The following is a 112,996-nucleotide window of genomic DNA, read 5'->3' as shown; positions in this document are numbered from 1 at the left end:
TCCAGGTCTTCTGCCGGTAGAAGGCGCGCTTCTCGTCCTCGGGCGGCAGCTCGTCGAGCGCGGTCATGCCGACGATCTCGCAGAAGCCACCGGCCGGGATGGCCTTGAGGCCGTACTCGGTCTCACCCCTGCGCGTCGACCAGATGCGCGGGCCGAAGCCGATGTAGTACCGGGTCACCTTCATGCCGAAGGCCTTGGCCGTTGCCAGGTGTCCCAGCTCGTGCAGCGCGATCGAAATGCCGATGAGCAGCGCGAACAGCACCACACCCAACACGAACGCCACGGTCAGTCCCTCCCAGACCCCACCGAAGTGGCCACCAGTTCCCGCGCCCTCGTCCGAGCCCAGCGCTCGGCTTCGAGGACCTCGGCGACGTCGGCGGGGTCGTGTGCCCAGCCGTCCGCCTCGTCCAGCACCCGCTCCACGGTGTCGACCACGGAGAGGAACGACGTCGCGCCGACGAAGAAGGCGGCGAGCGCCTCCTCGTTGGCCGCGTTGTAGACGGCGGGCAGGCAACCGCCCGCCGTGCCCGCGCGCCTGGCGAGCCGGACCGCCGGGAACGTGTCGTCGTCCAGCGGCTCGAACGTCCACGCGGTCGGCTCTTTGAAAGTACACGCGGCGGCGGCGCCGGGGACGCGGTCGGGCCAGGACAGGCCGAGCGCGATGGGCAGCCGCATGTCGGGCGGGCTGGCCTGGGCGAGGGTGGAGCCGTCGGTGAAGGTGACCATGGAGTGGATCACCGACTGGGGGTGCACGACGACGTCGATCCGGTCGTAGGGCACGCCGAACAGCAGGTGCGCCTCGATCAGCTCCAGGCCCTTGTTGACCAGGGTGGCCGAGTTGATGGTGATCACGTTGCCCATCGACCAGGTCGGGTGGGCCATGGCCTGCTGGACGGTGACGTCCGCCAGGTCGGCGCGCTTGCGCCCCCGGAACGGCCCGCCGGACGCGGTGAGCACGAGCCGGTCGACCTCGTCGGCGCGACCGCCGCGCAGGCACTGGGCGAGCGCGGAGTGCTCGGAGTCGACCGGGACGAGCTGGCCGGGCTTCGCGGCGGAGAGCACCAGCGGGCCGCCCGCGATCAGCGACTCCTTGTTCGCGAGCGCGAGGGTGGCCCCGGACGCGAGCGCGCGGAGGGTGGGTTCGAGGCCGATCGAGCCGGTGATGCCGTTGAGCACCACGTCGGCGGGCGCGGCGTCGACGAGGTCGCTCGCGGCGTCCGGGCCGGTCAGCAGGCGGGGCCTGCGGTGGTCGGCGGGCGCGAGGCCGCGGCGGGCGACCTCGGCGTCGTAGGCGAGGGCGAAGTCCTCGGCCGAGTCGGGGCGGGCCACGGCGACTGCCTCGACGCCGAAGTCCAGGGCCTGCGCGGCCAGCGCCGCGAGGTCCGCGCCGCCCGCGGACAGACCCGCGACGGCGAACTGGTCGCGCCTGGTGGAGATCACGTCGAGCGCCTGGGTGCCGATCGACCCCGTGGACCCGAGTACCAGGACCTTGCGTGGTGTGCTCATCGAAACCCATTGTTCCGGAGCAGGGCGCGGAGACCGAACAGCGGTACCTTAATAACAGAATGGTAACAGACGAATGATGTCACCCGTCCGAGGGCACTCCTGCACCGAGCACCTGACGGGACGGAAGCGTCGGGTCACACAGGCAGAGGAGAGCAATCGTGGGCATCTTGGGTTGGATCGTCCTTGGCCTGATCGCTGGGGCCATCGCCAAGGCGGTCATGCCGGGTCGCGACCCTGGTGGCATCATCGTCACGATCCTGATCGGCATCGTTGGCGCGATCCTCGGTGGCTTCATCGGCAGCGCCGTGTTCGGAACCGGGCTCGGGAACTTCTTCGACCTCAGCACCTGGCTGCTGGCCATCCTCGGCTCCGTGGTCCTGCTGGGGATCTACCGCCTGGTGACCGGCCGTCGCGCGAGGGCCTAGGGCCCGGCTCCGCGCGCGCCGATCCCGCGCCCCCGACGACCTCGCGTCGTCGGGGGCGCGTGGCGTTTCCGGCCCTTTTCTCAGGGGTTCGCCAACTTCGGCACCCCGCGCGCGAGGTGGCGGAACTCACCCGTTCCGCCGAACCGGGTGGAATCATTTGCCGAACACGGGCCGACCCCCTTCTCACCGGCCGAGGGTCACCCGGTAGCGCGGGAGCCACCGTTCGGGTCAATGGCGGCGAGCGCCGCGACGGCGTGCTCGGCGGCGGTCGGGCAGGTGTCGACCACGAACCGGTCGACCGCCTCGCGCGGCACCTCCTGCCCGGCCGGGGCGCGCAGCCGCCCGTACTCCTTTTCGGCCCCCGGCCGCTCCAGCGCGAACTGCAGCGCCTCGGGCGCGGCGACGTCCACGGTGAGCAGGCAGAACGGGCCTGCCAGGCTGAACCCGATGCTCTCGACGGCGTGGTACCGCCCCCCGAGCACGAACCGCCGGTGGTACCCCTGCGCGCCCCCCTCACCGCCCCAGTAGGCGCTGAAGGCGTCGGCCTGCCCGTCCTCGGGCGCCAGCGGCTCCACCCGGAACGACTCGGGCCGGTCCGCCGGGTTGTCGTCCGATCCGGCGGCGGGCTCGGAGGCGTACAGCGCGCAGCCGGTGGTCTCGTCCGAGAGCGGCTCGCCGATCGGCTCGGCCACCGCCATGCCCAGGTCGGCGACGATGCCGGTGAGCTGCGAGCAGTCCCCGCTGAACGGCATGGCCCGGCTGCCCCTGACGAGCTGGTCGTACCCGACGACGGCGTCGGGGAGGCCGGGCGCGGGGTTGCCCGGCGCGTCCCCCGGCGGGGTGGTGTCACCGGTGCAGGCGGCGGCCAGCAGGAGCGCCAGCGCGGCGGAGGTCGAGCGCGCGATCCTTTTCACCCGCAGGAGTGTCCCCCACGTGTCGCGGGTCACCGCGAGCCGGGCAGGGCCCCACCAACTCAGCCTCACCCCCTCAGCCTCACCCCTCGGCCGACAACCCCGCGTCCCTGGCCAGCAGCGCCGCCTGCACCCGGTTCGTCAGCCCGAGCTTGGCCAGCAGCCTGCTCACGTACGTCTTCACCGTCGCCTCGCTCATGTGCAGCCGCTGCCCCACGTCCGCGTTCGACATCCCGAGCCCCAGCAGCTCCAGCACCTCCACCTCGCGGTCGGTCAGCCGCTGGACCTGGCGCACGGCCTCCTGCCTGCGCGGTTGCCCCACCTGGGCGACCATGCCGACCACCCGGCTGGTCACCATCGGCGACAGGTACGCCTCCCCCGCGTGCACCGCCCGGACCGCGCGCAGCAGCTCCTCCGGCGCCGAGTCCTTGAGCAGGAACCCCGCCGCCCCCTCGGACAGCGCCCGCACGATGTTGTCGTCCTCGCCGAACGTGGTCAGCACCACCACCCGCGTGGACGGCGCGACGGACTTCAGCTCCCGCGCCGCCGCCAGCCCGTCCAGCCGGGGCATCCGGATGTCCAGCACGGCCACGTCGACGCGGCGCTCGGTGGCCACCCGGACCGCCTCGCGCCCGTCGCCCACCTCGTCCACCAGCTCGATGTCCTCGGCCGTGCCGAGGATGGCCTTGATGCCCGCGCGCATCAGCGGTTCGTCGTCGGCGATCAGTACCCGGATCAACGCTCACTCTTCCCGGAGGTGGGTGTTCTTCTCCACGACCTCGCCGCCCGCGAAGCAGAACCGGAACACCCTGGTCCCGTGCGACGAGTATGTCTGGACGTCGGCGGCGAAGTAGAGGCACCTCGCCCCGGCCGGCTCGGGGGGAGCGCCGAGCTTCAGGTCGCCGATCGGCGGGTCGAGGCCGAGCGGCAGGACCGCCACGGCCTCCGACTCGGACTGGCCGACCGCGACCGACGCGTAGAGCTCGTCGCTGGCGACCCTGGTCACCGGCCGGGTGCCGAGCCAGGCGATGCCCGCCACCAGCGCGACGACCACCAGCCCGGCCAGCACGATCGACCCGACCCCGGCCCACTGGCGCGGGCGCCCGAAGCCACCGCGACCCGCGCCCACGTCCTCCTGCGGCTCGTCGGGGAAGTCGAGCGGCTCGTCGCCGGGCGCCCCGGTGTCCTCGTAGGGCAGCACGGCGGCGATCCGGAACCCGCCGGTGACCAGCTCGCCCACGTGCAGCAGCCCGCCCGCGAGCCGCACCCGCTCGCCCAGCCCGATCAGCCCGAACCCCGAGGACCCCGCCTTCGCCCTGGCCTGCGCCGGGTTGTTGCGCACCTCGACGACCAGCGCGTCCGGGTCGTACCGCACCGCCACCTGCACGGCCGCGCCCGGCGCGTGCTTGGACGCGTTCGTCAGCCCCTCCTGCACTATCCGGTACGCGGCGTGGCTGACCCGCGCGGGCAGCGGCGTCGGCTGCCCGCCGCGCACCAGGCTGACCCGCATCCCGGCCTGCCGCGCCCCGTCCACCAGCTCGTCCACCGCGTCCACGGTGCGCCGCGCCTGGTCCTCGTCGGGCTCGGCGTCGCGGCGCAGCACGCCGATGACCCCGCGCAGCTCCTCCATCGCGGTCAGCGCCGCGCCGCGCAGCACCCCCACCGCCTCGCGCTGCCGCTCCCCCAGTCCGGGGTCCATGGCGAGCGCGCCCGCGTGCACCGAGATGAGGCTGAGCCGGTGACCGAGGCTGTCGTGCATGTCCTGCGCTATCCGGTTGCGCTCGCGCAACCGCACCTGCCGGGTGATCAGCGCCCGCTCCTCGCGGCGCCCGGCCTCGCGCTCCAGCAGCGCGTCGACCAGCGCGTTGCGCTGCGCGACGTACCGGCCGACCAGGAACGGCAGCGCCACCGCCAGCCCGTACACGCTCACCCCGAGGAACACCCCGACCGAGCCGATCAGCGCCAGGTTCGACCCGGTCCAGGCCGCCACGTACGCCACCAGCGCCAGCACCGCGACGGCGAGCGCCCGGTACCACGGGTCGATGCGCCTGCCCGCCGCGTAGGCGACGACGGCGACGACCGCCGACCCGCCGTGGTCGCCCTGGAAGTCGAACGCCACCAGCGCGGTGCCCAGCAGTGCCAGCGCGGGGAACACCAGGCGCAGCTCGTACAGCAGCGCGTAGAACGCCGCGAGCACCAGGGTGCGCACGCCGCCCGCCGGTTCGCCGCCCGCCAGCACGGCGGGCCACACGTCGAGCGCGAGCACGACGAGCAGGCCCAGCGCCTCGCGGCCCGCCCGCAGCGGGGTCAGCGCGCGCAGGCGCCGGGCCAGGTCGCCCTGGAAGCGCCCCCACGCCGCGGGGAGGTCCGGCAGGTGGGGGCGCATCCGGTCGACGAGCGTGCTCACCCCGTCACGGTAGGGCCGGGGGCCCGTCCGCGTCGGCGCTCAATGGTCGCTGGCCGCCGCGACGAAAGTTGACGACGGCGCGGACGCGCGCCGGGCCCGCCAGGCGGTGAACAGCACGCCCGCCACGAGCAGCGCCGCGCTCACCCCCACCATCAGCGTCGACAGCGCCACGATCTCCGGCGACACCCCGCGCTTGCCCGCCTGCGCGTACACGTAGACGGGCAGCGTGGTCGAGCCGACGCCGGTGAGGTAGCTGGAGGTCACCACGTCGTCGAACGAGAGCAGGAACGCGAACGCCGCGCCCGCCCCGACCGCCGGGGCCACCAGCGGCCAGGTGACCGTGCGGAACGCGACCAGCGGCGAGGCGCCCAGGTCGGCCGCCGCCTCCTCCAGCCGCGAGTCCAACCCGGACACCCGCGCCCGCACCACCACGACCACGTAGCTGAGCGTGAACGCGACGTGCGCGATGAGCAGCGCGCCGAACCCGAGCGGGATGCCCGCGAGCTTCACGCAGAACCCGAGCACCGCCACGCCCAGCACCACCTCGGGCACCACCAGCGGCAGGCTCAGCAGCACCGTCCACGCGCCGCGTCCGGGGAACGCCCTGCGCAGCCCGAACGCGGCCAGCGACCCGATCACCGTGGCGATCGCGGCGCTGGTCAGCGCCAGCCGCAGGGTCAGCGCGAGCGCCGACATGACCCGGTCGTCGGCGAACAGCTCGCCGTACCACCTCGTGGACAGGCCGGTGATGCGGCTGAGCGAGCGGGAGTCGTTGAACGAGACCGCCGCCAGCCACAGGATCGGCGCGTACAGGAACGCGAGCACGCCGAACGCCGAGGCGCCCAGCACCCAGGGCCGCCGCCTCACAGCACGTCCTCCCCGCGCTTGCCGCGCAGCGCCAGCACGACGACCACCAGCACCAGCAGCAGCACCGCCATCGCCGACCCGAGCGGCCAGTTGTTGCCGCCCCGGAACTGGTCGTCGATGACGCTGCCGAACGTGGTCTGGTCCACGCCGCCGAGCAGCTTGGGCGTCACGAAGTCGCCCGCCGCGGGCACCAGCACCAGCAGCGAGCCCGCGAGCACGCCGGGCGCCACCCCCGGCAGCACGACCCGCGCGAACGTGGACACCCGGCCGTGGCCGAGGTCGTAGGACGCCTCGACCTGCCGGTGGTCGAACCGCTCGCACGCCACGTACAGCGGCAGCACCATGAACGGCAGGAACCCGTAGGTCAGGCCGAGCACGACCGCGCCGTGGGTGAGCAGGAACCCGCCGTCGCGGCCGAGCCCGACCTGCTCCAGCACCCGGTTGACCAGGCCGTCGCCGTCCAGCAGCGCCTTCCAGGCGTAGATGCGCGCCAGGTAGCTGGACCAGAACGGCACGAGCACCGCCGCGAGCATGGCGGTGCGGAACCGGCCCGCGTGCCGCGCGGTGAACCACGCCAGCGGGAAGCCGAGCACCAGGCACAGCAGCGTGGTGGCGGCGGCGTACGCCAGGGTGCGCCCGAAGATCGGCAGGAACGCCGGGTCGAGCGCGGTCCGGTAGGCGTCGGCCGTCCAGGGCAGGACGGCGCGGGCGATCCCGGTGTCGCGGGTGGCGAAGCTGAACTGCACCACCAGCGCCAGTGGCGCGATGAGGAACAGGCCGAGCCACAGCCCGGTCGGGGTGAGCAGGCCGGTGGCGACCAGCCAGCGGGGAGGGCGCCGCGCCATCAGCCCGTCTTGACCTTGGTCCAGGCGTCGGCGTAGCGGGCTTCGGCCTCGGCCCCGAGGTCCTTGGTGAACGGCAGCTTCGCGAGCTGCTCCTCGGACGGGTAGACCAGCGGGTCGTTCAGCAGCTCCGGCTCGATGAACTCCTTGGCCGCGGCGTTCGGGCTGCCGTAGCGCACCGCGTTGGCGAGCGCCGCGCCGACCTTCGGCTCCAGGATGTAGTTGATGAACGCGTGCGCGTTGGCCGCGTGCGGGGCCTGCTTGGGGATGCACAGCAGGTCCACGTAGGACAGCCCGCCCTCGGTGGGGATGGCGTAGGCGATGTCCTCGTTGGCCTCGCGGGCCTGGAACGCGTCGCCGGAGTAGGACTGGGCGAGCGGGACCTGGCCGGAGGTGAGCGGCTCGATCACGTCGGAGTTGATCTGGCCGATCTTGCGCTTGAGCTCCAGCAGCGCGCTCGCGGCCTGGTCGATCTGGCCCGCGTCGGTGGTGTTCGGGTCGAACCCGAGCTTGAGCAGACCGAGGGCGAGCGCGTCGCGCGCCTCGTCGAGGATGGTGCTGCGGCCCTGCGCGGCGGCCAGGTCGTAGGCGGAGAAGCCGGTGACGGCGTCGCCCAGCTGGGACTTGGAGTACGCAAGGCCCGTGGTGCCCCAGGCCCACGGCACGGAGTACCGGTTGCCCGCGTCGTAGTCGGCCTCGGTGAACCTGGTCTCCAGGTTCTTCAGGTTCGGGATGAGGTCGTGGTCCAGCGGCAGGACCAGGTCCGAGCGCAGGAAGCGGCGCAGGAAGTTGTCGCTGGGCACCACGAGGTCGTAGCCCGCCGCACCGGAGGCGATCTTGGCCTCCAGCTCGTCGTTGGTGCTGAAGTTGTCGTACGTGACCTGGACGCCGGACGCCTCGGTGAACCCGGACAGCGTGTCGTCGGCGATGTAGTCGGTCCAGTTGTAGAAGTTCAGCTTCGGCTCGTCCACCGCGTTGGTGGCCTTGGCCGCCGAGGGCGCGCTGGACGTGGAGCCGCTCGGGGCCTGGCCGACGCCGCACGCGCCGGTGGCGGCGAGCGCGAAGAACGCGCTGGCGCGGAACACGGAACGCCGCGTCACGCGGGCGTTCCCAGGGTCCCAGATGCGGGCGATCCGGAGGTTCTGGTCAGTCATCAGCGCTCTTCTCCAACAGGACGGTGTACTCGGGGTCCCAGGCCATCCGCACGGGTTGCCCCGGCGAGCCCGCGTCGTCGACGCGACGGGTGTTCTGCGCGAACGCGACCAGCTCCCCGCCGCCGGGGACGTCGACCACGTACTGGGTGGACACGCCCGTGTAGACCACGTCGCGCACCACCCCGGTCAACTCGCACCAGCCGCCGGGGGCCTGCTCGTCCACGTCGTACAGGTGCACCTTCTCCGGGCGCACCGTGGCCTCGACGTGCTGCCCGTGCCGGACGTCGCGCTGCAGCGGGGCGCGCAACCGGGTGACGCCGGGCGAGTCGAGCTCGACCCAGGACCCGTCCGCGCCGGACACGGTGGCGCCCAGGATGTTCGAGGTGCCGATGAAGCCCGCGACGAACCGGGTGGCGGGCCGCTCGTAGACGTCCTCGGGGTAGCCGACCTGCTCCAGCTTCCCGGCGTTCATCACCGCGATCCGGTGGGAGAGCACGAGTGCCTCCTCCTGGTCGTGGGTGACGTAGAGGAAGGTGGTGCCGACCTCGCGCTGGATGCGCATCAGCTCGATCTGGAGCTCCTTGCGCAGCACCGCGTCCAGCGCGCCGAGCGGCTCGTCGAGCAGCAGCAGGCGCGGACCGGCGGCGAGCGCGCGGGCGATGGCCACGCGCTGCTGCTGCCCGCCGGACAGCTGGGTGGGGCGGCGCTTGGCGAACCGCGACAGCCGCACCAGCTCCAGGTGCTCGCCCACGACCTTCTTCAGCTCGGCGCCGCGCACGCCCTTGCGCTTGACCCCGTAGGCGACGTTGTCCCACACGCTCATGTGCGGGAACAGCGCGTAGGACTGGAAGACGGTGTTCACGTCGCGGCGGTACGGCGGCACGCCGACCATGTCGACGCCGTCCAGCTCGATGCGGCCCTCGTCCGGGTCGGCGAAGCCCGCGATCATCCGCAGCAGCGTGGTCTTGCCGCAGCCGGAGGGGCCGAGGACGGAGAAGAACTCGCCCTCGTGCACGTTCAGGTCGACGCCGTCCACCGCGACCTGGTCGGAGAACCGCTTCGTCACGCCGTGCAGGCCGACCTCGACCGGGGCGTGCGTGTCGGGCATCCGCGCCTCCGCGGGCTGGAAGCCGGGCTCGGTCAACTGCGCACCTTCCTGCGGGCAGCGCGGAACCTCGTCGGGGTCGTCCGGGAGGTGCCGCCGGGGGTCTGGATCAGCGCGAGCGCGCGGAGAGCAGGGTAGACGGCGCGCGCCGGGGCGCGCACCCCACGTCGCACCTCACGTCCCGCGAGCGCTCGCCGTGTGCGACGATTGCCGGGTTCATCGAGTGTTCGGCAGGAAGGTCGTGCGGCTGTGTCTTCGTCGTCTGAACTGGACCGGCGTCCCGCGGTCGACCCCGTTGAGGAGCCGTCCGCCGAGTGGGGCTGGCACGGCACGTTCCCCAAGGGCATCCTGATCGCGGGCTGGCTGTCGACGCTGGCCGTCTTCTCGCTGCTGATCGGCAACCACCACGGTCGCGTCGAGAACATCTGGGTGATCGGCACCGGCGTGTCGATGGCCGCCGCCCTGGTGTGGTTCCAGGTCCGGGAGAAGAAGACCTCCCGGCGCTGACCCGAGCGGGTCGGGTCCCGCGCCGCGCGGCGGCGCGAGACCACCGACCGCCGCGCCGAGGTCGTGGGTGGGGCTCCGCGGGTCCGCTGTTCTCCCCGAGCCCGCGGACCACCCTCCCGTCACACCGCTCCCCGCGTCACCGCCGGAGCGCTCACTGCTCGCGGTCGACGAGCACCCAGCCGAGCGAGAACTCCACCTGCTGACCGTCGCAGTGCTTCTCGTTCGAGTCGAAGTGCCGGTCCCCCGCCTTGCAGCGGAACAGCTCCTGCGAGGGCTTGTCGGCGGGCGGCTGCTTCTCGTAGACGTAGCCCACGATCCCGTAGACGCGCTGCGTCTCGCACGTCGCCGACAGCGACGTCATCCGACCGGGCGAGTCCTTGACCTGGCACGAGTAGAGCGGCCTGGTGCCCTCCTCCTGCCGGGTGAGCACCAGGCCGAGCGCCTTGTCCGGCGCGTACCCCATCGGCACGTCCAGCATCGACGACCCGGTGTAGCTCCAGTTGTCCTGCCCCTTGAAGCGGGCCAGCGGCACCAGCCTCGGCGGGGCCACGACCGTCGTCGTGGTGGTGGTCGGGGTGCTGCTGCTCGGCGGCGCGGAGCTGGACGGCGCGGTGCTGCTGCTGGGCGGCGCGGACGTGGAGGACACCGGCGACGGCGTGCTCGCCATGGCCCGCTCCCCAGGGTCGTCGTCCGGGATGAGGACGAACGCGGCGGTCAGGGCGAGCACGGCGGCGACCCCGCCGCCCGCCAGTGCGATCTTGCGCACATCCCGCCCGTTGTCCGCCTTGGGGAAGACCACGGTCTCCGCGTCGGCGCTCGCCGCGCGCTGGAGCCCGGCCCGCGCCTGCTGCGCGGTGAACCGGTTCGCGGGCGCCTGCACGAGCAGGCCGAGCACGACCTCGGAGAGCGGTCCGGCCAGGTGGGTGGGCACGGGGCGCTCGTTGAGCACGGCGTGCACGGTGGCGGCGGTGGTGGCGCGCTCGAACGGCGAGCGGCCCTCGACGGCCTCGAACAGGGTCGCGCCGAGCGCCCACATGTCCGACGGCGGCGCGGGCGGCTGGCCCGCGAACAGCTCGGGCGCCATGTAGCCGGGCGAGCCCATGACGCCGCCGTTCGCGGTGAGCCTGGGGTCGTCCATGGCGCGGGCGATGCCGAAGTCGGCGAGCTTGACCTGGCCGTTCGGCAGCACCATGACGTTGCCGGGCTTGACGTCCCGGTGGACGATGCCCGCCGCGTGCGCGGTGTCGAGGGCGTCCAGCACGGCGAGCCCGATCGCGGCGACGCGGTCGGCGGGCAGCGGCATGAGGTCGGCCAGCGTCGGCGCGCTGACCAGCTCCATCACGATGTAGGCGGTGCCCTCCTCGACCACCACGTCGTGCACGGTGACGACCGAGGGCGAGTTGAGCCTGCCCGCGGTGCGCGCCTCGCGCAGCACCCGCTCCCGCTCAGCCGGGGAGGAGGTGCGCAGCTCCTTGAGCGCGACCTGACGACCGATGACGCGGTCCTCGGCGAGCCACACCACCCCCATGCCCCCGCGGCCCAGCTCACGGATGACCTGGTACCTGTCCGCGACCACCTTCACACCCCGGATGGTAACCGGGCACTCCCCGTCACCCGCTCAGGGCAGAATCATGGAGGGGGTCCGCCGGTGAGGGAGAGGGATGAAGGTCGTCTGGTTGCAGAGGGCGCTGTGGGGCGTCTTGGCACTGCTCGTCGCGGCGGGGACGGGGCTGCTGGTCACCGCTCCGAGCGGCGTGCCGTTCACCGCGACCTGGGTGTCCGCGCTGGTCGTCGTGGTGGCGCTCGCGCTGCTGGCGTGGCGGCAGGTGCACGTGCTCAAGGCCGCGCCGATGCCGGAGGGGGCGGTGGCGCGGTCCTGGTGCGCGGGGGTGCTCGGGGTGGTGCCGGTCAGCAGGTTGACCGGCGGGCTCCAGGTGGTGGCCGGGGCCGAGTCGATCCGGGTGCGGTTCCCCGCGGCCGGGAACTCGTACTCGATCCCGGTGGCCGACGTGCGGGGCGTGACGATCGAGCAGCGGCACATCCAGGTCGTGCACAGCGCGCGACGGGTGCCCAGGACCGTGCGGCTGGACATGCGGGCGGGCGACCCGACCCGCGACGCGATCATCGACCTGGCGCACGGCGGGCGCTGACCCGGCCCGGGCGGGCGCGGCAACGGGCGCTGAACGGCCCTGTGCCGTTCCGGATGGCGCCGACCCGCCCCCGAGCCGCCGCGCGGGGTCCGGGCGCGCAGGGCGGCGCTGACGCCGGTTCCGCACCGATCGGGCGAGGCGCGGACGCGCGAACGCCCGGCGCTCGGGGTGAGCGCCGGGCGTCCGGCCGTTCGGGAGGGGCGCCTGGGGGCGGGCTCAGCCCTCGGCCGCGAGCTGCCCGCAGGCCGCCGCGATCTCCTGGCCCCTGGTGTCGCGCACCGTGCACTCGACGCCCTGCTCCTTGACCCGCCGCACGAACTCGCGCTCCACGGGCTTGGGCGAGGCGTCCCACTTCGAGCCGGGCGTGGGGTTGAGCGGGATCAGGTTGACGTGCACCAGCGGCCCGAGGTGCCTGCGCAGCAGCTTGCCGAGCATGTCGGCGCGCCAGCCCTGGTCGTTGATGTCCCTGATCAGCGCGTACTCGATCGACACCCGGCGGCCGGTGCGGTCGGCGTAGCCGCGCGCGGCCTCCATGACCTCGGCGACCTTCCAGCGGGTGTTGACCGGCACGAGCGTGTCGCGCAGCTCGTCGTCCGGGGTGTGCAGCGACACCGCGAGCCTGACCTGGAGGTTCTCCTCGGTGAGCTTGCGGATCGCCGGGACGAGGCCGACCGTGGACACGGTGACCGAGCGCTGCGAGATGCCCAGGCCCGCCGGGGCCGGGTCGCAGATGCGGTGCACGGCCTCGATGACCCGCTTGTAGTTGGCCAGCGGCTCGCCCATGCCCATGAAGACGATGTTCGAGAGCCTGCCGGGACCGCCGGGGAGCAGGCCGTCGCGCATGGCCGCCGCCCCGCGCCGGACCTGGTCGACGATCTCGGCGGTGGACAGGTTGCGCTGGAGCCCGCCCTGGCCGGTGGCGCAGAACGGGCAGGCCATGCCGCAGCCCGCCTGGCTGGAGATGCACAGGGTCGCCCGGTCGGGGTAGCGCATGAGCACGCTCTCCACCAGCGTCCCGTCGTGGGCGCGCAGCAGCGTCTTGCGGGTGGTCCCCGCGTCGGCCTCCACGCTGCGGACCTCGGTCCACAGCGGCGGCATGAGGTCGCCGACCAGCTTCTCCCTGGCCGTGGCCGGGATGTCGGTCATGGCGTCCGGGTCGACGGTGAGCCTGCCGAAGTAGTGGTTCGACAGCTGGTTGGCCCGGAAGGGCTTCTCGCCCAGCGAGACCACGGCCTCGCGCCGCTGCTCGGCGGTGAGGTCGGCGAGGTGGCGCGGCGGCAGCCCGCGCTTGGGCGCGTCGAAGACGAGGGGGAGGGCAGTCATAGCCCATCCAGTGTCGCACGACCCGTCGCACTATCGGGCGTTGCATCGCGATAGCTTCCGATATATCGTCGATAGCGTCTTACCGATACACACCCGATGAGGAGATCGACATGAGCGCGGACAACGAGCGGTTCGGCGGACGGGAGCACGGCGGGCGCGGGCCGGGCGGCCACGGCGGGCGCGGTGGGCGCGGGCCGGGGCACGGCCGGGGTCGCGGGGAGCACGGGCACGGCGGTCCCGGTCACGGCCCCGGCGGGTTCGGCTTCGGCTTCGGCGACTTCGACGCCCACCCCGGCAGGCCGGACTTCGGCCACCCGGCCTTCGGCGACGACGAGCACCGCGGCGGCTTCGGCTTCGGCCCCGACATGGGGCGCGGCAGGCCGGGGCACTTCGGCCGGGGCGGCTTCCCCGGAATGCCCCCGATGCCCCCGATGCCGCCGGGGCCGCCGGACTTCTTCGGCGGTCACCGGCGCGGTGGCAGGCAGCGGCGCGGCAACGTGCGCGCGGCCGTCATCGCCCTGCTGGCCGAGCGGCCCATGCACGGCTACGAGATGATCCAGGAGATCGGCCAGCGCACCGACGGCCTGTGGCGGCCCAGCCCCGGCTCGGTCTACCCGACCCTGCAGCTGCTGGCCGACGAGGGCCTGGTCGTGGCGGCCGAGGAGCAGGGCGGCAAGAAGCTGTTCCAGCTCACCGAGAGCGGTCGGGCCGAGGCGGAGTCCGCCGAGGGCGTGCCGCCGTGGGAGCAGGTCACCGAGGGCGTCGACCAGGGCGAGGCGAAGCTGCGCGAGGCGGCCAAGCAGGTCGGCGCGGCCATGATGCAGATGGTGCACGCGGGCACCGAGGACCAGCAGCGGCGGGCCGCCGAACTGCTGGACGAGACCCGCCGCAAGCTCTACGCCATCCTCGGCGAGAGCCCGGAGGAGGACTGATCGGACGGCGGCGGGGGCCGGGCTCGTGGTGAGCCCGGCCCCCGCCGCCGTCCCGGTCACCGGGGCCGGGTCACCAGCGGTCGTGGACCACCGGGCGCACCAGCTCGTCGTAGACCGCGCGGACCTCGTCGTGGCTGGTCAGCGGCGCGAGCGCGGCGGCTGCGGCGTTCGCGCGGGCCTGCTCGGGGTTGCGCGCGCCGGGGATCACGGTGGTCACCTGCGGCTGGTCCAGGATCCAGCGCAGCGCGAACTGCGCCATGCTCGCCTCCCCCGGCACGAGCGGGCGCAACCGCTCCACGGCGGCGAGCCCGGTGTCGTAGGGCACGCCGGAGAACGTCTCGCCGACGTCGAACGCCTCACCGGCCCGGTTGTAGTTCCGGTGGTCGTCGGCGCCGAACGAGGTGTCGGCGGTGTACCGGCCGGACAGCAGGCCGGACGCCAGCGGCACGCGGGCGATGATCGCGACCCCGGCCTCGGCGGCGGCGGGCAGCACGCGCTCCAGGGGCTTGTGCCGCAGCGCGTTCAGGATGATCTGGACGCTGGCCACGCCGGGCCGCGCGATCGCGGTCAGCGCCTCCTGCGCGGTCTCGACGCTGACGCCGTACGCGCCGATCCGCCCGGACTCGACCATCGAGTCGAGCGCGTCGAACACCTCGTCGGCCGAGTAGACCGGCGTCGGCGGGCAGTGCAGCTGGACCAGGTCGATCGTGTCGACGCCGAGGTTGCGGCGCGACCGGTCGTTCCAGGCCAGGAAGTTCTCCCCGGTGTAGTTCTCCGGGACCTGGTCGACCCGGCGCCCCATCTTGGTGGCGACGGTGATCCCCTCGCCGCCGCGCTCCTCAAGGAACCGGCCGACCAGGCTCTCGCTGCGGCCGTCGCCGTAGACGTCGGCGGTGTCGAAGAAGTTCACCCCGGCGTCGGCGGCGGCGTGCAGCACGGCCAGCGCGTCCGCCTCGTCGACCTGGCCCCAGTCGGCGCCGAGCTGCCAGCAGCCCAGCCCGACGACCCCGAACGAGCGTCCCAACCTGCGTGCTTCGCGGTTCTCCACCCGACCGATTTTAGGGAAGCAGCAGACCGGACGGCTTGGTGCGGGTGTGCAGCCGGTACCCGACCGGGAGCTCCAGGCCGGGCGTGGCGGCGATGGCCCGCTCGGCGACGGCGGCGGAGAACTCGATGCGCAGCACCGCCTCCAGGTCCGCGCGCCGCTCGAACCGCCACAGCGCGGTGACCCGGCGCAGCGCGAACCCCTGCTCCTCGAAGAACCGCCGCACCACCTCGGGGCGGTACCCCGGCTCGTCCGAGCACAGCCACGGCCCGTACGGCTCGGCCTCGCCGTCCAGGTCGACCACGGCGAGCACCCCGCCGGGCCGCAGGACCCGGTCGGCCTCGGCCAGACCCGGTTCGCAGCCGGGGCCGAAGAAGTAGGCGGTGCGGGCGTGCACGAGGTCGGCGGACGCGTCGGGCAGCGGCAACCGCTGCGCCGGACCCCGCAGCACGGACACCCCGGCGAGCCCGGCGACCCGCTCGCGGGCCCGCGCGACCAGCGGCGGGTGCGGCTCGACCCCGGTCACCGACGCCGCGTCGGCCGCGAAGCGCGGCAGGTGGAACCCGTCGCCGCAGCCGACGTCCACGACCTCCTTGCCGCCCCAGTCGAACGCCTCGCGCAGCGCCGCCCACAGCACCCCGTCGGCGTCCTGCGCGCGGTTCTCGACCTCGTACACGGCGGGCCAGTGCCAGATGTTCGGGCTCGGCACGACCTCCCCCGCAGGCCGGACCGCCGCCAGAGCCGCGCGCACGAATCCCTTCACGTGAAGAATGTAGAGCCGTAGCGTTGCCCGGACCTAGGGGAGGTTCGCCGTGGCCATCGTCCCGAATTCACCCGCGCTCGCGGAACTGCTGCCTGGCGCGCCCGTGTGGGTGCAACTGCCGGTGTCGGACCCGGAAGCGACGCGGGACTTCTACACCGGCCTGTTCGGCTGGGACTACGTCGAGGACGGCGCCGGAGGGGTCGCCCTGATCGGCGAGCTGCCGGTCGCCGGGTTCTGGCCCGCCGACGAGCACGGGGCCTGGACCGTCTACCTGGGCACGCCGCACGCCCGCGCCACCGCCGAGAAGGCGCAGGCGCTCGGCGGGCTCGTGGTCAGGGAGGCGACCGAGACCAGCACGCTGATCGCCGACCCGACCGGCGCCGTGGTCGGGTTCCGCCGGGTGCCGGAGGACTGGTTGTTCGGCACCAGCGGGCACGGCATGTACGCGTGGGCCGAGCTGAACACCCGCGACGGCGAGGCCGCGGACGGGTTCTTCCGCGAGCTGTGCGGGTACGAGGTGACCCAGATCGGCGACGGGCTGACCCTGGACTACACGCTGTGGTCCACCGAGGGGAAGACCCTGCTGGGCAGGCAGCGGATGGGGAGCGCCTTCCCGCTGAGCACGCCCGCGCACTGGTCGGTGCACTTCACCGCGTCGCCCGAGGTGGGCGCGGACTCGGTGGCGGCGCGGGTGCTGGAGCTGGGCGGGAGCGTGTCGGTGGAGCCGTACGACTCGCCGCAGGGCCGAGTCACCGTGGTGGCCGACCACGCGGGCTCGGTGTTCACCGTGATCGACCCGTCCCGCGCGACGCCGCTCGCCGACGGCGACTACGGGGCCGAGGTGGACGACCCGTACGACGACTGAAGGTCCCCTGAGAACGACCGAGGCCGGGGTGCGTTCGCCCCCCGGCCTTGAGTCGTGCGCTCGATCCGCCCGTCAGGGCACGAACAGCTGCAGCATCATCGAGCCCGCCACCGCCGAGGGCAGCAGCGAGTCCATGCGGTCCATCAGCCCGCCGTGGCCGGGCAGCAGGTCGCCCATGTCCTTGATGCCGAGGTCGCGCTTGATCAGCGACTCGATCAGGTCACCGGTGGTCGCCGTGACCACGATGGCCGCGCCGAACAGCACGCCGTGCCACCACTGGCCGCCGAGCAGCGTGCCCACGGTCAGGACACCACCCGCCACGCCCGCCACGAGCGACCCGCCGAAGCCCTCCCAGGACTTCTTCGGGCTGATCTTCGGCGCCATCGGGTGCTTGCCGAGCAGGACGCCCGCGACGTAGCCGCCGGTGTCCGACAGCACCACGCCGAGCAGGAAGGCGAGCACCCGGAGGGCGCCGTCCTCCGGGAGCACCAGCACGACCGCGAACGAGGCGAACACCGCCACGTACACCACGGTGAACACCGAGGCGGTGACGTCGCGCAGGTAGCCGTCGGCGCCGTCCTTGAGCCGCCACAGCATGATGGCCAGCGCGGTCACGACGAACGCGGTGAACACGCCGTCGCGCCCGTACGGCCAGGCCAGCCACAGCACCGCCTGCCCGCCCGCGAGCACCGGCACGAGGGAGACGGTGATGCCCGCCCCGCGCTTCAGCGCCCCGGCGAGCTCGAAGGTGGAGACGGCGACGGCGATGGCCACCACGCCGATGAACAGGTGGCGGTCGGTGAACAGCGAGACGCCGACGACCGCCAGCAGGACGAGCGCCACGCCGATGGCCGCGCGCAGGTCACGACCCGCGCGCGACGCCTTGGGCGCCGAACCCTGCTCACCGCTGCCTGCCACCCGAACCCCTGCCGTCACGACCCGTCACCGGCCCAGCGAACCACGATGCCGGCGACCCGGCCGGACGTGCTGATGCGCATCTAGCACTACACCTCGAGGAGTTCGGCTTCCTTGTTCTTCATCGCCTCGTCGACCTGGGCGATGTAGCGGTGCGTGACGTTCTCCAGCTCCTTCTCGCCGCGCGCGCCGTCGTCCTCGCCGACCTCGCCGTCCTTGACCAGGCGGTCGAGCTCCTCCTTGGCCTTGCGGCGGATGTTGCGGATGGACACCTTGGCGTCCTCGCCCTTGCCCTTGGCGACCTTGACCATCTCGCGGCGGCGCTCCTCGGAGAGCTGCGGGAACACCACGCGGATGACGGTGCCGTCGTTCGAGGGGTTCACGCCCAGGTCGGAGTCCCGGATCGCCTTCTCGATGGCGGTCATCGAGCCCTTGTCGAAGGGCTTGACCACGGCCATGCGCGGCTCGGGGACGGCGATGGAGGCCAGCTGGTTGATGGGCGTCATCGAGCCGTAGTACTCGGCGACGATGCGGGAGAACATCGCCGGGGTGGCGCGGCCGGTGCGGACGGTGGCGAGGTCCTCCTTGGAGACCGTCACCGCCTTCTCCATCTTCTCCTCGGCCTCGAGGAGGGTCTCGTCGATCACGTTGACTCCCTTGGTGTGCGCGGTTCGGCTCGAATCCCAGCAGGTCTAGGCGGACTGGCGGGCACCGGGGGTGCTCACCAACGTCCCGATCTTCTCACCGCGCACGGCGCGGGCGATGTTGCCCTCCGTGAGGAGGTTGAACACCATGATCGGGAGGTTGTTGTCCATGCACAGGCTGAAGGCGGTCGCGTCGGCGACGTTCAGGCCGCGCTCCAGGACCTCGCGGTGGGTGATGCTGTCGAACATGCGCGCGTCCGGGGTGGTCCTCGGGTCGGCGGTGTAGATGCCGTCGACGGCCTTCGCCATCAGGACGACCTCGCAGCCGATCTCCAGCGCGCGCTGGGCGGCGGTGGTGTCGGTGGAGAAGTAGGGCATTCCGGCGCCGCCGCCGAAGATGACCACGCGCCCCTTGTCGAGGTGGCGCATGGCGCGGCGCGGGATGTACGACTCGGCGACCTGGCCCATGGTGATGGCGGTCTGCACGCGGGTGTCGATGCCGTGCTCGCGCTCCAGGAAGTCCTGGAGGGCGAGGCAGTTCATGACCGTGCCGAGCATCCCCATGTAGTCGGCGCGGCTGCGGTCCATGCCGCGCTGCTGGAGCTCGGCGCCGCGGAAGAAGTTGCCGCCGCCGATGACGACCGCGACCTGGACCCCGGTCCGGACCACGGCGGCGATCTGGCGGGCGACGGTCTGCACGACGTCCGGGTCGACGCCGACCCCGCCGCCGCCGAACATCTCGCCGCCGAGCTTGAGCATCACCCGGTGGTAGCCACCTGAGGGAGCCGCCTGGTCGAGCACTGCTGCCTGGTCGAGTGCCTGGTCGAGTTCTGCGCTCACGGGTCCTCCTCTGGACACGGCAATGGCTCTGGACACGGCAAGGGCGGGGTTGCCACGCGTGCGCAACCCCGCCCTCACGCGAATCAGGCCTGGCCGACCTCGAACCGGGCGAAGCGGGTCACGGTGACCCCGGCCTCGTCCAGCACGGCCTTGACGGTCTTCTTGGACTCCGTCACGGAAGCCTGCTCCAGGAGCACGACGTCCTTGAAGAAGCCGTTGACGCGACCCTCGACGATCTTGGGCAGCGCCGCCTCGGGCTTGCCCTCCTCGCGGGAGGTCTTCTCGGCGATGTCGCGCTCGTTCGCCACGATCTCGGCCGGGACCTCGTCGCGGGTCAGGTAGCGGGGGCTCATCGCGGCGATCTGCATGCAGACGCCGCGGGCGGCGTCCTCGTTGTCGCCGGTGAACTCGACCACGACGCCCACGGCGGGCGGCAGGTCGGCGGAGCGGCGGTGCAGGTAGGTGGTCACGGCGCCCTCGAAGACGGCGACCTTGGCCAGCTCCAGCTTCTCGCCGATCTTGGCGGAGAACTCCTGGACCACGGCGTCGACGGTCTTGCCGTCGAGCTCGGCGGCCTTGAGGGCGTCGACGTCGGCCGGGCGGGTCGCCTTGGCGACCGCGATGACCTTGGCGGCGAGGTCCTGGAAGTCGGAGTTCTTCGCGACGAAGTCGGTCTCGCAGCGAAGCTCGACCATCACGCCGCCCTCGGCCGCGACCAGGCCGTTGGCCGTGGTGCGCTCGGCGCGCTTGGCGACGTCCTTCGCACCCTTGATGCGCAGGATCTCGATGGCCTTGTCGAAGTCGCCCTCGGCCTCTTCGAGTGCCTTCTTGCAGTCCATCATGCCTGCGGCGGTCAGCTCGCGGAGGCGCTTCACGTCAGCGGCGGTGTAGTTCGCCATCGTGCGATTTCCGTTCCTTCTGCGGGGGGCTTTGCGCACGCGCCGCGCCCACCGGGTGAGGTGGGCGCGGCGTCGCGACGGGTCAGGACTGGACGGCCTCGGTGCCCTCGGCGGGCGCCTCGGCGGCGGCGGGGGCCTCGGCGGCGGCCGGGGTCTCAGCGGCCGGAGCCTCAGCGGCGGCGGGGGCCTCGGCGGCGGGCGCCTCGGCGTTGACCAGCAGCTCCTGCTCCCACTCGGCCAGCGGCTCGTCGGTGCCCGGCTCGGGCTTCTCGGCGCCACCGGTGCGGACGCCCGAGCGCGACATGAGACCGGCGGCGGCGGCCTCGGCCACGACCTTGGTCAGCAGCGCGGCCGAGCGGATCGCGTCGTCGTTGCCCGGAATCGGGTAGTCGACCTCGTCCGGGTCGCAGTTGGTGTCGAGGATCGCGACGATCGGGATGTTCAGCTTGCGAGCCTCACCGACCGCGATGTGCTCCTTCTTGGTGTCCACGATCCAGACGGCGCTGGGCACCTTGGACATGTCGCGGATACCGCCGAGCGTGCGCTCCAGCTTGTCCTTCTCGCGGTTCATCATCAGGATTTCCTTCTTGGTGAAACCCTGGAAACCGCCGGTCTGCTCCATCGACTCCAGCTCCTTGAGCCGCTGGAGGCGCTTGTGCACCGTGGAGAAGTTGGTGAGCATGCCGCCCAGCCAGCGCTGGTTCACGAAGGGCATGCCGACGCGGAGCGCCTCGTTGGCGATGGCCTCCTGCGCCTGCTTCTTGGTGCCGATGAACAGGATCGACCCGCCGTGCGCGACCGTCTCGCGGACGAACTCGAACGCCCGGTCGATGTAGGTCAGCGTCTGCATCAGGTCGATGATGTAGATGCCGTTGCGCTCGGTGAAGATGTAGCGCTTCATCTTCGGGTTCCAGCGCCGGGTCTGGTGCCCGAAGTGAACGCCGCTGTCGAGCAGCTGCTTCATGGTGACGACGGCCATGACCGGTTCGCACCTCTTCATCTGGGCGCGCCCTGGGGGCGCGCGGTCCGGTTGTCGCGGCACGCCGTCGATGACGCGCCGCCCTGGTGCTCCCGCCGGCGTCCGGACCCGCGCTGACGAAGCAGAACGGGACCGCCGGACACCGCGACTCGACTTGGGTATCGGATCAGCGGTAGCACGCGAAGTCGTCCCGTGCTCAGACGGGCCGCGGCAGAAGTGTACGCCCGAGCACTCCGGAACAACGAACCGACCCCGCCAGTTCTCCACAGCCCCCGGAGTTCTCCACAGCCGCCCGATCTCCCCTGGTCACCGAGCCACCCCGGACCCGACGCTTACCCCATGCCCCTGACACCCCTCACCGCTCTGCTACTGCTCCTCCCCGCACCGGGGTCGCCGCAGGCGCAGGCGGTATTGCCGCCGCAGGCGGTGTCGGTGTTGGTATCGACGCCAGCGTCGGCGTCGCAGCCAACGTCGGCGTCGCAGCCGGTATCGCAACCGCACTCGGTACCGCCGTCGGTACCGCTGCCGCTGTTGCCGCTGCTGTCGCTGTCGCCACCGCTGTCGCCGCCACTGTCGTCACGACCGCAGCCACCGCTGCCGTCGCCGCCGCCAAAACCACTACCGACCACGTCGTCACCGAAGCGCGAACGCCACACCTGGCCCCTGTCCCCACAACCCCCGGTGGTCCGCCCGTTCCACCCGCCCCCGACCCCGTACGGCGCCGGCCACCGAGGCGTGGACCTGGCCGCACCCCCAGGCGCGAAGGTCATGGCGTCGGCAAAGGGCACAGTCCTCCACGCAGCCCCGATAGCCGGCCGCCCAGTGATCTCCGTGCACCACGAGGACGGCACCAGAACCACCTACGAGCCCGTGCACCCCGCAGTCCGCAAAGGCGACCGCGTCACCGCAGGAACCCACCTGGGCACCCTGCTCCCCGCCCACCCAGGCTGCCCAACCGAAGCCTGCCTCCACTGGGCCGCGATCCGCCGCCCCACCCACTCCTCCCCCCGCGCCTACGCGAACCCCCTGTCCCTGCTCCGCCCACCCCGCCCCCGCCTGCTCCCGTCACCCCCACCCCACCAAGATCACGTGTCGTTTTCCCGCGCCCCGTCCTTTTTGCCGCACGCACACCCGCCCACCGCATTCAGCACGCGCACGCGTTGCGACCAGCCCACTCCCCCAACCGAACTGACTACGGACTCCCGCAACAAGGAAGCCACCTATTCCAAGACACCCCACACCACCACCCCCACCGACATTTCCCACTCCCACCAAAAACCCAGCCACCAATTCCCAGTGACAGGTCACCGGGAAGCACCGAAAATCCGGACATCAAGACACCAACTTCGCATCCCCTAAACCGACGGACCGTTCAGCCGAACACCACCGCAGGCGCAGCCGAAGACGTGAACAGGCATGGGTGCGGACGCAGGCACGGGCACGGGGGTGGGCGCGGCATGAATGCGGGTGCAGTCGCGGCGCGGGCGCAGACGCAGTCACTAACGTGGGCGCGAGCGCGGCAACGGATCCGAATACGGGCACCAAGCCGGGTTCGGCAGGTCCACCCTGCCCCAGCTCAAGCCTCGATCGAGATCTTCGCCCTCGGTCACGCCTCAGGTCCCAGCCCTGACGCAGGTACCGGACCCGGTACTGCCATCCCCGTCCTGCCGCAGGATCAGACTTGTCGCAGGATCAGGCTTGTCGCCAGGTCAAACAGGTCGCCGGTCAGGCCTGTCGCGGGTCGCGTGATCAGGTTTCGAGCTGCTCGTTGATCTTCGTGCGCAACCGGAGCACTGCCCTGGTGTGCAGCTGGCAGACGCGGGACTCGGTGACCCCGAGGACCTTGCCGATCTCGGCCAGCGTGAGGTTCTCGAAGTAGTACAGCGTGACCACGACCCGATCCCGCTCGGCGAGCTGGGCGATGGCGTCGGCGAGCTGCCGACGGCTGTCCTGGTCGACCAGCGAGGCGACCGGGTCCTCGGCGCCTTCGTCGGGCAGCGACTCCGCCAACGAGGAGCCCGCACTTCCGGCGGCCCGACCTGCGGCGATCAACTCGTCCAGCGCGACGACGCTGGTGAGCTGGAACTGCGCGTACAGCTCCCGCAGCTCCCCGAGCCCGATCTTCAGCTCAGCCGCCAGCTCCCGATCGGTAGGCGTCCGCTGCAACCGCCCACCGAGCCGTTCCAGCGCACGCTCGACGTCCCGAGCCCTGCTGCGCACCGAACGGGGAACCCAGTCCTGCGATCTGAGGTCGTCCAGGATCGCGCCGCGAATGCGCTGCATGGCGTAGGTCTCGAACTTGAGTCCGCGCTCGGGCTCGAACTTCTCTATGGCGTCGACCAGCCCGAAGATCCCGGACTGGATCAGGTCGGCGACGTCGACGTGCGCGGGCAACCCGGTCCCGACCCGCCCGGCGACGTACTTGACCAGCGGCGCGTAGTGCAGCACCAACCGATCCCGGAGCCCCTGCTCGCGGGACTGCCCGTAGGTGTGCCACAGCGCGATGATCCCGGCTTCGACGTCATCGGCGGTCCGCGACTCGGCAGCAGCGTGAGCAGGCCGCCCAACCCGCACCTCACCACTCCCGGCCCCAGCCCCACCAGCCACCGCACCGGAAGCCCCGCCATCACCGGCGGCACCGGCATCACTGGCATCACTGACACCGGCCGCAATCCCGCCATCACCGGCGCCACCACCAGTCACCCCGGCACCGGAATCCCCGGCTCCCGAAGGCACATCCCCCTGCAAAGCGGGAACTTGCAGCTCAGCGGACCACTGCTCCGACTCGACCTGCCGCTGCCCCCGCTCATCCCCCTGCTGCCCCGGAAGCCCTTGCCGGTCTTGCCCATCCCGGTTGTCCTGCTGCCGCCTGGGGGCGGGCGGAGCAGGGTGGGGCGTCGCCGATCCGGACATCGGCGCTTGCGGCGTCGGCACTGAGGGCATCGGCGGTGGGGGCATCAGCGGTGAGGCGGTTGGTGGCTGGGCGGTTGGTGACTGGACGGTAGGCGGCTGGTCGGTGGTCTGCGGGGCGACGGCCTGGGGGGAAGCAGCCTGTGGGGAAGCGGCCTGCGGAGCGGTGGTCTGCGGGGAAGCGGGCCGCTGGGGGGTGGGCTGCTGCTCCTGGGGGCGGTGGTTCTGAGCGGCCGTCCTGGCCTGGGGGCACTGCGTGGCCGGAGCCTGGGCTTGGGCTTGGGCTTGGACCTGGTGCGGGGCCGGGTGGTTGTGGCCGTTCTTGGGGGCTTGCTGGGCTGGGGGTGTGGCCACGGTGGCGGTCCGCGATCGGCCCCCTGCGGCGTCAGGAGCGGGGGTGGGTTCGATCATGGATTGCCTTCAGCCGTTCGACGGTGACGTGTGTGTAGAGCTGAGTCGTTGCGAGCGTAGCGTGACCAAGGAGCTCTTGGACGGTGCGCAGATCGGCTCCCCCTTCCAGCAGGTGCGTGGCCGCGGAGTGGCGCAGGCCGTGCGGGCCGACGTCAGCCGAGCCGGGTGCCGCACCCATGACATCGTGGACAACCCTCCTGGCGGTACGCGGGTCGAGCCTGCCGCCACGGGCGCCGAGGAACAGGGCTCGATGCGAACGCTCCGTGACCAGGGCGGATCTTCCCAGGTCCGCCCATTGACGAACTGCCCGTTCGGCCGGGACGCCGAACGGAACAGTGCGCTCGCGACTGCCTTTGCCCAGCACTCGAATCACCCTTTGGGAGTAGTCCACGTCGTCGAGGTCGAGCCCGCACAACTCAGCGACCCGAACCCCCGACGCGTACAGCAACTCCACCACGGCCCGGTCACGGAGCGCAACCGGATCGTGCTGCTCCGCGCCCGTCGCGGCGGCCTCCAGCGCCGCCCCGGCCTGGTCCGGACGGACCACCACCGGCAGGGTGCGGTGGGGGCGCGGGGCGTTCAGCCTGGGACCGGGGTCGTCCGTCAGCAGGCCCGTGCGGGCGGCCCACGCGGTGAGCGCCCTGGCCGACGCGGCGCGCCTGGCCGTGCTCGTCCGGCTCGCGCCCTCGGCGTGCTGGGCGGCCAGCCACGAGCGCAGGCCGAGCAGGTCCACCGACTCGATGGCCGCGTCCCCCGGCGTCCCGGCCGCGAGGTGGACGAGCAGCGCGACCGCGTCGCCGAGGTAGGCGCGGACGGTGTGCGGGGACAGCCCGCGCTCCGACGACAGGTGGCGCTCGTAGGCGTCGAGCGCGGTGGCGACGTCGGACGGCAGCTCGCGGCGGAGCCGGACGAGGTCGACGCGGCGCGGGCGGCGGTGGGGAGGCGGGGACACGTTCTCTGACGCTGGGGCACCGCGCGCCCCCGGTCAAGCATCGCCACGCCCGCTTCCCGGCTGGGAACGCTTCCAGCCCCGATGGCCCCGACTGGCGAGCCCCACCAGCTCCATCTGCGGCAGCAGCGCCCGCACGCGCGCCGGTTCGACCCCGGACTCGACGGCCACCGCGTCGGCCGTCAGCTCGACGGCGGGGCTGAGCGCCTCGTGCACCCGCAGCGCCTCGCCCTTGGGCTCGCCGTCGTCGGACCGGCGGGCGCTCTCGACCAGGTCCACCCCCAACCGCCCGGTGGACTCGACCACCTCGGCCGCGCTGGCAACCGGCACGGCCTCGCCCGACCGGAGCAGGTCGTGGCACCCGAGCGAGCTGAGCGAGGTGACCGGCCCCGGCACGGCCATCAGCACCCGCCCGAGCGCGGTGGTCGTGGCCGCGGTGTTCTTCGCCCCGCTGCGCCTCCCGGCCTCGACCACGACCGTGCCGTCCCCGAGGGCCGCGATGATCCGGTTCCGGGTGAGGAACCGGTGCTTGGCGGGCGTGCGCTCGGGCGGGTACTCGCTGACCACGAGCCCCTGGGCGCAGATGCGCTCCAACAGCCCCGTGTGCCCGGCGGGGTAAGCCCGGTCGACGCCGCAGGCGAGCACCGCGACCGTCACCCCGCCCGCGCTGAGCGCCCCGCGATGCGCCGCCCCGTCGATCCCGTAGGCGGCCCCGGACACCACGGTCACCCCGGCCCGCGCGAGCCCGGCCCCGAACTCTGCCGCGACGTGCAACCCGTACCCGCTGGCCGCCCGGCTGCCGACCACCGCGACCGCCCGCTCAACCAGCCCTCCGAGCGGACCCGCGCCACGCACCCACAGCGCGAGCGGCTCAAGGCCGCACCGCCCCCCGTTCCGCGCGGCGTTGGCCAACGCCGTGAACGGCCAGGCGGGCCACTCGTCGTCCTCGGGCACCACCAGCCGCCCACCGACGCGGGCGACCAGGCGCAGGTCCTCCTCGGCCCGGCACTCACGGCGCCGAGCCTCGGTCTCACCGGCGACGGCCACTGGAACGTCCCCGACCTGGACGAGCCGCGCCGCTTCGACCGGCCCGACCGCCGCGACGAACGCGGAGAGCGCGAACGCGGGCGGTTCGGCGACGCGCGACAGGTACGCGCGGGCGAGCCGAATCGCGTCCAGGTCGGGGCGGCGGGTGGGAGTGGAAGCGGGCGCGCGAGCGGAGGCGGGAGTGAAGCGGGCGGAGGCGGGGGTGGAGACGGGTGCGGAGGCGGAGGCGGAGGCGGGTGCGCGAGCCGAAGGCGGAACAGGCGCGCGGACTGAGGCAGAGGCTGGAACGTGGGCAGAGGCAGAGGCCGGAGCTTGGGTCGATGCGGGGGCAGACGCGGGGACCGAGGCAGGGACGGGCGCCTGAGCCGAAGTCGGGATAGGCGCAGAGGCCGGAGCAGGGGCGGGCATGGGCGTGTGCACGGGCACGGAGGCAGGGGTGGCTGCGGCAGCAGGGACGGCTGGGGCAGCGGTTGAGACTCGGCCGGGGACAGCGGAGGTAAAGGCGGAAGCAGCGAAGGCGGGTGCACAAGCCGGAACGGAGACGGGGGTGTGGGGAGAAGCCGGGCCGGAGGTGTGGGCGGAGGCCGGGCTGTGGGAGCTGTTGGGGATCGAGCCGTGAGGGCTGTTCGGGGTGGCGGGAGAGGCAGGCGTGGCGGGGCTGGGAGTACCGCCACGAGGAGAAGTGGAGGTGTGGGAGGCGGGAGTGGTTGTGGGAGCACGGGGTGGCGTGGTGGTGGCCTGAACGGGGGTGCAGGGCCCGGCGGGGGTGGTGTCCAAAGCGCGGGTACCTGCCGGGGTGGGAGCCGTGGCAGGGGCGGAAGTAGCAACCGGGGTGATGGCAGCAACCGGGATGGAAGCGGCGGGTGGGTTGGAGGTGGCGGGCGGAGTAAGGGTGGCTGTCTGGATCAGGACGGCGGCGGGTGCAGAGGCAGTGGCCGAGGTGGGAGCAGTGGTGGGGACGGGATCGACGGTCGTCGTGTGAACGGTGGTTGGAGTGGGAGTGGTGGGCGCTGGGCGAGCGGCGGGCGGGATTGGGGTGGCCGTTGGGGTGGGCGGGGTGTGGGGGGTGGTTGGAGAGCGCTTGCCCGGTGTGGGGGCGGAGCGTGGGGTGGTTGAGGTCAGGAGGCGGGAAAGGGCTTGCTCTGCGGCTTGGAGGTGGGGGTTCTCGGTCATGGGCGGCCTTCCTCGGGAGGTGGGGGTGTGGTGCGGGTGGGGGTCACCAGGGTTGGGTGCGTTCTCGGAAGTCCAGGGCTGCGGTCACGTGGGCCCTCGTCGGTTCGCGGGCGCCGTCCAGGTCGGCCAGGGTCCAGGCCACGCGCAGGCAGCGGTCGGCTCCCCTGCCGGTCAGGGCGCCCCTCGACAGGGCCAGCTGGAGTGCGTGGGTGGTCGTTTCCGGCAGGGGGTGCTCGCGTCTGAGGATCGGGCCGGGCACCTGGGCGTTCGCCTGCCAGCCGTGTTCCGACCAGCGGTGCGCCGCCCGCGCCCTCGCCTCCGCCACCCTGGAGCGGACCACCGCCGTCGGCTCCGGGGGATGGGGGTGGGCCGCGATGGCTCCCTCCGTCAGGGGGCGCATCGGGACCCGCAGGTCCACGCGGTCGAGCAAGGGGCCCGACAGCTTCGACTGGTACCTGCGGCGGACGGCCGACGGGCAGACGCAGTCCAGGTCGCGCGCGGGGGCGCACGGGCAGGGGTTCGTGGCCAGCACCAGTTGGAAGCCCGCCGGGTAGCGGACCACGCCGTCGCTCCTCGCCACCCGCACCTCGCCCTCCTCCAGGGCCGTGCGCAGCGAGTCGAGCTTGGTCGCGCCGAACTCGCACGCCTCGTCCAGGAACAGCACGCCCCGGTGCGCCCGGCTGACCGCGCCCGGCTTCGCCAGGCCCGTGCCGCCGCCGACCAGGGCCGAGATGGAGGTGGAGTGGTGCGGGGCCACGAAGGGCGGGGTGGTGACCAGGGGTGCCTCCTCGGTGAGCAGGCCCGCCACCGAGTGGACCGCCGTCACGCTCAGCGCCTCCTCCACCGACAGCGGCGGCAGCAGGGTCACCAGGCGCTGCGCCAGCATCGTCTTGCCGGTGCCCGGCGGACCGGTCAGGAGCAGGTGGTGACCACCCGCCGCCGCCACCTCCAGCGCCCACCTCGCCTCCGGCTGACCGACCACGTCCGCCAGGTCGGGGCCCTGCGCGGACCCGGACCACGTCGGCGGACCGGGCGGCACCAGCGCGGTGTCGTCGCCGCCCAGCCAGGTGATCACGTCGCGCAGCGAACCCGCGCCGAGGCAGTCCAGGCCGGTCACCAGGGACGACTCCGGCAGCGCGGCCAGGGGGACCACGGCACGGCGCAGTCCGGCCGAGCGGGCCGCCACCAGGGCGGGGAGCACGCCCCGCACCGAGCGCACCCGGCCGTCCAGCGCCAGCTCGCCGAGCAGGGCGGTGCCCTCCAGGCGATCCGCCGGGACGACCTGCGCCGCCGCCAGCACCGCGCACGCCAGCGCCACGTCGTACCCGGTGCCGCCCTTCGGCATCGAGGCCGGGGACAGGCCCAGGGTGACCCGGTGCGCGGGCCAGGTCTGGCCGCTGTTGCGCACCGCCGCCCGCACCCGGTCCTTCGACTCGTGCAGCGCCGCGTCGGGCAGCCCGAGCAGCTGGGTGCCGACCGACCCCGCGCCCACGTCGGCCTCGATCTCGACCGGCACGCCCTCCACACCCCGCAGCGCCACCGACCACGCCCTCGCCAGCGCCATCACACGCCCCTGACGTGCCGCAGCCGCACCGGGCCTCCTGGGGGCCACTCCAGGCCCACCAGGTCGACCCGGACCGCCACCCCGGACAGCCGGTGCTCGCGCCGCCACCGGTGCGCGGCCCTGCGCACCCGGCCCAGCTGCTCCGGCGCCACCGCCTCCAGCGGATCACCCCGGCCGGAACCCGAGCGGCACTTCACCTCGCACACCACGAGCCGCACGCCGTCCGTGGCGACCACGTCCAGCTCCCCCGAGGGGCAGCGCCAGTTGCGGGCCAGCACCACCAGGCCCTGGCGCTCCAGGTAGCGGCAGGCGACGCTCTCGCCGAGCCTGCCGAGCACGTGCGACGCGGTCACGGTGACCTCCGAAGAAGGGGGAAAGGGGTCTTCGGGATCGACTGTGCGCCGGGGGAAGGGGCGGTGGCCAAGGGGAAATCGGGGCCTGTGGACAACTCCGCGGGCTGTGGAGAGAGCGGAGGAGGAGTTGCCGGGACGTGCTAAGCGGCATCCGGTGGGGACGCGCGAGAACTCGGAGAACCCGAAGGGGGCAAGCCCCCGGAAACGCCGGAAGGGGCCCTCCCGCAGGAGAGCCCCTTCCCGAGACCGAGACCAGGACGACCGGACGACCGGCCAGCCGGCCGACGTGCGCTGGATCAGGTGTTGAACGGCCCGCTGTCCGGCAGCCGCAGCTCCGGCTTGTCCAACTCCTCCACGTTCACGTCCTTGAACGTGATCACCCGAACGTTCTTGACGAACCGGGCGGGCCGGTACATGTCCCAGACCCAGGCGTCGGACATCCGCACCTCGAAGTAGACCTCGCCGTCCGCGTTGCGGACCTGCACGTCCACCGTGTTGGCCAGGTAGAACCGCCGCTCGGTCTCCACGACGAACGAGAACTGGTTGACGATGTCGCGGTACTCCTTGTACAGCGACAGCTCCATCTCGGTCTCGTACTTCTCGAGATCCTCTGCACTCATCACGCCTCCGCGCGGGTGTTCATCGATCCGCGCCCCTCCTCGTCGCGGGCCTGCCACCGCCGGTCTGCGGGGGTCCTCCATTCTGGACCACGCCTGCGGTGGGGACGCCGCGCGCCACCCGGTGCGGTGGTGGTTCCAGGCCGAGCCTGGCCGCCGCAGCCGCCACGTTCGCATACGACCAGCGGTGCTGCCCACTCGGCCCGTGTTCCAGCAGCGCCGCGGTGTGCGCCGCGGTGCCGTACCCCTTGTGCACGTCGAAGCCGTAGACCGGCAGCTCCTCGTGCACCTCGGCCATGATCCGGTCCCTGGTCACCTTCGCCAGCACCGACGCCGCCGCCACGCAGGCGGCCACCCGGTCGCCCTTGACCAGCGGCGCGTTGGGCGCGGTCAGCCCCGGCACCGGGAACCCGTCGGTGAGCACGTAGCCGGGGTGCGTGCCCAGCCGGGCCACCGCCCGCCGCATCCCCTCGACGTTCGCCACGTGCACGCCGAGCGCGTCGACCTCCTCGGCGGGCACCACGACCACCGCGTGGTCCAGCGCCCGCTCCAGCACCAGGTCGTACATCCGGTCGCGCGCGGCGGCGGTGAGCAGCTTCGAGTCGGTGAGCCCGGTGAACCTGGCCGCGTCCCCGGTCCGCAGCACGGCCGCCGCCACCACGAGCGGCCCCGCGCACGCGCCCCGACCGGCCTCGTCGACCCCGGCGACGGGGCCGAGCCCGCGCCGGTCGAGCGCGGCCTGGAACGCCCAGGTGCCCGAGGCCGACCGGACCTGGGCGCGCACTGGCTTGCGGATCACCAGCCGACCCTATCCCAGCCGCCCCCACCGGAGCTTCCTGCGCACGCGCCTGCCCAGCAGCAGCACCGGCCACGCGGCGGCGGCCCCGACGCCGATCGGCGCCGCGTCCTGCCAGGCGGGCGCGCCGATCGCGGCGGCCTGCGGGTCGTGGTCGTCGATGGACTTCCACCGCGACGGCGGCAGCACCACCAGCCGCGCCTTGCCGACCACGTCGGTCACCGGCACCAGCCCGCCCTCGCGCCCGTCGCCCTGGCACCGCGAGTCGCACGAGTCGTTCCGGTTGTCGCCGAGCACGAACAGGTAGCCGGGTGGCACGTCGAGCTTCGGGAACGACTCCTGGACGGTGCTGCGCCCCGGCTCCCAGTAGACGTACGGCTCGTCCAGCGGCTTGCCGTCCACCTTGACCCGGTTCTGCTCGTCGCAGCACTCCACGCTCTGCCCGCCGACGGCGACGACCCGCTTGACGAAGTCCTCCTCGTTCGGCGAGGGCAGCCCGATCAGCTGGCCGAGCGAGGCCATCACCCCGGCGAGGCCGCTGGTGTCCTGCGGCGGGTGGAACTCCTGGTTGACCCAGGAGTCCGGCCCGTGGAAGACGATCACGTCACCGGGCGAGACGTCGGTGAACCGGTACGACAGCTTGTCCACGAGCACGCGGTCGCCGTAGCAGCCCGCGCACCCGTGCAGGGTCTGCTCCATCGACTCGGACGGGATCATGTAGACCCTGGCGAGGAACGACTGGATCAGGAACGCCAGCCCGACCGCCACGAGGACGAGGACGGGCAGCTCCTTCCAGAAGGCGCCCTTGCGCCCCTTCCGGGCGCGCTCCCGCCACCGCTGGACGGCCTCCTCGTCGACCGGTTCCTCGGGTTCTTCTCCGGAGGACCGCCGGTGACGTCCGACGTAGAACACCGAGTCAGGTTACCGACTTGCCCTGTGTGACCTTGGTCAGCCGGGCGCGGAACCTGCGGCCGAGGAGCAGGACGGGGAACGCCGCCGCGAGGCCGACACCGGCCGGGATGCCGCTCTGCCAGGCGGGCGCGCCGATCGCCTGCGCCTGCGGGTTGTGGTCGCCGATGCCCTGCCAGCGCGAGGGGGGCAGCACGATGACGCGGGCCTTGCCGATGACCTCGGACTCGGGGACCGCGCCGTTGACGCCGCCGCCGCCCTGCTTGCGGGAGTCGGTGGAGTTGGTGCGGTTGTCGCCCATCACCCAGAGGCTGCCCTCGGGCACGGTGACCGGCGCGAACGGCTCGTGGTCCTCGGGCGAGGTGCCGGGCTGCCAGTAGATGTACGGCTCGTCCAGCGGCTTGCCGTCCACGAGGAGGCGGTGCTGGTCGTCGCAGCACTCGACGGTCTGGCCGCCGGTGGCGATGACGCGCTTGACGAAGTCGCGCTCGTCGGGCGGCGCGAGGCCGATCAGGGAGGCGACCGACTGGAGGCTGCTCACGACGGGGTTGTCGGAGCGGCTGGAGGAGAAGTCGTTCTGGCCCCACGACTGGGGGCCTCGGAAGACGACGACCTCGCCGGGCTCGATGTCGCTGAACTTGTAGGTCAGCTTGTCCACGAGCACGCGGTCGTTCTGGCAGCCGGTGCACCCGTGCAGGGTCTGCTCCATCGACTGCGAGGGGATGACGTACACCCGCGCGAGGAAGGTCTGGATCAGGACGGTGAGCACCAGCGCGGTGCCCGCCAGGATCAGCAGCTCGCGCCAGAGCGGCTGCTTCTTCTTCTCCTCGGCTCCGCCACCGTCCGTGACCGGGTCCTGTTCGGACCCGGTCACGGGGGGACGGTCCTGGTCACCTTCGCCCGATGAGGGCCGCACGGCGTCTGTCACACGGTGAGACATTACCCACCGTGCGTGAGCACCGCGTCAGGAGGCTGGAAAGGCCTCAGGCGACCGGCTTGGCGTCGCGCTTCTCCTTGATCTTGGCGGCCTTGCCGCGCAGGTCGCGGAGGTAGTAGAGCTTCGCGCGACGCACGGCGCCGCGGGTGGCGACCTCGATCTCCGAGATGTTCGGGGAGTGCACCGGGAAGGTGCGCTCGACGCCGACACCGAAGGAGACCTTGCGGACGGTGAAGGTCTCGCGCACGCCACCGCCGTGGCGGCGGATGACGACGCCCTGGAACACCTGGACCCGCTCGCGGGAGCCCTCGATGACGCGGACGTGGACCTTCAGCGTGTCGCCCGGCCGGAAGCTCGGGATGTCGGAGCGCAGCGACTGGGCGTCAAGAGCGTCCAGGGTGTTCATCGGTGGTCCGTCCTCGTCCTCACGTGTGGTGCAGTAACTCCCCCGGTTCGCGTCCCAAGTGCAGAGGTTTCACACGCGCGGGGGCGGGCTTGCGGCGCACGCCGAATGAGATGATCCGGGTGCAGCAACCTGTCCAGTGTGCCAGACGCGGCGCGGCAGGGTGAAATCGACCCTACCGGGAGCCGTCCAGGAACGCCCGATCGTGCTTGTCGAGCGCGCCGTCGGGCAGGGCTTCGAGCAGGTCGGGACGCCGGTCGCGGGTGCGCTGGAGCGCCTGGTCCCTGCGCCAGCGGTCGATGGCCCGGTGATTTCCCGAGCGCAGCACGTCCGGCACCGCCAGGTCGCGCCACACCTCGGGCCGGGTGTAGCTGGGGCCCTCCAGCAGGCCGTCCGAGAACGAGTCCTGCTGCGCGGAGAGCGCGTTGCCGAGCACGCCGGGCAGCAGCCGCACGACGGCCTCCACCACGACGAGCACGGCGACCTCGCCGCCGACGAGCACGTAGTCGCCGATGGACACCTCGTCCACCCGCATCCGGCGCGAGGCGTCGTCCACCACGCGCTGGTCGATGCCCTCGTAGCGACCGCAGGCGAACACCAGGCGGGGCTCGGCGGCCAGCTCGTGCGCGAGCTCCTGGGTGAAGGGCCTGCCCGCCGGGGTGGGCACGACCAGGCGCGGCGGCTGCTCGCCCGCGCAGACCTCGTCCAGCGCGTCGCCCCAGACCTGGGGCTTCATGACCATGCCGGGGCCGCCGCCGTACGGGCTGTCGTCCACGGCCTTGTGCACGTCGTGCGTCCAGTTCCGCAGGTCGTGGACGCCGACGCTGATCAGACCCCTGTCGATCGCCTTGCCCAGGAGGGCCTGGCGCAGCGGGTCGAGGTACTCGGGGAAGATCGTGACGACGTCAATCCGCATCGAGCAGGCCCTCTGGCGGGTCGACGACGACGCGGCCACCGGCCACGTCCACGGTGGGCACGATCTGCTTCACGAACGGCACCAGCGCCTCGGAGCCGTCCTCGCGGACGAGGACGAGCAGCTCACCGCCGGGGCCGTGCACGATCTCCTTGACGGTCCCGATCCGGGTCCCGTCCGCCAGCTCGGCCGCGAGGCCCTCCAGCTGGTGGTCGTAGAACTCGTCCGGGTCGTCGGTGGGGGGCAGGGCGTCCGTGCTGCCCAGCAGCAGGGTGCCCCGCAGGAGTTCCGCGACGTCCCTCGTGAGGACTTCCTCGAACCGCACCAGCAGCCGCCCGGAGTGGTACCGGGCGGCTGCGACGGTGAGGTCGCGGGACGTGCCGTCGCGCAGCTTCGCGGCCAGGACGGTGCCCAGTGCGAAGCGCGCTTCCGGCGAGTCGGTGCGCACGTCCACGGCGAGCTCGCCGCGGATGCCGTGCGCCTTGGCCACGCGGCCGACGACGACGTCCATGCTCGTCTAGCGGTCGGTGTCGACCACGTCGACGCGCACGCCACGACCGCCGATGCCCGCCATCACGGTCCGCAGCGCGGTCGCGGTGCGGCCGGAGCGGCCGATCACCTTGCCGAGGTCGTCCGGGTGGACGTGCACCTCGAGCGTGCGACCCCGCCGGGTCGTGACCAGGTTCACCCGGACCTCGTCCGGGTGGTCGACGATGCCCCGAACGAGGTGTTCGAGGGCGTCAGCCAACAAGCTCACGCCTCGTCCTTGGCGGGAGCCTCGGCGGCCTCGGCGTCAGCCTTCTTGGCGGCCTTCTTCTTCGGCGTGGTGGCCTCGGTCGTCGGCTCGGAGCCGGCGGCGGCCAGCGCGGCGGCGAACAGGTCCGCCTTGCTGGTCTTGGGCTCCTTGACCTTCAGCGTGCCCTCGGCGCCCGGCAGGCCCTTGAACTTCTGCCAGTCGCCGGTGATCTCCAGCAGGCGCTGGACGGACTCGGTCGGCTGCGCGCCGACGCCCAGCCAGTACTGCGCCCGCTCGGTGTTGATCTCGATGAACGAGGGCTCGTCCTTCGGGTGGTACTTGCCGATGGTCTCGATGGCCTTGCCGTTGCGGCGGGTGCGCGCGTCGGCGACGATCACGCGGTAGTACGGCTGGCGGATCTTGCCAAGGCGCTGCAACTTGATCTTGACGGCCACGGGTTCCGGTGCTCCTCGGGTTCTCTCGTGCATGTGCGGGCGTCCTCCGCCCGAGTGGGGCACGGGCCGGAAGAACCCAAACTGTCTGGGCGCGCCACGGCACGGTGAGAGGGACCGGCCTCGGCGAACAGCCTTCAATTCTGCCAGACCCCGCTAGCGGGGGACGAATCGACCCGGTTCCACACCCGCTCGGGTGAGCGCGGACCGCACCGCGCGGGCGTGCTCGACGGCCCCCGGCGTGTCCCCGTGCAGGCACAACGAGTCCACCTCGGCGGCCAGGACGGTCCCGTCGACGGCCACGATCTCGCCCGCCGTGGCCAGTCTCACGGCCCGTTCCACGACCGCGTCCGTGCCGGTCAGGAGGGCGTCCGGCCGCGAGCGCGGGACCAGCGTCCCCTCCGGGGTGTACCCCCGGTCGGCGAACGCCTCGCGCACCGGCCGCAGCCCGGCCGCCTCGGCGTGGTGCAGCAGCCGGGAGCCGGGCAGGCCGAGCACGGGCAGGTCGCCGAACGCCCGGACGCCCGCCACCACGGCCTGGGCCTGGGCGTCGTGGTGGACCGTGGCGTTGTAGAGCGCGCCGTGCGGCTTGACGTAGACCACGTCCGTGCCCGCCGCCCGAGCGCACGCCTGGAGCGCCCCGATCTGGTAGAGCACGCCGTCGGCCAGCTCGACCGGGTCGACGTCGATGAACCGCCGCCCGAAGCCCGCGAGGTCCCGGTAGGACACCTGGGCGCCCACCGCCACCCCGCGCTCGGCGGCCAGCTCGCACGCCCTGCGCATGATCGTCGGGTCGCCCGCGTGGAAGCCGCAGGCGACGTTCGCGCTGGTCACGACGTCGAGCAGGGCCTCGTCGTCGCCGAGCCTCCAGATGCCGAAGCCCTCGCCGAGGTCGCTGTTCAGGTCGAGGCTCACGCGGGCATCACCCCCAGTGCGATCAGCAGCATGGTCAGTCCGGGCAAGAAGTTGTTGACCACGTGCGCCACCACGCTGGCGGTGAGCCTGCGGGTGATCAGCCGCGCGATGCCGATGGGCAGCGAGATGACGATCAGCAGCACGGTGCGGATCGGTTCGAGGTGGCTCGCGGCGAAGATCGCGGTGCTGAGCGTGAACGCCGCCCAGCGGCTCCAGCCCTGCCGCTCGATCGCGCCCCACAGCAGGCCCCGGTAGATCAGCTCCTCGCAGACCGGGCCGATGAAGCACACGTAGCAGAACATGGCGATCGCGGCGGACAGCGGCAGCGCCGCGCCGTCGACCAGCTCGCCGATGGCCGAGGTGGCGTTCTGGTCGCCGACCAGGCGGGACCAGGTGAGCGCGGCCACGTAGGTCAGCACCAGGCCGAGCAGGCCGAGCTTGAAGCCGACCTTCACGTCCGCCCAGTTCCACTCCAGCCGCAGGTCGACGAACGGGCCGTTGCCGCGCAGCTTGGTGATCAGCACGGCGGTGGCGGCGGCGAGCAGGGTCGGCGTCATCGCCCCCACGAGGACGAAGGTGACGGGGTCCACCCCGAACTCCCGGCCCGCGGCGGTGATGAACACCGCGCTGAGCACGAAGACCGCTTGCACGACGAGGAACGCGCCGAAGCCCCAGCGCTGTCCGGTCGGCGCGGGTTCCGGGGCGAACCCCACGGCCCGGACGCTCGCGATGAGACCTGTCGGCCGCTCATCCGGTGGTGGGTTCACAGGCAATCACCCTAGTCACGACGTGCTCGCGCGCCTCGGGCGCGCGGGGCGCTGGTTGGTGGCGGTGACCGGTCGGGCGGCGGTGACCGGCGGTCGGGCGGGCTCGCGCGCGCCGGGCGTCCCCGCTCGGGGCGGGTGCGGTGGTGGGGCGCGGGCGGGCCGGGCGTCGAGGGGCGCTCCCCGGTCGCGCGGCGGTCCGGGACGCGGGCCGGGGTTCACCGGACCGGGTGGTCCGCCCGGCTGAACCGCCCGCTGCGGCCCTCGTGGGGGTGGGGGCGGGTGCTCGGGCGGGGAGGCGCGGTGCGCGGGGCTGCGGCGCGACGGGACCGGTCCGCTGGGCGCCGGGGTCCCGGCTCGGCTCGGTGCGCACACCCCCGGGTACCCCCGGTCGGGTCGTGGACACCACTCGCGCGATCGGGCTCGGAGGCGGACCGGCGGGGCGCGGGCACGGCGAGCAGGCCGCCTGGCCGGTCCCGCAGGCCGGGAAGCCCCCGTTCGACGCCTCGGCGCTCGGGTCCCGCACCCGTCCGAACGTACCGGCGGCGACACCGCCCTGACCCGACCGGACAGGTCAAGATCACCCTGACGGCCGCAGCGCGCGGGGGCGCAAGGCGCACTAGTGCGGAGGGGACCGGGTTCCGAGGGGTCAGGCGCGGATGTGCGCGCGCAGCGGGTGCGAGGACCGCGCGCCCATCCGCAGCAGGCGCGCCACGGCCCCGGCGTCGGGCGGGACGCGGGTGAACAGGTCCTGGCCGACCACGGTGGACTCCCACACCTCGGCGGTGGTGGTCTCGCTGGTGAGCAGCCAGCTCGCGGTGATCCGCTCGGGGTCGGGCCCGGCCTCGAAGTGCTGGCCGCTCCAGGTGGTCACGGAGTGCGCGTCCACGACGTCGTTCACCCAGGACACGGTCCAGCCGATCGCCGCGCCGTGCACCGCGTCGACGGGGTTGTTGCAGCGGCCGAGCAGCGGGTAGCTGCCCGCCGCCTCCCCCACCGCCGAGGTGTACTCGCCGGTGACGTTCCCGTCCTCGTCGACGGCGATGACGAGCGTGGAGCCGAGCTCGTTGTGCCAGGTTCCGCCGATGCCCATGCCTACCCCCTGCGGTGCGCGCTTGGAACGGTTGCGCGGCACGGTATTCGCGGGGCGTGGCGGGGTTTAAGCCCCCGTCACCCGGTGGACGGGTGACGGGGCGGCGGGTTTCACCACTTCGTGAGACCGGGGTCGGTTCGCGCGACCCCGGTCGGTCAGAGCACGCGCCCCCGGAGCATGACCATGCTCGGGCGCCGCAGGACGGAGAGGTCCTGCCTGGGGTCGGTCGGGTAGACGACGACGTCGGCCGCCGCGCCCTCCACGAGGGACGGGAAGCCCAGCCACTCGCGGGCGGCCCAGGAGGCGGACCCGATGGCCTGCTCGGCGGTCATGCCCGCGTCGCGCAGCGCGGCGATCTCGTCGGCGATGCGGCCGTGCGCGATGCCTCCGCCCGCGTCGGTCCCGGCGTACACCGGGACGCCCGCGTCGATCGCCTTGCCGACGGTGTCGCGGTTGCGGGCGTGCAGGTCGAGCATGTGCCGCTGGTACGCCGGGTACCGGTCCGCGCCCGCCGCGATCGACGGGAACGTCTCGATGTTGATCAGCGTGGGCACCAGCGCCGTGCCGCGCTCGGCCATCAGCGCGATGGTCTCGTCGGTCAGGCCGGTGCCGTGCTCGACGCAGTCGATCCCCGCCGCGAGCAGTCCGGGCAGGGCGTCCTCGCCGAACACGTGGGCGGTGACGCGCGCCTTGGCCGCGTGGGCGACGGCGATCGCCTCGGCGAGCACCTCGTCCGGCCACAGCGGGGCGAGGTCGCCGGTCTCCCGGTCGATCCAGTCGCCGACGAGCTTGACCCAGCCGTCGCCGTCCGCCGCCTGCTCGGCGACGATCGCGGGCAGCTCGGCCGGGTCCTGGACCTCGACGCCGATGTGCCGCAGGTACCGCTTGGGGCGGGCGACGTGCCTGCCCGCGCGGATGATCCTGGGCAGGTCGAGCCGCTCCTGCAGCGGCCGGGTGTCCACCGGGGAGCCCGCGTCGCGCAGCAGCAGCGCGCCCGAGGCGCGGTCGGCCACGGCCTGCTCGACCGCCTCGTCCAGCTCGACGGCGCCCTTCGGGCCGAGGCCGACGTGGCAGTGCGCGTCGACCAGGCCCGGCACGAGGTAGCCGCCGTCCACGACGGTCCGCGCGCCGGGCACCGGCTTGGTCCGCACGCGCCCGTTGACCACCCAGAGGTCGCGCGGCTCGTCGTCCGGGAGGACGACGCCGCGCAGGTGCAGACCGCTCACTTGCCGAACTTCAGCTTGGTCGGGTCGACGCCGGGGGGCAGCTCGTTCATGCCGCCGCCGAGGCCGGGCGGGAGCTGACCGGGGGGCATCCCCGGCATTCCCGGCATCCCACCGGGGAACATGCCCGGCATGCCGGGGAAGCCGCCGCGCATCTTCGGCGGCGTCGGGCCGCGCCCGCCCTTGCCCTTCTTGCCCTTCTTGCCCTTGGCGTTCTTGCGGTTGTTCTTGCCGCCCGCGCCGGGCAGGCCGAAGCGGCCCGCCATCTGCGACATCATCTTGCGGGCGTCGAAGAAGCGGGTCACGAGGTCGTTGACGTCGCTGACCTTCACGCCGGAGCCGTTGGCGATGCGCAGGCGGCGCGAGGCGTTGATGATCTTCGGGTCGTCCCGCTCGGCGGGGGTCATGCCCCGGATGATCGCCTGCACGCGGTCGAGGTGCTTCTCGTCCAGCATCGCGAGCTGGTCCTTCATCTGACCCGCGCCGGGCAGCATGCCCAGCAGGTTCGCGATGGGGCCCATCTTGCGGATCGCGAGCATCTGCTCCAGGAAGTCCTCCAGCGTGAGCTGGCCGGACCCCATCTTGACGGCGGCGGCCTCGGCGCGCTCGGCGTCGAATGCCTGCTCGGCCTGCTCGATGAGGGTCAGCACGTCGCCCATGCCGAGGATGCGGCTGGCCATCCGGTCGGGGTGGAAGACGTCGAAGTCCTCCAGCTTCTCCCCGTTGGAGGCGAACAGGATCGGCTGGCCGGTGACCTCGCGGACGCTCAGCGCCGCGCCGCCTCGGGCGTCGCCGTCGAGCTTGGTGAGCACGACGCCGGTGAAGCCGACGCCCTCGCTGAAGGCGGTCGCGGTGTTGACCGCGTCCTGGCCGATCATGGCGTCGACGACGAACAGGACCTCGTCGGGGTTCACGGCGGCGCGGATGTCCGCGGCCTGCCGCATCATCTCCTCGTCGACGCCGAGGCGACCGGCGGTGTCGACGACGACGACGTCGTGCTGCGCCCGCTTGGCCTCGGCGATGCCGCGCTGGGCGACGTCGACCGGGTTGCCGACGCCGTTGCCGGGCTCGGGGGCGAACACCGGGACGCCCGCGCGCTCGCCGACGACCTGGAGCTGGGTGACGGCGTTGGGGCGCTGGAGGTCGCAGGCGACCAGCAGCGGGGTGTGGCCCTGGTTGCGCAGCCACCTGGCGAGCTTGCCCGCCAGGGTGGTCTTGCCCGCGCCCTGGAGGCCGGCGAGCATGATCACCGAGGGCGGGTTCTTCGCCAGGTTGATCCGGCGGGTCTCGCCGCCGAGGATCGCGACGAGCTCCTCGTTGACGATCTTGATGACCTGCTGGGCCGGGTTCAGCGCCTGGGAGACCTCCGCGCCCTTGGCGCGCTCCTTCACCTTGGCGATGAAGGCGCGCACGACGGGCAGCGCGACGTCGGCCTCCAGCAGCGCCACCCGGATCTCCCGCGCGGTGGCGTCGATGTCGGCGTCGGAGAGCCGCCCCTTGCCCCGCAGGTTCTGCAGGACCGAGGTGAGCCGGTCGGAAAGGGTGTTGAACACGGTGCCGCCAGACCTCGCACGTCGTCGGATGATCACGGGCCGCGTCGACCCCCGTCGGGCGCGGGACCGGGCGGCGATTGCCTGCACGCCAGAGTAGCCGCACTGGGGCGGGGGCATGTCACGGACGGTTGTGGGGTGGGGGTGACGGGGAGGGGGAAAGCGGTGGTCGGGCGGGTGGGGGGGTGGAGGGGGTGACCGGTGGGTGGCAACTGGCGGGCGCTTCGGCGGAGTTCGGTGGCCGTGTGAACGGACCACTCGCCCATAGGTTGAACGGACCGTTCAACCGGACCACGAGCAACCCTCGAAGGACCCGCGCACTACGGCGGCGGGGCAAAGCAGGCGGCAGACCACGGCGGGCGGCGAGGGCTTTAGCCAGCTGGGTGACCGAGCGAACGGACCACTCGCCCACAGGTTGAACGGACCGTTCAACCGGACCACGAGCAAGCCTCGAAGAACGCACACCACAACTGCGGACCGCAGCAGGTGGCAGGACATAGTGGCAGGCCACAATGGTGGCCCACAGCGGCGGGACACAGCGGTCGGCTCCAGCGGATGGTGGGCGCTTTGGCCGAGTTGGGCAGCCGGGCGAACGGACCACTCACCCATAGGTTGAACGGACCGTTCAACCGGACCGCGAGCAAGGCTCGGAGGACCTGCGCGCTACGGCGGCTGGGCGCGGTAGGCGGAACGGCCTCATACGGGCGGATGGGTGAATCGGCCGGTCAGCACAGTGGCGGGTGAGTCGGGTTCGTGCGGTCCGGTGATCGGCCCCCGTGACCGGTCCCGTGGGCAGGGCAGTAGCGGGCAGGGCAGTAGCGCGGTCCGGCCTCGTCGGGCGGATCGGTGGCAGGGGAACAGCGGCAGTGGGCGGGGCACCAGGTCGGGGCCTGGGGTGGTCGGCTCAGCAGCCGCCCGCTCAGTGGCGACCACACTCCGGCAGCCGCCAGCGCGACCGCGACCTGCGCTCAGCCCGTCACCGTCAACCGCAACCGGTCCGCCCTGGTCAGTCTGGTGAGCGCGCGCCAGCCCCTCGGGGGGTGGTCCTCGGTGAAGCGGGCGCGGAAGGTCTCCGCCCTACGGACGTGCTTCGCGAACGAGTGGTGTCTGATCACCCGGCCGCGCCTGACCTGGCCGCTGAACGCCTCGTCCGGGCTCGCGTCCAGCCACAGGAAGTGCCTCGGCCGCCCCGACAGCACGCCCACCACCACCAGCGCGGCCCGCGTGGTGGCCCTGGTCGCGGGCTCGTGGACCAGGAGCAGGCCCGGTGAGGTGAGCGCGTGCCAGAGCACCCTGGTCCGGTGCGCCAGGTGGACCAGCGGTCGGTACCAGCGGTACGGCAGGCCGGTCGGGAGGGCGGCCCGCAGCGCCGCGCGGACCTGGTCCGAGTCGAGCACCGCGGTGGGCTCGCCGCCCGTGTCGACGGTGGTCAGGAGGGTCGTCTTGCCCGCGCCCGGCAGTCCGGCCAGCACGATGAGCGAGCGCGGCGCCACGGCGACGGTGGTCATCGTTTCCATGCTAAACAGACGTTTCGGACACCGGATAGTTCCCCCGTCGAATGGTGGTGCTACCCACAGTGCACGGCAGGCAACCCTGGGCGATCTTGTCGCCCGGTCCGGTGAACCCGAGCAGAGCGGGGCCGACCTGGGCGTGACCGCGTGCAGCCGCAGGCCGCGACCGGCGTGGTTCACCCACCCCCCTGGTGGCAGAACTACGCACTCCGATCGCAGCCGCGCAGCGTTCCCGCCCGCGCACGGGGTAACCCGTCCGAGCGATGGGTCACCCTCCGTGCGGAGACCTCCGGGCGGTCGGTCCGGGAGTGCCAACCGCGCCGGAGGTCTGGCGGCCCGAGCCGGCCCAACCCCTCGGTAGACCGAACCGGGCCCCCGGTTCGCGGCGCCCGGTGTCCCCCCTGGCGCCACACCGCAGAGCCTGCCGTTCGGCGGACCCGAGGGGCAGCGTGACCTCCCCCGATCGGGTGTACGTAGTGCTACGCAGTCACCCTGAGGAAGCGAGCACAGCGCGCTCCACCGCGACCCGGTCGACCGCCCCGGACGCGGACGTGATCGCGAACGAGTCCACGACCGTCCCGCCCAGCGTCGCCACCCGCGCCCACCGCACGTCCAACCCGCACCGCTCCAGCGCGTCCGCGACCCGGTGCAGCAACCCGATCCGGTCGGCCGCCCGCAGCTCCAGCACCACCGACCCGGTCGACTCGTCGTCGAACCACAGCACCCGCGCGGGCGGCGGGTCCAGCGGCGGGCCGCCGTAGTCCCGCTCCTTCGCGGCCAGCTTCTCCGCCAGCGGCAACGACCCGTCCACCGCCCGCGCGAACTGCTCGCGCAGCAGCGCCACGTCCGGCAGCGACCCGAACCTCGGCGACACGGTGAACACCTGCACCCCGGCGCCCTCGTGCGCGGCCACCACGGCCGCGTGCACCTCCAGCGAGTTGAGCGCCAGCACGCCCGCCGCCCTGGACAGCAGCCCCGGCCGGTCCGGCGCGGCCACCGACACCGTCGCGACCTGCCCGGACGCCTCCAGCAGCACGTCCGGCCTCCCCGACGCGGTCACCGAGGCGGCCAGCTCGCGCTGCCGCTCGTCCAGCGGCTCCGGCGCGGGCAGCGGGTCGCCCGCCATGGCCGCGCGGCAGCGCGCCACCAGGTCCCGCACCAGCGACGCCTTCCAGTCCGACCACACGCCGGGCCCGGTCGCCACCGAGTCGCACTCGGCGAGCGCGTGCAGCAGCTCCAGCAGCACCGGGTCGCCGCCGAGCGTGTCGACGACGCGCCGCACGGTCGCCTCGTCCTCCACGTTCCGCCTGGTCGCGGTGTGCGGCAGCAGCAGGTGGTGCCGCACCATCGCGGTCAGCAGCTCCACGTCGTTCGGCCACAGCCCCAGCCGCTCGCCGATCTGGGTGGCGAGCGCCGCGCCGACCTCGGAGTGGTCGGCCTGCCTGCCCTTGCCGATGTCGTGCACCAGCGTCCCGAGCAGCAGCAGGTCCGGCCGGGACACCCTGGTCACGAGCTTGGCCGCGTGCGCGGTGGCCTGCACGAGGTGCCGGTCGACGGTCCAGGTGTGCGCGGCGTCGCGGGGCGGCAGGTCGCGGACCGCGCCCCACTCCGGGAACAGCCTGCCCCACAGCCCGGTGCGGTCCAGCGCCTCCACCACGTCGACCAGGCCGGGACCGGTGCCGAGCAGCGCGAGCAGCTCGTCGCGGGCCTCGCGCGGCCACGGCTGGCGCAGCTCCGGCGCGGAGTCTGCGAGCCGGGTCAGCGTGCCCGCGGCGATGGGGTGCTTGGAGCGCGCGGCGGCGGTGGCCACGCGCAGCAGCAGCGCCGGGTCCCTGGTCGGCGAGGCGTCGCGGGCCAGCGCGACCTCGGCTCCGTGCAGCACGACGCCCTCGTCCAGCGGCTTGCGGACCGGCGCGCGGCGTAGCGGCGAGCGGGCGAACACGCCGAGCCCCCGGCGGGGGACGGCGGCGCGGGCGGCGCGCGTGGCGACGTCGACCGCGTAGACGATGGTGCGCGCGGCCGAGGACAGGGCGCGGGCCAGCGCGAACCGGTCCAGCAGGCCGAGCGCGGCGGCGACCTCGTCGCCGTCCTGGGCGCGCAGCACGTCGCGCGGTCGCCCGGCGACGCGGCGCAGCTCGGTGCGCACGTCCAGCAGGAGCCTGCGGGCCTCGGCGACCTCGACGCCCGGCCGGTCGACCAGCTGGGCGGCGGCCAGCGCGTCCAGCACGGTCAGGTCGCGCAGCCCGCCGCGCCCGTGCTTGAGGTCGGGTTCGACGCGGTGCGCGATGTCGCCGCTGCGGGCCCAGCGGCGCTGCGCCGACTCGGCGATCTCGTCCAGCCTGCCGCGCACGCCCGCGCGCCACGCCTGCCGCGCGCCCTCGGCGAGCCTGCCGCTGACCTCCGCGTCACCGGCGAGGTGCCGCGCGTCCAGCAGGCCCATGGCGGTGCGCAGGTCCGTCGACGCCACCCGCAGCGCCTCGCCGACCGTGCGGACCGAGTGGTCGAGCCCGATGCCCGAGTTCCACAGCGGGTACCAGAGCTTCTCGGCGATCTCCTCGACGGTGTCCTGCCCCTTGGCGTTCTGCCCGTTGTGGACGAGCAGCAGGTCGAGGTCTGAGTAGGGGACCAGCTCGCGGCGGCCGAGACCGCCGACGGCGACCAGCGCCAGCCCGCTGCCCGCCCCGCCGACGCCCGCCGACGAGGCGTGCGCGGTGAGCCAGAACTCGTGCAGGTCGACCAGCGCCTCGCGCACGGCCTCGCCCGTCAGACGGCGACGACCCGGTGCGAGCAGGCGATCGCGCGCCCGCACCAGGTCGTCAGCCGTGACGACGGCCGTCTCGGTGTGCTCCATCCGGCCGTCTCCAGTCATCGCTACAGGGCGTCCGTGCCGCGCTCCCCGGTCCGGACCCGGATCACGGTGTCGACCGGGGTGACCCAGACCTTCCCGTCGCCGATCTTGCCGGTGCGGGCGGCCTCGACGACGGCGTCCAGGACCTTGTCCACGGCCGCGTCGTCCACCAGCACCTCGATCCGCAGCTTCGGCACGAAGTCCACGGCGTACTCGGCGCCCCGGTAGACCTCGGTGTGGCCCTTCTGCCTGCCGTAGCCCTGGACCTCGCTGACGGTCATGCCCAGGACGCCCAGCTGCTCCAGTGACGTCTTGACGTCGTCGAGCGTGAACGGCTTGACGATCGCGGTGATCAGCTTCACGACTTGTTGCTCCCCTCAAGGACCGCGGACGCGCCCGCGGCGACGCTGGGCTTGGCGGAGCCGCGCGAGCCGGACAGGCCGCCGAGGTCGTAGGCGGTCTCGGCGTGCTCGGCCTCGTCGATGCCGCCGACCTCGTCGTCCTGCTCGGCGCGGAAGCCGACGGTCAGCTTGACCAGGTAACCGAGGGCGAGGCTGAGGACGAAGGAGTAGGCGAAGACCGCGATCGCGCCGACGGCCTGCCGCCAGAGCTGGTCGACGCCGCCGCCGTAGAACAGGCCGTTGACGCCCGCCGGGGCGGCGTCGCTGGCGAAGAAGCCGACGAGGATCGTGCCGGAGAGGCCGCCGACCAGGTGCACGCCGACCACGTCGAGCGAGTCGTCGATGCCGAGGCGGTACTTGAGGCTGACCGCCAGCGCGCACAGGGCGCCGGTGATGGCGCCGACCGCGATCGCGCCGAGCGGGGTGACCGACGAGCAGGCCGGGGTGATGGCGACCAGACCGGCGACCACGCCGGACGCGGCGCCCAGGGTGGTGGCGTGGCCGTCGCGGATGCGCTCCACCAGCAGCCAGGCGAGCATCGCGGCGGCGGTGGCGACGGTGGTGTTGATGAAGGTGACGCCCGCGGTGGCGTTGGCGCCGAGCGCGGAGCCCGCGTTGAAGCCGTACCAGCCGAACCAGAGCAGACCGGCGCCGAGCACGACCAGGGGCAGGCTGTGCGGCTTCATGCGGTCCTTGGGCCAGCCGACGCGCTTGCCGAGGACGATCGCCAGCGCCAGCGCCGCGGCGCCCGCGTTGATGTGGACGGCGGTGCCGCCCGCGAAGTCGATGGCGGCGAGCTTGTTCGCGATCCAGCCGCCGGGGTCGACGACGTTGCCGTCGGCGTCCTTGCCGTCGAAGTCGAACACCCAGTGCGCGACCGGGAAGTAGACGACCAGGGCCCACAGGCCCGCGAACAGCAGCCACGGGCCGAAGCGGGCGCGGTCGGCGATCGCGCCGGAGATCAGGGCCACGGTGATGATCGCGAACATCGCCTGGAAGGAGACGAAGACCGTGGTCGGGATCGTGCCGAACAGCGAGTCCGGGGTGAGCAGCCCGTTCAGGCCGAAGAACTCGAACGGCTTGCCCAGCAGGCCACCGCCGAGGTCGGCGCCGAACGCGGTCGAGTAGCCGACCAGCACCCAGAGCACACCGACCACGCCCATGGCGCCCAGGCTCATCATCATCATGTTGAGCACGCTCTTCGAGCGGACCATGCCCCCGTAGAAGAAGGCAAGTCCGGGGGTCATCAGCAGCACCAGTGCGGCACTGGCGAGCACCCAGGCGGTGTCCCCTGTATCCACGTCGACCTCCACAGCAACAGCACGTCGGTTGCAGGGGAGCATCGACAGCGGCTGTTTCGCCCGCCGACGCGGAACGTTTCACCCCGGTGAACTGTCGGATCCGGCTTGTTACGGACGGGTTTCGCGGGTTTGAAGGCAGGAATTCTTCACCCGGCGGTACCGGAATCGGGCCGTTCTTCCGGTGACGGACGGTGCCGGGGGTCACCCCGTCCGGACGGCGCGGTGGCGCGGTCGTGGGACGGAGCGACGGTCGGTCACCGGGTGGTGATCAGGGTCCGGTCGGGGTGACGGCGGGGCAGGTCACGGGCTTGGCGGGCGCGGTCAGGCGCAGGAGGTAGGCGTCGGTGGCAGACCTGGTGCACGCGCTGCGGTCGTAGACGCCGTGGCCCCAGCCCTCGTAGGTGAGCAGGGCGGTGGAGGCGCGGTTGCGGCGGTGGACGCCTGCGGCCCAGGCGTGCGCGGTGGCCGGGTCGTGGCGGGCGTTGAGCAGCAGGAGCTTCGGGGAGTCCGACAGGTCGAGGTCGCGCTGGGGGACGACGACGTCGTCGGCCCGGCCGACGCAGGAGGCCAGGACCTGGGTGTTCAGCGGGGAGCCGCCCATGTTCGGGGCCGCGCGGGCGGCTCGGGCGGTGAGGGCGGCGAACGCGCGGTGGTCGCGGATCGGGACGCTCCAGTCCAGGCAGAACACGGCGGGGAACGGGTGCGGGACGACCTCGGCGGGGGTGGTGGGGCGGTCCGGGCCGGGTGCGGGCGGCACGAGCGCGGGCGGCGCGGTCGTGAACGCGGGCGCTGGTGCTGGTGCTGGTGCTGGTGCTGGTGCTGGCGCTGGCGTCGGCGCGGTCGGCGGTCCGGTGGGCGCGGGTGCGGCGTCCAGCGCGGCCAGGCGGGTGGCCAGGCCCGACCAGTCCGGCAGGTAGAAGCCGTCGACGAACGCGGACTCGCGGACGGCGTCGGCGGTCAGCGCCGCGCCCGGCCGGTCCGGGTCGGGCAGCTCGCCGCGCTCGGCCCGCGCCAGCAGGCCGTGCCACAGGGCGACCACGTCGCGGCCGTGCAGCGCGCACTCGGGCGCCCGCCCGCACCAGGCGACGAACTCGGTGAACGAGTCCTCGGCGGCGGCGGCCTCGGTCTCCACGAAGCGGCCGATGTCCAGGCTGTGGTCCATGACGCTGTCCAGGACCACCGCGCGCACCCGGTCGCCGTGCGCCTCGGCGTGCAGCTGGCCGTACAGGGTGCTGTAGGACAGGGCGAAGTGGCTGATCCTGCGCTCCCCCAACGACCTGCGCAGCGCGTCCAGGTCGGCGACCACGCTGAGCGCGTCGACGTGGTCGTGCAGCGGGCCGGTGCGGGCGCGGCAGTCGGCGGCCAGCTCGCGGTTGTGGCGGGCGAGGGCGGTGAACTCGGCCTGGTTCGCGGGCTTGGGCGAGGGCGCCTGGGCGAGCTTGGCCGCCGAGCAGACCACGGGGTGGCTGCGGGCGACGCCGCGCGGGTCCACCCCGACGACGTCGAAGCGGCGCAGCACCTCGGGGCTGAAGTAGCGGTGGGCGGCGAGCGCGAAGTCCACACCGGACCCGCCGGGACCGCCCAGCGTGACCAGCAGGACGCCCTCGCGCGCGGCCGGGTCCGTCGCGGCGCGGCGGGCGATCGCGAGGTCGAACCGGGCGCCGCCGGGGCGCTTCCAGTCCACGGGCATCGGGGTGGTCCCGCACTCGGCGGTGGCGTCCTCCGGGCACGGGAACCAGGTGATCGGGGCGCGGTAGCCGGGGTCGGGGTCGGCGGCGGAGGTCTCGGTGGTCTCGGTGGTCGAAGCGGGGGTCGGGGTGGCGCCCTGGTTCACGGCGGCGGGGGTCACGGCGGCGGGTTCAGCGGCGGCGGGGGTCACGGCGGCGGGGGTCACGGCGGCGGGGGTCACGGCGGCGGGTTCAGCGGCGGCGGGTTCAGCGGCGGCGGGTTCAGCGGCGGCGGGGGCGGCCAGCGCGGCGACGAGCGCGGTGGCCACGACGGGCGCCCACGGGGTTCTTCGCACGGTTCCTCCTGGTCGAAGGCTTGATCAACGCCAGAAGGGTGCCGCGCGGGCGTTCCCGGTCGCATCCGCCGCAAGTCGCCGCCCGCCCCCGAGATCCGGCGGGGTTCGCCCTGAGCCCGAACGGCGGGGGCGCGCCGCGATCAGCCCACCAGCGGCAGCGCGCCTCAACCACCGCGCGCGCCCGGCAGCCGCGGCTTGCCCCAGCACCGAGCCGCGTGTGTTCGAGGACAGCGCCAGGCTGCGCTCGGTGATCTCCTGGAACTCCGCGTGGTCCCGCACCGGCAGCGCCCAGTCCTGGCAGAACACCGAGCCCATCGCGGTGAGGCCCAGCTCCGGCTCCGCCACGCCGAAGAGGGCCGGCCCGGCGAGTCAAGCCGGGTCAGGGTGGTCGCCGGCCGCGCCCAGCCTGGGCCGTAGAACGCGCTCAGCGCCATGCCGCGCGGGTCCACGCCGACGACGTCGAAGCTCGCCAAGTCCTCCGGGCTGAAGCAGTTCTCGGCCACGAGCGCGAAGTCCACGTCCGAACCGCCGGGACCGCCGGGGTTGATGAGCAGCACGCCCTCGCGCTCGGCCGGGTCGTCGGCGGCGCGGCGCGCCAGGGCGAGGTCCGCCCGGTAGCCCGGATCTCCTCCCGGTTGGGCTTCCGCGATGCCGGTGGCGGTTCCACCGCCCCGTCACCCCACAGGACTACGGGAGATCCACAAAATGGGGGTTCAGCTCGACAGGTCCTGGAAACGCCGTGCGAGCGCGGTCAGCCCGGCGTCGGTGAGCGCCCCGACGAGCCGCAGCCGGGCCATGCCGCCGTCCGGGAAGATGTCGAGCCGCGCGCGCGTCACCGCTTCGGGGACCCGGACGCGGAACCGGTGGCGGGTGTCGGGTTGCAGGCGGGTCCGGGGCAGCAGGTCGAACCAGTCGCCGTCGCCGTCCCGACCGCGCACCGACGCCCAACCGGGCGCGTTCCCCTTGAAGTGGCTGGTGTCCAGCTCGGCGAGCGCCACCACGCCCTGCCCGGCCAGCTCCACCTCGACCCAGTCGTTGCCGTCGTCGCGGCGGCGCGCGGTCTCCCAGCCCTCCCCCATCACGGCGGCCTGGCCGGGTGCGATGAGGTTGGTGGGCGAGCCGTAGAACATGTTGCTGCACCCGACGACGCGGGCGCCGTTCTCCAGCGCGGCCAGGTCGACCGCGCCGGGGACCAGCAGGTCCGGGTCCGGCACCGGCTCGCCGTGCACGCGCAGCCGGGCGATGCCGCCGTCCGGGTGGGCGGTGAGGCGCACGTGCGTGAAGCGGTGTTCGGCGGTGACGTCGAAGTGGTGCTTGCGGTCGCCGCCGAGCGGGGCGCGCGGGACCAGCACCTGCCAGCCGTCCAGTTCGGACGGATCGGGGTGGCCGGGCGCGGAGGTGGCCTCGACGGTCGCGGCGACCGGGTGGTTGCCGGTGAAGAACGCGGTGTCCACGACCACGCCCCGCACCACGCCGGGCAGGCCGAGGCGCACGACCGCCGCGTCGTCGCCGGGCTCGCGGCGGCGGCGGGTCTCCCAGCCGTCGTACACCTGGCCCTTGTTGCCGAACGTCTGCGGGCGGAAGACCGGTTCGGCGCGGGCGACCAGGTTCTCCCGCTCGGCGAAGAACTCGTCGTTCGCCCACACCACGCCGCCGCCGACGCCGCGCGACGCCAGGTCCGGCAGCCTGGTCCACTCCGGTGCGCTCATGCCGCTCCTCCGCCTCGGGTCAGGAACCGCCCGGACGGCGCGTCCCCGGTGATCGGCCGCCCGCGCAGCCAGGTCCGCCGCACCACGCCCGCCAGCGGCAGGCCGTGGTAGGCGGTGACCGGGTTGCGGTGGCGCAGCTCGGCGCGGTCCACGACGAAGGCGGCGTCGGGGGCGAACGCGCACAGGTCGGCGTCCGCGCCGGGCGCGATGCGGCCCTTCTGCGGCAGGCCGACGAAGTCGGCGGGGGCCGTGGACGTCCAGCGGACCACGTCGGTGAGCGCGAACCCCCGGCGGCGGGCCTGCGTCCACACCGCCGGGAGGCCCAGCTGGAGGCTCGCCACGCCGCCCCAGGCGGTGGCGAAGTCGCCGCGCTTGAGGTCGGGCGTGCACGGCGAGTGGTCGCTGACGACGAGGTCGAGCGCGCCGTCGCGCAGGGCGGCCCAGAGCAGCTCGCGGTTGGCGGCCTCGCGGATCGGGGGGCAGCACTTGAACGCGGTGGCGCCCTCGGGGATCTCCTCGGCGGTGAAGCTGAGGTAGTGCGGGCAGGTCTCGGCGGTGACGGGGACGCCGTCGCGCTTGGCCCGAGCGATGTCGGCCGCCGCGCGGGCGCTGGAGACGTGCAGGACGTGCAGGCGGTGGCCGGTGTCGCGGGCGGCGGCGATGACGTCGGCGACGGCGCGCTGCTCGGCGGCGTGCGGGCGGGAGGCGAGGAAGCCGGGGTAGTCGCCGTCGACCGGTTCGGCGAGGTGGCCGGGGTCCTCGGCGTGGACGACGACCGGCAGGTCGCGCGGCAGGAAGGCCAGGGCGGCGCGGAGCTGGGGGACGTCGACGTGCGGGAACTCGTCCACACCGGAGTGCGCGAGGAAGCACTTGAACCCGAAGACGCCCCGCGCGGCGAGCGCGGCGAGCTGGTCGCCGTTGCCGGGGACGAGCCCGCCCCAGAAGCCGACGTCGACGTGCACCCGCCCGCGCGCGGCGTCGAGCTTGACGTCGAGGGCGGCGGGGGTGGTGGTCGGGGGGAGGCTGTTGAGGGGCATGTCGACGATCGTGGTGACCCCACCGGCGGCGGCGGCGAGCGTGGCGGTGGGGAAGCCCTCCCAGTCGGCGCGACCGGGGTCGTTGACGTGCACGTGGGTGTCGACGAGGCCGGGGATGAGGACCTCGTCGTCGGGGAGCTCGATGAGCTGGGCGCCTGCGCGGAGGGCTTCGCGGATGAGGGTGGCGGGGGTGACGGGGGTGGGGGTTGGGGCTGCGGGGGCTGGCTCTGTGGAGGTCGGGGTGGCGGTGGAGGTCGGGGTGGCGGGGTGGGGGGTGGTCTGGTTCGGGTGGGGGGCGACGGCGGTGATGCGGCCGTCCGCCACGCCGACGTCGGCGCTGATCTCGCCGTCCGGCGTGATCACGCGCTTCGCGCGGAAGACCAGGTCCATGCGGGTCAGGGTGCCGGCCACCGGGTGTGCGGGCGAGGGCTGCGGGGCGGTGGTCTCCCGGTTGGCGGCAGGTGGGGTTCGGTGTTCCGGAATGGCGCGGGGTGGAGGGGGCGGTGCGGCCTTCCGGGGGTGTCAGTCGGGGCGGGGGTGTGGTTCGCGCGCGGGGACGGTGCTGGTGAGAGCGCTCCCACCGGCATCGGGCTCGGCTGGTGGCCCCGAACGTGGAGGGGTGCGCAGGCAAAAAGCGGCGGGCAGCGGAGGCAGGCAGAAACGAGGACGCAGGGCGGCAACAAGGCGGCGGGGCGGGGAGGGCATCCGGGGGACGGGTTACTGCTGGCCTATGACGTTAGCGAGCAGCCTATGGCGGACGGCAGATGGCGAGCGACCTATGGCAGCGGCGGGTGGCGGCGACCTATGACAACAGCGAGCGACCTATGACGGTGGCAAGTGGCTTATGGCGGCGGTAGGCGGTCTATGACGACAGCGGGCGGCCTATGGCGGGTGGCGGTCAGCAGGTGGCAACGGCGGGGCGTGGGCAGCAGTAGGTGGTGGTGATGGGCTTGGTGGGGTGGCGGGCAGAGGGGTGGCGGCTTGCCATTTTGGTGGCAAGTTGTGGCAAGTTTGGCGGCTTGTGGCATGAGAGCGCTCTCATGGCCTCCCCGGCACCGGAACCCGCGCCCCTCCCCCGTCCGAAGGGCCTGCCCGTCTCCGGTTGACAGGGCTTCCGAGCCGCTCCTACCGTCGCCCTGGGTCGGGCCCGCGCAGTCGTCCCCGGAGGGTGAGTGCCCATGACCGGTGCGGACAGCGGGATCGGGTGGTTCGACTCGGCGGACGTCGACGTGCTGCGGCCCCTGGTGCTCGACTGCCTCGCGGTTCCCCGGTGGGGTGATGGGGTGCTCGCCGCTCGGCCGTTCGGCGAGGTCGACGCCCTTGTCGCCGCCGCCGACGTCGTGCTGTCCGACGACGAGGTCCTCGCCGCCATCGCGCACCACCCCCGCATCGGCGAGCGCGGGCGCGGGTCCTCCGCCGCCTGGTCGGACGGGGAGCAGTCCGGGGTGGACGGCTCGGCGTCCGGACTGCTGGTCGACGCCAACGCTCGTTACGAGGCCCGGTTCGGGCACGTCTTCCTCATCTGCGCCACCGGGTTGAGCGGGGCGGACGTGCTCGCGTCGCTGGCCGCGCGGATGGGGAACGAACCGGCCTTCGAGCTGCGGGTCGTCAACCGGGAGCTCTGCCGGATCGCCGCGATCCGGCTGCGGAAGCTGGTCGACCGCGAGAGGCAACCACCGCACCGACGTTGAGGAGTCACCCGATGGGGATCGTCCTGGGGCCCAACCAGTACGGCAAGGCCGAGGTTCGGCTCGTGTCCGTCACTCGTGACGGTGACACTCATTCGATAAAAGACCTCACCGTCAGCACCTCGCTGCGCGGCGACCTCGCCGACACCCACCTGACCGGCGACAACGCCAAGGTGCTCGCCACCGACACACAGAAGAACACCGCCTACGCCTTCGCCAAGCTCTACGGCGTCCACCAGGTCGAGGACTTCGCCCTCCGCCTCGCGCGGCACTTCGTGGCGGGACAGGCGGCGATCACCGGGGCTCGCGTGCTCGTCGACGAGCACCTCTGGCAGCGCATCGAGACCAACGGTCACTCGTTCACCCGGTCGGGCGGCGAGATCAGGACCACCGCCGTGACCGTCGACCACGACCGGGCCTGGGTGGTGTCCGGGCTCAAGGACCTCGTGGTGCTCAAGACCACCGGCTCGGAGTTCCACGGGTTCCCGCGCGACGAGTTCACCACCCTCGCCGAGACCGACGACCGCGTGCTCGCCACCTCGGTCACCGCGCGCTGGCGCTACTCCTCGGACGAGGTCGTCGACTGGGCGACCAGCTACGCGGAGATCCGCCGGGTGCTGCTGTCCACGTTCGCCGACAAGCACAGCCTCTCGCTCCAGCAGACCCTCTACGCCATGGCGGAGGCCGTGCTGCTGGCCCGCCCCGAGGTCGCCGAGGTGCGGCTGTCCATGCCCAACAAGCACCACGTCCCGGTGGACCTGTCCCCGTTCGGCCTGGAGAACCGCAACGAGGTGTTCCACGCGCCCGAGAGCCCCTACGGGCTCATCGAGGGCTCGGCGCTGCGCGAGGAGGCCGAGGACGCCGGGCTGGCCTGGTACTCGATCGGGGAGTTCTGACCCGAACGAGTGATCCCGAACCGGTGGACCCGGCCGAGCGATCCCGAACGGGCTAGTCCGGGATCGCGGACCGCTTGATCCGCCACGACGGGAACAGGTCGGCCTCGGTGTACCACCGCACCGCGTCCGGCCTGCGCGCCGTGGCCAGGAACTCCAGCACCAGCGACCGCAGCACGTCCAGCGGCACGCCGACGCCCGGCGGGAAGTCCGTGTACGCCTCGTTGACGTGCGGCGCCCGCTCGTCCCCGACCGGCCACCCGGAGAAGTCCGGGTCGACGTAGTGCAGGTACCCCCACGCCCCGCGCACGGCGAGCACGACGCTGTGGTCGCACTCCCCCTCGTCGTCGGTGTCGCGGCCGAAGTGCTCCAGGGTCGCGTCGTTGCACCCCGGAGCCCCCAGCGCCTCGATCAGCACGTCGACGTCCGCGGGGCACCCCACCACCTGGTAGCGGTGCTCGGCGCTGTCGAAGTCCGGCAACCCGCTCCACAGCCCGGCTCGTACGCTCATGCGCCCCACACTGTCCCGTCGGCGGCCACCATGGTCACGGCATGGCGGACTATCACCCAATCCAGCGAGAGCCATCACCGTGAGGGACGGTCACCGCCCACGCCGGGCCAGGTTCCGCAGCTCCGGTACGCCCAGACCAGTGACAGCGTTGACCTCTTCGGGGGTCAACGCGCCGCAGTCGAGCGCACGCACGAACGTCTCCGACAGCGCCTGCGCGGTCGCGGGCTCGTCCAGCACCGCCCCGCTCACCCGCTCGGCGTAGGCCCGCAGCCGCGCGGCCGAGGTCGCCAGCCCCTCCCGGTGGTAGGCGTGCACCGCCGCGTACCGGGTGACCAGCTGCGCCGGGTGCAGGTCCCAGCCCTGGTGGAAGCCGTGCGCGAGCGAGCGCCGCACCAGCCGGTAGTGCGTGCGCCAGCCCTCGCGGACCGCGTCACCGACCGGCAGCACGTTGGTGGACCCGTCGGACAGCTCGACCCCGCGCCCGGCCGCCGCGAGCTGCATGGTGTGCCGGGCGAAGTCGCAGGCCGGGTGCGCGAGGTGCTGGTGGGCGGCCCCGAGCCCGCACCCGGCGGTGTAGTCGTAGGTGCCGAAGTGCAGCCCGCTGACCCGCCCGCGCCCGGCCTCCAGGTAGCCGGGCAGCGCGAGCAGCCCGGCCGCGTCGACCACCGACCGGGTGGTCTCGACCTGGATCTCGAACCGCAGCGGGACGCCGAACAGGTCGAGCACGTCCCCGAACACCTCGACCTGCCGCCGCGAGGTCACCTTCGGGAAGGTGATCACGAAGCCGGGCGGCGGCCCGCCGAGCGCGGTCAGGAGCACGTCGAGCGTGCGCACGCCGCGCCGCACCAGCTCGGGGGTGTCGAAGGACTTGATCCGCACCCCGAACCGGCCGGGCGCGACCCCGGCGTCCAGCCACGCCCGCACCAGCAGCGCGGTCCGCTCGGCGTCGGCGTCCTCCTCGTCGTCGGGGCGCGAGCCGTAGCCGTCCTCGAAGTCGATGCGCAGGTCCTCGACGGGTTCGGCGGCCAGCTTGGCCCGCACCCCGGCGTGCACGTCGGCGGCGAGCGCGGGCTCCAGGTCCAGCAGCTCGGCCAGCCCTTCGGGCGAGGGCGCGTGACCCTCCAGCGCGGCAAGCGCTTGCGCACCCCACTCGGTCACCACGTCCGGGTGAACGCGGTCCGCCGGGACGTAGCAGGTGTGCACCGGCTGACGTCCCTCCGGCCAGCGCGGCGCGAAGTACTCCAGCCGCGCGGTGGCCGCCGCCAGCGCCTCGGCGGGCAGCGATGTGCGCGGCACGTCAGGCGATGTGCCGGTAGGCGGGCAGGGTCAGGAAGTCGACGAAGTCGTCGGCGAGCGCGACCCGGTCGAACAGCTCCACCGCCGTGTCCAGGAGCGCGGTGTCGAGGCGCTCGGACGCCCCGGCCCCGGCCAGCTCCGCGCGCACCTCGGCCAGCACCCCGCGCACCAGCTCGGCGGTCACCGGCGTGCCGTCCTCCAGCACCACCCCGTTGTGCACCCACTGCCACAGCTGCGACCGCGAGATCTCGGCCGTGGCCGCGTCCTCCATCAGGTCGTGGATCGCCGCCGCCCCGTTGCCGCCGAGCCACGACAGCAGGTACCGCACCCCGACGTCCACGGCGGACCGCAGCCCGGCGGCGGTGGCCGACCCGCCCGCGGAGGCGAAGTCCAGCAGCTGCGCGGCGGTCACCGACACCTCGGCGCGCGTCACGTCCAGCTGGTTCGGCTTCGCCCCGAGCCGCGCGTCGAACACCTCGCGGCACACCGGCACCAGGTCCGGGTGCGCCACCCACGACCCGTCGAACCCGTCCCCCGCCTCGCGGGTCTTGTCCTCGCGCACCTTCGCCAGCGCCCGCTCGGTGACCTCGGGGTCGCGCCGGTTCGGGATGAACGCCGCCATGCCGCCGATCGCGAACGCCCCGCGCTTGTGGCAGGTGCGCACCAGCAGCTCGGTGTAGGCGCGCATGAACGGCGCGGTCATGGTGATGGCGTTGCGGTCCGGCAGCACGGCCTCGCGCCCGGCGTCGCGGAAGTACTTGATGACGCTGAACAGGTAGTCCCACCGGCCCGCGTTGAGCCCGGAGGCGTGCTCGCGCAGCTCGTGCAGGATCTCCTCCATCTGGAACGCGGCCGGGATCGTCTCGATGAGGACGGTCGCCCGGATCGTGCCCTGCGGCACGCCCAGCTCGGCCTGCGCGAAGGTGAAGACGTCGTTCCACAGCCGGGCTTCCAGGTAGCTCTCCAGCTTCGGCAGGTAGTAGTACGGCTTGCCGAGAGCGCCGTTGTGGAAGAAGTGCAGCCCGAAGTCGACCAGCGCGCCGATGGCGGGCCTGCCCTCGACCTCGATGCCGTGCTCGGGCAGGTGCCAGCCGCGCGGGCGCACCACGATGGCCGGGTGCGGCCCGTCGGCCAGCTCGTACCGCTTGCCCTCCGGCGAGGTGTGCGAGATGGTCCCGCGCGCCGCGTCGTACAGGGTGACCTGCCCGGACACCACGTTGCGCCAGTGCGGCGTGTTGGCGTCCTCCAGGTCGGCCAGCCAGACCTTCGCGCCGGAGTTGAGGGCGTTGATCGCCATCTTGCGCTCGGTCGGCCCGGTGATCTCGACCCGGCGGTCGCGCAGCGGTTCGGGGGCGGGCGCGACCTGCCACTTGCCGTCGCGCACGTCGGCGGTCTCGGCGAGGAACCCGAGCGGCCCCCGGTCGGCGCGGCGGGCGATCAGCTCGTCGCGGGTGGCGGCGAAGGAGCGGTGCAGCTTGGCCACGAACTCCAGCGCGTCCGGGGTGAGGATCTGCTCGCCGCGCTCGACGGCGTCCCCGAGGACTCGGATTCCGGTCATGCTGGATGCCTCCCTGGGTGTCGCGATCAGCCGATTTTCTGCTTCGCGGACTATAGTTACCGCATAGCGGAACGGCAATGGAGGGAGCGTGTCCGAAGGTGTCGCGTGAGAGCGGTGGCGTGCAGTCCCTCCAGCGGGCCTTCGACCTGCTGGAGCGGCTGGCCGACGCGGGTGGCGAGGCGAGCCTGTCGGAGCTGGCCGCCGTCTCCGGCCTGCCGCTGCCGACCATCCACCGGCTCATCCGCACCCTGGTCGACCTGGGGTACGTGCGCCAGCACGACAACCGCCGGTACGCGCTCGGCCCGAGGCTGATCCGGCTCGGCGAGGGCGCGGGCAGGCAGTTCGGCACCTGGGCGCGCCCGCTGCTGGCCGAACTGGTCGACGAGACCGGCGAGACGGCGAACCTGGCGGTGCTCGACGGCGACGAGATCGTGTACGTGGCGCAGGCCCCGTCGCGGCACTCGATGCGGATGTTCACCGAGGTCGGCAGGCGGGTGCTGCCGCACGCGACCGGCGTGGGCAAGGCGGTGCTGGCCGCGCTGCCCCGCGACCGGGCGCGGGAGCTGCTGGAGCGCACCGGGCTGCCCGCGCGCACCCCGAACACGATCACCGACCTGGGCGCGATGCTGGCCGAGCTGGACCTGGTCGCCGAGCGCGGCCACGCGCTGGACGAGGGCGAGCAGGAGCTGGGCGTGCGGTGCGTCGCGGTGGTGGTGCCCGGCGGTCCGACGCCCGCGGCGGTGTCGGTGTCCGGTCCGGAGGGCCGGTTGACCCGCGAGGCCGCGGAGGGGATCACGGGGCTGCTGCACGGGATCGCCGACCGGTTGGCCTCGCGTCCCACGATGGGCTGATGCGCCGGACGGTCCACCCGGCTCGTCGGGAAGGATCACCGCCGTGGCGACATCTCACTACGGCCGGACGCTGACCCTGTTCTGGAACGACTCGAACGTGGTGGGGCGGTGGAACGACGGCGCCCACCTGCCCCCGGTGCCCGCTCCCGACCCCGAGGGGGACGTCGACTGGGTGGTCGGCCTGATCGAGGGCTACCGGCGCGAGTTCCCCGGCGCCCGCGTGCGGGCGACCAACCGGGAGAGCTGGCGGGAGCCGGTGGGCGGTCGGGCGCGCGCGGCGCGGTTCCGCGCGCTGGCGGACTACCCGGTGGCGCTGCCCGAGGGCTCCGAGCTGCACCCGCTGCACTTCCACCTGGACGGCGGGGACGCCAAGGAGTGCTGGCACTGGTGCGCCGAGGTGGTGCACGCGCGGGCCGCGTTCGACGTGGCCGGTTAGGGCTCGGGACGGCGCAGGGGCGGGGCACCCGATCGGGTGCCCCGCCCCTGCGCGCACGGGAGCGGTCTAGCCGAGCAGCGCGTCCACGAACGCGGTGGGCTCGAACGGCGCCAGGTCGTCCGCGCCCTCGCCGAGCCCGACCAGCTTCACCGGCACGCCCAGCTCGCGCTGCACCTGGAACACGATGCCGCCCTTGGCGGTGCCGTCCAGCTTGGTCAGCACGATGCCGGTCACGTCCACGACCTCGGAGAACACGCGGGCCTGGGTGAGCCCGTTCTGCCCGGTGGTGGCGTCGAGCACGAGCAGCACCTCGTCGACCTTCGTCTGCTTCTCCACCACCCGCTTGACCTTGCCGAGCTCGTCCATCAGCCCGGTCTTGGTGTGCAGGCGGCCCGCCGTGTCCACCAGGACGGTGTCGACGCCCTCGCCGATGCCCTGCTTGACCGCGTCGAACGCCACCGACGCCGGGTCGCCGCCCTCGGGGCCGCGCACCGTGCGCGCGCCGACCCTGGAGCCCCAGGTGGCGAGCTGGTCGGCGGCGGCGGCGCGGAACGTGTCGGCCGCGCCGAGCAGCACGGTGCGGCCGTCGGCGACGAGCACGCGGGCGAGCTTGCCGGTGGTGGTGGTCTTGCCGACGCCGTTGACGCCGACCACGAGCAGCACGGCGGGCTTGCCGTCGTGCGGGAGGGCGTGCAGCGAGCGGTCCATCGACGGGTGCAGCGCGTCCACGAGGACCTCGCGCAGCAGCGCCCTGGCCTGCTCGGGGGTGCGCACGCCGCGCGCGGCGATCTGCTTGCGCAGCGACTCGACGACCTGCATGGTCACCGCCGCGCCGAGGTCGGCCAGGAGCAGCGTGTCCTCGACGTCGGTCCACGAGTCCTCGTCCAGGTCGCCCGCGCCGAGCAGGCCGAGCAGACCGGAGCCGAGCGCGGAGCGGGACCGGCTGAGCCTGCCGCGCAACCGCTCCAGCCTGCCGGAGGTGGGCTCGATCTCGTCGATCTCCGAGGCTGCCTCGGGGAGCTGGACGTCGACCAGTCCGGGTCGGACCGAGTCGCGCGGCACCGACGCGTCGTCGCCGACGCCGGGCTGACCGTCCACCTCGGTCCGGTCGACCACCGGGTGCCGGACCGGTTCGGGGACGTCGACGGGCGCGACCGGCTCGACGGGCGCGGCGGTGTCGACGGGCACGGAGATGTCGACCGGCGCCGGGGTCTCGACCGGCGCGTCCTCGCCGACGGGCTCGTCCACCACCGGCGCGGCGGCGTCGGCCCGCTTCGCGGGGGGCTCCTCAGCCGGCTTGGCCGCCGAGGGCTTGACCGCCGGTTCCGGTTCGGCGGGCTTGGTCGCGGAACCGCCGGGTTGGGCGAACGTGATCCCACCGCCCGCCCGGTACCCCTTGGTGACGGGGCGGTCGGGTTCCTTCTCGGTGAGGGAGATCCGCCGCCGCCGGGACAGCGCGACACCCGCCACGAGGGCGACCGCGAGCAGCGCCGCGACGATGACGACGATCCAGATCAGGGTCGTGGTGGACACCGCCCAATCCTCCCACGCCTGCGCATGTGGTCGATCAACGAGAAGCGCCCGCACCCCGCAACTTCTCCACAGCCCCCCTTGTGCGGGCGCGCCGCGTCGAATAGACCACTTGACGTGAGGGTGATCGGGCTCCACTCCGGCACGTCGGCGGACGCCGTCGACGTGGCGGTCGCCGACCTGTCCCTGGACGGGCCGGTGGTCGTGCTCTCCCCCGTCGAGCACGCGGAACACCCGTTCCCGGAGCGGTTGCGGGCCGTCCCGACCGGCGCCGGGGACGTGTGCGCCCTCGACACCGGGCTGGGGCAGCTCTTCGGCCGGATCGCCGCCGGATATCGAGGCGACCTGGTCTCGTCACTCGGACAGACCGCGCACCACCGGGTGGAGGGCGGCACCTGCCTCGGCACGCTCCAGCTCGGCGAACCGGCCTGGATCGCCGAGGCGACCGGCCTGCCGGTGGTGTCCGGCTTCCGCCAGCGCGACGTCGCGGCGGGCGGCCACGGCGCGCCGCTGGCCAGCACGCTCGACGTGCTGTGGCTGGCCGGGTTATCCAGCACCGCCCCTGCCGCCGCGCTGAACCTCGGCGGCATCGCGAACGTCACCCTGGTGCGGCGCGGCCACCCGCCGTCCGCCTGCGACACCGGTCCCGGCAACGCGCTCCTGGACGCGGCGGCGGCCCGGATCACCGGGACCCCCTGCGACGTCGACGGCGCGCTCGCCCTGCGCGGCGCCGTCCACCCCGGACTGCTCGCCCGGCTGCTGGCCGACCCGCACTACGCGCTCCCCGCGCCGAAGTCCACCGGCAAGGAGCACTTCAACGCCCGGTACCTGGACCGCGCGACCGAGGGCCTCGCGCCCACCCCCGAGGACCTGCTCGCCACCCTGGTCGAGCTGACCGCCCGCACCGCCGCCCGCGCCTGCGCCGACGCGCGCCTGGTCGTGGTCTCCGGCGGCGGCACCCGCAACCCCGCGCTGATGGCGGCCCTGCGCCGCAACCTGCCGGGGGCCGACGTGCGCCCCAGCGACGACCTCGGCCTGCCCGCCGGGTCCAAGGAGGCGCACCTGACCGCGCTGCTGGGCTTCCTGGCCTGGCACGGCCTGCCGGGCAACGTCCCGGCCGCGACCGGCGCGCGCGGGCCGCGCCCGTTGGGCTCCATCACCCCCGGACGGGCGCCGCTGCGCCTGCCCGAGCCCGCCACCACCCCGGTCACCGGTCTGAGAATCGGAGGAAGCCGTGCGTGCACTTGACCTCGCGATCGTGGTGCTTTTCCTGGTGGGGATGCCGCTGCTGGGCGTGTGGATCGGCGGCAGGCAGCGATCCGCGACCGACTACTTCGTCAGCGAGCGCTCCATCTCGTGGTGGGTGGTGTGCGTGTCGGTGGTCTCCGCGGAGACCTCGACGCTGACCGTGCTGAGCGTGCCGACCGTGGCCTACGGCGGCGGCATGACGTTCCTGTCGCTGGCGTTCGGCTACCTGCTGGGCCGGATCGTGGTGTCGTTCGTGCTGCTGCCGAAGTACGTGGCGGGCGAGCTGGTCACCGCGTACGGGTACCTGGGGCAGCGGTTCGGCTCCGGGCTGCAGGGCACCGCGTCGGTGACGTTCCTGGTCACCCGGCTGCTCGCGGACGGGCTGCGGCTGTTCGCCACCGCGATCCCGGTGAAGGTCGTGCTGTCCGCGTACGGGGTGAACGCCTCGTACTGGCTGATCGTGGCCGTGCTCGGCGCGGCGATGGTGGTCTACAGCTTCCTCGGCGGCGTGCGCGCGGTCGTGTGGGTCGACGCCATCCAGATGCTCTGGTACGTCCTCGGCGCGGTCGCGGTGATCGTCGTGCTGTCCGGGCGGCTGCCGGGCGACTGGGTCGGGCAGGCCGCCGACGCGAACAAGTTCCAGTTCCTCGACCTGGCCGCCAGCCCGCTGACCAGCCCGTACGCCGCGCTGACCGCGTTCTTCGGCGGCGCGGTGCTGTCCATGGCCTCGCACGGCGCCGACCAGCTCGTGGTGCAGCGGCTGATGGCGACCAAGGACGTGCGGGCGAGCCAGAAGGCGCTCATCGGCAGCGGTGTGGTGGTGCTGCTCCAGTTCGGGCTGTTCCTGGTGATCGGCGTGATGCTGTGGGCCTACTACGAGGGCGCGCACCCGGTGAAGGACCTGGGCCTGAACAACGCGGACGAGCTGTTCGCGAGCTTCATCGTCAACGACATGCCGTCCGGGCTGTCCGGGTTCGTCATCGCGGGCATCCTCGCCGCCGCGCTCAGCTCCTCGCTGGGCGCGCTGGCCTCGTCCACGGTCACCGACGTGTACCAGAAGCTGGTGCGCAGGCCGCTGTCCGAGGACGAGGTGCTGCGGCAGGGTCGCCTCTGGACGGTGGTGTGGGCGGTGCTGCTGGTGGTGTTCGCCGGGCTGTTCTCGTCGTTCACCACGCGCGGCAACCCGATCGTCGAGCAGGGCCTGTCGATCGCGGGCTTCACCTACGGGGCGCTGCTGGGCGCCTTCCTGCTGGGGCTGGCGGTCCGGCGGGCGCGGCAGTCGGACGCGATCGCGGCGTTCGCGGTGACCGTGGCGGTGATGGCGTTCGTGATCCTGGGGGTGAAGTTCAGCGGGCCGGACCTGGCGCTGACCGTGGACTTCTCGGCGGCGTCGGCGGCGGACCGGCTGTGGGCGCCCGCCTACCCCTGGTACACCCCGCTCGGGGTGCTGGTGACGCTCGTCGTCGGCGGGCTGCTGTCGTTGCGGCACAAGGACGCTCGGGTGTGACCCCTGGTGCGGCTCGGACGGCCCGCCCGCGCGCCTTCGTGGCAGGCGCGGGCGGGCCGGGTCTGAGCGGGCGCGGTCGTCAGCGGGTCACGGCGGCCGAGGCCCGTGGTCGGCGGGCGCCGGTGCGGGAACCGCGGTCCCGGCAGCGCCCGGCACGACCGCGTCCCTCATCCGAACCCACCTCCCAGCGCGTTCCGCGGGTGCGCCGGGCTGCCGGCTCACCACGACCGGTCAGCGTGCCCTGACCAGCGCCGGAGCCCGACGCACAGGTGAGATCGGGAATCGCCGGGAGCCGTTTCGGGCCGCTCGGGCGAATAGCCCGCATGTCGCAGTCAGGCCGCGTGACCGGTGCGGTGAGCGACGACGGAGGTCTGCTGTCGGAACCCCAGCCGGGTGAACATCCGCCCTGGTGCCACACCGCTTCCGGTCCCGATGGAAGCGCGGGCCTCGGGGCGCGCCCCGTGCTCCACGGCGAGTTTCCACACGAGTTCGGCGACGAGGGCGGCGCCGATCCCGCGTCCTCGGGCGGAGGGCTCGACGGCCACGTGCTCCACCCGGTACCGCTCCTGCTCCGCCCGGCCCGCCGCGTAGCCGAGCACCTGCCCGCCGCCGCGCGCCACGACCACCGCGCGCCCGTCCACCCCGGCCGAGGCGACCAGTCCGGCGCCGGACTCCCCCACCGCCGGGAAGCAGCGCTCGTGCAGCGCCGCGACGGCCGTGCGCGTGCCCGACCCGTCCCCGAGCCCCGGCAGCGGCGCGGTCTCCCACACCGCCCCGGCGCCCTGGCAGGCGGCCTCGCGCAGCAGCAGGCCGCGCACGGCTGCGGCGTCGGCGGTGAGCTCCTCGCCCGCGCCGCCCACCGCGCACCCGTGCCTGGCGGCGAACGCGGCCAGCAGCAGGTGCCCCGCGCCCCCGCGCACCTCCCGCTCCGCGACGCCCGCGAGCAGCGGCTCGACGGCGGCGTACAGGGCGTCGGCGGTGCTGTCCCAGATGCGCCCGCCCGCCGGGTGGTTGACCGGGATGTCGACGAACGGGCCGTGCAGCACGACCCGGTCGGCCTCCGGGTCGACGGCGGCGGTGAGCAGGCCGCGCACGCGACCTCGGCGGTCGGTCGCGACAACGGAACCGGCGGGCCAGCCGGGCGCGGGGTCGACCAGCAGGTCCAGGTGGTGCGCGCTGTCGACCCGGAGGACGGCCAGCAGGTCGAGGGAGTCGTTCAGGTCTTCGGCGACTGCGATTCGGATGTCGTACATGTCTGGCATGGTCACGCGGAGACCGACCCGAACGCGAGGGAGTTTCCGACATGACCGGTGTGGTGGCTGGTGGAGCGGCCGGGACTGCGGACGGCGGCGCGGCGGCGGGACCGGGTGGCCCCCCGGTCGGACCGCTGACCGGAGCCGACGTGCGCGGCGCGGCCGGGGAGTGCGCCGCGTTCCTCTCCGGGTTCGCGGACCGGGACTGGGCGGTCCCCGTGCCCGACCTGGACTGGACGGTCGCGCAGGCGGTGGCGCACCTCGTGGACTGCCTGCGCTGGTACGCCCTCGACCTCGCGGGCGGCCCCGAGGAGATGGACTGCTGGGTGGAGGCCACCGACGCCACCGCCGACCCCGCGATGCTGGTCAGGGTGGTGCGCGCCCAGTCCGAGGTGCTCGCCGCGACGATCGACGCGTCCCCGCCCGGCCACCGGGGCTGGCACCCGAGCGGCCTGCCGGAGGCGGCCGGGTTCGCCGCGATGGCCTGCGACGAGCTGCTCGTGCACACCTGGGACGCCGGTCGCGGGCTCGGCGCGGAGTTCACCCCGACCGGCCGCCAGGCCGCCGGGACGCTCGCCAGGCTGTTCCCGCAGCACGAGGTCGGCGCGGACGCGTGGCGGACCCTGCTGTGGGCCAACGGGCGCGTCGAGCTGCCCGGCAGGCCCGCTCAGGCGGGGTGGAAGTGGCGCGGCGATCCCTTGACGTGACCCCGGTGGGCTTGCCGCGCGGTTGCCGGTGGTAGACCCTCGTGGGGTGAGTGAGGAAACGATCCATCTGGAGTTGAACGACAACGGGGTGGCGGTGGACCTCCCGATGCCCTCCAACGGTCGGGATCAAGTCCAGGAAGTTCCCTATCGGCCGGTCGAGTTCCGCGACAACGACCTCCCCAGCGCCTTGGAGCGCGCGGCGACGTGGCTGCGGCAGACCCAGGAGTGGCTGGGCGAGGCAGTGGACGTGATCTCGGTCCACCTCGACTACGACGACACCAAGGGCTCGCCCTACTTCAACCTCAAGCTCCTGTGCAACGAGGAAGATCTGGCGGGCGTTCCGAAGGTGCGCAGGGAGCACGGGGGACGCTGATCCGCGTGCGAGCCTGAACCGGCCTCGCGGTGTGCCCGACACGGGCGCACCGCGGGTGCTGCCAGGGGTTGATCGCGTACGGTTCACGGCATGGCAGACCTCGTGTACCCGCCGGTCATCGCGCTCGCGAAGACGTTGTTCCGGGCACTTGACCTGCGCATCGACATCAGGGGCGCGGAGCACGTGCCCACGACGGGCGGTGCGGTCCTGGCGGTGAACCACATCAGCTACCTCGACTTCATCCTGGCGGGCTACGGCGCTCAGCCCGCCAAGCGGCTGGTCCGCTTCATGGCGAAGGACGCGATCTTCCGCAACAAGATCGCAGGCCCCCTGATGCGGGGCATGAAGCACATCTCCGTCGACCGCTCGGCGGGCAAGGAGTCGTACGAGAAGGCGCTCGCGGCGCTGCGCTCGGGCGAGGTCGTCGGGATCTTCCCCGAGGGCACGACCGGCCGGTCGTACGTGGTCAACACGGTCAAGAGCGGCGCGTACCGGCTGGCCAACGCGGCGGGCGTCCCGCTGATCCCGATGGCGCTCTGGGGCACGCAGCGCCTGCTGGGCAAGGGCACCCCGAGGAACCTGACGCAGCGGCACGTCCCGATCATGATCGAGATCGGCGCGCCGTTCAAGCCCGCCGACGAGACCGCGCTGCGCACCCGGATGCAGGAGCTGCTGGACGAGGCGCAGCGGCGCTACCCGGACGACGGCACGGGCCAGTGGTGGCACCCGGCGAACCGGGGCGGCACCGCGCCGACCCCCGAGGAGGTCGCGGTGCTGGAGGCGAAGGCCAGGGAAGCGCGGGAGAAGCGCGCCGAGGAGAAGCGCGCCCAGGAGAAGCGCGGCTAGCGGGCGCTCCGGGGGCGCCCGGTCGACGGTCGCCCCCGGCTCAGGACGCCTCGCGCCCGCGCAGCCGCTGCGAGATCACCTGGCTGATGCCGTCGCCGCGCATGGACACGCCGTACAGGGCGTCCGCGATCTCCATCGTCGGCTTCTGGTGGGTGATGATCAGCAGCTGCGAGCGCTCCCGCAGCTGCTCGAACAGCCCGATCAGCCGGTGCAGGTTGGTGTCGTCCAGCGCCGCCTCGACCTCGTCCATGACGTAGAACGGCGAGGGCCTGGCGCGGAAGATCGCCACCAGCATCGCCACGGCGGCCAGCGACTTCTCGCCGCCGGACAGCAGCGACAGCCGCTTGACCTTCTTGCCGGGCGGCCGGGCCTCCAGCTCGATGCCGGTGGTGAGCATGTCGTCGGGCTCGGTGAGCACCAACCGGCCCTCGCCGCCGGGGAAGAGCACCTCGAACACGACCTGGAACTCCCTGGCCACGTCCTCGTAGGCCAGCGTGAAGACCTCCAGGATCTTGTCGTCGACCTCCTTGACGACGGTCAGCAGGTCGCGCCGGGTGGCCTTGATGTCCTCCAGCTGGTTGGACAGGAACTTGTACCGCTCCTCCAGCGCCGCGAACTCCTCCAGCGCCAGCGGGTTGACCTTGCCCAGCAGCGACAGGTCCCGCTCGGCGCGCTTGGCCCGCCGCGCCTGGGTGTCCCGGTCGTAGGGGATCGGCATGGGGGCGGTGACCGCCTCGCCGCGCTCCTTGGCCGCCTCGTACTCGGCCAGCTCGCCGGCGGACGGCGGCACGTGCACGTCCGGCCCGTACTCGGAGACCAGGTCGTCCAGCCCGATCCCGAAGTCCTCGGAGATCTTGACCTCCAGCTGCTCGATCCGCAGCCGCTGCTCGGCGCGCAGCACCTCGTCCCGGTGCACGGCGTCGGTGAGCTTCTCCAGCTCGCCGGACATCTCCCGCACCAGCCCGCGCACCTGCCCGAGCAGCGCCTCGTGCCTGGCCCTGCGCTCCTGGGCGGCGTCCCGCTCGCGGGCGGCCCGGTCCAGCGAGACCGCGATCCGCTCCAGCGCGACCTCGCCGCCGCGCACCACGGCGGACGCGACGACCGCGCCCCGCGCCCGCGCCGCCAGCGCCCGCTGCGCCCGCTCGCGGGTCTCCCGCTCGGCGCGCGCGGCCCGTCGCAGCCCCTCGGCCTTGCCCTGCAGCGCGCGGGCCCGCTCCTCGGCGGTGCGCAGCGACAGCCGGGCGTCCATCTCGCCCTGCCTGGCGGAGGCCAGCTCGGCGGCGGCCTCGTCGCGCTGGGCGGTGTCGGGCTCGTCGTCCAGCGGCTGCTCCTCGGCGACCAGCAGCCGCTCCTCCAGCTCGGCGAGCTTGAGCAGGTTCTCCTCGCGGGCGGCCTCGACCTTCTCCCGCTGGCCACGAGCCCGCTCCACCTCGGCCTCGGCCGACCGGACGGCCGCCGCGAGCCGGTTCAGCCGCTCCGACGAGCGCGCCTTGCGGACCTTGGCCTCGTTGAGCTGCTCCTTGAGGGCGGCGGCCTCGCCGCGCCTGGCCTGCTGCTCGGCGCGCGCCCCGTCCAGCGCGGGCCCGGAGTGCTCCAGCGCCCGCTCGGCGAGCGCGAGCTTCTCGGACGCCTCGTCCACGGCGGCCTGCACCTCGATGACGCTCTGGCTGCGCCCGGACCCGCCGGTCGCCCAGTCCGACCCGAGCAGGTCGCCCTCGCCGGTCACCGCCCGCAGCTCCGGGTGGGCCCTGACCAGCGCGTCGGCGGCGGCCAGGTCGGCGACCACGGCGAGCCCGTGCAGCGCGCGGGCCACGGCGGGCCGCAGCGACTCGGGCGCGCGGACCAGGTCGACGGCCCAGCGCGCGCCGCCCGGCAGCACGGGCAGCACGCCGGTGGGCAGCTCGCCGCCGCCGATGACCACGCCCGCGCGCCCGGCGTCCTCGGTCTTGAGCAGCTCCAGCGCGGCGAGCGCGTCGTCCCCGGAGGCCACCGCGATCGCGTCCGCGACCGGCCCGAGCGCGGCGGCCAGCGCCACCTCGTGGCCGGGCTCCACGGTCAGCAGCGCCGCGATCGACCCGAGCAGGCCGGGCAGCTGGGACGCGAGCAGCGCGCCCGCCCCGTCCTTGCGGGTGAGCCCGAGCGAGAGGGCGTCCACCCGCGCCTTCCACGAGGCGATGTCCCGCTCGGCCGCGCGCTCGGCCTTGACCAGCTCCTCGACCCGCCGCCTGGCCGCGTCCTCGGCCTCGACGGCGTGCCGGTGCCGCTCCTGGACGCCCGCGTCGCCCTCGTCCTCGCTGTCGGTGCTCTCGCGGGCCTCCGCCAGCTCCTCCTGGGCGACCTCGGAGCGCAGGGCCGCCTCGGTCAGCGCCGCCGACAGCCGCTCGATCTCCTCGGCGGTGGCGTTGGTCTTGGACCGCAGCGCCTCCACCTGCCCGGACAGCCGGGCCAGGCCCTCGCGCCGGTCGGCGATCGCCCGCACGGCCGCCAGGTGCGCCTTCTCGGCGGCGGACACCATCCGCTCCAGCTCGGCCCGCGTCTCGACCGCCTCGGCCAGCCCGACCCGCGCCTCGGTGACGCCCTCCTGCAGCTCCAGCTCCAGCGCGGCGGTCTGCTCGGCCTCGGCCTCCAGCTCCTCCGGGTCCCGCCCGCCCCTGGGCGCGTCCACCGACGCCTTCAGGTGCCGCTCGCGCTCGACGGCCAGCCGGACCGTGCCGCGCAGCCGCTCCTCCAGCGCGGACAGCCGGTACCAGGTGTCCTGGGCCTGCTGGAGCTTGGGCGCGTCGGCGGACACGACCTCCTCCAGCTCGTTCTGCTGCACCTGCGCCTGCTGGAGCGAGCGCTCGACCTCGGCGCGGCGGGCGCGCGCGGCGGCCTCGTCCTGCTCGTCGCGGGCCAGCGACTCGCGCTGGGTGACCAGGTCGTCGGCGAGCAGGCGCATCCGGGAGTCGCGCAGCTCGGCCTGCACGGTCTGGGCGCGCCGGGCGATCTCGGCCTGCTTGCCCAGCGGCTTGAGCTGGCGGCGCAGCTCGGCGGTGAGGTCGGTGAGGCGGGTCAGGTTGGCCTGCATCGCCTCCAGCTTCCGCAGCGCCTTCTCCTTGCGCTTGCGGTGCTTGAGGACGCCCGCGGCCTCCTCGATGAAGGCGCGGCGCTCCTCCGGCTTGGACTCCAGGATCGCGGAGAGCTGGCCCTGGCCGACGATGACGTGCATCTCGCGGCCGATGCCGGAGTCCGACAGCAGCTCCTGGATGTCCATGAGCCTGCACGAGTTGCCGTTGATCTCGTACTCGGTGGCGCCCTCGCGGAACATCCGGCGGGTGATCGACACCTCGGTGTACTCGATGGGCAGCGCGCCGTCGGCGTTGTCGATGGTGAGGGTGACCTCGGCGCGGCCCAGCGGCGCGCGGCCGGAGGTGCCCGCGAAGATGACGTCCTCCATCTTGCCGCCGCGCAGGTCCTTCGCGCCCTGCGTGCCCATCACCCAGCGCAGCGCGTCGAGCACGTTCGACTTGCCGGACCCGTTGGGGCCGACCACGCACGTGATGCCGGGCTCGAAGCGCAGGGTGGTAGCCGAGGCGAAGGACTTGAAGCCCTTCAGCGTCAGGCTCTTGAGGTGCACGTCGCGCACCATACCGGTGCCGGGGCCCTGCCCGGCGCGAACGGGCTGATCAGGGGCGCGCCGATCGAGCCGGGGCGGTCGGGATCGTGGTCGGGGTCGGGGTCGCGGTCAGGGGCGCACGGAGACGAGCACCCGCATGTCCGCCACGACGTCCACCCGCTCGACGTCGGCCAGCGCGAACGAGGTCGCCCCCGGCACGCGCTCGCGCCGGGTCGGGCCGCTGCCCCACCAGCCCGCCGTCTCGGTGCGCCCGGACGTGCCGTGCACCACGAGCCTGCAGCGCGCGCCGTCCGGGGCGCCGTCCAGGGTGAGCAGCAGCTCGGTGCCCCAGTCCCGGCCGACCAGCTCGGCGCGGGCCGCGACCCCGGTGCCCGCGTCGGTCCCGGCCCAGGTCACCGCCGTGCTCGACGCGACGGGGACCGGTCCGGCCTGGTCGTCGCGGGTGAGCAGGCCGGGGGTGAGCAGCAGCGCGCCCACCAGCAGCACCGCGAACAGGGCGGTGGCGCAGACCAGCAGCGGCCACCGCGCCGCGCTCCGGCGGCCGGGCCCACCGGGGGCGGGTCCGGCGGTCCGCCGCTTGGCGCGCGCGCCGACCAGCCACCCGTCCACCGGGGGCAGCGGGCTCGCCAGCGGCAGCGTGGTCCTCGCCGAGATCCGGGCGCTCCTGGGCACCGGGGGCGGCGGTTGCGGCGGCAGCTCGGGCAGCGGGGCCAGCTCGGGCGAGGGCTCGGGGTCGGCGAACGGCTGCTCCAGGTCGAGCAGGGTGACCTGGCCGAGCAGCCCCGGCAGCGGGGCGAGCCGCAGCAGCTCCCGCCTGCACGGCGGGCAGGCGCCCAGGTGCCGCTCGAACGCGCCGCGCTCGACCGGGTCGAGCGAGCCGAGCAGGTAGACGCCCAGGTCCGTGCTGCGGAAGCAGGTCATCACGGCTCGGTCACCCCGCGCTCGGCCAGCGCGTCGCGCAGCGCCCGCAGCCCGTAGAAGCAGCGGGACTTGACCGCGCCCTGCGGGATGCCGAGCGCGGCGGCGGCCTCGGCGACGGTGCGCCGCCGGTAGTGCAGCTCGACGACGGCGTCGCGGTGGTCGCGGCTGAGCCCGCGCAGCGCCTCGGCGACCTGCCAGCCCTGGAGCGCGTGGTCGACGGCGTCGACCTCGGCGGGCGGCTCCTCCGGCCGCTCACCGCCCGCGCTCCGGAACCCGGACGCCACCAGCGCGCGGGCCACCGCGTACAGCCACGGCCCCGCCTCCTCCGGGGTGAGCACGTCCGCGCTGCCCCGCGCCCTGCGCAGGGTCTCCTGGACGACTTCCTCGGCGTACCGGTGGTCTCCCCCGACCAGGCGCAGGACGTAGCCGCGCAGCGGGCCGCGCCAGCGGCCGTAGAGCTGCCTGACGACATCTTCCCCGCGGTCCACAGCGGTAACTACGGCCACCGGGGGTGTCCCAGTTCAACGCTCCGCGAAACCCGTCAGACCGCCGCGCGGCGACGACCAGCGCTCCACGACCACGTCGACCCGCCCAGGGGTCCCCCCGGAGCGCAGCGCGGCGAGCAGCGCGCGGCAGGACTCCTCGGGCCCCTCGGCGTTGACCTCGACGCGGCCGTCGCGCAGGTTGGACGCGCTCCCCACCAGGCCGAGCTCCAGCGCGCGGGCCCTGGTCCACCACCGGAACCCGACGCCCTGCACGTGCCCCCTGACCCATGCGGTCATCCGCACCGCGGACTCCGCTCCAGACATGCCTTCCACCCCGATATTTCACCCGATGGTGATACGGTGCGCGACCGTGAGCGCGCGGAGCGGGAAGAGGTCCGCCATCGGCGGGCTCCTCGGCCTGCTGCTCGGCGCGGGCTCCCTCGCCCTCCTCGTCGGCCCGGCCGCCGCCCCGTCGGCGCGACCGGACCCGCACCCCGGCGGTCCCCGGTCCGGCCCCGGTTCCGCCGAGGCCCCGGACCGGCGCGGCGCGTCCCGCCAGCCCACCGCCGCGACCAGCGGGCTTGCCCCGGACTCCTCCGCACCGGCAAGCTCGTCGCCGACGTCCCCTCAGGACCGGCCCGCGCTGGACGTGGTGCAGGCCGACCGGGTCGTGCGGCTGGTCAACCGGGCGCGCGGCGCGGCGGGATGCGCGGCGCTGGGCGTGGACGACCGGGTGGTCGCCGCGGCCGAGGCGCACAGCGCGGACATGGCGAGCCGGGAGTACTTCGCGCACACCAGTCCGGAGGGTGTGGACTTCGCCACCCGGATGCGCGAAGCGGGCTATCCGCGACCCGCCGGTGAGAACATCGCCATGGGCCAGCGGAGCGCGGAGGACGTCGTGGGCGCGTGGTTGGACTCCGAGGGGCACCGTCGGAACATCCTCGACTGCTCGTTCACCACCACCGGTGTCGGTCTGGACACCCGTGGCTGGTACTGGACCCAGAACTTCGGCCGTTGACCTAGGGAGACCGAGTGACCGACGACGGGCTTTACGAGTCGCCCGCGCCCGAGCAGAGCTCTCGCGCGCGGCGCCTGTCGCCGCACCTGCTGCTGGCGGCATCCGGTGTCGTCGTGGCGACCATCTTCGGGGCGGTGGCCGCGATCGCGGGCCCCTCGTCGAGCGACGAGGCCACGACGCCCATCGGCGTGCAGCTCGACACGCCCCCGACCGGCAAGGTGTCGACGTCGTCCTCGGCGCCGGAGTCCACCGAGTCCTCTTCGGAGGCACCGAGCTCCACCCCCGAGTCCGTGGAGAGCAGCGCCGCGCCGACCACGACGACGCAGCGCGTCCGGGTGACGACGGTGACCAGGGCGGACGGCACGACCACGACCACGACGGTGAGCGACGAGCCGCAGCCGCCGAAGCCGACCACGCCCAAGCCGGACCCCGGCACCGGCAGCCCGAACCCCGGTGGCACCACCAAGCCGAACCCGCCGGTGAGCAGCCCGAACCCGCCGAAGCCCGACCCGGAACCCAGCACCGGCCCGGAACCCAGCACCAGCCCGAACCCGAGCGGGACCCCGAACCCCTGATCACCGGGTCCGACTCGCAGTAACCGCGCCATCACCCACAGGTGGCGGTAAACGGCACGAAGGCGTGGATCACGGCCCGCACCGATCCGGTGCGGGCCGTCGCGCGCCGATAACCCGGACGCCCGACCTTCGGTTCAAGGTCTCTCCAGGGAGTTCGCGTGTTCGAGCAAGAGTCCGACGTGGCCGCGAGGCGCAGGTTCTCGCCGCTGGTCCTGCTGTCCGCGGCGGGCGCCGTGGTGGCGGCGGCGGTGGCGGGTGTCGGCGCCTCGCTGGTGCCGGACGCCGAGCCGGAGACCGCGGCGCCGCTGGAGGCGCAGGCCGAGGCGACCACCAGGAGCGCCCCGGCGAAGCCGACGTCCGAGTCGTCGTCCCCGTCGTCCGCCGAGCGCAGGGCGGCGGCCACGACGACCACCACCCGCCGCCAGGACGCCCCCCGCGAGGACCGCCCCGCGCGCGGCGACGAGCCGACGACGGCGAGGTCCGAGTCGCGGGAGGAGCCGGACGAGCCGGTCGCGCTCCCGACCACCACGACCCGCCAGTCCCCGACGACCACCACGACGGCCCCGCCGGTGGTGACGACCACACCGGAGGACGAGGACCCGGAACCGACGACGACGGCCCCGACCACCACCAGGCCGACCCGCTCGTGACCGGGGCCGCCGGGGGCTCACGGGCAGGCCGGGCGTCCGGTCCTCCCGCCGACGCGCCGGTCCGCCGGACGCGCGCCCGCTCCCGCAGGCGCCCCGCGCCGCCCGGACCGCCGGAGCCCCCGGACCGCCGCAGGTTCACCGGCTCGCAGGTCGCGCAGCCCCTCCGGCAGGCGCCCCACCCGCAGGCGTCCTTCCCGCAGGCGCCCAGCGCCCCAGCACTGCCGAACGCGTCGGCGCCAGCCGCCACCGGGCGCGCCGGTCCCGGCAGGCGTCCGCGCGCCATCAGCCACCCCGAGCAGCCGCCGCTCCCCGCTCCCCTGGGCGCGCCACTCCACCGGTGCCCCGCCCGCGAGCGCTCCGCCGGGCCAGCGCCCCCTGCCGAGCGCCCCTCACAGCCCTCCGGGAGGCCCGTCCCGGTCTCCCAGACCTTCCGGGCGCCCGTGAACCCGTCAGCGGGCCGACGAGACGGGCGGAACGGGGTCCGGGGCAGGCGCGGGGCAGCCGCCGGACGCCCGGAGCGGTGTGCCAGGGGTCACTGTCACCTCTCGCCGCCCCGTCCCGCTCCTCTCACAGGTGACGTCGAGAGGAGACGGTGATGTCCGAGCGCGTTGTGGTGCTGGGGGCCGGTTACGCCGGTCTGGCCGCGGCCAAGCTGGCTGCCCGGTGGACCGGGGCCGAGGTGACGCTCGTCAACGAGCGCGACCGCTTCGTTCAGCGGGTCCGGCTGCACCAGGTGGCGGCCGGGCAGGTCGAGCGGCGGTTGCCGCTGTGGGAGCTGCTGGCCGGGTCGGGGGTCGAGCTGGTCGTGGGGCGGGCGGAGGCGATCGACCTCGGGGCGCGCGAGGTGCGCGTGGGCGACCGCGCGCTGCCCTACGACCGCCTGGTCTACGCGCTGGGCAGCACCACCGACCTCGGCTCGGCCCCCGGCGTGGCCGAGCACGCCCACTCGGTCTCGGACGCCGAGTCCGCCGAGCGGCTGCACCGCGCGCTGACCGGCCGGAGGTCCGTCGTGGTGGTCGGCGGCGGGCTGACCGGCGTGGAGACCGCCGCCGAGCTGGCCGAGGCCGGGCACGACGTGTCGCTGCTGTCGTCGAGCGCGCTGGGGGCGGGCCTGTCCGCGAAGGCCGTGCGGCACCTGCACCGGGCGCTCGCGCGGCTGGGCGTGCGGGTGCGGGAGGGCTGCCGGGTCGAGTCGGTGGACGAGCGGGGCCTGCGGGTCGACGGCGGCCACGAGGCGGCGGACGCGGTGGTCTGGACGGCGGGCTTCCGGGTGCCGCCGCTGGCCCGCGAGTCGGGCCTGGCGGTGGACGCCTCGGGCAGGCTCCTGGTCGACGAGGCGATGCGCTCGACGTCCCACCCCGAGGTGATCGGCGTCGGCGACGCGGCGGCGGTGCGCCGGGCGGACGGCCGGGAGATGCGCATGGCCTGCGCGACGGCGGCCCCGAACGCCCAGCGCGCGATCCGGTCGCTGGCCCAGGAGCTGGCGGGCGACACCCCGACCCCGACCCGCTTCCGGTACGTCGGCCAGTGCGTCAGCCTGGGCAGGCGGGACGCGGTGCTCCAGTTCGTGCACGCGGACGACACCCCGCGCGACGTGGTCCTGACCGGCCGCGCGGCGGCGCTGGCCAAGGAGATGATCATCAAGTACACGGTCGCCTTCCAGCGCCGCCCGACCATGCCCAGCGGCGCCTGACCGGCACCGGCCTGCCGCGCCCGCCCCGGTGCCTGCGGCACGGCTCGGCAACGCCTGGCACCGCCCGGCGACAACCGGCGACAACCGGCGACAACCGGCCCGAGTGGATGCCACAGCGGTCCCCGAGCGCAACCCTCGCGCCGGTCAGGCCCCCGCCTGGTCGGCCCCTGCCCGCTCCAGGCCCCAGCGTGGTCCAGGGTCTCTCCGATCCAAGGCCTCGCAAGGTCCCGGTCTCGCCCCAGCCCGGCCCTCGCCTCGCGCCCCGGCCCTGCCCAGTCCGGCCCTTCCCGTCCAACCCAGCCCGGTCTCGGCAGCACCGACACCGCTTCCACCGCCGCGCAACCCGCCCCCCTGAGCGGTTGTTCAACAATCCCCCCGTTGAACAACCGCTCGGGGCTCGAACGCTCAGGGCTCGAACCGGTACCCCATCCCCGGTTCGGTCACCAGGTGCCGGGGCCGCGAAGGCTCGGGTTCCAGCTTCCGCCGCAGCTGCGCCAGGTAGACCCGCAGGTAGTGGGTCTCCTTGGCGTACGCGGGCCCCCACACCTCCTGCAGCAGCTGCCGCTGCGCCACGAGCTTGCCCGGATTGCGCACCAGCACCTCCAGCAGCCCCCACTCGGTCGGCGTCAGGTGCACCTCCGCCTCCTCCCGGTGGACCTTCTTCGCGACCAGGTCCACCGTGAACGCCCCCGTCCGCACCACCGCCTCCCCGGCGTCGGCGGGCGCGGCGGAGCGCCGGACGGCCGCGCGCAGCCTGGCCAGCAGCTCGTCCATGCCGAACGGCTTGGTCACGTAGTCGTCGGCGCCCGCGTCCAGCGCCTCGACCTTGTCGGTCGAGTCGGCGCGCGCCGACAGCACGATGATCGGCACGGTCGTCCACCCGCGCAGCCCGGCGATCACCTCGGTCCCGTCGACGTCGGGCAGCCCGAGGTCGAGCACCACCACGTCCGGCTTGCCCTCGGCCGCCGCCCTGAGCGCGGCGGCGCCGTCGTGGGCGGTGAGCACCTGGTAGCCGCGGGCGGACAGGTTGATCCGGAGCGCCCGGACGATCTGCGGCTCGTCGTCGACCACCAGCACCTTCGTCATGCGACCCTCCTCGCGCGGCGGGGTGGGCGCGCGGTCGCCGACCCGCCTCCATTGTGCGCGTTCGGGTGAAGGCGCCACGCCGATGCGATCTTCCTCGAACAACCTCACCCGAAAGTGTGGCATTGACGGGACCTTGACGCACTCAGACGATGCATTTACGCAAGATTGACGGGTGTCTCGCCGCACTGGTGCGGATAAGGGCGAGTACATACGGGTGTGAATAGTTGGTAGCTATGGACATCGGTCCTTCTTCAGTGCGAATGTCCTGACCGAATTAGGACAAGTGCTCACCGTGGGTGAGCCGCGGGGAGGCATTCCATGACCGCCAGTGTGACCAATCAGGACGCCTTACAACTCGTGGTCGCGGTGCACCGCCTGGTGCGGAGCCTGCGGCAGTCGGCGTCCGTGCGCAGGCTCCAGCCCACCCAGCTGCTGGTGCTGGCCGAGCTGTCGAACCACGGGCCGATGCGCATCGGCGAGATCGCGGTGCGCGCCCTCTGCTCGCAACCGACCGCGACGACCGTGGTGACCGGGCTGGAGTCGAACGGGCTCGTCCGCCGCGAGGCCGACCCGGCCGACGGCAGGGCGACGATCGTGGTGCTGACCGGCGCGGGCCGGGAAACGGTGCTGTCGATGGCGCACGGCGAGGCCGAGCTGCTGTCGGAGCGGCTCTCGGCGCTGTCGCCGGAGGAGCAGCACCGGGTCCGCGCGGTGACGCCGCTGCTGCGCAGGCTCGCCGACCGGTGACGTCGACGGGACCGACCAGGCCGCCGAGGCGGACGCGCCCGCCGGGCCCGATGGGGCCCGCGAGACCGGCGCGCCCACCGGGACGGGCGGATCAGCCGGGCTGAGCGAGGAGGCGCCCCCGCGAGGGGACGGGGGCGCGCGGGACGGTGGGGCCGCCTGCGGGGAGGCGGCGTCCCTCATCCGGGTTAACTCGACCGTGCGTCACACAAAAGAGTGAAAGGTGTGAAAAAGCACGGAAAACCGCGCGCGGTCACCACGGGCGAAAAGCGGAAAAGGCTTTCCCGGACCGGAACGGCCCGAGGATCAGCGGCAGGCGAACCGGAAATCCCTAACGGGCGGCGCTCTTGGCGTCCTTCGGCCGGGGCTGGCACCGGGGGCACGAGTACGAGGACCGGTTCATGAACGGCTCCCGCACGATCGCCGTCCCGCACCGCGCGCACGGCCGGTCCTCCTGGCCGTACACCGCGAGCGACCGGTCGAAGTACCCCGACTGCCCGTTCACGTTGACGTACAGCGCGTCGAACGACGTCCCGCCCTGCCCCAGCGCCTCCAGCATCACCTGCGAGGCGTGCCCGAGCAGCTCGGCGGCCTTGGCGGCGGTCAGCTTGGCCGTGGGCCGCAGCCCGTGCAGCCTGGCCCGCCACAGCGACTCGTCGGCGTAGATGTTCCCGACCCCGGACACGAGCGTCTGGTCGAGCAGCGCCCGCTTCACGTCCGTCTTCCGCGCCCGCAGCGCGCGCACGGCCGCGTCGAGGTCGAACTCCGGGTCCATCGGGTCGCGGGCGATGTGCGAGACCTGCCGGGGCAACCAGGTCCCCTCGACCTCCACCAGCTCGTCCAGCGCGAGCCCGCCGAACGTCCGCTGGTCCACGAACCGCAGCTCAGGCCCGTCGTCCTCGAACACGACCCGGACCCGCAGGTGCTTCTCGTCGGGCGCCCCGACCGGCTGGACGAGCATCTGCCCGCTCATCCCGAGGTGCGCGAGCACCGCCTCGCCACCGGACAGGTCCACCCACAGGTACTTGCCGCGCCTGCGCGCCGCCTCCATGCGCTGCCCGGTCAGCCGAACGGCGAAATCCGCCGCCCCCGGAAGGTGACGGCGGATCGCTCGTGCGTGCAGCACCTCGACGGAGGCGACGGTGCGGCCGGTCACGTGCTCGTGCAGCCCTCGGCGGACGACTTCGACTTCGGGCAGCTCGGGCACGTGCGCGGATCAGTCCTCGGTGGTGCCCGCGGCGGCGTGCTCCGCGGTCTCGCCGCGCGCTGCGGTCTCCCGCTCCAGCTCCTCCAGCAGCTCGAAGGCCGCGGCCTGGGGCTTCGTCGGCTTCAGCATCCAGCCGCCCGCCTGCGCGGTGTCGCGCACGAGGACGAGGCCCTGGATGCCGCCGCTGCGGGCGGCGTTGAGCGGACGGGAGGTGCGGCTGCTGTGGTGGGCGCGCCTGCTCCGGACGTTCGTGGCGTACATGTCGGCGTCAGTCTTCCTGGTTGGGTGAAGTCCGCTGGTTCGCCGAGCCCTGGCCGTTCTGCTCCGCGCCGTCGGCCGCGTCCTCGCCGTCGTCTGCCTTCTCGGACAGCACGCGGTAAGCGGCCTCGGCCGCCTTCTGCTCGGCTTCCTTCTTGGTGCGGCCATCGCCTGAACCGTGGGGCTTGCCACCGACGTACACCGTGGCGGTGAACTCCTTGCGGTGGTCCGGCCCCTGGTCGTCCACCCGGTACTCGGGGACGCCCAGCCCTGACGAGGCGGTCAGCTCCTGCAAGCTGGTCTTCCAGTCCAGACCCGCGCCCCGAAGCGGTGCCTCGGCGAGCAGCGGGTCGAACAGGTGGTGGACCAGCTGGCGCGCGGTGTCTATCCCGAACTGCAGGTACACCGCTCCGATGACGGCTTCGAGGCCGTCGGCGAGAATGCTCGCCTTGTCCCTGCCCCCGGTCAGCTCCTCGCCACGCCCGAGCAGCAGGTGACCACCGAGCCCGTCAGCGCCGAGCCCGCGGGCGACGCCCGCGAGCGCGTGCATGTTGACCACGCTGGCCCGCAGCTTCGCCAACTGCCCCTCGGGGCGGTCGGGGTGCGCGCGGTACAGGTGGTCCGTCACGACGAGCCCGAGCACCGCGTCGCCCAGGAACTCCAGCCGCTCGTTCGGCGGCAGGCCGCCGTTCTCGTACGCGTACGAGCGGTGGGTCAGGGCGAGCGTGAGCAGCTCGGCGTCCAGAGGGACGCCGAGCGCTTCAAGCAGCGGGGTGCGGTCGACGGACCGACCGCGCGGCGACCTACCCCCCATGGTGCTGTACTACCTTCGCCAGGGAGATCAGGCCGGCTGGACGACCTGGCGGCCGTCGTACTGACCGCAGGTCGGGCAGGCCACGTGCTGGGGCTTCGGCTGGCGGCAGGCCTTGTTGGAGCAGGCCACCAGGTGCACGGCGGCGGTCTTCCACTGAGCGCGGCGCGAGCGCGTGTTCGAGCGCGACATCTTCCGCTTCGGGACGGCCACGACTAGTTCTCCTCTGGATTGTCACGATTCCCGTCGAACCGCTCATGCAGCGCGGCCCATCGGGGGTCAATCGTCTCATGCCCGTGGTCGGGGCCGAGATCTGCCAGCCTGCCGCCGCAGTCGACGCACAGCCCGAGGCAGTCCGGCGAGCACAGCGGCACCTGCGGCAGCGCGAGCACGAGTGCGTCGCGCACCACGGGTTCGAGGTCGATCAGGTCGTCGTGGACCCGGCTGACCTCGTCCTCCTCGGTGGTCTCGTCGGTGGCGCTGTCGGGGTACGCGTACAGCTCCGTCAGCGACACCTGGACGTCTGACGACAGCGGTTCGAGGCAGCGCGAGCACTCCCCCTCCACCGTCGTGGAAGCGGTGCCCGTGACGAGGACGCCCTCGACCACCGATTCGAGCAGCAGGTCGAGTTCGACCTCGCCGCCCTCGGGCACCGCGATCACACCGAGCAGACCGAGACCTTCAGCCGGAACCGTCCTGCGGTAAGCGCGGCTGGAGCCAGCGCGACGCCCGAGGTCCCTGGTGTCGATGACCCAGGGCCCGGTTGCTGTGGAGCGCGCGTGCGCGCGGCGGTGTTCAGACATGGTGATTCGGTGTGGATCGAGCTCGGTGGTGCTGGTGGCTGCCGGGCGATCTGCCACGGCCAACCGCTCAAGAGTACGGGACAACCGGGGCCGTGGCGAAATCGCCAGGTGGGGGGCGCTGCCTGCCCCGGCTAGTCCTGGTAGTCGTAGGGCGCGGTCGCGCTGGCGACGGCCGGGCCGCGCAGGTGCGAGCGCCCCTTGCCGACGCTGCGCAGGGTGTGCGCGAGCAGGTCCTCGAAGTCGGCGAGCTTGCCGTCGACGTACGCGTCGCACTCGCCGCGCAGCCGGACGGCCTCCGCCTGGGCGGCCTCCATGACGCGCGCGGACTCGGCGTGCGCGGCCTGCACGACCTCGGTCTGGTCGACCAGGCGGGCCTGCTCCGCCCTGCCCTCCTCGACCGCGCGCTCGTAGTTGGCGCGCCCGGCCTGGACCATGCGGTCGGCCTCGGAGTGCGCCCGGCCCACCAGGTCCTCGTACTCCTGGCGCCCGGCGGCGACGGCCCGCTCGGCCTGCTCCTCCGCCTCGCCGACCATCCGCTCGGCGCGCGCGCTGGCCTCGGACAGCATCCGCTCGGCCTCGTGCTGCGCCTCGGCGAGCATCCGGTCCGCCTCGGAGCGGGCCTTGCTGGTCGCCTGGTCGGCCTCGTGCTGCGCCTTGCCCACCAGCTCGTCGCGGTGGTCGAGCACGTCCTGCGCGTCGTCCAGCTCCGCCGGGATGGCGTCGCGGACGTCGTCGAGCAGTTCGAGCACGTCGCCCCTGGGGACGACGCACCCCGAGGTCATGGGCACGCCCCGCGCCTCTTCGACGATCGTGACCAGCTCGTCGAGGGCCTCGAACACCCGGTACACGTCACACTCCTCGCGCCACTGCCGATGTGCTCAACCTAGTGTGCCCTGCCCGTCACCGGGCGAGGGGGAGCGCGGTCGGGCGTGTCCGCACCCGAGCGGGCCCACAGGGGCGGTCCGGAGCCTCGCGGCGCGCGCCAGCGGCGCTCGCCAGTAGCGCGCGTCAGCGGCGCTCGGCGAGGCGCTGGGTGAGCCTGGTCAGGATGCTCGGCGGGAGCAGGGTGGAGACGTCGCCGCCGTAGTTCGCGACGTCCTTCACCAGCGAGCTGGCCAGGAAGCTGTAGATGGGGTTCGTCGGCATGAACAGCGTCTCGACGCCGGTGAGCTGGTGGTTCATCTGGGCCATCTGCAGCTCGTAGTCGTAGTCGCTGACCGCGCGCAGGCCCTTCACGATGGCCTGGATGTCGTTCTCCCGGCAGTAGTCGACCAGCAGGCCGTGCCAGGAGTCGACGCGCACGTTCGGCCACTGCGCGGTGACCTCGCGGAGCATCTCGGTGCGCTCCTCGACGGAGAAGAGCGTCTTCTTGCTCTTGTTGATGAGCACCGAGACGACGACCTCGTCGAAGAGCCCGGCGGCTCTGCCGATGATGTCCAGGTGTCCGTTGGTGGCCGGGTCGTAGGAGCCGGGGCACACGGCACGCGTCATGGGCGGGACGGTAGCACCAGTGCCGATGTGCCCAGGGGCGTCGTGGGATGCGTCACCCGCGCGCCTGCGGGTGTTCGGCCCAGTGCAGCGCGGTGTCCCCGTATCGCTTGCCGCGCAACGGTTCCAACGGGCTGGGCCAGACGGGTTCGGGGCTGCGGGACGCGCGTTCGACCACCAGGAGGGTTCCGGGGGCGGTCCAGCCGTTCGCGACCAGGTCGGCCAGGACCCGGTTGAGCTGGGCGTCCGTGACGGCGTAGGGGGGGTCGGCGAGGACGAGGTCGCAGGGGCGCTCGGGCGGGGCCGCGACGACGGCTTCGGCCGGGCGGTGCAGGACGGTCGCGCCGGGCAGCCGCAGGGACGCGGCGTTGGCGCGCAGGACGTCGGCGGCGCGGCGGTCGGACTCGGCGAAGGTCGCCGTCGCGGCGCCCCTGGACAGGGCCTCGAAGCCGAGCGCGCCGGACCCGGCGTAGAGGTCGAGGACGTGCGCGCCGTCCAGGTCGAGGAGGGTCTCCAGCGAGCTGAAGAGCGCTTCCCGGACGCGGTCGGAGGTGGGGCGGGTGCCCTTGGGCGGCACCTGCAGGCGGCGTCCGCCCGCCGCGCCCGCGACGATCCTGGTCACGGGGGGAGTTTTCCAAACGGCTCCGCCGCGCCGTCCCCCGGGCCCTGCGGGGACGACGCGGCGGAGCTCCAGCGGTTCGTCAGGATCAGAGGGTCTGCCACCAGCCGTCGACGGCGGGCGGGTTGGCGACGTCGATCCGCTCGCCCGGCTTCGGGACCGCCATGCGCACGTCGTGCGCCTTGGCCTCCAGCCACACCCGGTCCACCGGCTCGGACCAGTCGTGCAGGGCGAGGTTGAAGGTGGCCCAGTGCACCGGGATCAGCAGGCCGCCCCGGACGTCGCGGTGGGCGGCGACGCCCTGCTCCGGGGTCATGTGGATGTCGGGCCAGCCGGGGCCGTAGGCGCCGATCTGGACGAGCGCGGCGTCGAACGGGCCGTGCTTCTCGCCGATCTCCGCGTAGCCGTCGAAGTAGCCGGTGTCACCGGTGTAGTAGACGCGGTGCTCGGGGCCCGCGATGACCCAGGAGGCCCAGAGCGTGGTGTCGCGGGTGAGGCCCCGGCCGGAGAAGTGCTGGGCCGGGGTGGCGGTGAGGGTGATGCCCGCCACCTCGTGGGACTCGTCCCAGTCGAGCTCGACGATGCGGTGCTCGGGGACGTCCCAGCTGCGCAGGTGCGCGCCGATGCCGAGCGGGACGACGAACACGGCGGCGTGGTCGCGGGTGAGCGCGCGGACCGTCGGGAGGTCGAGGTGGTCGTAGTGGTCGTGCGAGATGACGACGGCGTCGATCCGGCCGAGCTCGTCGAGCTCGTGCGGGACGGCGTGCAGGCGGCGCGGGCCGACGACCTGGGACGGGGAGCAGCGGTCGCTCCAGATCGGGTCGATCAGGACGCGGGCCCCGTCGATCTCGACGAGCGAGGACGCGTGGCCGTACCAGGTGATGTGGAGCCCGTCGGCGGGAGCGTCCCGCTTCGGCGCCACGAGCGGCACGGGGCCCGCGGGCTTGCGCTTGGTCTTGTCGCCGAACGCGAAGTCGCGGAGGGTCTCGGTGGCGCCGTCGGGCGGCATGGTGCTGGTGCTGGCGCGGTTGTGGAACTTGCCGTCGCGCCACTGGGGAGACCGGCGGACGCGCTCGTCCGGCCTGCCCCCCATGGCGGCGGGAACGTCGCGCGCGGCCCAGGCCAGCGCCCCGGCGGCCGCCGCGAACAGGAGTCCGGTCACCTTCTTCATGGCCGGTCCAACGGCGGGTCGGGGCGGAGAGTTCCCCGTTTTCGCGGGGGTGGGCGGGAGGTCACACGGGGACGTGGCCGGTGCCGGGGATCCAGGCCTGCCAGTGGACGCAGGTGGGGCGGAGGCCGGTGGACATGAACTCCAGGACGGCGGACTCGACGGCGGCGACGGGGATCTCGGAGTGGGGCGGGAAGGGGGTGTCGGCGGTGAAGAAGTAGTAGACGACCTCGTCGGGGTTGCTGCCGCCGGGGTCGCGGGAGTGGAAGCCGTAGGAGGTGCCGTCGTCGCCGGAGTGGTGCAGCACGCCCTTGTCGCCGTCGAGGCCCGCGTTCAGCTCGGGCCCCCAGTCGTCACCGGCCAGGTAGAAGGTGGCCAGGTCGACGCTGCCCGCCGGGGAGGCGTCCCGCCACGCGGCGAACCAGGCCCTGACCTCGTCCGGGGTGTGCAGGAACAGCGGTTCCTTGCCGTGGTCGGGGCGGGTGTAGATCTTCAGGGCGTGGGGCACGGCAACTGCTCTCCTCCGTGGTAGGTCCTGCGGAAACCACTCGCGCCGAAGACGGTCAGCGTGCTGCCTGCGGGCAGGAGGACCGGCACCATCCGATCACAGCTGAACATACCGTCGTCGCAGGGGACGTGATTGATGACCAGCGTCGCGCTCGTGATCCCGCTGGCTCTCATGTGCGCAGCGGTTTTCATCTCCACGTCGGCCGCACGCAGCGGGAAACCCCTGGTCATCCCCATTTCGCGAACCGTGCGCAGCACCAGGGCGAACCCCTCGTCCTTGCCGCTGATCGCCGAGCGGACCTTCCCGTCCGGCCCGAACCACCGCCCGTGGGTCTTCTGCCCCATCCGGGGCGTCACGGGTGGTGGCAGCTCGCGGCGCAACTCCTCGATCCGGTCGGGCGGAGCGGCAGGCTCGTCGGCCGCGTGGCCGTTCCCGCCCCTGTCCCCGGCCCCACCCCCGATCAGGTTGGCGACCACGTCGAGCACCAGCCCGACGCCGTCGGAGAGGGCGAGGGAGACCTCGTCGATCCCGCGCTCCACCTCGGCCAGGCAGGCGAGGAGCCCGGCCCACTCGGGGTCGTTGGACCCGGCGGAGATCCGCTCCAACCACTCCCGAGCCCGCTGCACCCCGTCGACCGCCGACAGCAGCGCCGTCCGGCACTCCGCAGCCCGGTCGCACACCGACTCCAGCTCGTCGGCAACCGCTTCCAAGGACCCCATCGCACCTCCCCCACCAGGCACGATCCCAGTCCGACGGCCCCGGACCAACAACCTTCACCCGAAGCTGCGAACAGTCCGGAATCACCCCCACCCCGCGCACAACCTGCACGGCGAACCTCCCGTTCGATCAGGAGCTCCCGCACACCAACAGCGCCAAGCAGAGCGCGTTCAACCCCCGCCCCCGAAAAAGCAGAAGGCGGGCGCCCGACCGGACGCCCGCCCCCGCAAAACCCCGGCGACTACTCCAACACCACCAGCAGATCCCCACCTTCGACCTGCTGCACGTTCCCCACCGCCAGCCGCGCCACGCGCCCCGCCTTCGGCGCGGTGATCGCGGCCTCCATCTTCATCGCCTCGATCGTCGCGATGGTCTGCCCCGCGTCGACCGCGTCGCCCTCCGCGACCGACGGCTGCACCACCCCGGAGAACGGCGCCGCCACGTGGTTCGGGTTGCCCCGGTCCGCCTTCTCCGCCGCCGGGACCTCCGCGGCGATCGAGCGGTCGCGCACCTGGATCGGGCGGAGTTGGCCGTTCAGCACCGCCATCACCGTGCGGACTCCGCGCTCGTCCGCCTCGCCGATCGCCTCGAGGCGGATCAGCAGCCGCACGCCCGGCTCCAGGTCGACCGGGTACTCCTCGCCCGGCCTCAGGCCGTAGAAGAAGTCCTTGCTGCTCAGCACGCTCGTGTCGCCGTACGCGTCCCGGTGCGCCAGGTACTCCTTGGTGGGGGCCGGGAACAGCAGGCGGTTCAGGGTGGCGCGCGGCTCCTCGGCCAGGCCCTTGCGGTCGGCCTCGGTCAGCTCCGCGACCGGCTTCGGGGCCGTCCTGCCCTTCAGCGCCTTGCTGCGGAACGGCTCCGGCCAGCCGCCGGGCGGGTCGCCCAGCTCGCCGTGCAGGAACCCGACCACCGAGCCGGGCACGTCGAACCTGCCGGGCTCCGCCTCGAACTCGGCCGGGCTGACGCCCGCTCCGACCAGGTGCAGCGCGAGGTCGCCGACCACCTTGGACGACGGCGTCACCTTCACCAGCCTGCCGAGCATCCGGTCGGCGGCGGCGTACATCGCCTCGATCTCCTCGAACTTCTGCCCGAGGCCGAGCGCGACGGCCTGGGTGCGCAGGTTCGACAGCTGACCACCGGGGATCTCGTGGCTGTACACCCGCCCCGTCGGGCCGGGGATGCCGGACTCGAACGGCGCGTACACCTTCCGCACCGACTCCCAGTACGGCTCCAAATCGCACACCGCCGCCAGGTCGAGGCCGGTCGCGTGCGGGGTGTGGTCGGTCGCCGCCACGATCGCCGACAGCGGCGGCTGCGAGGTGGTGCCGCCCATCGACGCCGCCGCGCCGTCCACCGCGTCCACCCCGGACTGGATCGCCGCCAGGTACGTCGCGAGCTGGCCACCGGCGGTGTCGTGCGTGTGCAGGTGGACGGGCAGGTCGAACTCGCTGCGCAGCGCGGTGATGAGCTTCGCGGCGGCGGGCGGGCGGAGCAGCCCGGCCATGTCCTTCACCGCGAGCACGTGCGCGCCCGCCGACACGATCTGCTCGGCCAGCCGCAGGTAGTAGTCCAGCGTGTAGAGCCGCTCGTCCGGGTTGGACAGGTCGGCGGTGTAGCAGAGCGCGACCTCCGCGACGGCGGTGCCGGTGGCGCGCACGGCCTCGATCGCGGGCCGCATCTGCTCGACGTCGTTCAGCGCGTCGAAGATGCGGAAGATGTCGATGCCGGTGGCCGTGGCCTCTTCGACGAAGGCGCTGGTCACCGCCTCGGGGTACGGCGTGTACCCGACCGTGTTGCGCCCGCGCAGCAGCATCTGGAGCGCGATGTTCGGCACCGCCTCGCGCAGCGCGGCCAGCCGCTCCCACGGGTCCTCGGCGAGGAACCGCAGCGCCACGTCGTAGGTCGCCCCGCCCCACGCCTCCAGCGACAGCAGCTCGGGGGTCAGGCGCGCGACGTGCGGCGCGACGGCCAGCAGGTCCTTGGTGCGCACGCGGGTGGCCAGCAGCGACTGGTGCGCGTCGCGGAACGTGGTGTCGGTGACGCCGACGCGCTCGCTGGAGCGCAGCCACTGGGCGAAGCCCTCGGGGCCGAGCTGGTCGAGGCGCTGCTTGCTGCCGGGGGCCGGGTCGGAGGCCAGGTCGGCGGACGGCAGCTTCAGCCTCGGGTCCACGGCGGACGGCCGGGCGCCGTTCGGCTTGTTCACCGTCACGTCGGCCAGGTACGTGAGCAGGCGGGTTCCCCGGTCGGCTGAGGAGCGCGCGGTCAGCAGGTGCGGGCGCTTCTCGATGAACGAGGTGGTGACGCGGCCCTCGTAGAAGTCCGGGTCGTCGAGCACCGCCTGGAGGAACGGGATGTTCGTGGACACGCCCCGGATGCGGAACTCGGCGACCGCGCGCCGGGCGCGGGCGACGGCGGCGGAGAACGTGCGGCCCCGGCAGGTCAGCTTCACCAGCATCGAGTCGAAGTGGGCGCTGATCGCGGTGCCGACGCCGGTGGTGCCGCCGTCCAGGCGGACGCCGGAGCCGCCGGGCGAGCGGTAGGCGCTGATCATGCCGGTGTCCGGGCGGAACCCGTTGGCGGGGTCCTCGGTGGTGATGCGGCACTGGAGCGCGGCGCCGCGCAGCTGCACGGTGTCCTGGCTCAGGCCCAGGTCGGCGAGGGTCTCGCCGGAGGCGATGCGCATCTGGGACTGCACGAGGTCGACGTCGGTGACCTCCTCGGTGACCGTGTGCTCGACCTGGATGCGCGGGTTCATCTCGATGAACACGTAGTTGCCGTGCGGGTCGAGCAGGAACTCGACCGTGCCCGCGTTCCGGTACCCGATGTGCTTGGCGAACTTGACCGCGTCGCCGCAGATCCGCTCGCGCAGCTCCGGCGAGAGGTTCGGGGCGGGCGCGATCTCGATGACCTTCTGGTGGCGCCGCTGCACCGAGCAGTCGCGCTCGAACAGGTGGATCACGCCGCCCTGCCCGTCCGCGAGGATCTGCACCTCGATGTGCCTGGGCTCCACGACGGCCTGCTCCAGGAACACCGTCGGGTCGCCGAAGGCGGACTCGGCCTCGCGGGACGCCGCCTCGACGGCCTCGCGCAGCGCGGCCGGGTCCTCCACGCGGCGCATCCCGCGCCCGCCACCACCGGCGACGGCCTTGACGAACACCGGGAACCCGATGTCCTCGGCCGCCGCGAGCAGCGCGTCGACGTCGCCGGACGGCTCGCTGGACTTGAGCACGGGCAGCCCGGCGGCGCGGGCGGCGGCGATGGCGGTGGCCTTGTTGCCGGTCAGCTCCAGCACCTCGGTGGGGGGACCCACGAAGGTGATCCCCGCTTCGGCGCAGGCCTTGGCCAGGCCGGGGTTCTCGGAGAGGAAGCCGTAACCGGGGTACACGGCGTCGGCGCCCGCCTTGCGCGCGGCCTTGATGACCTCGGCCACGGACAGGTACGCCCGCACCGGGTGGCCGGGCTCGCCGATCTCGTAGGACTCGTCCGCCTTCAGCCGGTGCAGGGAGTTGCGGTCCTCGTGGGGGAAGACCGCGACCGTGCCCGCGCCCAGCTCGTAAGCGGCGCGGAACGCCCGGATGGCGATCTCGCCGCGGTTGGCGACAAGTACCTTGCGGAACATTCTGCGTTCCTCCCGGTCACTCGATGGCAATCAAGGCACGCTACCGTGCGCGTCCCGCCAATCGGGAGATCCATCTCACGTGACGGACATCATTCCCACATGTCTCGACACGAGCCCGACCTGCGGTGATCCTCCCCCCTGCGAGGGACCCCCGCACCCGCTGTCCGGACGCGCGGTGATCGCCTTATAACGCTCGATCACGAAAAGATCACGTGCCGTTAGCTACATCGGGTGACAACTAGGGGGTCCGTCTCGGTAGTGTGGGAATTATGGCCGGGGCTGAAGGGACTGGGCAGCCTGCTGCCCGCACGCATTTCGACGTCGTCCTGCGCGGGTACAACCAGCGTCAGGTGAACGAGCGCGTCACGCGCTTGGAGTTCGACCTCAAGAACGCGGCGCGCGCGCACGACGCCGCGAACGCCCAGGTGGCGGAGCTGACAAAGCTCCTCACAGGCACCCGCGCCGAGCTGGACAAGGTCAAGGGCCAGTTGGCCAGCCTCGCCAACAGCCCGCTGAACGCCTCGAACGTCACCGAGCGCGTGCGGGTCATGATGACCCTGGCCGAGGAGGAGATCGCCGACATCCGCCAGGCCGCGCTGACCGAGGCGAACGCGACCAGGGAGGAAGCCTCCAGGGCCGCCGCCGAGGGGCAGGCGATGCACCAGCGCGCGATGGGTGAGCTGGAGGCGCGCGGCAGGCAGCTGGAGGCCGCGCACGTGCAGCGGACCACCGAGCTGGAGCGGCAGCACGAGGAGCGCAAGGCGGAGCTGGAGCACGCGCACGAGGAGATGCGGCTCAAGCTGACCGCCGAGCACACCGGGCTGATGGCGGAGGCGCGCACGGAGCGCGAGCGGTCGACCGCCGAGTTCGAGGCGAAGAACGCCGAGCTGGAGCAGCGGCGGACCGAGCTGGAGCAGAAGTACAAGGTCTACCACGACGACCTCGACAAGGAGTACGACGAGCTGAAGACGACGCTCCGCAAGGAGCACGAGCGGCACGTCGTCGAGGCGAAGGCGGAGGCCGCGAAGCTGCTGGCGACCGCGAACGACGAGGCGAACCGGCTGGTCGGCGGGGCCACCGAGGAGGCCGCGCGGCTCAAGGCGGAGTCGGACGCGCAGATCGCCGAGCTGGAGTCCGAGGCGCTGGCGAAGGCGGAGAAGACGGTCGGCGAGGCCAACGCGCTGGCTGAGAAGACGGTGGCGGACGCGAACGCGCTGGCGGAGAAGACGGTGACCGAGGCGAACGCGCTGGCCGAGAAGTTGACGTCCGAGACGAACTCGGCCGCGGAGCAGACGGTGGCCGAGGCGAACGCGCTCGCGGAGAAGACGGTCGGCGAGGCCGCGGCGTTGGCGGAGAAGACCGTGGCGGAGGCGAACGCGGCGGCCGAGAAGGCGGTGGCGGAGGCCGAGGCGAAGGCGAAGCAGGTCGTGGACGACGCGGACTCGCACGCCACTCGGCGGATCGGTGAGGCCGATCGGAAGCTGGCCGAGCTGCGGGTGATGCACAAGTCGTTGAGCGATCAGTTCACGGCGGCGCAGAAGGCGGTGCAGCAGGCGGTGTCCAGCTTGCCGAGGTTGGCCGAGGACCCGGAGGAGCCGCCTACCCGGCAGATCCACAAGTCGCAGTTGCCGGTGACTTAACCGGCGGAGTGGTTGGACTTCGAGAGCCCCGTGCAGCTTCGGCTGGCGGGGCTTTCGTGTGCGTGGGGGTGGAGAGGGTGGAGGGGAGAGAGGGAGGGGGAGGGAGGGGTCAGCGGGTGGGGCCGTCCAGTAGGGCGTTGACCTGTTCCAGGAGGACTGGGATCTCTTGGTCCACGGTGAAGCCGGAGGTGGGGGTGCCGCCCGCGATCCGGCCCGCTATGCCGTCGACCAGCAGCAGGACCCACTCGGTGAGGCGGGGGGCGTCGAGGTCGCGGCGGGTCTGGCCCGTGTCGCGGGCCCGTTCGACCCACGGGAGCAGGCCCTCGCGGGTGGCCAGCTCGTCCGCTCGCAGGGCCTGGGCCACGTCGGCGTTGGCGATCAGGCCGCCGACCACCGCGATGAAGCCGCCCGCGCGCGGGTCGGCCAGGTCGGCGACGGCGTGGGTGACGTAGTCCAGCACCACGGCCCTGTGGTCCGTGCGGCCCTCCTGGGCGGCGAAGAAGTCGCGGGTCTCGGCTGTGCCCAGTTCCAGGATCGCGACCAGCAGCGAGTCCTTCGTGGGGAAGTAGTGGAAGAAGGTGCCGGAACCGATCTTGGCGACCTTGCAGATGGTGGCGGTGGTGGCGCCCGCGTAGCCGTGCTCGGCGAACGCGGTGAGGCCTGCGTCGATGATCTGCAACCGCTTGGCCCGGTGGCGGGCTGGGTCGACGGGGCGCGGCACGTCGTCCAGTGTCCCGACGGGGGTGGGGCTGGGGCAAACCGGAGTTATTAGAGTGGCTGCTCTGCTAACTTGGTGGACATGCAGCCGTTAGTTCGACGTCTTCTGCCGGTTCTCGCTGTTTACTTCGGGGCGCCTGCTGCGGCCGAGTACCCGCAGGCTTATCTGACGACGACCGGGGACGTGGTCGTCCAGCTCCAGGCGTTGTTGATCCTCGGGCCGCTGTACGGCGGGGCCGCGCTGCTGATCCGCGAGGTCGCGGTGCGGGCGCGGATGGGGTGGACGGGGGTGTTGTTGCTGGCCGGATCGTTCGGGCTGGCGATGACGGGGTTGATCGACCTGTCGATGTTCACGGCCGAGTACCCGGAGGTGGAGTACTGGGCGGAGTTGCGCGAGCCGACGCTGATCGGGGCGCTGGGGATCAGCGCTTACACGACGATCGCGTGGGTGACCGGGCACGTCGCGGTGAGCGTGGGGGTTCCGCTGGCGCTGCTGCACTCGTTGGCGCCGGAGCACCGGGGGAGGCCGTTGTTGGGGAAGGTCGGGATCCCGGTGGTGGCGGTGTTGGGGGTGGGGGTGGCGCTGCTGATCAGGGGGGACAGCGCGGGGACGCCTTCGGCGGTTCAGACCTGGTGGGTCGCGGTGGTGTGCGCGGTGGTGGCCGGGGTCGCGTTCACGAGGGTGGGGCGGGCGGTCGCTGTGGTGGAGCCGGGTGTGGGGGTGGAGCCGGTTGCGGGGGCGGAGCCGGGTGTGGGGGCGGGAGTGGGGGTGGGCGTGAGGACGCTGCCCGCGTGGAAGATCGTTGTGGTGGTGGTCGTGACCAAGCTGGCGTTCGACCTGATGTTGCCGGACTGGGTGTTCACGACGATCTCCGCGGTGATCGTGGTCGGGGCTGTGGTCGCGTTGCGCAGGCTTGCGCGGCGGGGGTTGGTGGGGGCGCGTGAGATCGGGTTGATCGGTGGGGCGGTGCTGGTCGCGGGGACGCTGCTGGGGTTCGTCACGCCGTTGCCACCGGGGGTGGAGATGGCCGCGAAGATCGGGCAGAGCGCGGTGCTGTTGAGCGTGGCGGTGGCGATCACGGTGTGGGTCGCGGTTGAGCACCGGCGGCAGCGGCGGGTGCTCGTGGGCTGAGCGGGGGTGCAGGGGTGCGGGGGGCGCGGTGCTACTGGGGGATCTGGTCTGCGGGGACGACCTGGTCAGCGGGTGGGGTGGAGACGTCGACGTCCTTGCCCCAGTCGGTGAACTTGGTGCTGGAGCTGCGGACGTCCTTGCCGGCTAGCTCGAAGCGGAAACCGGCTTCGAGGGGGGCGCCGGTCGCGTCGACCACGACCTCGGCGCGGATCACCACGCCGTACTCGGCCAGCTGGGTGTGCTGGAGCTGGATGTCGGGGTCGGTGACGGCCTTGGCCATCTTCATCGGGTCTACGACCAGGTCGTAGCGGGTGGCGTTGTCGGCTGCGGCCTGCTTGCCGACGATCATCGCGGCGCGGGGTTCGAGGTAGTCGAGTTCCGCGCCTACGACGGCGCTCGGGCCGAAGCCGCGCAGGAGGGCGTTGACCTCGGCGGAGTTCTGCTTGGTGTAGAAGCCCCAGGTCTTGCCTGCGGGCATGGGGGCGCCTTCGACGTTGACGTAGACGCCGTCCACGCCGCTGACCAGGTGGGTCACGGTGGGTGGGGTGGCGTTGGTCTGGACGTTCATGGTCATGGAGGAGGTGACCACGTCGTTGAGCCAGCGGGTGGAGCCCTGGATCTGGCTGCGGACCTCGGTGCCCGCGCCGTCGCTGGCGAAGCCCTCGGTGGCGAACTTGGCCTTGCCCAGTTCGGTGATGCGGGTGTTGATCTTTTCCGCCAGTTGGGCCAGGTCGCCCTTGGGGAGGTTGGTGGAGGTTGGGGAGGTGGGGGCGGGGGTGGTGGCCGGGTCCGGCGAGCCCGTGGAGCAGCCGGTAACGGCTAGGGCCAGAGCTGCGGCGACGGTGGCAGCGGCGGCGGGGATCAGGCGGGAGCGGCGCACAGTCGCACGACACTACCGGGCTTTGGGTGGGGGTTGTGTCAGGTGGCGGGTGGGGGGTGGGGGCAAGAGCAAGATCAAGAGCTGAAGAGCTCGCCTCGCCGGCGGGGCAGACCTCCAAAAAAGAGGGGGACGGGCTCTGCCGGCCGGTGGCTGTTGGTGCTCGGTGCCGGTTTTACCCCTGCGGTGGTCCGGGTCCCTCTTCTCCGTGTGGCCTCCTTTCAGGCAAGCACAGGCGTCAAGACGCCGTATGACTCGGGAGGTCTGCCGGGCAGTGCGGCGGCGTCTTGACACCTGCGCTCGGGCTTCGCCAGGCCACACGGAGAAGAGGGACGCGGGAGTGGGGCTGCGTGGGCTCGCTGCGCTCGCCCCGCAGCCCGCGAGGCGGTGAGCTTGCTAGTGCGTGTGGCTTGCGAGTGCGGTGGGTGGCTGTGGACTGGGAGGTGGGCCGATGGACTGGTGGGCTGGCGGGTCGGTGGGCTGGTTAGGCCTTTTCCAGGTAGTCGGCGCGGTCCTCGTCCAGGACGCCTGCCAGGAGGGTTGCCAGTCCTGGGTGGGCGGTGAGGTTCGGGTCTCGGTCGACGATCTCCTGGGCCACCGCTCGGGCGGCTTCGATGGTGTCCTCGTCGCGGAGGAGGGAGAGCATTTTGAGGCCGCTGCGGGTGCCTGACTGGGCTGCGCCGAGGATGTCGCCCTCGCGGCGGAGTTCCAGGTCCAGTTGGGCCAGCTCGAAGCCGTCCAGGGTGGATTCGACGGCTCTGAGGCGTTGCATCGTGGCCGAGGCGCCTGGCATCTCGCTGACCAGGAGGCAGAGGCCTGGGGCGCTGCCTCGGCCCACTCGGCCGCGCAGCTGGTGGAGTTGGCTGACGCCGAAGCGGTCTGCGTCCATGATGACCATGACGGTGGCGTTGGGGACGTTCACGCCCACCTCCACGACCGTGGTCGCCACGAGGACCTGGACCTCGTTGGCCGCGAAGGCGCGCATGACCGCGTCTTTGTCGTCCGGGGCCAGGCGGCCGTGGAGGATGTCGATGCGCAGGCCCTTGAGGGGGCCTGCGGCCAGGCGATTGGCCACGTCCACGACGGCCAGCGGGGGGCGCTTGTCGGGGTCGCCGGTGCTCTTCTTGTCCTCTTTGGGGGGTTTGGTCTCGTCTTCCTCGCCGTCGCCGATGCGGGGGCAGACCACGTAGACCTGGTGGCCCTTGCGCACTTCCTCGTGGATGCGCTGCCAGGCCCGGTCAAGCCACTGGGGCTTCTCCGCCGTGGGGACCACCGAGGTTTTGATCGGGGAGCGGCCTCCGGGGAGTTCTCGGAGGGCGGAGACCTCCAGGTCGCCGTAGACGGTCATGGCCACGGTGCGCGGGATGGGGGTCGCGGTCATGACGAGGACGTGGGGCACGGCGTCGCCGGGGCGGGCGCTGAGGGCTGCGCGTTGTTCCACGCCGAAGCGGTGCTGCTCGTCCACGACGACCAGGCCGAGGTCGGCGAAGGCCACCTTGTCCTGGATGAGGGCGTGGGTGCCCACGACGATCCCGGCCTCGCCGGTCATGATCTCCAGGAGGGCCTTCTTGCGCTGCGCGGTCGGCATCGAGCCGGTCAGGAGGGTGACCCTGGTGGCGTGCTCGGCGCCGCCCAGCTCGCCCGCCTGGCCGAGGTCGCCGAGGAGTTCGCGCAGGGAGCGGGCGTGCTGGGCGGCCAGGACCTCGGTGGGGGCGAGCATGGCGGACTGCCTGCCCGCGTCCACGACCTGGAGCATGGCGCGGAGGGCGACCATCGTCTTGCCGGAGCCGACCTCGCCCTGCAGGAGGCGGTTCATGGGCTGGGTGGTGGAGAGGTCTTCGGCGATGCGGTCGCCCACGGCTTGCTGGCCCGAGGTGAGCTTGAAGGGGAGCCTGGCGTCGAAGGCGTCGGCCACGCGGCCGGGGACGCGGGGGCAGGCGGCGGCCGGGCGGGCGGTGGCGGAGTGGCGGCGTTGGGCTAGTGCTAGCTGGACAGCCAGGGCCTCGTCCCACTTGAGGCGCTGCTGGGCCACGGTGACGGCGGGCCAGCCGTCCGGGCGGTGGATGTCGCGGAGGGCCTTCTCCAGGGTGATCAGGTCCTCGGACTCGCGCAGGTCCGCGGGCAGCGGGTCCTCCTCCACGCCGTCCCACACGGCCAGGACCTGCTCGACGCACTTGGCGACGTTCCAGGACTGGATGCCCTGGGCGGCCGGGTAGACGGGGATGAAGGCGTCGGCGAACTTGGACGCGGCTGACGTGCCGACCGGGCCTGCGGCTTCGTCGTCCGCGTTCTCCCCCAGGCCGTCGATGATCTCGTAGTCGGGGTGCGCTAGCTGGAGCTTGCCGTTGAAGACGCTGACCTTGCCCGCGAACATGGCCTTGGTGTTGGGGAGCAGGTCGCGCTCGACCTTGCGGGAGCCACGGCCGAAGAACACCAGGTGCAGCTCGCTGGTGCCGTCGGTGATGATCGCGTCGAGCATCTCGCCCCTGCGGGCGCGCATGTTCTTCAGGCGGGCGGACTTGACGCGCGCCTGCACGGTGACGTGCTCGCCGAGCTCCAGGCCGGAGATCTCGGTGAGCTTGCCGCGCTCGTCGTAGCGGCGCGGGTAGTGGCGCAGCAGGTCGCCGACGGTGGTCAGGCCGAGGCCGGTCTCCAGCGCGTCGGCGGTCTTCTTGCCCAGCAGCGGCACGAGGCTGTCGTCGAAGGTCGTCATCGCGGGTCCATTGAACTACTAGGGACCGACAGCCGCGTTGCCGACACGGTCTCTACTCGACGCCGACGACGAGCACCGCGCCGGGCAGGCCGCCGGGGTAGACGACCAGTTCGACCTCGGGGTGCGCGGCGCGCAGGTGCGCCTCCAGGGCCTCGGCCAGGCCTTCGGGGGCGTTCTCGCCGAGCAGGGCGGTGACCAGCTCGCCGCCGGGCACGAGCATCAGGTCGACCAGGTCGCGGGCGAGGCCGATCCGGTCGCCGGGGGCCGGTTCGACGTGCACGACCTCGCCGTCCAGCAGGGCAAGCAGGTCGCCGGGCAGGCAGCGGCCGACCCAGGTGATGGCCTCCTGGACGGCGTGGCCGATCTCGCCCCTGCGGGTCGCGGCGGCGGCCTCGGCCATCGCCACCACGTCGTCGTTCGCCCGGCGGGACGCGTCGTGCACGGCGAGCGCGGCGAGCGCCTGCACGGGGGAGGTCATGGGCACGACGACCGCGTCCTGACCTGCGGCGACGGCCTGCGAGACGGCGGCGTCCACCTCGGACCGCAGGTCGGGGACGCCGGGCAGCACCACGACGTGCCTGGCGCGGGTGCCGGTGAGCACGGCGAGCAGGTCGGCCGGGTCGAGCGCGTCGGCCACCCGGAGCACGACCGCGCCCTCCCCCTCGAACAGCTCCGCGACGCCGTCGCCGCGCACCAGGGCGACCACCGCGCGGTCGCGGGTGAAGCGGTCGGCCTGGGCGGCGACCTGGTCGGCGAAGCGGGACACCGTGATGCGGTGCGGGCGGCCCGCCTCGACGCCCGCTTCGAGGGCGGCGCCGATGTCGTTGCAGTGCACGTGGACGTTCCACAGGCCGTCGCCGTCGCCGACCACGGAGACGCAGTCGCCGAGCGCGCGCAGGGCGGCGCGGAGGCAGGCGGCGGCCTCCTCCTCGGCGGCGCGGTCCTCGGCGAGGCCGTCGATCAGGTACATGACCTCGTACTCGTAGTCCGCGGAGCCGGACTCGCGGGCGGTGGTGAGCGCGGCGGCGGGGCGCGGGAACCGGCTGGGCAGGACGGGTTCGGGCACCTGGCCGGTCACCACGCCCGCCAGGGCGTCGAGCAGCACCACGAGGCCGCGCCCGCCCGCGTCGACCACGCCCGCGCGGGCCAGCACGGCGAGCTGCCTCGGTGTCTCGGCGAGCGCGGCGGCGCCCGCGCGGGACGCGGCGGAGGCGACCTCGCCCAGCTCGTCGCTCGCGCAGTCGCGGGCGGCCTCGGCTGCGGCGTGCAGGACGGACAGGACGGTGCCGGGGGACGGCGCGGAGACCGCCTCGGCGGCCAGCTCGTCGGCCCGCAGCAGCGCCTTGCGCAGCGAGGCTCCGGTGGCCGTGGAGGCGGTGCCGACCGCCTCGGCGAGGCCGCGCAGGACCTGGGACAGGATCACGCCGGAGTTGCCGCGCGCGCCCGCGAGCGCGCCCTTGGCGAGCGCGCTGAGCGCCGTGCCCGCGCCGCTGGAGTTGGAGCGGAGCAGCGAGTCGAGGGCGCTGCGCATGGTCTGCAGGAGGTTCGTGCCGGTGTCGCCGTCGGCGACCGGGAACACGTTGATGCGGTCGATGTCCTCGCGGTGGGCGGCCAGCGACCGCACGCAGGCATCCGCCCAGCGGCGGATCGCGGAAGCGTCGAGGGCCTGCACGCTTCCGAGCCTACTTAAGCCCCGGTTTGGTCACCCCACCCGCCACCGGCTACCCTGTCCAGGTTGCCATGCCCGGCTGAGGCTTGTGCACGCTTGCGCGCCCGCCGGGGCGTGAGTACCGCTGAGGAAACCTGAAGGAGTGGCTGACGTGGCTGCCGTGTGCGACGTCTGTGGCAAGGGGCCGGGCTTCGGCAAGTCGGTCTCGCACTCCCACCGGCGCACCAACCGCCGGTGGAACCCGAACATCCAGACCGTGCGCGCGAAGGTTTCTTCTTCGCAGCGCCAGCGGCTCAACGTGTGCACCTCGTGCCTGAAGGCGGGCAAGGTGGTGCGCGGCTGAGTGCTGCGCCCTGGATACGCGTAGAGCCCCGGACTCCTCGGAGTCCGGGGCTCAGTGCATTTCACGGCCCGGTGCGGGAGCTCATGAGCAGCGGTTCCGGTGGCGGGCCGCGCTCGCCGTCGCGGACGGGCGCGGGCGCCTTCAGCGGCGGGTGGGCACGGGGGCGGCGGCCGGTCCGGTGAGCCCGGTCACGCCGACCAGGCGGCGAAGTAGGTGTCCACGTCGGCCAGGAAGCCTGCTCGGCGCGGGGTCCAGCCCAGGGCGCGGCGGGCCTTCGCGCTGGTCATGACCTCGTCCTGGTCGGCGGCCTGGTCCAGCCAGCCCGCCTCGGTGATGGGCGCGAGCTCGACCGGGCCGGTGTGGCCCGCCACGAGCACGCACGCGGTGAACACCTCCAGCGCGGTCGGCGCGTCCTCCTCGCCGACGCAGAACACCTCGCCGTCCACCTCGGACAGGCGGTCCAGGACGGCGGTGTAGGCGTCGACGAGGTCGTCCACGTGCACCCAGGTCCACGACTTGGCGGGGTCGCCGTGGAAGACCGCCTTCCCGGCGCGGCCCGCCGCGAACCAGTTGCCGCTCTGCGAGGTGCGGGCGTCGCCGCCGTAGACGAAGCCGGGGCGCAGCACGGTGTGCGGCAGGCCGGTGGCGGCCAGTTCGCGCTCCAGGGCGAAGCGGAAGGCCAGCGGGCTCCCCGGGTTGCCGGGGGTGGTCTCGTCCAGCACGGGCACGTCGACGCGGCCGTAGCAGGAGCAGCCGGTGGTGTAGATCAGGTGCGGGGAACCGGCGGCGGTCAGCTCGGCGAACAGGGCGCGGTCCGAACCGGCCGGGTCGCCGAGGTCCATCGCCAGGTGCACGACGGCGTCGACGCCTGCCAGGTGCGACCGGTAGCTCGCCGGGTCGCCCAGCTCACCGGCGACGGGGACCACCTCGGCGGCGGCGAGGGCGCGAGCCCCCGGCGAGGCGGGGTCCCTGGTCAGGCCGAGGACGGTGTGGCCCGCGCGGCGCAGGGCGGGGGCGAGGCGGCTGCCGACGTAGCCTGTGGCGCCGATGACGAGGATCTTCACGGGGGTTCCTTCCGGGCCAGGTACTTGCGTGCGCAGCTAACTATATGCTCGCTTGCGCACGCAACCTCCGGGCGGGCAGGGTGGGCGCCGTGGGTGAGCTGCGGGAGCTGTCGGCGGACGAGGACGCGCTGTGGCGCGCGCTGGGCCGGGTCTCGCACCTGCTGCCGCGCGTGCTGGACGAGGAGATGTCGCGGGCCACCGGCCTGTCGATGACCGAGTACGCGGTGCTGCTGATGCTCGCGGAGGCGCCGGAGCGGCGGCTGCGGATGAGCGAGCTGGCCTCGGCGGTGGCGCTGTCCGGCAGCCGGGTGACCCGCGTCGTGGACGCGATGGTCCGGCTCGGGCTGCTGGAGAAGGAGAAGGCGCCCGGCGACGGGCGGGGCGCGGTGGCGGTGCTCACCGAGGCCGGGCTGGCGCGGCAGCGCGGGGCGGCCGGGCCGCACCTGGCGATCGCGCGGCGGCGGGTGGACGGGATCGACCCGGCGGACCTGGCGGCGGCGCTCCGGGTGCTGACGGCGCTCGCGGAGCGGGCGGCGCGGTAGCGGGCGGCGGGCGCGGTGGGCGGTCCACCGCGCCCGCCCACCGGTTACGGCAGCTTCCAGTCCACCGGCTCGGCGCCCTGCTGCTCCAGCAGCGCGTTCACCTTGCTGAACGGCTTCGAGCCGAAGAACCCGCCCGCGGCCGACATCGGGCTCGGGTGCACGCCCTCGACGCACGGGTACGGCTCCAGCAGCGGCCGGAGGTTGCGGGCGTTGCGGCCCCACAGCAGGCCCACCAGCGGCACCCCGCGCGCGGCCAGCGCGCGCACCGCCTGCTCGGTCACCTTCTCCCAGCCCTTGTTCTGGTGGGAGTTGGAGTTGCGCGGCCGGACGGTGAGCACCCTGTTGAGCAGCAGCACGCCCTGCTCGGTCCACGGCGTCAGGTCCCCGTTGGACGGCAGCGGGTGGCCGAGGTCGGTGCCCAGCTCCGCGAAGATGTTCTGCAGGCTCTTCGGGATGGGCCGGGTCTCCGGCGCGACCGAGAAGCTCAGGCCCACCGCGTGCCCCGGCGTCGGGTACGGGTCCTGACCCACGATCAGCACGCGCACGCCGTCGAACGGCTGCTTGAACGCCCGCAGCACGTTCTCCCCCGCGGGCAGGTAGGTGCGCCCGGCGGCGACCTCGTCCCGGAGGAAATCCCCCATCTTGCTGATCTGGTCGGCCACCGGCGCGAGTGCCCGCGCCCAGCCCTCTTCGACGACTTCTTCCAAAGGACGTCCCACGGCGGAACCGTATCTCAGTCCAGGCGCCGGAGTTCCCGGTACGAGGCGATGTTCTGGACGTATTTGTCCACGATGAACGCGAAAGCGCTGTCGGGCACCTCGTGCCCCTCGCGCACGCGCGCGGGAACACCCAGCGCCATCGCCCGCGCGGGAACGCGACCGTTGAACGAGACCACCGCGCCCGCGCCGACGACCGCGCCGGTCTCGACCACGCTCCCGTTGAGCACCACCGATCCCGAGGCGATCAGGCAGCGGTCGGCGATCGTCGCGCCCTCGACGTGGGCGTTGTGCCCGATGACGCACTCGGCGCCGATCGTGGTGGGGTGCTCCTCGGTGCAGTGCAGCACCGCGCCGTCCTGGACGCTGGTGCGGGCGCCGACCTCGATCCGCCCGTAGTCGCCGCGCAGCACGGCCTGCGGCCACACCGAGGCGAACACGACGTCGCCGATGACGGTGGCGTCGGGGTGCACGTAGGCGTCGGGGTGGATGACGGGTTCGCGGTCGCCGAGGGCGTAGATGGCCACGGGGCCAAGCTACCCAGCCCGGTCAGGCGCCGTCGGCCCCCGCGACGGCCCGCAGCGCGGTGCCGCAGACCGGGGCGGGGCGCAGCTCCTTGGCGAAGCACAGGCTGTTGGGCTCGCACCGGTACACGCCGAAGTTGGGGATGCGCTCGTACCCGGCGCGGGTGTAGAGCGCGATCGCCTCGGGCTGGAGCGTGCCGGTCTCCAGGACGAGCCTGCGCCGCCCGGCCGCCGAGGCGGCCTCCTCCAGCGCGGCGAGCACCAGCCGGGCGAGTCCGCGCCCGCGCGCGGACTCCACGACGTACATGCGCTTGAGCTCCGCGTCGCCGGGGACGACCGAGTCGAACGCGGTGTCGTGCGCGCGCCACCCGCCGCAGGCGACGGGCTCGCCGTCCAGGTAGCCGACCAGGAAGTGCCCGTGCGGCGCCGCGAACTCGCGGGGGTCGACCGGGGTGATGTCCTGGTCGCCGTAGCGGTCCACGTAGACCTGCTGCAGATCGGCGATGAGCTTCGCCGCGTCTGGATGGTCATACGCGATCATGCATAGTTCCACATGGACCAGGGTACTAGCGCCAGTGCTCCCAGCCGGGCGGTTTCTCGTACCCGCGACCGTCCACGGTCACCCCGCCACCCGGTCGGACGCTGCCGATGACCTGCCAGCCGTCGGGGATCGAGCCCTGGTCGGGGAAGGTCGCGGCCAGCGCGTGGTCCTCGCCGCCGGTGAGCACCCAGTGCCTGGCGTCGGCGCCGAGCGCGGAGGCGACGTCGAGCAGCCGGGGGTGCACCTGGAGCAGCTCGGTGCGGATGTCGATGCCCACGCCGGACTCGTCGGCCACGTGCCCGAGGTCGGCGAGCAGCCCGTCCGAGACGTCGATCATCGAGGTGGCCCCGGCCGCCGCCGCCTGCGGTCCCGCCGGGTAGGGGGGTTCGGGGTTCCGCTGCGCGCCGACCACCGCGACCGGCGAGCGGAAGCCCCGGCCGAGCACCGCCAGGCCCGCCGCCGCCCAGCCGAGCCTGCCGCGCACCGCGACGAGATCGCCCACGCGCGCGCCGGAGCGGGTCACGGGTTCTAGCCCACCCATGTCCCCCAGCGCAGTAACGGAGATCACCAACGTCGCCGAGCTGGTCATGTCGCCGCCGACGACGCCTGCGCCGGCGACCGCCGCCTCCTGCCACAGGCCGCTCGTGATGCCCTCCACGAGGGCGGTCGGGGTGTCCGCCGGACAGGCGATCCCGATCAGGAGCGCGGTGGGCTTCGCGCCCATCGCGCACACGTCGGCGAGGTTCACCGCGGCGGCTTTCCTGCCCACCTGCTCGGGGGAGGACCAGTCGAGTCTGAAGTGGACGCCGTCGACCAGCACGTCGGTCGACACCACCACGCGGCCGTCGGAGGCGGCGACGACGGCCGCGTCGTCACCGGGTCCGAGGAGCGTGGTGGGTGGCTGGGTCCGGCCCGCCGTCACTCGGCGGATGAGACCGAACTCACCCACTTCAGCGACCGTATCCGCGTGGGACGGCGGCTCCGGACGCACGATTGCCTCCCGTTCTGAGCATTCGGAACCCCGACTGGGGTACGTTGCTGACCACGTTCCTACCCCGACCTAACCTTGCACGACGAAGGGGCACGCCGTGGTGCACGCATACATCCTCATCCAGACCGAGGTCGGGAAGGCCGCCGCGGTGGCTGCTGAGATCTCCGGAATGCCCGGCGTGGTCACCGCCGAGGACGTCACCGGACCCTACGACGTGGTCGTCCGCGCCGAGGGCGAGACCATGGACGAGCTCGGCGAGCTGGTGATCACGAAGGTCCAGTCCGTCGACGGCATCACCCGAACCCTGACCTGCCCGGTGGTGCGCGTCTAGGCGCGTGCTGTCATAGCCGCGTGGCTCAGGAACCGGAACCGACACCCGCGCTGCCCCGTCCGCTGCTCGTGGTGGCCGTCGGGCTGCCCGCGCTGCTCGCCGCCGGGGTGGCGGCGGCGGGGCTGTTCTTCGGCGCGGGGGTGAAGGACGACCCGGTGGCGGACACCACCGCGCCGGACCGGAGCGGGCCGCTGGCGCTCGTTCCGGTGCCCGCAGGGGCCGCCGAGTCCGAGGAGTGCGCCGCGCTGCTGAGCGGGCTGCCGATGAAGCTGGTGTCCAACGGGGTCACGCTGCCCCGGCGCGAGCTGGCCAACCCGGCGCCCGCCGGCGCGGTGGCGTGGGGGGACGCGGAGCACGACCCGGTGGTGCTGCGGTGCGGGCTGGACCGGCCCGCCGAGCTGAAGCCGGACTCGCAGCTGCGGTCGATCTCGGACGTGCAGTGGATCGAGGTGTCCGAGGGCGGGAGCACGACGTGGTTCGTCGTGGACCGGCCGGTGTACGTGGCGCTCACGGTCCCGTCCGACTCGGGGACCGGGCCGCTGCAGGACGTGTCGACGACGGTGCGGGACGCGCTGGCCAAGGGGCCGGTGGACACGGCCGGGCCGAACTGAGCCCGGCGCGGGCCGGGGAGCTCCCCCGGCCCGGCGGCTCGCGGGGTCAGCGCAGGCCGGTGCCGCGCGCGATCGCGGTCTCCACGAGGGTGGTCAGCAGGTCGCGGTAGCTGGTGCCGGTGACCTCCCACATGCGCGGGTACATCGAGATCGGCGTGAAGCCCGGCATGGTGTTGATCTCGTTGACGACCAGCCCGCCGTCCTCGGTGACGAAGAAGTCGACGCGGGCGAGGCCCTGGCAGTCCAGCGCGCGGAACGCCTCGACGGCCAGCGCGCGCAGGCGGTCGGTGGTGTCGTCGGCCAGCTTCGCCGGGATGTCGAACTCGCAGACGTCGTCCAGGTACTTGGCGTCGAAGTCGTACCAGTCGACGCCGCCGCCGACCACGCGCAGCTCGGCGGGCAGCGAGGCCTCGACGCGGCCGTCCGGCAGCTCCAGCACGCCGCACTCGACCTCGCGGCCGGTGACGGCGGCCTCGATGATGACCTTGGGGTCGGTCTGGCGCGCGAACGCGATGGCGGCGTCCAGGTCGGCCCAGTCGGTGACCTTGGTGATGCCGACCGACGAGCCCGCGCGGGCGGGCTTGACGAACAGCGGCAGGCCGAGGCGGTCGCGGTCGGCGTCGGTCAGGGTGGCCTGGTCGCGGCGCAGCACGGCGAACCGGCCGACCTCCAGACCCGCGGCGCGCAGGATGGTCTTGGTGAACTCCTTGTCCATCGCCGCCGCGCTGGCGAGGACGCCGGGGCCGACGTAGGGCAGGTCCGCGAGTTCGAGGAGGCCCTGGACGGTGCCGTCCTCGCCCCAGGCGCCGTGCAGCAGCGGGAAGACGACGTCGACGCCGTCGAGGGCGGAGTCGGGGCTGACGGTGGTCAGCTCGCCGCCGGACACGGGGACGAGCGCGTCGACCGTGGGCATCTGCCGGTCGCGGATCTCCAGCGCGGTGAGGTCGCCGGAGCCGACGACCCAGGCCCCCTGCCGGGTGATGCCGACCGGGACGACCTCGAACCGCTCGCGGTCCAGGTGGGCGAGGACACTGCCTGCGGAAACGCAGGAGACGGTGTGCTCGCTGCTGCGCCCGCCGAACACCACGGCGACCTTGGTCTTGCGCTGAGTCATGCGCGGACCTTACCCGGATGGCGTACGGGGTCAGCCTGCCAGCGGACGGAGAGTCGTTCCCGTCACGTTCGGGCAACCTGAAGCGTATTCGCGTTTTTGCCGCCCGGTGATCAGGAGGTCCGCGCAGGCCGGGCCGGGGCCCGCGCACGGGGTGCGGGCGGTCCGGACGGGCGGCGCGGCGCGGGAGTCAGGCGGCGGACCCGAATGCGCTACCCGAACGGGGGAAGCGGAGGGTGGGTGACGGCGGGACAGCGGGTGACTCTTCATTCCGATGGGGGCCACCCGTTCGGGAGCGGACCCGCCCCGAGCTTGATCTTCACCCCTCCGGGACCTCAAGTCCCGCCGCGTCCCAACCGCCCCCTCCACCCCGGTCCACGCACTGGGACGGGGTTGCCGGTCGGGGCCGCGCGCTGCCACTCTCGTCGCCATGTCCTTCCGCGCCATGATCGACGGGCGGGGTCACATCGACCTCGGCCTGGTCGCCAGCGCGCTCTGTTCTCCTCGGTGATCGCCTCGCCCGTCCTCGGCCGCTGACCGCTTCGCCCGGTCGCGCCGCTCGTGCACCGAACTCCCGAGAAGGAACCATGTTCGCCGTTCCGGAGAACACGATCGCCCTGCCCGAGACCCGCGCCGTGCCGCACCCCGTGCGCATCGCGCTCGACTTCGCCGCCCACCGCGAGCGGTGGGCCCACCTGCTCCGCTACGACCCCGAGCACCGGTTCGCCACCCTCGTCGAGGGTTCGGGGGACCAGGAGGTGTGGCTGATGAGCTGGCTGCCCGGCCAGCGCACCGACCTGCACGACCACGGGCTGACCTCCGGCGCGTTCACCGTGGTGAGCGGCTCGCTCACCGAGGTGGTCGGCTCCGGCGCGACCCAGGCGCTGCACCACCTGCGCGCGGGCCAGTCCCGCGTGTTCGGGCCCGACTACGCGCACCAGGTGCGCAACGACGGGACCGACCCGGCGGTGACGCTGCACGTCTACCGCGACGGCGGCCGGACCATGCGGCCGGTCCGCTACACCCCGATCCCGGAAACCCCCGCGACCTCCTGACGACCGGCCCGCGCCGCCCCCGACCGGTTCACCGGCCGGGGGCGGCGCGCGTTCGGCCCCGGTGCGCGCTCAGCCCCGCCCGGTCACGTGCCCCGGCACCGCGAACCCCTCCGGCAGCTGCGGGCACGGCTCCGGCTCGCCCCAGGTCGTCGTCAGCGGCAGCACGCCCGCCCACACCAGGCCTGCCGCCACGTCCTCCGGCTCGTCCCCCGGCGGACCGGTGCGGATCTTCACCGACGCCTCGGCCAGGTCCAGCGCCAGCAGCCGGGTGGCCGCCAGCTCCTTGCGGCTCGGCTCCCGCACCACGTCCCACGAGCCGGGCGCCAGGTGCTCGGTCAGCACGCGCAGCCCGTGCAGCTTGCGCTCCGGGTCGTCCACCTGCACCGCCGTGCCGTGCACGACCGCGCTGCGGTAGTTCATCGAGAAGTCGAACGCCGCGCGCGAGTAGACGATCCCGTCGAGGTGGGTCACCGCCACGCACACCGGCACCCCCTCCGCCGCCTCGCGCAGCGAGCGGGCCCCGGTGGAGCCGTGCAGGTACAGGGTGTCGCCGTCGCGCCCGTAGCCGGTGGGCAGCACGAGCGGGGCGCCGTCGACCACGACGGCGAGGTGGCACACCAGCCCCGCGTCGAGCACGGCGTGCAACGCCTCCCGCTCGGGCACGGACCGCTTCGCGCCTCGCTTGATGGTGCTGCGGGGAGTGGTTTCCAGCGTCATGCCGCTTATGATCGGCACGAAGTGGCACCCTCTCAAGTGCCAATCAGACGATATTGGGGGGTGCCACTTTGGCCGTGTCGGACCTGCCGCTGTCCCTGGACCGCTCCTCCCCCGAACCGCTGGCCGCCCAGCTCGCGGACGCCCTGCGCGCGGCGGCGGCGGACGGCAGCCTGCGCAGCGGCGACCGGTTGCCGTCGACGCGGGCGCTGGCGAAGGAGCTGGCGGTGAGCCGCACGGTCACCAGCGCGGCCTACGAGCAGCTGCACGCGGAGGGCTGGATCGCCGGGCGGCACGGGTCGGGCACGTACGTGACGACCACGCCGCCGGGCGCACCGGGCGCCGCGACCAGGTTCACCGAGCAGCCGCCGCGCGAGCTGGTCGACCTCGCGCCGGGCTCGCCGTGGGGCGGCGGGTTGGAGCGGGCGGCGTGGCGGCGGGCGTGGCGGGCGGCGGCGGACGCCCCGCCGCTGCTGCGCCCGCACCGGGCCGGGCTGCCGGAGTACCGGGCGGCGGTGGCCGAGCACCTGCTGCGGCACCGGGGGTTGGCGGTGCGGGGCGGTCCGCGCGCGGACCTGGTGCTCGCGACCGGCGGGACCACGGCGGCGCTGTTCGAGATCGGCCTGGCGGTGCTGTCGCCGGGTGACGCGGTGGCCGTGGAGGAGCCGGGGTACCAGCGGGCGGTGGGGGCGCTGCGCGCGCTGGGCCTGCGCGTGGTGCCCGCGCCGGTGGACGGCGAGGGGATGCTCGTGGACGCGGTGCCGGACGGGGTGCGCGCGGTGTACTGCTCCCCCGCCCACCAGTACCCGCTCGGCGGCCGGATGTCGGCGGGGCGGCGGGTGGCGCTGGTGGAGCGGGCGCGGCGGGACGGCTGGCTGGTGCTGGAGGACGACTACGACGGGGAGCTGCGCTACGACGTGTCCCCGCTGCCCCTGCTGGCCGCGCTGGCGCCGGACGTGGTCGTGCACCTCGGGACGACCAGCAAGATCCTCACGCCGACCCTGGGCGCGGGCTGGTCGGTGGCCCCGCGCGCGGTGGCCGAGGCGGTGCTGGAGCACCGGACGAGGACCGGCACGAGCCCGGCGGCGGCGGGGCAGCGGGTGCTGGTGGAACTGGCGCGGACCGGCGACCTGGGGAGGCACCTGCGGCGGTTGCGGCGGGAGTTCGCGGAGCGGCGGGGGCTGGTCGTGGGCGCGCTGGGCGCGGCGGGCCTGGCGGTGCTGGGGGACGACGCGGGGGCGCACGTGGTGGTGCCGGTGGGGTCGGCGGAGGAGGAGCGGCGGGTGCTGGCGGAGGCGGAGCGGCGGGGGCTGCGGCTGGACGGGCTGGCGCGGCACCACGCCGGGGAGCCGGTGGTGCACGGGGTGGCGATCGGGTACGGGGCTTGCACGCGGGAGCAGTTGGAGGCGGCGCTGCCGGTGGTGGTGGGGTTGCTGGGGTGAGGGTGGGGGGCGGACGAATGCACGAATAACTGCCGCCGGCCGTGATTCCAGGACCCTGGTAGCGGCGCATGGCCGTCGCAACGGAGGAGCAGAGCCTTGGTGGCGCTAGAAGCCTGGTACGACTGGGAATCGGACGGACCCACCATCGTCCGCACGACCGAGGAGCTGGACCGGGTGCTCGACCGGGTCGTCGGGTGGGAAGGGCCAGCGCTCGTGGAGCTGCTCGTGGCCGAGAACCTGACGCGCGCGGTCTTCGACGTGGGACTCAACGGGAAGATCGGGCTCGGGACGCTCTACTACTCGGGGGGCGGCTCGGGGAGGTTGTGCAGCCTCGGCGCTTCGTCGGGCGAGGGGAACGTTCTGTACTACTACATGAACTCGGACACCGAGTTCCCGCTCAGCTCCGAGGTTCCGCTGGATCTGGTGCGGCAGGCGGCGCACGAGTACATGAGCACCGGGGGCGAACGACCGACCGTGGTCGACTGGCAGCCCTTGAGGTGAACGCCTCCCCGGCAGGTACCGCCGGAGGACGGCGGACAACGCGCCTACCTGCGGGGCCTTGCTGTCATATCCCCTCTCGGAGTTGCCGCTGGCGGGGTGGAAGGCGGATGCGGCTGATGCACTACGCGCGATCGCTGCCGTCTCCCGTGGCCATGGGGACGGGGCAGCAGACCCGCGTCCGGTACACCGGAGGAGCAGAGCCGTGGTGGCGTTGAAGGCCTGGTACGACGACGAAGTGGACGGGCACACGGTCGTCAGCACACCGGCGGAACTGGACCGCGTGCTGGACGTGGCGGTCGGGTGGGGCTGGCCTGCCATCGTGGAGCTGTTCGTGGCCGGGAAGCGGGTGCCGGAGACCTTCGGCGTCGGCGTCCACGGCGAGGCCGGGGTCGGGATGCTGTACTACGGCGGCGACGGAGGCTGGCACAGCCTCGGCGACGAGACCAAGACCGGGACCGTCTTGTACTACTACATGAACGCGGACACCGAGACCCCGCTCAGCTCCGAGATCCCGCTGGACGTGGTGCGGCGGGCCGCGCACGAGTTCATGAGCAGCGGCGGCGAGCGGCCTGCCTCAATCGCCTGGCAGCCCTCACCGTGAACGCCTCTCCCGGCGGCGCAGCCACCGGGAGAGGCGTTGTCAGGGGTCAGCTCTGCTGGATGGTGGACAGGAACGAGCGCCAAGCCGCGCCGTCGAACGACAGCGCGCCCGACTGCGGGGCCTTGCTGTCCCGCACTTCACGCGCCACTTCGGACGTGCACCGGAGTTCGACGCACTGCGCGCCGTTGCCGCTCCGGGCGGACTTGCGCCACACGCCGGTGAACTGGTCTTCAGACTTCATTGGCCCGACTTTCTAGTAGTGCGCGGCTGTCGATTTCAGACAGTGCCCGCCGTTGTGCGTCGTCGAAGGCGACCACGTAGGGATTGGTCGTTTTGATGTAGTCCGCACCGCCCATGCTCTCCACGTAGGCCAGGTTCACGTTGGCGGGCTCGATCCAGAGCAGGGTGAACGGACTGCTCAGCGCGGGCGTGCTGCCCGCGCTGAACGGCAGGACGCGCAGGGAGAAGTGCGGCAGGTCTGCGAACATGAGCAGCCTCTGGAACTGCGCACGCATGACCGCAGGCCCTCCCACCAGGCGGTACAGGGCTTCCTCGCCGAGGATGGCCGACACCCGGCGGGGTTTGCCGGTGGCCGAGACCATCTCCTCCGCGAGGAGGTCGCCCCGCTTTTCCCGGACTTCCGCCCAGCTCGTGAGGTCGTTCTGCCGCACGATCGGCGAGTGCCCGAGCTGCGTTCGCGCGTACGCGGCGCTCTGCAGGGCTCCGGGCACTTCGGGGTAAATCATGCGCAGCTCGGTGGCCGCGCGCTCCAGGGCGACGTACTGCCGGGCGTGATCGCTCACCCGCTCCGGCGCCGCCCGCCTTCTCGCCTCCTTGCCCAGTCGCCGGAATTCCTCGGCCTCCGGGCCGAGAATCCCGTACAGGACGATCTTCCGCTCGGTCGCCGTCTCCGAGTCGGCCACCAGACCCGCCTCGCACTTCGACAGGGCGGCTCGCTTGATGTTCAGCTTCTCGCAGGTGGGACCCGGCTCCAGGTTTGCGGCTTCGCGGTACTCGCGCGCTCGCACTCCGTAGATCAGCCGCTGCACCACCGGACCGGGGTCGCGCTCCTCCATGGCCGTGATTGTGCACCACCGGGTGTACCGCTTCCGTAACCGGGTCGCTACTCACAGTGATTCCCGGATTTTCCGAATCATCCGTTTGCCTGCCCGCGATCTGGATTTTCCAGATTAAAGTGTGGTCGGCCATCTGGCTGTGCGTGCACAACACATGTTGCGCGCGCACAGCATAGCGCGGGGGCGCCAGGGGTCCGGGAGTCGGGCCTGGTGGTGGCGGGACGAGGGGAGGATCGGGTGCGCGGAGCAGGTCCGTTCGACGTGCTGGTCGAGGAGGCGGTCGCCGCAGGGTTCGCGTCCGCCTTCTGGCCGAGCCGGGCCGCCCCCAGGTCAGTCGCCTACCTGCGCCGACGGGACCAGGCCTACGACGTTGCGGTGATCCGCGACCCGGTCACCGCGATCGCCTACCGGGCGGTCGCCCCGCCCATGGGCAACCCGTTCGCCGCGCAGCCGGTCACGTGGTCCGCCGTGGGGCCTGCCGCTGACGTGCTGCGCGCGGTGCTGCGTTTGCCCGGCCCGCAGGACGGCCCGACGACGCCGGACGCAGTAGCGGACATGCCGGCCCAGGCGGTGGTCCTCGCCCTGCCCTACTACGCGCTGTGGGCGGCGCGTGATGCGGAAAAACCAACTCTGGAGGGTGCTTTGACCCCACCGGATGTCACCCGAAAGAGAAACGACCCGAGCACGGCACCCAGCACTGGGAAGGTGTGATCCCGTTGTCCGAGAACCAGCACGCCGACGGCCCCGAGAGCGCGGCGGACGCCCGCGCCGCCGACTTCCTGCGGCGGATCAGGCGGGAGGCGCGGGAGCAGGCCCCCAGGGTGTTCGCCATCGTCTACGAGATCGGCGACCGCGAGGACTGCGAGGTCGCCGCCTACGGCCTCGCCTTCCCCGACCGCGCCGAGACCACCGCCGTGGACGACGGCCACCACACCCGCTCGGAGAGCGCCGAGCACGCGCTCGCCCTGTACGCCCGGTTCGCCGCGGCCGAGAACCTGCGAACACACCTGCTGTGGCTGGACGGGAGCGGGAGCGGGCACGGGAGCGGCGAGTGCGTCATGTGCGACCTGGCGGCCAGCGCACGGCGCTGACCGCGGAACGCCTGATCGCAGAACGACTGATCGCGAAACGCCTGGGGGCGCGCACGAACCCGTGCGCGCCCCCAGGGCCCCGCTACCCCAACGCGTTCAGCACGTCGGCGACCAGGTCCTCGGTGCTCTCGCACCCGGCCGACAGCCGGATCAGCCCCTCCGGCACCGGGTCGCCCCACTGCGCGCGCCGGTCGGCGGTGGTGTGCAGCCCGCCGAAGCTCGTGCTCGCGGCGACCAGCTCGGACCGCTCCAGGAACCGCGCCACGGCGGCCTCGTCGGCGAGCACGAACACCAGAACCCCGCCGAACCGCCGCATCTGCCGCGACGCGACCTCGTGCGCCGGGTCGCCCACCGCGCCCGGCCAGCGCAGCCCGGTCACCGCCGGGTGCTCGCGCAGCGCCGCGTGCAGCGCCGCCGCGTTCGCCGCCTGCCGCTCCAGCCGCAGGTCCAGCGTCCCGAGCCCCCGGTGCGCGAGCCAGGTCTCGAACGGGCCGGGGATCGCGCCGCCGGTCGTGCGGGCGGCCCTGATGCGCTCCGCGAGCGCGGGGTCCGCCGTGGACACGTGCCCGAGCAGCACGTCGCTGTGCCCGGCCACCGCCTTGGTGTCGCTGGCCACCACCACGTCCGCGCCCAGCTCCAGCGGTCGCTGCCCGAGCGGGGTCGCCGTGGTGTTGTCCACCGCGACGAGCGCGCCGCACGCGTGCGCGGCCTCGGCCAGCGCGGCGATGTCGCACACGTCCAGACCGGGGTTGGACGGCGATTCCAGCAGCACCAGCCGGACGCCGTCGAACGACGGGTACGGCCCGGCCGTGGGGACCTCGCGCACCTCGACCCGCAGCTCGGCGGCCAGCGTCCTGGTCAGGTAGTACCCGTCGGACGGCACCACGAGCACGTCGCCGGGCGCGAGGACGGTGCGCAGCAGCGCCGAGATCGCCGCCATGCCGGACGGGAACAGCACGCACTCGCCGCCGTCCAGCCCGCCCAGCGCGGTCTCCAGGGCACGCCACGTCGGGTTGTGCGCCCGCCCGTACGTGTCGTCGCCGCCCAGCCGGTAGGGCGCGGCGAGCACCGGCCCGGCCAGGAACGGCTCCCCCGGCGCGACGGCGGCGCTGTGCACCACCCGCGTCCCGTCGCCCCAGCCCGTCCCGTCGCCCGTGCCGGTCCCGCCCATCAGCGCTCCGCCTTCGTCTCGCGGCCGAGCAGCGCGGCGGTCAGGACCCTCGGGTCCAGCCCGTCGTGGCACACCCGGCGCACCCCGTCGGTGATGGGCATGTCGACGCCGACCCGCGCGGCCAGCGCGTGGATCGACGTGCACGACTTCACGCCCTCGGCGACCTGCCCGTGCGCGGCCTCCTGGGCCTGCGCGAGCGTGTCGCCGCGCCCCAGCCTCTCCCCGAACGTGCGGTTGCGCGACAGCGGGGACGCGCAGGTGGCCACCAGGTCGCCGAGCCCGGCCAGCCCGGCGAGGGTGAGCGGGTCGGCGCCCAGCGCGGCGCCGAGGCGGGCGGTCTCCGCGAGGCCCCTGGTGATGATGGAGGCCATCGTGTTGTCGCCGAACCCGAGCCCGGCGGCCATGCCGCAGGCCAGCGCGATGACGTTCTTGCACGCCCCGCCCAGCTCGCAGCCGACGACGTCGGTGTTGGTGTACGGCCGGAAGTACGAGTTCGTGCAGGCGCGCTGGAGCTCGACGGCCCGGTCGTGGTCGGTGCAGGCGATGACCGTCGCGGTGGGCTGCTCGGCGCCGATCTCGCGCGCCAGGTTCGGCCCGGACACCACGGCGACCCGGTCCTCCGGCACGTCCGCGACCTCGCGCACCACCTCGCTCATCCGCTTGAGCGTGCCCAGCTCGACGCCCTTGGCCAGGCTGACCAGCGTCGCGTCCGGCGGCAGCGCGGGCCGCCAGGCGGCCAGGTTCTCGCGCAGGGTCTGGCTGGGCACGGCCAGCACCACGGCCCGCGCGCCGTCGAGCGCCTGCTCGGCGGACGCGGTGGCGGTGAGGTTGCCGGGCACCCGCACGTCCGGCAGGTAGCCGGAGTTGACCCGCGTGGAGTTGATCTCGTCGGCGACCTCGGGCCTGCGGGCCCACAGCGCGGTGGGGGTGCCGGAGTCGGCGAGCACCTTCGCGAACGCGGTGCCCCACGACCCGGCGCCCAGCACGGCGACGCGGTCCACGTCAGGCCTTCCTGGAGTGGTAGAAGCCCTCGGGGGCCTGCTCGTCGCGGACCTGGCCGAGCAGGTCCTTGACCTGGTGCATGATCAGGTCGGTGACCTGGCGCAGCTGCGGCAGGTCGTGCGGCTTGGCGCGGAACTCGGCCAGGTCGACCGGGTCGCCGAACCTGGTCACCACGGACTTGCGCGGGAACGGGCGGAAGCGCTTGCGGTAGTGGTCGTAGATGTCCCTGGTGCCCCAGCGGGCGGCCGGGATGACCGGGACGTCGTGCTCCAGCGCGAGGCGGGCGATGCCCGTGCGGGAGTGCATCGGCCAGCCCGCCGGGTCGCGGGTGATGGTGCCCTCCGGGTAGATGACGACCACGTGGCCCGCGTCCAGGGCCTCGTGGGCGGCGCGCAGCGACTGCTGGGCGTCGGAGGTGCCCCGGTAGACCGGGATCTGGCCGGTGCCGCGCAGGAGCCCGCCCACGACGGGGACGTTCCACAGGCTGTGCTTGGCCAGGAAGTGCGGCAGCCTG

Annotated in this window: 116 protein-coding genes (2 of these 116 only partly in view); 33 read left to right on the top strand and 83 right to left on the bottom strand. The window is 73.3% G+C overall.

The genetic code is table 11. The features are described from left to right. Positions 1–283, bottom strand: the 5' end (the start) of a protein-coding gene (locus LV78_RS09925; RefSeq protein WP_253844561.1) for a M50 family metallopeptidase. Its footprint begins 929 nt before the window's first position; the window shows 283 of its 1,212 coding nt (coding positions 1–283); the start codon lies at positions 281–283; its stop codon lies off the left edge, out of view. Between the two features lie 2 nt (positions 284–285). Continuing rightward, positions 286–1,506: a 1-deoxy-D-xylulose-5-phosphate reductoisomerase gene (gene dxr / locus LV78_RS09920; RefSeq protein ID WP_253844560.1), complete on the bottom strand. Its 1,221-nt coding sequence runs from the start codon at positions 1,504–1,506 to the stop codon at positions 286–288. A 158-nt stretch (positions 1,507–1,664) separates the two neighbouring features. On the opposite strand from dxr, the gene LV78_RS09915 reads away from it, so the two are divergent. Next, the gene (locus LV78_RS09915; RefSeq protein ID WP_015804585.1) at positions 1,665–1,931 is read left to right on the top strand and encodes a GlsB/YeaQ/YmgE family stress response membrane protein; all 267 of its coding nucleotides are present in this window, start codon (positions 1,665–1,667) and stop codon (positions 1,929–1,931) included. Positions 1,932–2,128: 197 nt separating this feature from the next. Here the strand turns inward: LV78_RS09915 and LV78_RS09910 are convergent, their stop codons facing one another. The 7 genes from LV78_RS09910 to LV78_RS09880 form a co-directional block, all read right to left on the bottom strand. Further along, positions 2,129–2,845: a hypothetical protein gene (locus tag LV78_RS09910; protein WP_253844559.1), complete on the bottom strand. Its 717-nt coding sequence runs from the start codon at positions 2,843–2,845 to the stop codon at positions 2,129–2,131. A 79-nt stretch (positions 2,846–2,924) separates the two neighbouring features. Beyond that, the gene (locus LV78_RS09905; RefSeq protein WP_253844558.1) at positions 2,925–3,581 is read right to left on the bottom strand and encodes a response regulator; all 657 of its coding nucleotides are present in this window, start codon (positions 3,579–3,581) and stop codon (positions 2,925–2,927) included. A gap of 3 nt (positions 3,582–3,584) precedes the next feature. Further along, positions 3,585–5,249, bottom strand: coding sequence for a sensor histidine kinase (locus LV78_RS09900; protein WP_253844557.1), 1,665 nt, complete (start codon positions 5,247–5,249; stop codon positions 3,585–3,587). 39 nt (positions 5,250–5,288) lie between these two features. Next, a complete protein-coding gene (locus LV78_RS09895; protein WP_253844556.1) occupies positions 5,289–6,116 on the bottom strand; it encodes an ABC transporter permease in 828 nt (275 codons plus the stop codon). Continuing rightward, entirely contained in the window at positions 6,113–6,961 is an 849-nt protein-coding gene (locus LV78_RS09890) for an ABC transporter permease (protein WP_253844555.1), read from the bottom strand. Before LV78_RS09890 ends, LV78_RS09895 begins: the two co-directional genes overlap by 4 nt. Next, complete coding sequence (locus tag LV78_RS09885; protein ID WP_253844554.1) at positions 6,961–8,112, bottom strand: polyamine ABC transporter substrate-binding protein; 1,152 nt, start codon at positions 8,110–8,112, stop codon at positions 6,961–6,963. The genes LV78_RS09890 and LV78_RS09885 overlap by 1 nt, the downstream gene beginning before the upstream one ends. Beyond that, positions 8,105–9,220 (bottom strand): ABC transporter ATP-binding protein, encoded by a 1,116-nt coding sequence (locus tag LV78_RS09880; RefSeq protein ID WP_372494857.1) that lies wholly within the window; start codon positions 9,218–9,220, stop codon positions 8,105–8,107. The genes LV78_RS09885 and LV78_RS09880 overlap by 8 nt, the downstream gene beginning before the upstream one ends. Before the next feature lie 246 nt (positions 9,221–9,466). On the opposite strand from LV78_RS09880, the gene LV78_RS09875 reads away from it, so the two are divergent. After that, a complete protein-coding gene (locus LV78_RS09875; protein WP_253844552.1) occupies positions 9,467–9,724 on the top strand; it encodes a DUF2631 domain-containing protein in 258 nt (85 codons plus the stop codon). A gap of 151 nt (positions 9,725–9,875) precedes the next feature. On the opposite strand, the gene LV78_RS09870 is transcribed toward LV78_RS09875, so the two are convergent. After that, on the bottom strand, positions 9,876–11,306 hold the full coding sequence (locus tag LV78_RS09870) for a serine/threonine-protein kinase (protein WP_308208693.1): 1,431 nt from the start codon (positions 11,304–11,306) through the stop codon (positions 9,876–9,878). 79 nt (positions 11,307–11,385) lie between these two features. Between LV78_RS09870 and LV78_RS09865 the strand changes: the two genes are divergently transcribed. Further along, a complete protein-coding gene (locus LV78_RS09865; protein ID WP_253844551.1) occupies positions 11,386–11,874 on the top strand; it encodes a hypothetical protein in 489 nt (162 codons plus the stop codon). A gap of 216 nt (positions 11,875–12,090) precedes the next feature. Here LV78_RS09865 and rlmN read toward each other — a convergent pair whose 3' ends face one another. Next, the gene (rlmN, locus tag LV78_RS09860; RefSeq protein WP_253844550.1) at positions 12,091–13,197 is read right to left on the bottom strand and encodes a dual-specificity RNA methyltransferase RlmN; all 1,107 of its coding nucleotides are present in this window, start codon (positions 13,195–13,197) and stop codon (positions 12,091–12,093) included. 110 nt (positions 13,198–13,307) lie between these two features. Between rlmN and LV78_RS09855 the strand changes: the two genes are divergently transcribed. Further along, entirely contained in the window at positions 13,308–14,129 is an 822-nt protein-coding gene (locus LV78_RS09855) for a PadR family transcriptional regulator (RefSeq protein WP_253844549.1), read from the top strand. A gap of 70 nt (positions 14,130–14,199) precedes the next feature. Here the strand turns inward: LV78_RS09855 and LV78_RS09850 are convergent, their stop codons facing one another. Together LV78_RS09850 and LV78_RS09845 are read right to left on the bottom strand one after the other, a co-directional pair. Beyond that, positions 14,200–15,177 (bottom strand): aldo/keto reductase, encoded by a 978-nt coding sequence (locus tag LV78_RS09850; RefSeq protein ID WP_253844548.1) that lies wholly within the window; start codon positions 15,175–15,177, stop codon positions 14,200–14,202. Positions 15,178–15,187: 10 nt separating this feature from the next. Beyond that, positions 15,188–15,937, bottom strand: a complete 750-nt coding sequence (locus LV78_RS09845; RefSeq protein ID WP_253844547.1) for a class I SAM-dependent methyltransferase — start codon at positions 15,935–15,937, stop codon at positions 15,188–15,190. A gap of 49 nt (positions 15,938–15,986) precedes the next feature. Between LV78_RS09845 and LV78_RS09840 the strand changes: the two genes are divergently transcribed. Then, entirely contained in the window at positions 15,987–16,802 is an 816-nt protein-coding gene (locus LV78_RS09840) for a VOC family protein (RefSeq protein WP_253844546.1), read from the top strand. A 72-nt stretch (positions 16,803–16,874) separates the two neighbouring features. Here LV78_RS09840 and LV78_RS09835 read toward each other — a convergent pair whose 3' ends face one another. The 5 genes from LV78_RS09835 to rpsB form a co-directional block, all read right to left on the bottom strand. Next, a complete protein-coding gene (locus LV78_RS09835) occupies positions 16,875–17,720 on the bottom strand; it encodes a phosphatidate cytidylyltransferase (RefSeq protein ID WP_253844545.1) in 846 nt (281 codons plus the stop codon). Positions 17,721–17,806: 86 nt separating this feature from the next. Further along, a complete protein-coding gene (frr, locus tag LV78_RS09830) occupies positions 17,807–18,364 on the bottom strand; it encodes a ribosome recycling factor (protein WP_015804602.1) in 558 nt (185 codons plus the stop codon). Positions 18,365–18,409: 45 nt separating this feature from the next. Continuing rightward, entirely contained in the window at positions 18,410–19,120 is a 711-nt protein-coding gene (pyrH, locus tag LV78_RS09825) for a UMP kinase (protein WP_049797202.1), read from the bottom strand. 164 nt (positions 19,121–19,284) lie between these two features. Next, a complete protein-coding gene (gene tsf, locus LV78_RS09820; RefSeq protein ID WP_253844544.1) occupies positions 19,285–20,100 on the bottom strand; it encodes a translation elongation factor Ts in 816 nt (271 codons plus the stop codon). A gap of 82 nt (positions 20,101–20,182) precedes the next feature. Continuing rightward, positions 20,183–21,079, bottom strand: a complete 897-nt coding sequence (gene rpsB, locus LV78_RS09815) for a 30S ribosomal protein S2 (RefSeq protein ID WP_253844543.1) — start codon at positions 21,077–21,079, stop codon at positions 20,183–20,185. 339 nt (positions 21,080–21,418) lie between these two features. Between rpsB and LV78_RS41990 the strand changes: the two genes are divergently transcribed. Continuing rightward, positions 21,419–22,438: a M23 family metallopeptidase gene (locus tag LV78_RS41990; protein ID WP_372494837.1), complete on the top strand. Its 1,020-nt coding sequence runs from the start codon at positions 21,419–21,421 to the stop codon at positions 22,436–22,438. 390 nt (positions 22,439–22,828) lie between these two features. Here LV78_RS41990 and LV78_RS09810 read toward each other — a convergent pair whose 3' ends face one another. From LV78_RS09810 to LV78_RS09735, 16 genes are all read right to left on the bottom strand, one after another. Further along, positions 22,829–23,653: a FliA/WhiG family RNA polymerase sigma factor gene (locus LV78_RS09810; RefSeq protein ID WP_253844542.1), complete on the bottom strand. Its 825-nt coding sequence runs from the start codon at positions 23,651–23,653 to the stop codon at positions 22,829–22,831. Positions 23,654–24,374: 721 nt separating this feature from the next. After that, a complete protein-coding gene (locus LV78_RS09805) occupies positions 24,375–25,352 on the bottom strand; it encodes a tyrosine recombinase XerC (protein WP_253844541.1) in 978 nt (325 codons plus the stop codon). 33 nt (positions 25,353–25,385) lie between these two features. Next, complete coding sequence (dprA, locus tag LV78_RS09800; protein ID WP_253844921.1) at positions 25,386–26,528, bottom strand: DNA-processing protein DprA; 1,143 nt, start codon at positions 26,526–26,528, stop codon at positions 25,386–25,388. 1,084 nt (positions 26,529–27,612) lie between these two features. Then, on the bottom strand, positions 27,613–29,133 hold the full coding sequence (locus LV78_RS09795; RefSeq protein ID WP_253844540.1) for a YifB family Mg chelatase-like AAA ATPase: 1,521 nt from the start codon (positions 29,131–29,133) through the stop codon (positions 27,613–27,615). Beyond that, entirely contained in the window at positions 29,133–29,486 is a 354-nt protein-coding gene (locus tag LV78_RS09790) for a YraN family protein (protein ID WP_253844539.1), read from the bottom strand. Before LV78_RS09790 ends, LV78_RS09795 begins: the two co-directional genes overlap by 1 nt. A 296-nt stretch (positions 29,487–29,782) precedes the next feature. After that, complete coding sequence (locus LV78_RS09785; RefSeq protein WP_015804611.1) at positions 29,783–30,106, bottom strand: DUF2469 domain-containing protein; 324 nt, start codon at positions 30,104–30,106, stop codon at positions 29,783–29,785. A gap of 19 nt (positions 30,107–30,125) precedes the next feature. Next, positions 30,126–30,902, bottom strand: a complete 777-nt coding sequence (locus LV78_RS09780) for a ribonuclease HII (protein WP_372494836.1) — start codon at positions 30,900–30,902, stop codon at positions 30,126–30,128. 9 nt (positions 30,903–30,911) lie between these two features. Then, positions 30,912–31,811, bottom strand: coding sequence for a signal peptidase I (lepB, locus tag LV78_RS09775; RefSeq protein WP_253844538.1), 900 nt, complete (start codon positions 31,809–31,811; stop codon positions 30,912–30,914). A gap of 4 nt (positions 31,812–31,815) precedes the next feature. Further along, positions 31,816–32,736 carry a signal peptidase I gene (gene lepB / locus LV78_RS09770; RefSeq protein ID WP_372494835.1) on the bottom strand — a complete coding sequence of 307 codons (921 nt, stop codon included), beginning with the start codon at positions 32,734–32,736 and terminating at the stop codon, positions 31,816–31,818. 55 nt (positions 32,737–32,791) lie between these two features. Then, positions 32,792–33,151 (bottom strand): 50S ribosomal protein L19, encoded by a 360-nt coding sequence (rplS, locus tag LV78_RS09765; RefSeq protein WP_253844536.1) that lies wholly within the window; start codon positions 33,149–33,151, stop codon positions 32,792–32,794. A 172-nt stretch (positions 33,152–33,323) separates the two neighbouring features. Next, positions 33,324–34,064 carry a tRNA (guanosine(37)-N1)-methyltransferase TrmD gene (gene trmD, locus LV78_RS09760; protein WP_253844535.1) on the bottom strand — a complete coding sequence of 247 codons (741 nt, stop codon included), beginning with the start codon at positions 34,062–34,064 and terminating at the stop codon, positions 33,324–33,326. Further along, positions 34,054–34,572, bottom strand: a complete 519-nt coding sequence (gene rimM / locus LV78_RS09755) for a ribosome maturation factor RimM (protein ID WP_253844534.1) — start codon at positions 34,570–34,572, stop codon at positions 34,054–34,056. The genes trmD and rimM overlap by 11 nt, the downstream gene beginning before the upstream one ends. Before the next feature lie 6 nt (positions 34,573–34,578). Then, positions 34,579–34,818, bottom strand: a complete 240-nt coding sequence (locus LV78_RS09750) for an RNA-binding protein (protein WP_015804618.1) — start codon at positions 34,816–34,818, stop codon at positions 34,579–34,581. Continuing rightward, positions 34,815–35,252, bottom strand: a complete 438-nt coding sequence (rpsP, locus tag LV78_RS09745; RefSeq protein ID WP_253844533.1) for a 30S ribosomal protein S16 — start codon at positions 35,250–35,252, stop codon at positions 34,815–34,817. Before rpsP ends, LV78_RS09750 begins: the two co-directional genes overlap by 4 nt. Positions 35,253–35,405: 153 nt before the next feature. Continuing rightward, positions 35,406–36,164 carry a LamB/YcsF family protein gene (locus tag LV78_RS09740; protein ID WP_253844532.1) on the bottom strand — a complete coding sequence of 253 codons (759 nt, stop codon included), beginning with the start codon at positions 36,162–36,164 and terminating at the stop codon, positions 35,406–35,408. Then, the gene (locus LV78_RS09735; RefSeq protein WP_015804621.1) at positions 36,161–36,877 is read right to left on the bottom strand and encodes a CPBP family intramembrane glutamic endopeptidase; all 717 of its coding nucleotides are present in this window, start codon (positions 36,875–36,877) and stop codon (positions 36,161–36,163) included. The genes LV78_RS09740 and LV78_RS09735 overlap by 4 nt, the downstream gene beginning before the upstream one ends. A gap of 449 nt (positions 36,878–37,326) precedes the next feature. On the opposite strand from LV78_RS09735, the gene LV78_RS09730 reads away from it, so the two are divergent. Then, complete coding sequence (locus tag LV78_RS09730) at positions 37,327–37,488, top strand: hypothetical protein (protein ID WP_253844531.1); 162 nt, start codon at positions 37,327–37,329, stop codon at positions 37,486–37,488. An 89-nt stretch (positions 37,489–37,577) separates the two neighbouring features. On the opposite strand, the gene LV78_RS09725 is transcribed toward LV78_RS09730, so the two are convergent. The 8 genes from LV78_RS09725 to LV78_RS09690 form a co-directional block, all read right to left on the bottom strand. Then, positions 37,578–38,021, bottom strand: coding sequence for an avidin/streptavidin family protein (locus LV78_RS09725; RefSeq protein ID WP_253844530.1), 444 nt, complete (start codon positions 38,019–38,021; stop codon positions 37,578–37,580). Positions 38,022–38,176: 155 nt separating this feature from the next. Then, on the bottom strand, positions 38,177–39,247 hold the full coding sequence (locus LV78_RS09720) for an amidohydrolase family protein (protein ID WP_253844529.1): 1,071 nt from the start codon (positions 39,245–39,247) through the stop codon (positions 38,177–38,179). After that, positions 39,244–40,797 carry a signal recognition particle protein gene (ffh, locus tag LV78_RS09715; RefSeq protein WP_253844528.1) on the bottom strand — a complete coding sequence of 518 codons (1,554 nt, stop codon included), beginning with the start codon at positions 40,795–40,797 and terminating at the stop codon, positions 39,244–39,246. Before ffh ends, LV78_RS09720 begins: the two co-directional genes overlap by 4 nt. Before the next feature lie 965 nt (positions 40,798–41,762). After that, a complete protein-coding gene (locus tag LV78_RS09710) occupies positions 41,763–42,302 on the bottom strand; it encodes an AAA family ATPase (protein ID WP_308208692.1) in 540 nt (179 codons plus the stop codon). Positions 42,303–42,792: 490 nt separating this feature from the next. Then, on the bottom strand, positions 42,793–45,156 hold the full coding sequence (locus LV78_RS09705) for a [protein-PII] uridylyltransferase (protein ID WP_253844526.1): 2,364 nt from the start codon (positions 45,154–45,156) through the stop codon (positions 42,793–42,795). Between the two features lie 20 nt (positions 45,157–45,176). Further along, on the bottom strand, positions 45,177–45,515 hold the full coding sequence (locus LV78_RS09700; RefSeq protein ID WP_015804626.1) for a P-II family nitrogen regulator: 339 nt from the start codon (positions 45,513–45,515) through the stop codon (positions 45,177–45,179). Next, positions 45,512–46,855: an ammonium transporter gene (locus tag LV78_RS09695; RefSeq protein ID WP_253844525.1), complete on the bottom strand. Its 1,344-nt coding sequence runs from the start codon at positions 46,853–46,855 to the stop codon at positions 45,512–45,514. The genes LV78_RS09700 and LV78_RS09695 overlap by 4 nt, the downstream gene beginning before the upstream one ends. A 268-nt stretch (positions 46,856–47,123) precedes the next feature. Then, positions 47,124–48,878, bottom strand: coding sequence for an alpha/beta fold hydrolase (locus tag LV78_RS09690; RefSeq protein WP_308208691.1), 1,755 nt, complete (start codon positions 48,876–48,878; stop codon positions 47,124–47,126). A 432-nt stretch (positions 48,879–49,310) separates the two neighbouring features. On the opposite strand from LV78_RS09690, the gene LV78_RS09685 reads away from it, so the two are divergent. Then, entirely contained in the window at positions 49,311–49,496 is a 186-nt protein-coding gene (locus tag LV78_RS09685) for a hypothetical protein (RefSeq protein WP_253844524.1), read from the top strand. Positions 49,497–49,591: 95 nt separating this feature from the next. Here the strand turns inward: LV78_RS09685 and alc are convergent, their stop codons facing one another. Continuing rightward, a complete protein-coding gene (gene alc, locus LV78_RS09680) occupies positions 49,592–50,587 on the bottom strand; it encodes an allantoicase (protein WP_253844523.1) in 996 nt (331 codons plus the stop codon). Next, the gene (gene allB, locus LV78_RS09675; RefSeq protein WP_253844522.1) at positions 50,584–52,014 is read right to left on the bottom strand and encodes an allantoinase AllB; all 1,431 of its coding nucleotides are present in this window, start codon (positions 52,012–52,014) and stop codon (positions 50,584–50,586) included. Before allB ends, alc begins: the two co-directional genes overlap by 4 nt. Positions 52,015–52,802: 788 nt before the next feature. Between allB and LV78_RS09670 the strand changes: the two genes are divergently transcribed. Both LV78_RS09670 and pucL read left to right on the top strand, forming a co-directional pair. Further along, complete coding sequence (locus tag LV78_RS09670; protein WP_253844521.1) at positions 52,803–53,315, top strand: 2-oxo-4-hydroxy-4-carboxy-5-ureidoimidazoline decarboxylase; 513 nt, start codon at positions 52,803–52,805, stop codon at positions 53,313–53,315. An 11-nt stretch (positions 53,316–53,326) separates the two neighbouring features. Further along, positions 53,327–54,208: a factor-independent urate hydroxylase gene (gene pucL, locus LV78_RS09665; RefSeq protein WP_253844520.1), complete on the top strand. Its 882-nt coding sequence runs from the start codon at positions 53,327–53,329 to the stop codon at positions 54,206–54,208. A gap of 52 nt (positions 54,209–54,260) precedes the next feature. On the opposite strand, the gene LV78_RS09660 is transcribed toward pucL, so the two are convergent. The 3 genes from LV78_RS09660 to aceB form a co-directional block, all read right to left on the bottom strand. Beyond that, on the bottom strand, positions 54,261–54,716 hold the full coding sequence (locus LV78_RS09660) for an Imm1 family immunity protein (protein ID WP_253844519.1): 456 nt from the start codon (positions 54,714–54,716) through the stop codon (positions 54,261–54,263). Between the two features lie 90 nt (positions 54,717–54,806). Beyond that, a complete protein-coding gene (locus LV78_RS09655; RefSeq protein ID WP_253844518.1) occupies positions 54,807–56,012 on the bottom strand; it encodes a DUF6986 family protein in 1,206 nt (401 codons plus the stop codon). Position 56,013: 1 nt separating this feature from the next. Further along, positions 56,014–57,570 carry a malate synthase A gene (gene aceB / locus LV78_RS09650; RefSeq protein WP_253844517.1) on the bottom strand — a complete coding sequence of 519 codons (1,557 nt, stop codon included), beginning with the start codon at positions 57,568–57,570 and terminating at the stop codon, positions 56,014–56,016. 77 nt (positions 57,571–57,647) lie between these two features. Between aceB and LV78_RS09645 the strand changes: the two genes are divergently transcribed. Continuing rightward, on the top strand, positions 57,648–58,421 hold the full coding sequence (locus LV78_RS09645; protein ID WP_253844516.1) for an IclR family transcriptional regulator: 774 nt from the start codon (positions 57,648–57,650) through the stop codon (positions 58,419–58,421). A gap of 43 nt (positions 58,422–58,464) precedes the next feature. Further along, positions 58,465–58,857, top strand: coding sequence for a hypothetical protein (locus LV78_RS09640; RefSeq protein WP_253844515.1), 393 nt, complete (start codon positions 58,465–58,467; stop codon positions 58,855–58,857). A 66-nt stretch (positions 58,858–58,923) separates the two neighbouring features. On the opposite strand, the gene ftsY is transcribed toward LV78_RS09640, so the two are convergent. Beyond that, positions 58,924–60,390, bottom strand: coding sequence for a signal recognition particle-docking protein FtsY (gene ftsY / locus LV78_RS09635; RefSeq protein WP_253844514.1), 1,467 nt, complete (start codon positions 60,388–60,390; stop codon positions 58,924–58,926). Positions 60,391–60,510: 120 nt separating this feature from the next. Between ftsY and LV78_RS09630 the strand changes: the two genes are divergently transcribed. Then, the gene (locus LV78_RS09630) at positions 60,511–61,635 is read left to right on the top strand and encodes an anhydro-N-acetylmuramic acid kinase (RefSeq protein WP_253844915.1); all 1,125 of its coding nucleotides are present in this window, start codon (positions 60,511–60,513) and stop codon (positions 61,633–61,635) included. Next, positions 61,622–63,142 (top strand): sodium:solute symporter, encoded by a 1,521-nt coding sequence (locus LV78_RS09625; protein WP_253844513.1) that lies wholly within the window; start codon positions 61,622–61,624, stop codon positions 63,140–63,142. The genes LV78_RS09630 and LV78_RS09625 overlap by 14 nt, the downstream gene beginning before the upstream one ends. Before the next feature lie 332 nt (positions 63,143–63,474). Here LV78_RS09625 and LV78_RS09620 read toward each other — a convergent pair whose 3' ends face one another. Continuing rightward, a complete protein-coding gene (locus tag LV78_RS09620; protein ID WP_253844512.1) occupies positions 63,475–64,395 on the bottom strand; it encodes a GNAT family N-acetyltransferase in 921 nt (306 codons plus the stop codon). Positions 64,396–64,445: 50 nt separating this feature from the next. Between LV78_RS09620 and LV78_RS09615 the strand changes: the two genes are divergently transcribed. From LV78_RS09615 to LV78_RS09605, 3 genes are all read left to right on the top strand, one after another. Beyond that, positions 64,446–65,102, top strand: coding sequence for a maleylpyruvate isomerase family mycothiol-dependent enzyme (locus LV78_RS09615; RefSeq protein WP_253844510.1), 657 nt, complete (start codon positions 64,446–64,448; stop codon positions 65,100–65,102). A gap of 46 nt (positions 65,103–65,148) precedes the next feature. Then, on the top strand, positions 65,149–65,475 hold the full coding sequence (locus LV78_RS09610; RefSeq protein WP_253844508.1) for a hypothetical protein: 327 nt from the start codon (positions 65,149–65,151) through the stop codon (positions 65,473–65,475). 90 nt (positions 65,476–65,565) lie between these two features. Continuing rightward, positions 65,566–66,321 carry a lysophospholipid acyltransferase family protein gene (locus LV78_RS09605; RefSeq protein WP_253844506.1) on the top strand — a complete coding sequence of 252 codons (756 nt, stop codon included), beginning with the start codon at positions 65,566–65,568 and terminating at the stop codon, positions 66,319–66,321. A gap of 40 nt (positions 66,322–66,361) precedes the next feature. On the opposite strand, the gene smc is transcribed toward LV78_RS09605, so the two are convergent. From smc to LV78_RS09585, 4 genes are all read right to left on the bottom strand, one after another. Further along, positions 66,362–69,937, bottom strand: coding sequence for a chromosome segregation protein SMC (gene smc, locus LV78_RS09600; protein ID WP_253844504.1), 3,576 nt, complete (start codon positions 69,935–69,937; stop codon positions 66,362–66,364). A 108-nt stretch (positions 69,938–70,045) separates the two neighbouring features. Beyond that, on the bottom strand, positions 70,046–70,858 hold the full coding sequence (locus LV78_RS09595) for an anti-sigma factor family protein (protein ID WP_253844502.1): 813 nt from the start codon (positions 70,856–70,858) through the stop codon (positions 70,046–70,048). Then, positions 70,858–71,346: a sigma factor-like helix-turn-helix DNA-binding protein gene (locus LV78_RS41525; protein ID WP_253844500.1), complete on the bottom strand. Its 489-nt coding sequence runs from the start codon at positions 71,344–71,346 to the stop codon at positions 70,858–70,860. Before LV78_RS41525 ends, LV78_RS09595 begins: the two co-directional genes overlap by 1 nt. A 33-nt stretch (positions 71,347–71,379) precedes the next feature. Next, complete coding sequence (locus LV78_RS09585; protein ID WP_253844498.1) at positions 71,380–71,667, bottom strand: acylphosphatase; 288 nt, start codon at positions 71,665–71,667, stop codon at positions 71,380–71,382. A gap of 46 nt (positions 71,668–71,713) precedes the next feature. Here LV78_RS09585 and LV78_RS09580 point away from each other — a divergent pair, with 46 nt between their 5' ends. Further along, positions 71,714–72,361: a CAP domain-containing protein gene (locus tag LV78_RS09580; RefSeq protein WP_253844496.1), complete on the top strand. Its 648-nt coding sequence runs from the start codon at positions 71,714–71,716 to the stop codon at positions 72,359–72,361. A 31-nt stretch (positions 72,362–72,392) separates the two neighbouring features. On the opposite strand, the gene LV78_RS09575 is transcribed toward LV78_RS09580, so the two are convergent. Beyond that, positions 72,393–72,968: a hypothetical protein gene (locus LV78_RS09575; protein ID WP_253844495.1), complete on the bottom strand. Its 576-nt coding sequence runs from the start codon at positions 72,966–72,968 to the stop codon at positions 72,393–72,395. A 126-nt stretch (positions 72,969–73,094) separates the two neighbouring features. Between LV78_RS09575 and LV78_RS09570 the strand changes: the two genes are divergently transcribed. Then, positions 73,095–73,586, top strand: coding sequence for a hypothetical protein (locus tag LV78_RS09570; protein WP_253844493.1), 492 nt, complete (start codon positions 73,095–73,097; stop codon positions 73,584–73,586). 595 nt (positions 73,587–74,181) lie between these two features. Next, entirely contained in the window at positions 74,182–75,279 is a 1,098-nt protein-coding gene (locus LV78_RS09565; RefSeq protein WP_253844491.1) for an NAD(P)/FAD-dependent oxidoreductase, read from the top strand. Positions 75,280–75,684: 405 nt separating this feature from the next. On the opposite strand, the gene LV78_RS09560 is transcribed toward LV78_RS09565, so the two are convergent. Further along, positions 75,685–76,365 (bottom strand): response regulator, encoded by a 681-nt coding sequence (locus LV78_RS09560; RefSeq protein ID WP_253844489.1) that lies wholly within the window; start codon positions 76,363–76,365, stop codon positions 75,685–75,687. Positions 76,366–76,683: 318 nt separating this feature from the next. Here LV78_RS09560 and LV78_RS09555 point away from each other — a divergent pair, with 318 nt between their 5' ends. After that, positions 76,684–77,112: a MarR family winged helix-turn-helix transcriptional regulator gene (locus LV78_RS09555; RefSeq protein ID WP_015804654.1), complete on the top strand. Its 429-nt coding sequence runs from the start codon at positions 76,684–76,686 to the stop codon at positions 77,110–77,112. A 328-nt stretch (positions 77,113–77,440) separates the two neighbouring features. On the opposite strand, the gene mutM is transcribed toward LV78_RS09555, so the two are convergent. From mutM to LV78_RS09495, 12 genes are all read right to left on the bottom strand, one after another. After that, positions 77,441–78,316 (bottom strand): bifunctional DNA-formamidopyrimidine glycosylase/DNA-(apurinic or apyrimidinic site) lyase, encoded by an 876-nt coding sequence (mutM, locus tag LV78_RS09550; RefSeq protein WP_253844488.1) that lies wholly within the window; start codon positions 78,314–78,316, stop codon positions 77,441–77,443. A gap of 9 nt (positions 78,317–78,325) precedes the next feature. Further along, entirely contained in the window at positions 78,326–78,577 is a 252-nt protein-coding gene (locus LV78_RS09545) for a hypothetical protein (protein WP_253844487.1), read from the bottom strand. Positions 78,578–78,584: 7 nt separating this feature from the next. Then, the gene (rnc, locus tag LV78_RS09540) at positions 78,585–79,388 is read right to left on the bottom strand and encodes a ribonuclease III (protein WP_015804657.1); all 804 of its coding nucleotides are present in this window, start codon (positions 79,386–79,388) and stop codon (positions 78,585–78,587) included. 27 nt (positions 79,389–79,415) lie between these two features. Beyond that, a complete protein-coding gene (gene rpmF, locus LV78_RS09535; protein WP_015804658.1) occupies positions 79,416–79,598 on the bottom strand; it encodes a 50S ribosomal protein L32 in 183 nt (60 codons plus the stop codon). Positions 79,599–79,600: 2 nt separating this feature from the next. Continuing rightward, on the bottom strand, positions 79,601–80,188 hold the full coding sequence (locus LV78_RS09530; protein ID WP_253844914.1) for a YceD family protein: 588 nt from the start codon (positions 80,186–80,188) through the stop codon (positions 79,601–79,603). Positions 80,189–80,319: 131 nt separating this feature from the next. Further along, positions 80,320–81,036 (bottom strand): DivIVA domain-containing protein, encoded by a 717-nt coding sequence (locus LV78_RS09525; protein ID WP_253844485.1) that lies wholly within the window; start codon positions 81,034–81,036, stop codon positions 80,320–80,322. A gap of 160 nt (positions 81,037–81,196) precedes the next feature. After that, positions 81,197–81,679 (bottom strand): pantetheine-phosphate adenylyltransferase, encoded by a 483-nt coding sequence (gene coaD / locus LV78_RS09520; protein ID WP_015804661.1) that lies wholly within the window; start codon positions 81,677–81,679, stop codon positions 81,197–81,199. A 52-nt stretch (positions 81,680–81,731) separates the two neighbouring features. Next, positions 81,732–82,298: a 16S rRNA (guanine(966)-N(2))-methyltransferase RsmD gene (rsmD, locus tag LV78_RS09515; protein WP_253844483.1), complete on the bottom strand. Its 567-nt coding sequence runs from the start codon at positions 82,296–82,298 to the stop codon at positions 81,732–81,734. An 85-nt stretch (positions 82,299–82,383) separates the two neighbouring features. Then, positions 82,384–83,466, bottom strand: coding sequence for an MBL fold metallo-hydrolase (locus LV78_RS09510; protein WP_253844482.1), 1,083 nt, complete (start codon positions 83,464–83,466; stop codon positions 82,384–82,386). A gap of 61 nt (positions 83,467–83,527) precedes the next feature. Further along, entirely contained in the window at positions 83,528–83,971 is a 444-nt protein-coding gene (locus tag LV78_RS09505) for an Imm1 family immunity protein (RefSeq protein ID WP_308208690.1), read from the bottom strand. Further along, positions 83,956–84,690: a DddA-like double-stranded DNA deaminase toxin gene (locus tag LV78_RS09500; protein WP_253844480.1), complete on the bottom strand. Its 735-nt coding sequence runs from the start codon at positions 84,688–84,690 to the stop codon at positions 83,956–83,958. The genes LV78_RS09505 and LV78_RS09500 overlap by 16 nt, the downstream gene beginning before the upstream one ends. A gap of 239 nt (positions 84,691–84,929) precedes the next feature. Next, positions 84,930–88,307 carry a pyruvate carboxylase gene (locus tag LV78_RS09495; RefSeq protein WP_253844478.1) on the bottom strand — a complete coding sequence of 1,126 codons (3,378 nt, stop codon included), beginning with the start codon at positions 88,305–88,307 and terminating at the stop codon, positions 84,930–84,932. 269 nt (positions 88,308–88,576) lie between these two features. Here LV78_RS09495 and LV78_RS09490 point away from each other — a divergent pair, with 269 nt between their 5' ends. Continuing rightward, on the top strand, positions 88,577–89,947 hold the full coding sequence (locus LV78_RS09490; RefSeq protein ID WP_253844476.1) for a coiled-coil domain-containing protein: 1,371 nt from the start codon (positions 88,577–88,579) through the stop codon (positions 89,945–89,947). 109 nt (positions 89,948–90,056) lie between these two features. On the opposite strand, the gene LV78_RS09485 is transcribed toward LV78_RS09490, so the two are convergent. After that, the gene (locus LV78_RS09485) at positions 90,057–90,668 is read right to left on the bottom strand and encodes a TetR/AcrR family transcriptional regulator (RefSeq protein ID WP_253844474.1); all 612 of its coding nucleotides are present in this window, start codon (positions 90,666–90,668) and stop codon (positions 90,057–90,059) included. Between the two features lie 78 nt (positions 90,669–90,746). Between LV78_RS09485 and LV78_RS09480 the strand changes: the two genes are divergently transcribed. Beyond that, positions 90,747–91,796, top strand: a complete 1,050-nt coding sequence (locus LV78_RS09480) for a hypothetical protein (protein ID WP_253844472.1) — start codon at positions 90,747–90,749, stop codon at positions 91,794–91,796. A 31-nt stretch (positions 91,797–91,827) separates the two neighbouring features. On the opposite strand, the gene LV78_RS09475 is transcribed toward LV78_RS09480, so the two are convergent. From LV78_RS09475 to LV78_RS09465, 3 genes are all read right to left on the bottom strand, one after another. Continuing rightward, on the bottom strand, positions 91,828–92,676 hold the full coding sequence (locus LV78_RS09475) for a hypothetical protein (RefSeq protein ID WP_253844470.1): 849 nt from the start codon (positions 92,674–92,676) through the stop codon (positions 91,828–91,830). 481 nt (positions 92,677–93,157) lie between these two features. Next, positions 93,158–95,386, bottom strand: coding sequence for an ATP-dependent DNA helicase RecG (gene recG / locus LV78_RS09470; RefSeq protein WP_253844468.1), 2,229 nt, complete (start codon positions 95,384–95,386; stop codon positions 93,158–93,160). Positions 95,387–95,438: 52 nt separating this feature from the next. Then, on the bottom strand, positions 95,439–97,058 hold the full coding sequence (locus tag LV78_RS09465; protein ID WP_253844467.1) for a DAK2 domain-containing protein: 1,620 nt from the start codon (positions 97,056–97,058) through the stop codon (positions 95,439–95,441). Between the two features lie 148 nt (positions 97,059–97,206). On the opposite strand from LV78_RS09465, the gene rpmB reads away from it, so the two are divergent. After that, positions 97,207–97,398: a 50S ribosomal protein L28 gene (gene rpmB, locus LV78_RS09460; protein WP_015804671.1), complete on the top strand. Its 192-nt coding sequence runs from the start codon at positions 97,207–97,209 to the stop codon at positions 97,396–97,398. Positions 97,399–97,586: 188 nt separating this feature from the next. Here rpmB and LV78_RS09455 read toward each other — a convergent pair whose 3' ends face one another. After that, a complete protein-coding gene (locus tag LV78_RS09455; RefSeq protein WP_253844465.1) occupies positions 97,587–98,462 on the bottom strand; it encodes an NAD-dependent epimerase/dehydratase family protein in 876 nt (291 codons plus the stop codon). Positions 98,463–98,551: 89 nt separating this feature from the next. On the opposite strand from LV78_RS09455, the gene LV78_RS09450 reads away from it, so the two are divergent. Next, entirely contained in the window at positions 98,552–99,004 is a 453-nt protein-coding gene (locus LV78_RS09450; RefSeq protein ID WP_253844463.1) for a MarR family winged helix-turn-helix transcriptional regulator, read from the top strand. 44 nt (positions 99,005–99,048) lie between these two features. On the opposite strand, the gene LV78_RS09445 is transcribed toward LV78_RS09450, so the two are convergent. From LV78_RS09445 to LV78_RS09430, 4 genes are read right to left on the bottom strand one after another with little or no spacing between them, the layout of a single operon-like run. Continuing rightward, entirely contained in the window at positions 99,049–99,723 is a 675-nt protein-coding gene (locus LV78_RS09445) for a uracil-DNA glycosylase (protein ID WP_253844461.1), read from the bottom strand. A 14-nt stretch (positions 99,724–99,737) separates the two neighbouring features. Then, positions 99,738–100,247 (bottom strand): gamma carbonic anhydrase family protein, encoded by a 510-nt coding sequence (locus LV78_RS09440; RefSeq protein ID WP_253844460.1) that lies wholly within the window; start codon positions 100,245–100,247, stop codon positions 99,738–99,740. 22 nt (positions 100,248–100,269) lie between these two features. Next, positions 100,270–100,785, bottom strand: a complete 516-nt coding sequence (locus tag LV78_RS09435) for a GNAT family N-acetyltransferase (RefSeq protein WP_253844458.1) — start codon at positions 100,783–100,785, stop codon at positions 100,270–100,272. Positions 100,786–100,810: 25 nt separating this feature from the next. Continuing rightward, positions 100,811–101,776, bottom strand: a complete 966-nt coding sequence (locus LV78_RS09430; RefSeq protein WP_253844457.1) for a thiamine-phosphate kinase — start codon at positions 101,774–101,776, stop codon at positions 100,811–100,813. Positions 101,777–101,873: 97 nt separating this feature from the next. Between LV78_RS09430 and LV78_RS09425 the strand changes: the two genes are divergently transcribed. Together LV78_RS09425 and LV78_RS09420 are read left to right on the top strand one after the other, a co-directional pair. Beyond that, a complete protein-coding gene (locus LV78_RS09425; RefSeq protein WP_253844455.1) occupies positions 101,874–102,107 on the top strand; it encodes an Lrp/AsnC family transcriptional regulator in 234 nt (77 codons plus the stop codon). 20 nt (positions 102,108–102,127) lie between these two features. After that, positions 102,128–102,718: a DUF3515 domain-containing protein gene (locus LV78_RS09420; protein WP_253844453.1), complete on the top strand. Its 591-nt coding sequence runs from the start codon at positions 102,128–102,130 to the stop codon at positions 102,716–102,718. Positions 102,719–102,764: 46 nt separating this feature from the next. On the opposite strand, the gene LV78_RS09415 is transcribed toward LV78_RS09420, so the two are convergent. Next, positions 102,765–103,832 carry a D-alanine--D-alanine ligase family protein gene (locus tag LV78_RS09415; RefSeq protein WP_253844451.1) on the bottom strand — a complete coding sequence of 356 codons (1,068 nt, stop codon included), beginning with the start codon at positions 103,830–103,832 and terminating at the stop codon, positions 102,765–102,767. Positions 103,833–104,416: 584 nt separating this feature from the next. Between LV78_RS09415 and LV78_RS09410 the strand changes: the two genes are divergently transcribed. Next, complete coding sequence (locus LV78_RS09410; RefSeq protein ID WP_253844449.1) at positions 104,417–104,884, top strand: cysteine dioxygenase; 468 nt, start codon at positions 104,417–104,419, stop codon at positions 104,882–104,884. Between the two features lie 69 nt (positions 104,885–104,953). Here the strand turns inward: LV78_RS09410 and LV78_RS09405 are convergent, their stop codons facing one another. Then, the gene (locus LV78_RS09405) at positions 104,954–105,601 is read right to left on the bottom strand and encodes a pyridoxamine 5'-phosphate oxidase family protein (RefSeq protein ID WP_253844447.1); all 648 of its coding nucleotides are present in this window, start codon (positions 105,599–105,601) and stop codon (positions 104,954–104,956) included. A gap of 68 nt (positions 105,602–105,669) precedes the next feature. On the opposite strand from LV78_RS09405, the gene pdxR reads away from it, so the two are divergent. The 3 genes from pdxR to LV78_RS09390 all read left to right on the top strand — a co-directional run bounded on the left by pdxR (position 105,670) and on the right by LV78_RS09390 (position 108,142). Continuing rightward, positions 105,670–107,040, top strand: a complete 1,371-nt coding sequence (gene pdxR, locus LV78_RS09400) for a MocR-like pyridoxine biosynthesis transcription factor PdxR (protein WP_253844445.1) — start codon at positions 105,670–105,672, stop codon at positions 107,038–107,040. 99 nt (positions 107,041–107,139) lie between these two features. Further along, positions 107,140–107,541 carry an Imm1 family immunity protein gene (locus LV78_RS09395; protein ID WP_253844912.1) on the top strand — a complete coding sequence of 134 codons (402 nt, stop codon included), beginning with the start codon at positions 107,140–107,142 and terminating at the stop codon, positions 107,539–107,541. Positions 107,542–107,743: 202 nt separating this feature from the next. Further along, positions 107,744–108,142 (top strand): Imm1 family immunity protein, encoded by a 399-nt coding sequence (locus LV78_RS09390; protein WP_253844443.1) that lies wholly within the window; start codon positions 107,744–107,746, stop codon positions 108,140–108,142. Positions 108,143–108,188: 46 nt separating this feature from the next. Here the strand turns inward: LV78_RS09390 and LV78_RS09385 are convergent, their stop codons facing one another. Together LV78_RS09385 and LV78_RS09380 are read right to left on the bottom strand one after the other, a co-directional pair. Next, on the bottom strand, positions 108,189–108,383 hold the full coding sequence (locus LV78_RS09385; protein WP_253844442.1) for a DUF397 domain-containing protein: 195 nt from the start codon (positions 108,381–108,383) through the stop codon (positions 108,189–108,191). Further along, a complete protein-coding gene (locus LV78_RS09380) occupies positions 108,373–109,218 on the bottom strand; it encodes a DUF5753 domain-containing protein (RefSeq protein WP_253844441.1) in 846 nt (281 codons plus the stop codon). The genes LV78_RS09385 and LV78_RS09380 overlap by 11 nt, the downstream gene beginning before the upstream one ends. Before the next feature lie 261 nt (positions 109,219–109,479). On the opposite strand from LV78_RS09380, the gene LV78_RS09375 reads away from it, so the two are divergent. Further along, positions 109,480–109,929, top strand: a complete 450-nt coding sequence (locus LV78_RS09375; RefSeq protein ID WP_253844440.1) for a hypothetical protein — start codon at positions 109,480–109,482, stop codon at positions 109,927–109,929. A 5-nt stretch (positions 109,930–109,934) separates the two neighbouring features. Continuing rightward, a complete protein-coding gene (locus LV78_RS09370; RefSeq protein ID WP_253844438.1) occupies positions 109,935–110,309 on the top strand; it encodes a hypothetical protein in 375 nt (124 codons plus the stop codon). 82 nt (positions 110,310–110,391) lie between these two features. On the opposite strand, the gene LV78_RS09365 is transcribed toward LV78_RS09370, so the two are convergent. The 3 genes in view from LV78_RS09365 to LV78_RS09355 are tightly spaced (at most 1 nt apart) and all read right to left on the bottom strand, a layout consistent with a single transcriptional unit that may run on beyond the window. Next, positions 110,392–111,480, bottom strand: a complete 1,089-nt coding sequence (locus LV78_RS09365; protein ID WP_253844437.1) for a cystathionine gamma-lyase — start codon at positions 111,478–111,480, stop codon at positions 110,392–110,394. Further along, positions 111,480–112,481 carry an NAD(P)H-dependent glycerol-3-phosphate dehydrogenase gene (locus LV78_RS09360; RefSeq protein ID WP_253844435.1) on the bottom strand — a complete coding sequence of 334 codons (1,002 nt, stop codon included), beginning with the start codon at positions 112,479–112,481 and terminating at the stop codon, positions 111,480–111,482. The genes LV78_RS09365 and LV78_RS09360 overlap by 1 nt, the downstream gene beginning before the upstream one ends. A 1-nt stretch (position 112,482) precedes the next feature. After that, a protein-coding gene (locus tag LV78_RS09355; protein WP_253844433.1) for a lysophospholipid acyltransferase family protein crosses the window boundary here: on the bottom strand, positions 112,483–112,996 show its 3' portion. It continues 188 nt past the right edge of the window; 514 of the gene's 702 nt are visible here — the last part of the coding sequence; its start codon lies off the right edge, out of view; it ends in the stop codon at positions 112,483–112,485.

This window comes from Actinosynnema pretiosum, from assembly GCF_024171695.1.
GTDB lineage: Bacteria > Actinomycetota > Actinomycetes > Mycobacteriales > Pseudonocardiaceae > Actinosynnema > Actinosynnema pretiosum.
This window is presented reverse-complemented; position numbering and strand designations above follow the sequence as displayed.

Coding starts and splice junctions, on each gene's coding strand:
- dxr (WP_253844560.1), bottom strand. CDS start 1,506: ATGAGCACACCACGCAAGGTCCTGGTACTCGGGTCCACGGGGTCGATC.
- LV78_RS09890 (WP_253844555.1), bottom strand. CDS start 6,961: ATGGCGCGGCGCCCTCCCCGCTGGCTGGTCGCCACCGGCCTGCTCACC.
- LV78_RS09885 (WP_253844554.1), bottom strand. CDS start 8,112: ATGACTGACCAGAACCTCCGGATCGCCCGCATCTGGGACCCTGGGAAC.
- LV78_RS09880 (WP_372494857.1), bottom strand. CDS start 9,220: ATGCCCGACACGCACGCCCCGGTCGAGGTCGGCCTGCACGGCGTGACG.
- LV78_RS09865 (WP_253844551.1), top strand. CDS start 11,386: ATGAAGGTCGTCTGGTTGCAGAGGGCGCTGTGGGGCGTCTTGGCACTG.
- rlmN (WP_253844550.1), bottom strand. CDS start 13,197: ATGACTGCCCTCCCCCTCGTCTTCGACGCGCCCAAGCGCGGGCTGCCG.
- LV78_RS09855 (WP_253844549.1), top strand. CDS start 13,308: ATGAGCGCGGACAACGAGCGGTTCGGCGGACGGGAGCACGGCGGGCGC.
- pyrH (WP_049797202.1), bottom strand. CDS start 19,120: ATGCTCAAGCTCGGCGGCGAGATGTTCGGCGGCGGCGGGGTCGGCGTC.
- tsf (WP_253844544.1), bottom strand. CDS start 20,100: ATGGCGAACTACACCGCCGCTGACGTGAAGCGCCTCCGCGAGCTGACC.
- rpsB (WP_253844543.1), bottom strand. CDS start 21,079: ATGGCCGTCGTCACCATGAAGCAGCTGCTCGACAGCGGCGTTCACTTC.
- LV78_RS41990 (WP_372494837.1), top strand. CDS start 21,419: ATGCCCCTGACACCCCTCACCGCTCTGCTACTGCTCCTCCCCGCACCG.
- LV78_RS09795 (WP_253844540.1), bottom strand. CDS start 29,133: ATGGCGCTGGCGAGGGCGTGGTCGGTGGCGCTGCGGGGTGTGGAGGGC.
- LV78_RS09785 (WP_015804611.1), bottom strand. CDS start 30,106: ATGAGTGCAGAGGATCTCGAGAAGTACGAGACCGAGATGGAGCTGTCG.
- rplS (WP_253844536.1), bottom strand. CDS start 33,151: ATGAACACCCTGGACGCTCTTGACGCCCAGTCGCTGCGCTCCGACATC.
- trmD (WP_253844535.1), bottom strand. CDS start 34,064: ATGCGGATTGACGTCGTCACGATCTTCCCCGAGTACCTCGACCCGCTG.
- rimM (WP_253844534.1), bottom strand. CDS start 34,572: ATGGACGTCGTCGTCGGCCGCGTGGCCAAGGCGCACGGCATCCGCGGC.
- LV78_RS09725 (WP_253844530.1), bottom strand. CDS start 38,021: ATGGGCATCGGCGGAACCTGGCACAACGAGCTCGGCTCCACGCTCGTC.
- LV78_RS09710 (WP_308208692.1), bottom strand. CDS start 42,302: ATGACCACCGTCGCCGTGGCGCCGCGCTCGCTCATCGTGCTGGCCGGA.
- LV78_RS09705 (WP_253844526.1), bottom strand. CDS start 45,156: ATGGAGCACACCGAGACGGCCGTCGTCACGGCTGACGACCTGGTGCGG.
- LV78_RS09685 (WP_253844524.1), top strand. CDS start 49,311: ATGCCGCGCGGGTCCACGCCGACGACGTCGAAGCTCGCCAAGTCCTCC.
- alc (WP_253844523.1), bottom strand. CDS start 50,587: ATGAGCGCACCGGAGTGGACCAGGCTGCCGGACCTGGCGTCGCGCGGC.
- allB (WP_253844522.1), bottom strand. CDS start 52,014: ATGGACCTGGTCTTCCGCGCGAAGCGCGTGATCACGCCGGACGGCGAG.
- LV78_RS09670 (WP_253844521.1), top strand. CDS start 52,803: ATGACCGGTGCGGACAGCGGGATCGGGTGGTTCGACTCGGCGGACGTC.
- pucL (WP_253844520.1), top strand. CDS start 53,327: ATGGGGATCGTCCTGGGGCCCAACCAGTACGGCAAGGCCGAGGTTCGG.
- LV78_RS09660 (WP_253844519.1), bottom strand. CDS start 54,716: ATGAGCGTACGAGCCGGGCTGTGGAGCGGGTTGCCGGACTTCGACAGC.
- aceB (WP_253844517.1), bottom strand. CDS start 57,570: ATGACCGGAATCCGAGTCCTCGGGGACGCCGTCGAGCGCGGCGAGCAG.
- LV78_RS09645 (WP_253844516.1), top strand. CDS start 57,648: ATGGAGGGAGCGTGTCCGAAGGTGTCGCGTGAGAGCGGTGGCGTGCAG.
- LV78_RS09620 (WP_253844512.1), bottom strand. CDS start 64,395: ATGTACGACATCCGAATCGCAGTCGCCGAAGACCTGAACGACTCCCTC.
- LV78_RS09615 (WP_253844510.1), top strand. CDS start 64,446: ATGACCGGTGTGGTGGCTGGTGGAGCGGCCGGGACTGCGGACGGCGGC.
- LV78_RS09605 (WP_253844506.1), top strand. CDS start 65,566: ATGGCAGACCTCGTGTACCCGCCGGTCATCGCGCTCGCGAAGACGTTG.
- LV78_RS09595 (WP_253844502.1), bottom strand. CDS start 70,858: ATGACCTGCTTCCGCAGCACGGACCTGGGCGTCTACCTGCTCGGCTCG.
- LV78_RS09585 (WP_253844498.1), bottom strand. CDS start 71,667: ATGTCTGGAGCGGAGTCCGCGGTGCGGATGACCGCATGGGTCAGGGGG.
- LV78_RS09575 (WP_253844495.1), bottom strand. CDS start 72,968: ATGGCGCGGTTACTGCGAGTCGGACCCGGTGATCAGGGGTTCGGGGTC.
- LV78_RS09565 (WP_253844491.1), top strand. CDS start 74,182: ATGTCCGAGCGCGTTGTGGTGCTGGGGGCCGGTTACGCCGGTCTGGCC.
- LV78_RS09560 (WP_253844489.1), bottom strand. CDS start 76,365: ATGACGAAGGTGCTGGTGGTCGACGACGAGCCGCAGATCGTCCGGGCG.
- LV78_RS09555 (WP_015804654.1), top strand. CDS start 76,684: ATGACCGCCAGTGTGACCAATCAGGACGCCTTACAACTCGTGGTCGCG.
- LV78_RS09545 (WP_253844487.1), bottom strand. CDS start 78,577: ATGTACGCCACGAACGTCCGGAGCAGGCGCGCCCACCACAGCAGCCGC.
- rnc (WP_015804657.1), bottom strand. CDS start 79,388: ATGGGGGGTAGGTCGCCGCGCGGTCGGTCCGTCGACCGCACCCCGCTG.
- LV78_RS09530 (WP_253844914.1), bottom strand. CDS start 80,188: ATGTCTGAACACCGCCGCGCGCACGCGCGCTCCACAGCAACCGGGCCC.
- coaD (WP_015804661.1), bottom strand. CDS start 81,679: ATGACGCGTGCCGTGTGCCCCGGCTCCTACGACCCGGCCACCAACGGA.
- LV78_RS09510 (WP_253844482.1), bottom strand. CDS start 83,466: ATGAAGAAGGTGACCGGACTCCTGTTCGCGGCGGCCGCCGGGGCGCTG.
- LV78_RS09500 (WP_253844480.1), bottom strand. CDS start 84,690: ATGGGGTCCTTGGAAGCGGTTGCCGACGAGCTGGAGTCGGTGTGCGAC.
- LV78_RS09495 (WP_253844478.1), bottom strand. CDS start 88,307: ATGTTCCGCAAGGTACTTGTCGCCAACCGCGGCGAGATCGCCATCCGG.
- LV78_RS09490 (WP_253844476.1), top strand. CDS start 88,577: ATGGCCGGGGCTGAAGGGACTGGGCAGCCTGCTGCCCGCACGCATTTC.
- LV78_RS09480 (WP_253844472.1), top strand. CDS start 90,747: ATGCAGCCGTTAGTTCGACGTCTTCTGCCGGTTCTCGCTGTTTACTTC.
- recG (WP_253844468.1), bottom strand. CDS start 95,386: ATGACGACCTTCGACGACAGCCTCGTGCCGCTGCTGGGCAAGAAGACC.
- LV78_RS09435 (WP_253844458.1), bottom strand. CDS start 100,785: ATGATCGCGTATGACCATCCAGACGCGGCGAAGCTCATCGCCGATCTG.
- LV78_RS09415 (WP_253844451.1), bottom strand. CDS start 103,832: ATGACTCAGCGCAAGACCAAGGTCGCCGTGGTGTTCGGCGGGCGCAGC.
- LV78_RS09410 (WP_253844449.1), top strand. CDS start 104,417: ATGTTCGCCGTTCCGGAGAACACGATCGCCCTGCCCGAGACCCGCGCC.
- LV78_RS09405 (WP_253844447.1), bottom strand. CDS start 105,601: ATGACGCTGGAAACCACTCCCCGCAGCACCATCAAGCGAGGCGCGAAG.
- LV78_RS09385 (WP_253844442.1), bottom strand. CDS start 108,383: ATGAAGTCTGAAGACCAGTTCACCGGCGTGTGGCGCAAGTCCGCCCGG.
- LV78_RS09380 (WP_253844441.1), bottom strand. CDS start 109,218: ATGGAGGAGCGCGACCCCGGTCCGGTGGTGCAGCGGCTGATCTACGGA.
- LV78_RS09365 (WP_253844437.1), bottom strand. CDS start 111,480: ATGGGCGGGACCGGCACGGGCGACGGGACGGGCTGGGGCGACGGGACG.